At 47.3% G+C, this 115,343-nt stretch carries 105 protein-coding genes, 11 tRNA genes and 1 pseudogene (2 of these 117 only partly in view); 63 read left to right on the top strand and 54 right to left on the bottom strand.

The window, feature by feature from the left end:
• Window positions 1-32, bottom strand: the 5' end (the start) of a protein-coding gene (gene coaA / locus Pcarn_RS13040) for a type I pantothenate kinase (protein WP_261834264.1). It extends 892 nt beyond the left edge of the window; the window shows 32 of its 924 coding nt (coding positions 1-32); the start codon lies at window positions 30-32; its stop codon lies off the left edge, out of view.
• Between the two features lie 205 nt (window positions 33-237).
• Here coaA and Pcarn_RS13035 point away from each other — a divergent pair.
• From Pcarn_RS13035 to rpoC, 13 genes are all read left to right on the top strand, one after another.
• Window positions 238-313, top strand: a tRNA-Thr gene (locus Pcarn_RS13035).
• 34 nt (window positions 314-347) lie between these two features.
• Window positions 348-432 (top strand) — tRNA-Tyr (locus Pcarn_RS13030).
• Window positions 433-467: 35 nt separating this feature from the next.
• Window positions 468-542: transfer RNA gene (locus tag Pcarn_RS13025), tRNA-Gly, on the top strand.
• A 12-nt stretch (window positions 543-554) separates the two neighbouring features.
• Window positions 555-630 (top strand) — tRNA-Thr (locus tag Pcarn_RS13020).
• Between the two features lie 98 nt (window positions 631-728).
• Window positions 729-1,913: an elongation factor Tu gene (tuf, locus tag Pcarn_RS13015; RefSeq protein WP_261834263.1), complete on the top strand. Its 1,185-nt coding sequence runs from the start codon at window positions 729-731 to the stop codon at window positions 1,911-1,913.
• Window positions 1,914-2,167: 254 nt separating this feature from the next.
• Window positions 2,168-2,545 (top strand): preprotein translocase subunit SecE, encoded by a 378-nt coding sequence (gene secE, locus Pcarn_RS13010; RefSeq protein ID WP_261834262.1) that lies wholly within the window; start codon window positions 2,168-2,170, stop codon window positions 2,543-2,545.
• 12 nt (window positions 2,546-2,557) lie between these two features.
• On the top strand, window positions 2,558-3,106 hold the full coding sequence (gene nusG / locus Pcarn_RS13005; RefSeq protein ID WP_261834261.1) for a transcription termination/antitermination protein NusG: 549 nt from the start codon (window positions 2,558-2,560) through the stop codon (window positions 3,104-3,106).
• Between the two features lie 144 nt (window positions 3,107-3,250).
• The gene (rplK, locus tag Pcarn_RS13000; protein ID WP_261834260.1) at window positions 3,251-3,679 is read left to right on the top strand and encodes a 50S ribosomal protein L11; all 429 of its coding nucleotides are present in this window, start codon (window positions 3,251-3,253) and stop codon (window positions 3,677-3,679) included.
• A 4-nt stretch (window positions 3,680-3,683) separates the two neighbouring features.
• Complete coding sequence (gene rplA, locus Pcarn_RS12995) at window positions 3,684-4,388, top strand: 50S ribosomal protein L1 (RefSeq protein ID WP_261834259.1); 705 nt, start codon at window positions 3,684-3,686, stop codon at window positions 4,386-4,388.
• A gap of 276 nt (window positions 4,389-4,664) precedes the next feature.
• Window positions 4,665-5,159, top strand: a complete 495-nt coding sequence (gene rplJ / locus Pcarn_RS12990) for a 50S ribosomal protein L10 (RefSeq protein WP_137358490.1) — start codon at window positions 4,665-4,667, stop codon at window positions 5,157-5,159.
• A 57-nt stretch (window positions 5,160-5,216) separates the two neighbouring features.
• Window positions 5,217-5,585, top strand: a complete 369-nt coding sequence (rplL, locus tag Pcarn_RS12985; protein ID WP_261834258.1) for a 50S ribosomal protein L7/L12 — start codon at window positions 5,217-5,219, stop codon at window positions 5,583-5,585.
• Between the two features lie 216 nt (window positions 5,586-5,801).
• Complete coding sequence (gene rpoB / locus Pcarn_RS12980; protein WP_261834257.1) at window positions 5,802-9,830, top strand: DNA-directed RNA polymerase subunit beta; 4,029 nt, start codon at window positions 5,802-5,804, stop codon at window positions 9,828-9,830.
• An 85-nt stretch (window positions 9,831-9,915) separates the two neighbouring features.
• The gene (gene rpoC, locus Pcarn_RS12975; protein ID WP_261834256.1) at window positions 9,916-14,109 is read left to right on the top strand and encodes a DNA-directed RNA polymerase subunit beta'; all 4,194 of its coding nucleotides are present in this window, start codon (window positions 9,916-9,918) and stop codon (window positions 14,107-14,109) included.
• 139 nt (window positions 14,110-14,248) lie between these two features.
• Here rpoC and rsd read toward each other — a convergent pair whose 3' ends face one another.
• Window positions 14,249-14,734, bottom strand: a complete 486-nt coding sequence (gene rsd / locus Pcarn_RS12970) for a sigma D regulator (RefSeq protein ID WP_261834255.1) — start codon at window positions 14,732-14,734, stop codon at window positions 14,249-14,251.
• Between the two features lie 179 nt (window positions 14,735-14,913).
• On the opposite strand from rsd, the gene nudC reads away from it, so the two are divergent.
• Window positions 14,914-15,690 (top strand): NAD(+) diphosphatase, encoded by a 777-nt coding sequence (gene nudC, locus Pcarn_RS12965; RefSeq protein ID WP_261834254.1) that lies wholly within the window; start codon window positions 14,914-14,916, stop codon window positions 15,688-15,690.
• Between the two features lie 241 nt (window positions 15,691-15,931).
• Complete coding sequence (gene hemE, locus Pcarn_RS12960) at window positions 15,932-16,999, top strand: uroporphyrinogen decarboxylase (protein ID WP_261834253.1); 1,068 nt, start codon at window positions 15,932-15,934, stop codon at window positions 16,997-16,999.
• 54 nt (window positions 17,000-17,053) lie between these two features.
• Here hemE and lpxL read toward each other — a convergent pair whose 3' ends face one another.
• From lpxL to coaBC, 4 genes are read right to left on the bottom strand one after another with little or no spacing between them, the layout of a single operon-like run.
• Window positions 17,054-18,004 carry an LpxL/LpxP family Kdo(2)-lipid IV(A) lauroyl/palmitoleoyl acyltransferase gene (gene lpxL / locus Pcarn_RS12955; RefSeq protein ID WP_261834252.1) on the bottom strand — a complete coding sequence of 317 codons (951 nt, stop codon included), beginning with the start codon at window positions 18,002-18,004 and terminating at the stop codon, window positions 17,054-17,056.
• 7 nt (window positions 18,005-18,011) lie between these two features.
• Entirely contained in the window at window positions 18,012-18,602 is a 591-nt protein-coding gene (gene slmA / locus Pcarn_RS12950) for a nucleoid occlusion factor SlmA (protein WP_261834251.1), read from the bottom strand.
• Window positions 18,603-18,626: 24 nt separating this feature from the next.
• A complete protein-coding gene (gene dut / locus Pcarn_RS12945) occupies window positions 18,627-19,082 on the bottom strand; it encodes a dUTP diphosphatase (protein ID WP_261834250.1) in 456 nt (151 codons plus the stop codon).
• Window positions 19,083-19,084: 2 nt separating this feature from the next.
• Entirely contained in the window at window positions 19,085-20,290 is a 1,206-nt protein-coding gene (coaBC, locus tag Pcarn_RS12940; protein WP_261834249.1) for a bifunctional phosphopantothenoylcysteine decarboxylase/phosphopantothenate--cysteine ligase CoaBC, read from the bottom strand.
• A gap of 171 nt (window positions 20,291-20,461) precedes the next feature.
• Between coaBC and radC the strand changes: the two genes are divergently transcribed.
• Window positions 20,462-21,136 (top strand): RadC family protein, encoded by a 675-nt coding sequence (gene radC, locus Pcarn_RS12935; RefSeq protein WP_261834248.1) that lies wholly within the window; start codon window positions 20,462-20,464, stop codon window positions 21,134-21,136.
• Window positions 21,137-21,166: 30 nt separating this feature from the next.
• Here the strand turns inward: radC and trmH are convergent, their stop codons facing one another.
• The 4 genes from trmH to gmk are packed head-to-tail and all read right to left on the bottom strand — an operon-like array spanning window position 21,167 to window position 24,983.
• Window positions 21,167-21,853, bottom strand: a complete 687-nt coding sequence (trmH, locus tag Pcarn_RS12930; RefSeq protein ID WP_261834247.1) for a tRNA (guanosine(18)-2'-O)-methyltransferase TrmH — start codon at window positions 21,851-21,853, stop codon at window positions 21,167-21,169.
• 17 nt (window positions 21,854-21,870) lie between these two features.
• Window positions 21,871-23,991, bottom strand: a complete 2,121-nt coding sequence (gene spoT, locus Pcarn_RS12925; RefSeq protein ID WP_261835687.1) for a bifunctional GTP diphosphokinase/guanosine-3',5'-bis pyrophosphate 3'-pyrophosphohydrolase — start codon at window positions 23,989-23,991, stop codon at window positions 21,871-21,873.
• Window positions 23,992-24,026: 35 nt separating this feature from the next.
• A complete protein-coding gene (gene rpoZ / locus Pcarn_RS12920) occupies window positions 24,027-24,299 on the bottom strand; it encodes a DNA-directed RNA polymerase subunit omega (RefSeq protein ID WP_261834246.1) in 273 nt (90 codons plus the stop codon).
• 60 nt (window positions 24,300-24,359) lie between these two features.
• A complete protein-coding gene (gene gmk / locus Pcarn_RS12915; protein WP_261834245.1) occupies window positions 24,360-24,983 on the bottom strand; it encodes a guanylate kinase in 624 nt (207 codons plus the stop codon).
• 273 nt (window positions 24,984-25,256) lie between these two features.
• Between gmk and Pcarn_RS12910 the strand changes: the two genes are divergently transcribed.
• The 4 genes from Pcarn_RS12910 (at window position 25,257) to Pcarn_RS12895 (ending at window position 28,755) form a co-directional block, all read left to right on the top strand.
• On the top strand, window positions 25,257-26,249 hold the full coding sequence (locus Pcarn_RS12910) for a carboxypeptidase-like regulatory domain-containing protein (protein ID WP_261834244.1): 993 nt from the start codon (window positions 25,257-25,259) through the stop codon (window positions 26,247-26,249).
• A 10-nt stretch (window positions 26,250-26,259) separates the two neighbouring features.
• Window positions 26,260-27,099, top strand: coding sequence for a hypothetical protein (locus Pcarn_RS12905; protein ID WP_261834243.1), 840 nt, complete (start codon window positions 26,260-26,262; stop codon window positions 27,097-27,099).
• 12 nt (window positions 27,100-27,111) lie between these two features.
• Complete coding sequence (locus tag Pcarn_RS12900; protein ID WP_261834242.1) at window positions 27,112-27,441, top strand: hypothetical protein; 330 nt, start codon at window positions 27,112-27,114, stop codon at window positions 27,439-27,441.
• A 123-nt stretch (window positions 27,442-27,564) separates the two neighbouring features.
• A complete protein-coding gene (locus tag Pcarn_RS12895; protein ID WP_261834241.1) occupies window positions 27,565-28,755 on the top strand; it encodes an iron-containing alcohol dehydrogenase in 1,191 nt (396 codons plus the stop codon).
• 44 nt (window positions 28,756-28,799) lie between these two features.
• Here the strand turns inward: Pcarn_RS12895 and Pcarn_RS12890 are convergent, their stop codons facing one another.
• Complete coding sequence (locus Pcarn_RS12890) at window positions 28,800-29,666, bottom strand: YicC/YloC family endoribonuclease (RefSeq protein WP_261834240.1); 867 nt, start codon at window positions 29,664-29,666, stop codon at window positions 28,800-28,802.
• Between the two features lie 154 nt (window positions 29,667-29,820).
• Here Pcarn_RS12890 and rph point away from each other — a divergent pair, with 154 nt between their 5' ends.
• Window positions 29,821-30,537 (top strand): ribonuclease PH, encoded by a 717-nt coding sequence (rph, locus tag Pcarn_RS12885; RefSeq protein WP_261834239.1) that lies wholly within the window; start codon window positions 29,821-29,823, stop codon window positions 30,535-30,537.
• Between the two features lie 108 nt (window positions 30,538-30,645).
• Window positions 30,646-31,287 carry an orotate phosphoribosyltransferase gene (gene pyrE / locus Pcarn_RS12880; RefSeq protein WP_261834238.1) on the top strand — a complete coding sequence of 214 codons (642 nt, stop codon included), beginning with the start codon at window positions 30,646-30,648 and terminating at the stop codon, window positions 31,285-31,287.
• Between the two features lie 32 nt (window positions 31,288-31,319).
• Here the strand turns inward: pyrE and Pcarn_RS12875 are convergent, their stop codons facing one another.
• A complete protein-coding gene (locus Pcarn_RS12875) occupies window positions 31,320-32,246 on the bottom strand; it encodes a D-2-hydroxyacid dehydrogenase (RefSeq protein WP_261834237.1) in 927 nt (308 codons plus the stop codon).
• Window positions 32,247-32,348: 102 nt separating this feature from the next.
• Between Pcarn_RS12875 and Pcarn_RS12870 the strand changes: the two genes are divergently transcribed.
• Window positions 32,349-32,939, top strand: a complete 591-nt coding sequence (locus Pcarn_RS12870) for a YjaG family protein (RefSeq protein ID WP_261834236.1) — start codon at window positions 32,349-32,351, stop codon at window positions 32,937-32,939.
• 49 nt (window positions 32,940-32,988) lie between these two features.
• On the opposite strand, the gene Pcarn_RS12865 is transcribed toward Pcarn_RS12870, so the two are convergent.
• Complete coding sequence (locus tag Pcarn_RS12865) at window positions 32,989-34,074, bottom strand: CNNM domain-containing protein (protein WP_261834235.1); 1,086 nt, start codon at window positions 34,072-34,074, stop codon at window positions 32,989-32,991.
• Window positions 34,075-34,327: 253 nt separating this feature from the next.
• Between Pcarn_RS12865 and hupA the strand changes: the two are divergent.
• Together hupA and Pcarn_RS12855 are read left to right on the top strand one after the other, a co-directional pair.
• A pseudogene (hupA, locus tag Pcarn_RS12860) lies at window positions 34,328-34,603 on the top strand (nucleoid-associated protein HU-alpha); the annotation flags it as partial.
• Window positions 34,604-34,643: 40 nt separating this feature from the next.
• Entirely contained in the window at window positions 34,644-35,339 is a 696-nt protein-coding gene (locus Pcarn_RS12855) for a DUF1481 domain-containing protein (protein WP_261834233.1), read from the top strand.
• Window positions 35,340-35,393: 54 nt separating this feature from the next.
• Here the strand turns inward: Pcarn_RS12855 and purD are convergent, their stop codons facing one another.
• Together purD and purH are read right to left on the bottom strand one after the other, a co-directional pair.
• Window positions 35,394-36,683: a phosphoribosylamine--glycine ligase gene (purD, locus tag Pcarn_RS12850; protein ID WP_261834232.1), complete on the bottom strand. Its 1,290-nt coding sequence runs from the start codon at window positions 36,681-36,683 to the stop codon at window positions 35,394-35,396.
• 99 nt (window positions 36,684-36,782) lie between these two features.
• Window positions 36,783-38,375, bottom strand: coding sequence for a bifunctional phosphoribosylaminoimidazolecarboxamide formyltransferase/IMP cyclohydrolase (gene purH, locus Pcarn_RS12845; RefSeq protein WP_261834231.1), 1,593 nt, complete (start codon window positions 38,373-38,375; stop codon window positions 36,783-36,785).
• 380 nt (window positions 38,376-38,755) lie between these two features.
• On the opposite strand from purH, the gene zntR reads away from it, so the two are divergent.
• From zntR to Pcarn_RS12820, 5 genes are all read left to right on the top strand, one after another.
• Complete coding sequence (zntR, locus tag Pcarn_RS12840; RefSeq protein ID WP_261834230.1) at window positions 38,756-39,181, top strand: Zn(2+)-responsive transcriptional regulator; 426 nt, start codon at window positions 38,756-38,758, stop codon at window positions 39,179-39,181.
• On the top strand, window positions 39,178-40,305 hold the full coding sequence (locus Pcarn_RS12835; RefSeq protein ID WP_261834229.1) for an SO_0444 family Cu/Zn efflux transporter: 1,128 nt from the start codon (window positions 39,178-39,180) through the stop codon (window positions 40,303-40,305). Before zntR ends, Pcarn_RS12835 begins: the two co-directional genes overlap by 4 nt.
• Window positions 40,306-40,440: 135 nt before the next feature.
• Entirely contained in the window at window positions 40,441-40,851 is a 411-nt protein-coding gene (locus Pcarn_RS12830) for a hypothetical protein (RefSeq protein WP_261834228.1), read from the top strand.
• A 114-nt stretch (window positions 40,852-40,965) separates the two neighbouring features.
• Window positions 40,966-41,847 carry an aromatic amino acid DMT transporter YddG gene (gene yddG / locus Pcarn_RS12825; RefSeq protein WP_261834227.1) on the top strand — a complete coding sequence of 294 codons (882 nt, stop codon included), beginning with the start codon at window positions 40,966-40,968 and terminating at the stop codon, window positions 41,845-41,847.
• A gap of 304 nt (window positions 41,848-42,151) precedes the next feature.
• The gene (locus Pcarn_RS12820) at window positions 42,152-42,394 is read left to right on the top strand and encodes a GlsB/YeaQ/YmgE family stress response membrane protein (protein ID WP_261834226.1); all 243 of its coding nucleotides are present in this window, start codon (window positions 42,152-42,154) and stop codon (window positions 42,392-42,394) included.
• A gap of 68 nt (window positions 42,395-42,462) precedes the next feature.
• Here Pcarn_RS12820 and fis read toward each other — a convergent pair whose 3' ends face one another.
• The 9 genes from fis to Pcarn_RS12775 form a co-directional block, all read right to left on the bottom strand.
• On the bottom strand, window positions 42,463-42,759 hold the full coding sequence (gene fis, locus Pcarn_RS12815) for a DNA-binding transcriptional regulator Fis (RefSeq protein WP_261816193.1): 297 nt from the start codon (window positions 42,757-42,759) through the stop codon (window positions 42,463-42,465).
• A 45-nt stretch (window positions 42,760-42,804) separates the two neighbouring features.
• Window positions 42,805-43,770 (bottom strand): tRNA dihydrouridine synthase DusB, encoded by a 966-nt coding sequence (gene dusB / locus Pcarn_RS12810; RefSeq protein WP_261834225.1) that lies wholly within the window; start codon window positions 43,768-43,770, stop codon window positions 42,805-42,807.
• A gap of 131 nt (window positions 43,771-43,901) precedes the next feature.
• Window positions 43,902-44,792 (bottom strand): 50S ribosomal protein L11 methyltransferase, encoded by an 891-nt coding sequence (gene prmA / locus Pcarn_RS12805; RefSeq protein WP_261834224.1) that lies wholly within the window; start codon window positions 44,790-44,792, stop codon window positions 43,902-43,904.
• A gap of 103 nt (window positions 44,793-44,895) precedes the next feature.
• Window positions 44,896-46,239: an acetyl-CoA carboxylase biotin carboxylase subunit gene (accC, locus tag Pcarn_RS12800; RefSeq protein ID WP_261834223.1), complete on the bottom strand. Its 1,344-nt coding sequence runs from the start codon at window positions 46,237-46,239 to the stop codon at window positions 44,896-44,898.
• 14 nt (window positions 46,240-46,253) lie between these two features.
• On the bottom strand, window positions 46,254-46,715 hold the full coding sequence (gene accB / locus Pcarn_RS12795; RefSeq protein WP_261834222.1) for an acetyl-CoA carboxylase biotin carboxyl carrier protein: 462 nt from the start codon (window positions 46,713-46,715) through the stop codon (window positions 46,254-46,256).
• 59 nt (window positions 46,716-46,774) lie between these two features.
• The gene (gene aroQ, locus Pcarn_RS12790; RefSeq protein WP_261834221.1) at window positions 46,775-47,224 is read right to left on the bottom strand and encodes a type II 3-dehydroquinate dehydratase; all 450 of its coding nucleotides are present in this window, start codon (window positions 47,222-47,224) and stop codon (window positions 46,775-46,777) included.
• 346 nt (window positions 47,225-47,570) lie between these two features.
• Entirely contained in the window at window positions 47,571-49,520 is a 1,950-nt protein-coding gene (gene acs, locus Pcarn_RS12785; protein ID WP_261834220.1) for an acetate--CoA ligase, read from the bottom strand.
• A gap of 153 nt (window positions 49,521-49,673) precedes the next feature.
• Window positions 49,674-50,309 (bottom strand): 3'-5' exonuclease, encoded by a 636-nt coding sequence (locus Pcarn_RS12780; RefSeq protein WP_261834219.1) that lies wholly within the window; start codon window positions 50,307-50,309, stop codon window positions 49,674-49,676.
• 3 nt (window positions 50,310-50,312) lie between these two features.
• Entirely contained in the window at window positions 50,313-52,133 is a 1,821-nt protein-coding gene (locus Pcarn_RS12775; RefSeq protein WP_261834218.1) for a DUF294 nucleotidyltransferase-like domain-containing protein, read from the bottom strand.
• Window positions 52,134-52,304: 171 nt separating this feature from the next.
• Between Pcarn_RS12775 and Pcarn_RS12770 the strand changes: the two genes are divergently transcribed.
• Both Pcarn_RS12770 and Pcarn_RS12765 read left to right on the top strand, forming a co-directional pair.
• Entirely contained in the window at window positions 52,305-53,492 is a 1,188-nt protein-coding gene (locus tag Pcarn_RS12770) for a 3-phenylpropionate MFS transporter (protein WP_261834217.1), read from the top strand.
• 65 nt (window positions 53,493-53,557) lie between these two features.
• Window positions 53,558-57,010, top strand: coding sequence for a PAS-domain containing protein (locus Pcarn_RS12765; RefSeq protein ID WP_261834216.1), 3,453 nt, complete (start codon window positions 53,558-53,560; stop codon window positions 57,008-57,010).
• Here the strand turns inward: Pcarn_RS12765 and Pcarn_RS12760 are convergent.
• From Pcarn_RS12760 to aspA, 7 genes are all read right to left on the bottom strand, one after another.
• Entirely contained in the window at window positions 56,999-57,475 is a 477-nt protein-coding gene (locus Pcarn_RS12760) for a hypothetical protein (RefSeq protein ID WP_261834215.1), read from the bottom strand. The two genes, Pcarn_RS12765 and Pcarn_RS12760, sit on opposite strands and share 12 nt — an antisense overlap.
• A gap of 96 nt (window positions 57,476-57,571) precedes the next feature.
• A complete protein-coding gene (locus Pcarn_RS12755) occupies window positions 57,572-59,299 on the bottom strand; it encodes a sodium:solute symporter family protein (protein WP_261834214.1) in 1,728 nt (575 codons plus the stop codon).
• Between the two features lie 11 nt (window positions 59,300-59,310).
• The gene (locus Pcarn_RS12750) at window positions 59,311-59,574 is read right to left on the bottom strand and encodes a DUF4212 domain-containing protein (RefSeq protein ID WP_261834213.1); all 264 of its coding nucleotides are present in this window, start codon (window positions 59,572-59,574) and stop codon (window positions 59,311-59,313) included.
• Window positions 59,575-59,781: 207 nt separating this feature from the next.
• Window positions 59,782-60,417: a response regulator gene (locus Pcarn_RS12745; RefSeq protein WP_261834212.1), complete on the bottom strand. Its 636-nt coding sequence runs from the start codon at window positions 60,415-60,417 to the stop codon at window positions 59,782-59,784.
• Window positions 60,418-60,510: 93 nt separating this feature from the next.
• Window positions 60,511-62,283: a protein-disulfide reductase DsbD gene (locus Pcarn_RS12740; RefSeq protein ID WP_261834211.1), complete on the bottom strand. Its 1,773-nt coding sequence runs from the start codon at window positions 62,281-62,283 to the stop codon at window positions 60,511-60,513.
• Window positions 62,284-62,459: 176 nt separating this feature from the next.
• Window positions 62,460-63,767 carry an anaerobic C4-dicarboxylate transporter gene (locus Pcarn_RS12735; RefSeq protein ID WP_261834210.1) on the bottom strand — a complete coding sequence of 436 codons (1,308 nt, stop codon included), beginning with the start codon at window positions 63,765-63,767 and terminating at the stop codon, window positions 62,460-62,462.
• 125 nt (window positions 63,768-63,892) lie between these two features.
• Window positions 63,893-65,329 carry an aspartate ammonia-lyase gene (aspA, locus tag Pcarn_RS12730; RefSeq protein ID WP_261834209.1) on the bottom strand — a complete coding sequence of 479 codons (1,437 nt, stop codon included), beginning with the start codon at window positions 65,327-65,329 and terminating at the stop codon, window positions 63,893-63,895.
• A gap of 361 nt (window positions 65,330-65,690) precedes the next feature.
• Here aspA and Pcarn_RS12725 point away from each other — a divergent pair, with 361 nt between their 5' ends.
• Window positions 65,691-66,194 (top strand): FxsA family protein, encoded by a 504-nt coding sequence (locus Pcarn_RS12725; protein ID WP_261834208.1) that lies wholly within the window; start codon window positions 65,691-65,693, stop codon window positions 66,192-66,194.
• Between the two features lie 47 nt (window positions 66,195-66,241).
• Here Pcarn_RS12725 and trmL read toward each other — a convergent pair whose 3' ends face one another.
• The 3 genes from trmL to Pcarn_RS12710 are packed head-to-tail and all read right to left on the bottom strand — an operon-like array spanning window position 66,242 to window position 68,812.
• On the bottom strand, window positions 66,242-66,718 hold the full coding sequence (trmL, locus tag Pcarn_RS12720) for a tRNA (uridine(34)/cytosine(34)/5-carboxymethylaminomethyluridine(34)-2'-O)-methyltransferase TrmL (protein WP_261834207.1): 477 nt from the start codon (window positions 66,716-66,718) through the stop codon (window positions 66,242-66,244).
• A 43-nt stretch (window positions 66,719-66,761) separates the two neighbouring features.
• Window positions 66,762-68,132 (bottom strand): envelope stress sensor histidine kinase CpxA, encoded by a 1,371-nt coding sequence (gene cpxA, locus Pcarn_RS12715; protein ID WP_261834206.1) that lies wholly within the window; start codon window positions 68,130-68,132, stop codon window positions 66,762-66,764.
• Window positions 68,129-68,812, bottom strand: coding sequence for a response regulator (locus tag Pcarn_RS12710; protein ID WP_261834205.1), 684 nt, complete (start codon window positions 68,810-68,812; stop codon window positions 68,129-68,131). The genes cpxA and Pcarn_RS12710 overlap by 4 nt, the downstream gene beginning before the upstream one ends.
• A gap of 238 nt (window positions 68,813-69,050) precedes the next feature.
• On the opposite strand from Pcarn_RS12710, the gene Pcarn_RS12705 reads away from it, so the two are divergent.
• Window positions 69,051-69,554, top strand: coding sequence for a CpxP family protein (locus tag Pcarn_RS12705; RefSeq protein ID WP_261834204.1), 504 nt, complete (start codon window positions 69,051-69,053; stop codon window positions 69,552-69,554).
• Between the two features lie 5 nt (window positions 69,555-69,559).
• On the opposite strand, the gene Pcarn_RS12700 is transcribed toward Pcarn_RS12705, so the two are convergent.
• On the bottom strand, window positions 69,560-69,727 hold the full coding sequence (locus Pcarn_RS12700) for a hypothetical protein (protein ID WP_261834203.1): 168 nt from the start codon (window positions 69,725-69,727) through the stop codon (window positions 69,560-69,562).
• 75 nt (window positions 69,728-69,802) lie between these two features.
• Between Pcarn_RS12700 and fieF the strand changes: the two genes are divergently transcribed.
• Together fieF and pfkA are read left to right on the top strand one after the other, a co-directional pair.
• The gene (fieF, locus tag Pcarn_RS12695) at window positions 69,803-70,711 is read left to right on the top strand and encodes a CDF family cation-efflux transporter FieF (RefSeq protein ID WP_261834202.1); all 909 of its coding nucleotides are present in this window, start codon (window positions 69,803-69,805) and stop codon (window positions 70,709-70,711) included.
• Window positions 70,712-70,949: 238 nt separating this feature from the next.
• On the top strand, window positions 70,950-71,912 hold the full coding sequence (pfkA, locus tag Pcarn_RS12690) for a 6-phosphofructokinase (RefSeq protein ID WP_261834201.1): 963 nt from the start codon (window positions 70,950-70,952) through the stop codon (window positions 71,910-71,912).
• A gap of 140 nt (window positions 71,913-72,052) precedes the next feature.
• Here the strand turns inward: pfkA and tpiA are convergent, their stop codons facing one another.
• The gene (tpiA, locus tag Pcarn_RS12685) at window positions 72,053-72,823 is read right to left on the bottom strand and encodes a triose-phosphate isomerase (protein ID WP_261834200.1); all 771 of its coding nucleotides are present in this window, start codon (window positions 72,821-72,823) and stop codon (window positions 72,053-72,055) included.
• A 208-nt stretch (window positions 72,824-73,031) separates the two neighbouring features.
• Here tpiA and Pcarn_RS12680 point away from each other — a divergent pair, with 208 nt between their 5' ends.
• Both Pcarn_RS12680 and Pcarn_RS12675 read left to right on the top strand, forming a co-directional pair.
• Window positions 73,032-73,382: a 5-carboxymethyl-2-hydroxymuconate Delta-isomerase gene (locus Pcarn_RS12680; RefSeq protein WP_261834199.1), complete on the top strand. Its 351-nt coding sequence runs from the start codon at window positions 73,032-73,034 to the stop codon at window positions 73,380-73,382.
• A gap of 11 nt (window positions 73,383-73,393) precedes the next feature.
• Complete coding sequence (locus tag Pcarn_RS12675; RefSeq protein ID WP_390904488.1) at window positions 73,394-73,816, top strand: DUF805 domain-containing protein; 423 nt, start codon at window positions 73,394-73,396, stop codon at window positions 73,814-73,816.
• Window positions 73,817-73,853: 37 nt separating this feature from the next.
• Here the strand turns inward: Pcarn_RS12675 and glpX are convergent, their stop codons facing one another.
• Window positions 73,854-74,861: a class II fructose-bisphosphatase gene (gene glpX, locus Pcarn_RS12670; protein WP_261834197.1), complete on the bottom strand. Its 1,008-nt coding sequence runs from the start codon at window positions 74,859-74,861 to the stop codon at window positions 73,854-73,856.
• A gap of 339 nt (window positions 74,862-75,200) precedes the next feature.
• On the opposite strand from glpX, the gene zapB reads away from it, so the two are divergent.
• Complete coding sequence (gene zapB, locus Pcarn_RS12665) at window positions 75,201-75,443, top strand: cell division protein ZapB (protein WP_261835686.1); 243 nt, start codon at window positions 75,201-75,203, stop codon at window positions 75,441-75,443.
• 57 nt (window positions 75,444-75,500) lie between these two features.
• Here zapB and Pcarn_RS12660 read toward each other — a convergent pair whose 3' ends face one another.
• Together Pcarn_RS12660 and gpmM are read right to left on the bottom strand one after the other, a co-directional pair.
• The gene (locus Pcarn_RS12660) at window positions 75,501-76,652 is read right to left on the bottom strand and encodes a murein hydrolase activator EnvC family protein (RefSeq protein WP_261834196.1); all 1,152 of its coding nucleotides are present in this window, start codon (window positions 76,650-76,652) and stop codon (window positions 75,501-75,503) included.
• Window positions 76,653-76,714: 62 nt separating this feature from the next.
• Complete coding sequence (gene gpmM, locus Pcarn_RS12655; RefSeq protein WP_261834195.1) at window positions 76,715-78,253, bottom strand: 2,3-bisphosphoglycerate-independent phosphoglycerate mutase; 1,539 nt, start codon at window positions 78,251-78,253, stop codon at window positions 76,715-76,717.
• Window positions 78,254-78,673: 420 nt separating this feature from the next.
• On the opposite strand from gpmM, the gene Pcarn_RS12650 reads away from it, so the two are divergent.
• The 4 genes from Pcarn_RS12650 (at window position 78,674) to cysE (ending at window position 81,716) form a co-directional block, all read left to right on the top strand.
• Window positions 78,674-79,141 (top strand): rhodanese-like domain-containing protein, encoded by a 468-nt coding sequence (locus Pcarn_RS12650; RefSeq protein WP_261834194.1) that lies wholly within the window; start codon window positions 78,674-78,676, stop codon window positions 79,139-79,141.
• Window positions 79,142-79,248: 107 nt separating this feature from the next.
• Window positions 79,249-79,728 (top strand): protein-export chaperone SecB, encoded by a 480-nt coding sequence (secB, locus tag Pcarn_RS12645; protein WP_261834193.1) that lies wholly within the window; start codon window positions 79,249-79,251, stop codon window positions 79,726-79,728.
• Window positions 79,729-79,854: 126 nt separating this feature from the next.
• Window positions 79,855-80,877 carry an NAD(P)H-dependent glycerol-3-phosphate dehydrogenase gene (gene gpsA / locus Pcarn_RS12640; protein WP_261834192.1) on the top strand — a complete coding sequence of 341 codons (1,023 nt, stop codon included), beginning with the start codon at window positions 79,855-79,857 and terminating at the stop codon, window positions 80,875-80,877.
• 17 nt (window positions 80,878-80,894) lie between these two features.
• Window positions 80,895-81,716 carry a serine O-acetyltransferase gene (gene cysE / locus Pcarn_RS12635; RefSeq protein WP_261834191.1) on the top strand — a complete coding sequence of 274 codons (822 nt, stop codon included), beginning with the start codon at window positions 80,895-80,897 and terminating at the stop codon, window positions 81,714-81,716.
• 9 nt (window positions 81,717-81,725) lie between these two features.
• On the opposite strand, the gene Pcarn_RS12630 is transcribed toward cysE, so the two are convergent.
• The gene (locus Pcarn_RS12630; protein WP_261834190.1) at window positions 81,726-83,066 is read right to left on the bottom strand and encodes an MATE family efflux transporter; all 1,341 of its coding nucleotides are present in this window, start codon (window positions 83,064-83,066) and stop codon (window positions 81,726-81,728) included.
• Between the two features lie 239 nt (window positions 83,067-83,305).
• Between Pcarn_RS12630 and Pcarn_RS12625 the strand changes: the two genes are divergently transcribed.
• From Pcarn_RS12625 to Pcarn_RS12600, 6 genes are all read left to right on the top strand, one after another.
• Window positions 83,306-83,596: a co-chaperone GroES gene (locus Pcarn_RS12625; RefSeq protein ID WP_261834189.1), complete on the top strand. Its 291-nt coding sequence runs from the start codon at window positions 83,306-83,308 to the stop codon at window positions 83,594-83,596.
• 53 nt (window positions 83,597-83,649) lie between these two features.
• Window positions 83,650-85,296 (top strand): chaperonin GroEL, encoded by a 1,647-nt coding sequence (gene groL, locus Pcarn_RS12620; protein WP_261834188.1) that lies wholly within the window; start codon window positions 83,650-83,652, stop codon window positions 85,294-85,296.
• A gap of 340 nt (window positions 85,297-85,636) precedes the next feature.
• Window positions 85,637-89,500 carry a pullulanase-type alpha-1,6-glucosidase gene (gene pulA / locus Pcarn_RS12615; RefSeq protein WP_261834187.1) on the top strand — a complete coding sequence of 1,288 codons (3,864 nt, stop codon included), beginning with the start codon at window positions 85,637-85,639 and terminating at the stop codon, window positions 89,498-89,500.
• Window positions 89,501-89,603: 103 nt separating this feature from the next.
• Window positions 89,604-91,040, top strand: coding sequence for an ATP-binding cassette domain-containing protein (locus Pcarn_RS12610; RefSeq protein ID WP_261834186.1), 1,437 nt, complete (start codon window positions 89,604-89,606; stop codon window positions 91,038-91,040).
• Between the two features lie 106 nt (window positions 91,041-91,146).
• Window positions 91,147-92,739 carry an ABC-F family ATPase gene (locus Pcarn_RS12605; RefSeq protein WP_261834185.1) on the top strand — a complete coding sequence of 531 codons (1,593 nt, stop codon included), beginning with the start codon at window positions 91,147-91,149 and terminating at the stop codon, window positions 92,737-92,739.
• A gap of 165 nt (window positions 92,740-92,904) precedes the next feature.
• Window positions 92,905-93,468: a VC2662 family protein gene (locus Pcarn_RS12600; RefSeq protein WP_261834184.1), complete on the top strand. Its 564-nt coding sequence runs from the start codon at window positions 92,905-92,907 to the stop codon at window positions 93,466-93,468.
• Window positions 93,469-93,558: 90 nt separating this feature from the next.
• Here the strand turns inward: Pcarn_RS12600 and Pcarn_RS12595 are convergent, their stop codons facing one another.
• A complete protein-coding gene (locus tag Pcarn_RS12595; protein ID WP_261834183.1) occupies window positions 93,559-95,154 on the bottom strand; it encodes an alpha-amylase family glycosyl hydrolase in 1,596 nt (531 codons plus the stop codon).
• A gap of 172 nt (window positions 95,155-95,326) precedes the next feature.
• Window positions 95,327-96,349 carry an EF-P beta-lysylation protein EpmB gene (gene epmB / locus Pcarn_RS12590; protein WP_261834182.1) on the bottom strand — a complete coding sequence of 341 codons (1,023 nt, stop codon included), beginning with the start codon at window positions 96,347-96,349 and terminating at the stop codon, window positions 95,327-95,329.
• 32 nt (window positions 96,350-96,381) lie between these two features.
• Here epmB and efp point away from each other — a divergent pair, with 32 nt between their 5' ends.
• The gene (efp, locus tag Pcarn_RS12585) at window positions 96,382-96,948 is read left to right on the top strand and encodes an elongation factor P (protein ID WP_261834181.1); all 567 of its coding nucleotides are present in this window, start codon (window positions 96,382-96,384) and stop codon (window positions 96,946-96,948) included.
• A 65-nt stretch (window positions 96,949-97,013) separates the two neighbouring features.
• On the opposite strand, the gene frdD is transcribed toward efp, so the two are convergent.
• Genes frdD through frdA form a run of 4 tightly spaced genes read right to left on the bottom strand, consistent with a single transcriptional unit; the run spans window position 97,014 to window position 100,300 of the window.
• Window positions 97,014-97,376: a fumarate reductase subunit FrdD gene (gene frdD, locus Pcarn_RS12580; RefSeq protein WP_261834180.1), complete on the bottom strand. Its 363-nt coding sequence runs from the start codon at window positions 97,374-97,376 to the stop codon at window positions 97,014-97,016.
• Between the two features lie 10 nt (window positions 97,377-97,386).
• Window positions 97,387-97,770, bottom strand: coding sequence for a fumarate reductase subunit FrdC (gene frdC, locus Pcarn_RS12575; protein ID WP_261834179.1), 384 nt, complete (start codon window positions 97,768-97,770; stop codon window positions 97,387-97,389).
• A complete protein-coding gene (locus tag Pcarn_RS12570) occupies window positions 97,770-98,507 on the bottom strand; it encodes a succinate dehydrogenase/fumarate reductase iron-sulfur subunit (protein WP_261834178.1) in 738 nt (245 codons plus the stop codon). The genes frdC and Pcarn_RS12570 overlap by 1 nt, the downstream gene beginning before the upstream one ends.
• Window positions 98,507-100,300, bottom strand: a complete 1,794-nt coding sequence (gene frdA / locus Pcarn_RS12565) for a fumarate reductase (quinol) flavoprotein subunit (protein WP_261834177.1) — start codon at window positions 100,298-100,300, stop codon at window positions 98,507-98,509. Before frdA ends, Pcarn_RS12570 begins: the two co-directional genes overlap by 1 nt.
• 218 nt (window positions 100,301-100,518) lie before the next feature.
• Between frdA and epmA the strand changes: the two genes are divergently transcribed.
• Entirely contained in the window at window positions 100,519-101,493 is a 975-nt protein-coding gene (gene epmA / locus Pcarn_RS12560) for an elongation factor P--(R)-beta-lysine ligase (RefSeq protein WP_261834176.1), read from the top strand.
• On the opposite strand, the gene Pcarn_RS12555 is transcribed toward epmA, so the two are convergent.
• From Pcarn_RS12555 to Pcarn_RS12535, 5 genes are all read right to left on the bottom strand, one after another.
• Entirely contained in the window at window positions 101,490-102,377 is an 888-nt protein-coding gene (locus tag Pcarn_RS12555; protein WP_261834175.1) for a DMT family transporter, read from the bottom strand. The two genes, epmA and Pcarn_RS12555, sit on opposite strands and share 4 nt — an antisense overlap.
• A gap of 67 nt (window positions 102,378-102,444) precedes the next feature.
• The gene (locus tag Pcarn_RS12550) at window positions 102,445-103,167 is read right to left on the bottom strand and encodes a glycerophosphodiester phosphodiesterase (RefSeq protein ID WP_261834174.1); all 723 of its coding nucleotides are present in this window, start codon (window positions 103,165-103,167) and stop codon (window positions 102,445-102,447) included.
• A gap of 19 nt (window positions 103,168-103,186) precedes the next feature.
• Window positions 103,187-104,602 carry an SLC13 family permease gene (locus Pcarn_RS12545; protein WP_261834173.1) on the bottom strand — a complete coding sequence of 472 codons (1,416 nt, stop codon included), beginning with the start codon at window positions 104,600-104,602 and terminating at the stop codon, window positions 103,187-103,189.
• A 175-nt stretch (window positions 104,603-104,777) separates the two neighbouring features.
• Window positions 104,778-105,284 (bottom strand): ribonuclease E activity regulator RraA, encoded by a 507-nt coding sequence (gene rraA, locus Pcarn_RS12540; protein ID WP_261834172.1) that lies wholly within the window; start codon window positions 105,282-105,284, stop codon window positions 104,778-104,780.
• 77 nt (window positions 105,285-105,361) lie between these two features.
• On the bottom strand, window positions 105,362-106,252 hold the full coding sequence (locus Pcarn_RS12535; RefSeq protein ID WP_261835685.1) for a 1,4-dihydroxy-2-naphthoate polyprenyltransferase: 891 nt from the start codon (window positions 106,250-106,252) through the stop codon (window positions 105,362-105,364).
• Window positions 106,253-106,382: 130 nt separating this feature from the next.
• Between Pcarn_RS12535 and Pcarn_RS12530 the strand changes: the two genes are divergently transcribed.
• Entirely contained in the window at window positions 106,383-107,027 is a 645-nt protein-coding gene (locus Pcarn_RS12530; RefSeq protein WP_261834171.1) for a TetR/AcrR family transcriptional regulator, read from the top strand.
• 48 nt (window positions 107,028-107,075) lie between these two features.
• Here the strand turns inward: Pcarn_RS12530 and asd are convergent, their stop codons facing one another.
• Together asd and rsgA are read right to left on the bottom strand one after the other, a co-directional pair.
• Window positions 107,076-107,939, bottom strand: a complete 864-nt coding sequence (gene asd / locus Pcarn_RS12525) for an archaetidylserine decarboxylase (RefSeq protein ID WP_261835684.1) — start codon at window positions 107,937-107,939, stop codon at window positions 107,076-107,078.
• A gap of 69 nt (window positions 107,940-108,008) precedes the next feature.
• On the bottom strand, window positions 108,009-109,064 hold the full coding sequence (gene rsgA / locus Pcarn_RS12520; protein ID WP_261834170.1) for a small ribosomal subunit biogenesis GTPase RsgA: 1,056 nt from the start codon (window positions 109,062-109,064) through the stop codon (window positions 108,009-108,011).
• Between the two features lie 91 nt (window positions 109,065-109,155).
• Between rsgA and orn the strand changes: the two genes are divergently transcribed.
• From orn to Pcarn_RS12480, 8 genes are all read left to right on the top strand, one after another.
• On the top strand, window positions 109,156-109,701 hold the full coding sequence (orn, locus tag Pcarn_RS12515) for an oligoribonuclease (RefSeq protein ID WP_261834169.1): 546 nt from the start codon (window positions 109,156-109,158) through the stop codon (window positions 109,699-109,701).
• A 110-nt stretch (window positions 109,702-109,811) separates the two neighbouring features.
• Window positions 109,812-109,887 (top strand) — tRNA-Gly (locus tag Pcarn_RS12510).
• Between the two features lie 42 nt (window positions 109,888-109,929).
• Window positions 109,930-110,006 (top strand) — tRNA-Met (locus Pcarn_RS12505).
• 122 nt (window positions 110,007-110,128) lie between these two features.
• A tRNA-Gly gene (locus Pcarn_RS12500) sits at window positions 110,129-110,204 on the top strand.
• A gap of 40 nt (window positions 110,205-110,244) precedes the next feature.
• Window positions 110,245-110,321: transfer RNA gene (locus tag Pcarn_RS12495), tRNA-Met, on the top strand.
• A 39-nt stretch (window positions 110,322-110,360) separates the two neighbouring features.
• Window positions 110,361-110,436 (top strand) — tRNA-Gly (locus tag Pcarn_RS12490).
• Window positions 110,437-110,476: 40 nt separating this feature from the next.
• A tRNA-Met gene (locus tag Pcarn_RS12485) sits at window positions 110,477-110,553 on the top strand.
• A 39-nt stretch (window positions 110,554-110,592) separates the two neighbouring features.
• Window positions 110,593-110,668, top strand: a tRNA-Gly gene (locus Pcarn_RS12480).
• A gap of 474 nt (window positions 110,669-111,142) precedes the next feature.
• Here the strand turns inward: Pcarn_RS12480 and queG are convergent.
• Window positions 111,143-112,273 (bottom strand): tRNA epoxyqueuosine(34) reductase QueG, encoded by a 1,131-nt coding sequence (gene queG, locus Pcarn_RS12475; RefSeq protein ID WP_261834168.1) that lies wholly within the window; start codon window positions 112,271-112,273, stop codon window positions 111,143-111,145.
• 142 nt (window positions 112,274-112,415) lie between these two features.
• On the opposite strand from queG, the gene tsaE reads away from it, so the two are divergent.
• The 3 genes in view from tsaE to mutL are tightly spaced (at most 41 nt apart) and all read left to right on the top strand, a layout consistent with a single transcriptional unit that may run on beyond the window.
• Complete coding sequence (tsaE, locus tag Pcarn_RS12470) at window positions 112,416-112,880, top strand: tRNA (adenosine(37)-N6)-threonylcarbamoyltransferase complex ATPase subunit type 1 TsaE (protein WP_261834167.1); 465 nt, start codon at window positions 112,416-112,418, stop codon at window positions 112,878-112,880.
• 41 nt (window positions 112,881-112,921) lie between these two features.
• Complete coding sequence (locus tag Pcarn_RS12465) at window positions 112,922-114,565, top strand: N-acetylmuramoyl-L-alanine amidase (protein ID WP_261835683.1); 1,644 nt, start codon at window positions 112,922-112,924, stop codon at window positions 114,563-114,565.
• Window positions 114,562-115,343, top strand: partial view of a DNA mismatch repair endonuclease MutL gene (gene mutL, locus Pcarn_RS12460; RefSeq protein ID WP_261834166.1) — the 5' end (the start) only. Its footprint extends 1,129 nt past the window's final position; 782 of the gene's 1,911 nt are visible here — the first part of the coding sequence; the start codon lies at window positions 114,562-114,564; its stop codon lies beyond the right edge, outside the window. The genes Pcarn_RS12465 and mutL overlap by 4 nt, the downstream gene beginning before the upstream one ends.

The following is a 115,343-nucleotide window of genomic DNA, read 5'->3' as shown; positions in this document are numbered from 1 at the left end:
CGTGATCGATTGAAGTTTATGTGTGAATCCATCAAATCTGTCCCTATCTGAAACTGGGCTTCAAACATACAGGACGCAGTAGAATTTGCAATTAGATGAAAGAATACTTGAGCGTTTTATTAGGTCATTGTGCTTAGATTTTCATCGATCGGCGTCAAATGTGCAAAATCTGTTGTTTTTTTGATGTTTGCTATTGCAAGGGTTTCTTTCATCCCATAGAATGCGCCCCACTTATGTGCCGACTTAGCTCAGTAGGTAGAGCAACTGACTTGTAATCAGTAGGTCACCAGTTCGATTCCGGTAGTCGGCACCACTTTCTCCTAAATGAGTGAAAGTGAGTAAAATTTGGAGGGGTTCCCGAGTGGCCAAAGGGATCAGACTGTAAATCTGACGGCACTGCCTTCGATGGTTCGAATCCGTCCCCCTCCACCATATTCTTAAGGAAATAGCTCACAGAGTTACGTGTTGCGGGCATCGTATAATGGCTATTACCTCAGCCTTCCAAGCTGATGATGCGGGTTCGATTCCCGCTGCCCGCTCCACTCTTTAAAGATGCTGATATAGCTCAGTCGGTAGAGCGCATCCTTGGTAAGGATGAGGTCCCCAGTTCAAATCTGGGTATCAGCACCAGCTCTTAAGCAAATATTTCCTTTTGATATATACTTTACTACCCATTGGTTGCGTGGTCTCAAAGCCACTCGTATAACCGTACCTAGAGGAACACAATCGTGTCTAAAGAAAAATTTGAACGTACGAAACCGCACGTTAACGTTGGTACTATCGGCCACGTTGACCACGGTAAAACAACTCTAACTGCTGCAATCTGTACAACTCTTGCTAAAGTGTACGGCGGTGAAGCGAAAGACTTCGCATCTATCGATAACGCTCCAGAAGAGCGTGAGCGCGGTATCACAATCGCAACTTCTCACGTTGAGTACGACACTCCAACTCGTCACTACGCACACGTAGACTGCCCAGGACACGCTGACTATGTTAAAAACATGATCACTGGTGCTGCGCAAATGGACGGTGGTATCCTAGTTGTTGCTGCAACTGACGGCCCAATGCCTCAGACTCGTGAGCACATCCTACTAGGCCGTCAGGTTGGTATCCCTTACATCATCGTATTCATGAACAAGTGTGACATGGTTGACGATGAAGAGCTTCTGGAGCTAGTAGAAATGGAAGTTCGTGAACTTCTTTCTGAGTACGACTTCCCTGGCGACGACCTACCAGTAATCCAAGGCTCAGCTCTTGGTGCACTTAACGGTGAGAAAGAGTGGGAAGACAAGATTGTTGAGCTTGCAGAAGCACTAGATTCTTACATCCCAGAGCCAGAGCGTGCAGTAGACCAACCGTTCCTACTACCAATCGAAGACGTATTCTCGATCCAAGGTCGTGGTACCGTTGTAACTGGTCGTATCGAGCGCGGTATCCTACGCGTAGGTGACGAAGTAGAAATCGTAGGTATCAAAGAAACTACAACTACTACTTGTACTGGTGTTGAGATGTTCCGTAAGCTTCTTGACGAAGGTCGTGCAGGTGAGAACGTTGGTGCACTTCTACGTGGTACTAAGCGTGATGAAGTTGAGCGTGGTCAAGTTCTTGCAGCTCCTGGCTCAATCAACCCTCACACTAAGTTCGAGTCTGAAGTATACGTACTTTCTAAAGACGAAGGCGGCCGTCATACTCCGTTCTTCAAAGGCTACCGTCCACAGTTCTACTTCCGTACAACTGACGTAACTGGTGACATCTCTCTACCAGATGGCGTAGAAATGGTAATGCCAGGCGACAACATCCAAATGAAAGTTGAGCTAATCGCTCCAATCGCTATGGATGAAGGTCTACGCTTCGCAATCCGTGAAGGTGGTCGTACTGTAGGTGCTGGTGTTGTAGCTAAGATTTTCGATTAATATTTGACGAAATCTAAACAAAAGGGCATCATTTGATGCCCTTTTTCTGCGCTATTGATAATGAGAGTTAAGGTTTACTGACTTAAGCCTCTAATATCGCAGAGAAATTGAAGAATTATCTTTCTATTTGGGGCTGTTTAGCCTATTCGGGAAAGCTGATTCGCTTTAGGGTGTTGTACTCAACACATTTTTGTAGAGCCCTGCAACAGCGGGGTTATTGTCGTCTATAGTAAGACTTGTCACAGGTTAGTTTTATGAAAGCAAATGCTGAAACTCCTGATAGCTCAAGCACAGCAGATATTTTCAAGTGGATTGTCGCTTTTGCTCTGCTGGCCGCTGCTGTTGTAGGAAATTACCTTTATGGTGAAATGTCTGTAGTTGTTCGCGCTGCAGGTGTAGTTGTATTGATTGCAGCTGCTCTGGGTGTTGCCGCTACGACAACAAAAGGCAAAGCCGCTATCACGTTTGCTCGTGAATCTCGTATGGAGATTCGCAAAGTTGTTTGGCCAACCCGCCAAGAAACTATGCAAACGACTCTGATTGTATTGGCTGTAAGTATTGTTATGGCTCTAGTGCTATGGGGCATCGACGGCATCATGGTTCGTCTTGTTGCTCTAGCAACTGGGGTGTGAGGGTTCTAATTCATGAGTGAAGCTCCAAAAAAACGTTGGTACGTAGTTCAGGCTTTTTCTGGTTTCGAAAGCCGTGTTGCTACCTCTTTGCGTGAACACATCAGAATGCATGACATGGAAGAGCTATTCGGTGAGGTACTAGTACCGACTGAAGAAGTAGTTGAAATGCGTGCAGGTCAACGTCGTAAGAGTGAACGTAAATTCTTCCCAGGCTATGTTCTTGTTCAGATGATCATGAACGATGAGTCTTGGCACCTAGTTCGCAGCGTTCCACGCGTTATGGGCTTTATTGGCGGAACTTCTGACCGTCCTGCTCCAATCACGGATAAAGAAGCAGATGCTATCTTGAACCGTCTGGAGAAAGCGAGCGAGTCTCCACGTCCACGTACAATGTACGAAGCGGGTGAGATTGTTCGTGTGAACGATGGTCCGTTTGCTGACTTCAACGGTACCGTTGAAGAGGTGGATTACGAGAAGAGTCGCTTGAAGGTTTCTGTATCGATCTTCGGTCGTGCAACTCCTGTAGAACTCGAATTTGGTCAAGTTGAAAAAATTGACTAAAAAGTAAGCTTAAGGGCTTGTTTGAGGCGCGAATTGTAACTATAATTCGCGCCTCTTTGTTTCTAAACAGAAGCAAAGCGTTAACCAAAACTTATGGGGAGCTGACCTTAGTGCAGCGTTTGAACCCAAAATTTAGGAAATATCATGGCTAAGAAAGTTGAAGCTTATATCAAACTGCAAGTTGCAGCAGGTATGGCTAACCCGTCGCCACCAGTTGGTCCTGCTCTAGGTCAACACGGTGTGAACATCATGGAATTCTGTAAAGCGTTCAATGCAAAAACAGAATCTGTTGAGAAAGGTCTACCAATCCCAGTTGTTATCTCTGTATACAACGACCGTTCTTTCACTTTTGAAACTAAGACTCCACCTGCTGCTGTTCTTCTTAAGAAAGCTGCTGGCGTTAAGTCTGGTTCTGGTCGTCCAAACACTGAGAAAGTTGGTACTGTTACTGACGCTCAGCTGCAAGAGATTGCTGAAACTAAAGCTGCAGACATGACTGGCGCTGACATCGAAGCGATGAAGCGTTCTATCGCAGGTACTGCTCGTTCAATGGGCCTAGTGGTAGAGGGTTAATAAGATGGCAAAACTTACTAAGCGTATGCGCGTAATCCGCGAAAAAGTTGACGTAACTAAAGAGTACGAAATCAACGAAGCTATCGCTCTTCTTAAAGAACTAGCTACTGCTAAGTTCCCTGAGTCTGTAGACGTTGCTGTTAACCTTGGCATCGATGCTCGTAAATCTGATCAGAACGTACGTGGTGCAACTGTTCTTCCTCACGGTACTGGCCGTGAAATCCGTGTAGCTGTTTTCACTCAAGGTGCAAACGCTGAAGCGGCTAAAGAAGCTGGTGCAGATATCGTAGGTATGGAAGATCTTGCTGAGCAAGTTAAGAAAGGCGAAATGAACTTCGACGTAGTTGTTGCTTCTCCAGATGCAATGCGCGTTGTTGGTCAACTAGGTACTATCCTAGGTCCACGCGGTCTTATGCCAAACCCTAAAGTTGGTACTGTAACTCCTAACGTTGCTGAAGCTGTTAAGAACGCTAAAGCTGGTCAGGTTCGTTACCGTAACGACAAGAACGGCATCATCCACACTACTATCGGTAAAGCTACTTTCGAAGCTGCACAGCTTCAAGAGAACCTAGAAGCACTTCTAGTTGCTCTTAAGAAAGCTAAGCCATCTTCAGCGAAAGGTACTTTCCTGAAGAAAGTAAGCATCTCTACCACTATGGGTGCAGGTGTTGCTGTGGATCAGTCTAGCCTAAACACGCTAGCAAACTAATCTTGATTGGGCGCGGAATTTGTGTATAATTTTGCGCCTAATATTTGTGGTTGGGGCTGACTCAAGCATCTCGATGTAAGAGTGAGTCTCCGTCCAAGACCGTAGGTGTTACTCGTTATTTTTAATGAAGTGACTTAATAGTAAACCTACGTAGATGGTGCCCGAACTGACAGAAAGCCAAACTTGTAAAAGATTGCCTTTCTTCATGGGACTGCACCGTAAAGCGCTCATCGATTCCCGATGAGTGGTGTAACGACAACCAGGAGTAAATCCAAAATGGCTTTAAACCTTCAAGACAAAAAAGCAATTGTTGCTGAAGTCAACGAAGCTGCCAGTGGTGCACTTTCTGCAGTTGTAGCTGATTCTCGTGGCGTTGAAGTGGGCGCAATGACTTCTCTACGTAAACAAGCTCGCGAAGCGGGTGTTTACGTGAAAGTTGTTCGTAACACACTAGCACGTCGTGCGGTTCAGGGTACTGACTATGAGTGTCTAGTAGACACTTTCACTGGTCCTACTCTAATCGCGTTCTCTAACGAGCACCCAGGTGCTGCAGCGCGTCTTTTCAAAGACTTCGCTAAAGAGAACAAAGATTTCGAGATCAAAGCTGCTGCATTTGAAGGCGCAGTTACTGACGCAGAAGTACTAGCGACACTACCAACTTACGACGAAGCTATCGCACGCCTAATGATGTGCATGAAAGAAGCTTCTGCAGGCAAGCTGGTACGTACTATCGCTGCACTACGCGATCAGAAAGAAGAAGCAGCGGCATAAGCCTTGCTTTTTACTGGTTGCTAAATAAACTTATTGTTGATTTAAAAGAGAATTGTTATGTCTATTACTAACGAGCAAATCCTAGACGCAGTTGCAGAAATGTCTGTAATGCAAGTTGTAGAGCTTATCGAAGCTATGGAAGAAAAATTCGGCGTTTCTGCTGCAGCAGCTGTTGTTGCTGGCGGCGCAGCTGGCGGTGACGCTGCTGAAGAGCAAACTGAATTTGACGTAGTTCTTACTGCTGTTGGCGGTAACAAAGTTGCTGTTATCAAAGCAGTACGTGGCGCTACAGGTCTAGGCCTGAAAGAAGCTAAAGCTCTAGTTGACGGTGCTCCAGCACCACTTAAGGAAGCTGTTTCTAAAGAAGAAGCAGAAGGCCTTAAAGCACAACTAGAAGAAGCTGGCGCTTCTGTTGAAGTTAAGTAATTATTACTTAATTTCTTAGCCGAATGGCTAATGGCTGGTGGTTTATTGACCACCGGCCTTTTTGCGCTAAAGGACTTTGATGTTTTTCCGCTGTTTCAGCATCAAAATCTGCGCACCAACTCCATCTTCTTTGGAGTCATTGTAAGAAAACAGTCGTTAGTCTCTGCCTCATATTGTTAGGCAGTTGGGTCACTTATCAGCGAGCTGAGGAACCCCATGGTTTACTCCTATACCGAGAAAAAGCGCATCCGTAAGGACTTTGGTACTCGTCCACAAGTTTTGGACGTACCGTACCTGCTATCGATCCAGCTTGATTCTTTCGATAAATTTATCGAACAGGATCCAGAAGGGCAATACGGTTTAGAAGCTGCTTTCCGCTCTGTATTCCCAATCCAGAGCTATAACGGCAACTCTGAGCTGCAATACGTTAGCTACCGTCTTGGTGAACCAGTATTTGACGTTAAAGAATGCCAAATCCGCGGTGTCACTTATTCTAAACCGCTGCGCGTTAAACTGCGTCTTGTTGTTTATGATAAAGATGCACCAGCTGGTACTGTAAAAGACATTAAAGAACAAGAAGTCTACATGGGTGAAATTCCACTCATGACAGACAATGGTACCTTCGTAATTAATGGTACCGAGAGGGTTATCGTATCCCAGCTGCACAGAAGCCCAGGCGTATTCTTCGACAGCGACAAAGGTAAGACCCACTCATCTGGTAAAGTTCTATATAACGCACGCGTTATCCCTTACCGTGGCTCATGGCTAGACTTTGAGTTCGATCCTAAGGATAACCTGTTCGTTCGTATCGACCGTCGTCGTAAGCTTCCAGCTTCAATCATCCTACGTGCTTTGGGCAAAACTACCGAAGAGATCCTAGATCTATTCTTCGAGAAAGTTCGCTTTGAAGTAAAAGACCAAACTCTAATGATGGAGTTGGTACCAGAGCGTCTACGTGGTGAAACTGCTTCTTTTGATATCGAAGCAAACGGTAAAGTTTATGTTGAAGCTGGTCGTCGTGTAACTGCACGCCACATCCGCCAACTGGATAAAGATGGCGTTGAGTTTATCGAAGTACCTGTTGAGTACATCGTTGGCAAGGTTGCATCTAAAGACTACATCGACGAGAACACCGGTGAGATCGTTGTTGAGGCGAACCAAGAGTTCAGCCTTGAGAGCCTAGCTAACCTAGCGCAAGCAGGTCACACTAAGCTTGAGACTCTATTTACTAACGACCTAGACCACGGTCCATTCATGTCTGATACGCTTCGTAGTGACAGCACCACTGACCGTATCACTGCGCTTGTAGAAATCTACCGCATGATGCGTCCTGGTGAGCCACCGACGAAGGAAGCTGCTGAAGCTCTATTCGAGAGCCTGTTCTTCTCTGAAGAGCGTTACGACCTATCTCAGGTTGGTCGTATGAAGTTCAACAGCTCTATCATGCGTGAAGATGCTCAAGAGCAGGGTACTCTAGACGAAACTGATATCATCGAAGTGATGAAGAAGCTTATCGCTATCCGTAACGGTAAAGGCGAAGTGGATGATATCGACCACCTTGGTAACCGTCGTATCCGTTCTGTGGGCGAAATGGCTGAAAACCAATTCCGTGTTGGTCTAGTACGTGTTGAGCGTGCAGTTAAAGAGCGTCTAAGCCTTGGCGATCTTGATAGCATCATGCCTCAAGACCTAATCAACGCTAAGCCTATCTCTGCTGCTGTTAAAGAGTTCTTTGGTTCTTCGCAACTGTCTCAGTTCATGGACCAAAACAACCCGCTTTCAGAAGTAACGCACAAGCGTCGTATCTCTGCGTTGGGCCCAGGCGGTCTAACTCGTGAGCGTGCGGGCTTCGAGGTACGTGACGTACACGTAACTCACTACGGTCGTCTATGTCCGATCGAAACTCCTGAAGGTCCAAACATCGGTCTGATCAACTCGCTTTCTGCATATGCGCGTTGTAACGAATTCGGCTTCCTAGAGACTCCATACCGTCGCGTTGTTGATGGTGTTGTTACTGGCGACGTAGATTACCTATCGGCAATCGAAGAAGGCCAGTACGTTATCGCTCAGGCGAACACAGTTCTAGCTGAAGACAATACCTTCGCTGACGAACTGATCACTGCTCGTTTGAAAGGTGAATCTGGTCTTCACCCACGTGATAACGTGAGCTATATGGACGTTGCAACTAACCAGGTTGTATCGATCGCTGCATCTCTAATCCCATTCCTAGAGCACGATGACGCAAACCGTGCATTGATGGGTGCGAACATGCAACGTCAGGCAGTTCCAACGCTTAAGGCTGATAAGCCTCTAGTTGGTACTGGTGTTGAGCGCAATATCGCGGTTGACTCTGGTGTTACAGCTGTAGCTAAGCGTGGCGGTACTATCCAGTCTGTAGACGCATCACGTATCGTAGTTAAGGTTAACGAAGATGAGCTAGTACCTGGTGAAGCGGGTATCGACATCTACAACCTAACTAAGTACACGCGTTCTAACCAGAACACTTGTATCAACCAGCGTCCAACTGTGATGCCGGGTGAGCCAGTATCTAAAGGTGACGTACTAGCTGATGGTCCTTCGACTGACCTTGGTGAACTAGCGCTTGGTCAAAACATGCGCATCGCGTTCATGCCTTGGAATGGTTATAACTTTGAGGATTCAATCCTAGTTTCTGAGCGTGTAGTACAAGAAGATCGCTTTACTACTATCCACATCCAAGAGCTATCTTGTGTGGCGCGTGATACTAAGCTTGGTTCTGAAGAGATCACTGCTGATATTCCAAACGTTGGTGAAGCAGCACTATCTAAGCTAGATGAGTCAGGTATCGTTTACATCGGTGCTGAAGTTAAGGGTGGTGACATCCTAGTTGGTAAAGTTACGCCTAAGGGTGAAACTCAGCTAACTCCTGAAGAGAAGCTACTACGCGCTATCTTCGGTGAAAAAGCATCTGACGTTAAAGATACTTCTCTACGCGTACCAAACTCTGTTTCAGGTACTATCATCGACGTTCAAGTATTTACTCGTGACGGCGTTGAGAAAGACAAGCGTGCTCTAGAAATCGAGCAAATGCAGCTGAAAGAAGCGAAGAAAGACCTTACTGAAGAATTCCAGATTCTTGAGGGTGGCCTTCTAAACCGTGTTCGCGCTGTACTAATCGCTGGTGGTTACTCTGAAGCTAAGCTAGACGCTACTGATCGTAAGAAGTGGCTAGAGCTAACTCTTGAAGATGACGCTCTACAATCTCAGCTAGAACAAATGGCTGAGCAATACGACGAGCTGAAAGCTGAGTTCGATAAGAAGTTCGAAACCAAGCGTCGTAAGATCACACAAGGTGATGATCTTGCACCAGGCGTACTGAAGATCGTTAAGGTTTACCTAGCGGTTAAACGTCGCATCCAGCCAGGTGATAAGATGGCGGGTCGTCACGGTAACAAGGGTGTTATCTCTAAGATCAACCCTGTTGAAGACATGCCGTACGATGAGAAAGGCCAACCTGTAGATATCGTTCTAAACCCGCTGGGCGTACCTTCGCGTATGAACATCGGTCAGATTCTTGAGGTTCACCTAGGTCTAGCTGCGAAAGGTATCGGCGACAAGATCAACCAGATGGTTAAGGAACAACAGGAGCTTGCTAAGTTCCGTGAATTCCTACAGAAGGTTTACGATCTAGGCGGTACACGTCAAAACGTAGATATTGCTGAGCTATCAGACGACCAAGTTCGCACGCTTATCAAGAACCTACGTGGCGGTCTACCTATCGCTACTCCAGTATTTGACGGTGCTTCTGAGAAGAACATCAAAGAGCTACTTAAGCTAGGTGACCTGCCTGAGTCTGGTCAGCTAACGCTGTTTGATGGTCGCACAGGTGATGCGTTTGAGCGTCCTGTAACTGTAGGTTACATGTACATGCTGAAACTGAACCACCTTGTTGATGACAAGATGCACGCACGTTCTACTGGTTCTTACAGCCTAGTAACTCAGCAACCACTTGGTGGTAAAGCTCAGTTCGGTGGTCAGCGTTTTGGTGAGATGGAAGTATGGGCACTTGAAGCATACGGTGCTGCTTACACCCTACAAGAAATGCTAACCGTGAAATCGGATGACGTGAACGGCCGTACTAAGATGTATAAGAACATCGTAGATGGTAACCACGCGATGGAACCTGGCATGCCTGAATCCTTCAACGTGTTGTTGAAAGAGATCCGCTCGCTAGGTATTAACATCGAGCTAGAAGACGAAGAGTAATCCCTTTCTGAAAAGAAAAGTGGTTATGTGTAAGAAGGGGCTCGCTTAGCGGCGGGCGCCTTTTAACTCCTTACAGGAGCTGATTGTGAAAGACTTATTAAACTTTCTAAAAGCACAGCATAAGACTGAAGAATTTGATGCAATCAAAATCGGTCTATCTTCACCAGACATGATCCGTTCATGGTCTTTCGGTGAAGTTAAAAAGCCTGAGACAATCAACTATCGTACGTTCAAACCTGAGCGCGATGGTCTGTTCTGTGCGCGTATCTTTGGCCCAGTTAAAGACTACGAATGTCTTTGTGGCAAATATAAGCGTCTGAAACACCGTGGTGTTATCTGTGAGAAGTGTGGCGTTGAAGTTACACAAACTAAAGTTCGTCGTGACCGTATGGGCCACATCGAGCTTGCATCACCAGTTGCTCACATCTGGTTCCTAAAATCACTGCCGTCTCGTATCGGTCTACTAATGGATATCCCACTACGTGATATCGAGCGCGTTCTGTACTTCGAAATGTACGTTGTGACAGAAGCGGGTATGACTGATCTAGAAAAAGGTCAGATGCTTACTGAAGAAGAGTATCTGGACAAGCTAGAAGAGTGGGGTGATGAGTTCACTGCTAAGATGGGTGCAGAAGCGATCAAAGATCTGCTTGCGTCTATGGATCTTGTGCAGGAAGCTGAACTTATGCGTGAAGAGTTGGAAACAACTAACTCTGAAACTAAGCGTAAGAAAATCACTAAGCGCTTGAAGCTAGTTGAAGCATTCGTTGCATCAGGCAACAACCCTGAGTGGATGATTCTAACTGTACTTCCAGTTCTGCCACCAGATCTACGTCCTCTAGTACCACTAGATGGCGGTCGCTTTGCGACTTCAGATCTGAACGACCTATACCGTCGTGTGATCAACCGTAACAACCGTTTGAAGCGTCTACTAGAGCTATCTGCTCCGGACATCATCGTGCGCAACGAAAAGCGTATGCTGCAAGAGTCTGTTGATGCACTTCTAGATAACGGTCGTCGTGGTCGTGCGATCACAGGTTCTAACAAGCGTCCTCTGAAATCTCTTGCTGATATGATCAAGGGTAAACAAGGTCGTTTCCGTCAGAACCTACTAGGTAAGCGTGTAGACTACTCTGGCCGTTCTGTAATCACAGTAGGTCCATACCTTCGTCTGCACCAGTGTGGTCTTCCTAAGAAGATGGCACTTGAGCTATTCAAACCATTCATCTATAGCAAGCTAGAGACCCGTGGTCTAGCGACTACTATCAAGGCTGCTAAGAAGATGGTTGAGCGTGAAGAACCAGTAGTTTGGGATATCCTGGACGAAGTTATTCGCGAACACCCAGTACTATTGAACCGTGCACCTACACTTCACCGTCTAGGTATCCAGGCGTTCGAACCAGTACTAATCGAAGGTAAAGCGATCCAGCTACACCCACTTGTGTGTGCGGCATATAACGCTGACTTCGATGGTGACCAGATGGCGGTACACGTACCTCTAACTCTGGAAGCTCAGCTAGAAGCTCGTACTCTGATGATGTCGACAAACAACATTCTGTCGCCGGCGTCAGGTGATCCTATCATCGTACCTTCTCAGGACGTTGTATTGGGTCTTTACTACATGACACGTGACAAAATCAACGTGAAAGGTGAAGGCATGTACCTTGCTGGCCCAGATGAGGCTGAGAAGGCATACCGCACTAAGAGCGCTGAGCTGCACGCACGTGTTAAAGTGCGCATTACTGAGACCATCAAAGATGACGAAGGTAACAGCACTACAGAAACTAAGCTTGTTGATACAACTATCGGTCGTGCAATGCTTTGGCAGATCGTTCCAGCAGGCCTGCCATTCGAACTAGTTAACCAAAAACTAGGTAAGAAGCAGATTTCTAAGCTACTTGATGAGGCTTACCGTAACCTAGGTCTTAAAGACACAGTTATCTTCGCTGACCAAATCATGTACACAGGTTTCGCATACGCGGCACTATCTGGTGTATCTGTTGGTATCGACGATATGGTTGTTCCAGACGCTAAGTACACAGAGATCTCTGAAGCAGAAGAAGAAGTACGTGAAATCCAAGACCAGTACCAATCAGGTCTGGTAACAGCGGGTGAGCGTTACAACAAAGTTATCGATATCTGGGCGTCTACCAACGACCGTGTAGCGAAAGCTATGATGGATAACCTATCTTCTGAGACAGTAGTTAACCGTGAAGGTGAAGAAGAACAACAAGAGTCGTTCAACAGCATCTACATGATGGCCGACTCAGGTGCTCGTGGTTCTGCAGCACAGATTCGTCAGCTAGCGGGTATGCGTGGTCTGATGGCACGTCCAGATGGTTCAATCATCGAAACGCCGATCACTGCGAACTTTAAAGAAGGTCTAAACGTACTTCAGTACTTTATCTCAACGCACGGTGCTCGTAAGGGTCTTGCGGATACAGCACTGAAAACTGCGAACTCGGGTTATCTAACTCGTCGTCTAGTAGACGTTGCTCAGGACGTTGTAGTTCACGAGCACGACTGTGGCACTCACGAAGGTATCGAAATGATGCCACACATCGAGGGTGGTGACGTTAAGGTTCCTCTAACTGAGCTTGCGCTTGGTCGTGTAGTAGCAGAAGACGTAATCAAGCCAGGTACAGAAGAAGTTCTGATCCCACGTAATACTCTGATTGATGAGAAGTGGTGTCAGATCATGGACGAGAACTCTGTAGACCGTATGAAAGTACGTTCTGTAGTAACTTGTGACTCTGACTTCGGTTGTTGTGCACTGTGTTACGGTCGTGACCTAGCACGTGGTCACCTAGTGAACCAAGGTGAAGCAGTTGGTGTAATCGCTGCTCAGTCTATCGGTGAACCAGGTACACAGCTTACCATGCGTACGTTCCACATCGGTGGTGCGGCATCTACGGCAGCTGCTGAGAACAGCATCCAGTCGAAGAACGACGGTACGATTCACCTGAACAACGCTAAGTTCGTTGTAAACAAAGATGGCAAGTTCGTAATCACTTCTCGTGCTTCTGAACTAACTATCGTTGATGAACTAGGCCGTACTAAAGAGAAGCACAAACTTCCTTACGGTTCGATCCTAGATAAGGGTGATTCTGAAGCAGTTGCTAAAGGCGACACAGTTGCTAACTGGGAAGCGCACACACTACCTATCATCACTGAGGTAGCAGGTCGCATCCAGTACGTTGACATGATCGACGGCGTAACAGTATCTCGTCAGACAGATGACCTTACAGGTCTATCTTCGAGCGAAGTTACTGACGCGGCAGCTCGTCCAGCGGCAGGTAAAGACATGCGTCCAGCTATCAAGCTTGTTGATGAGCAAGGTAACGACGTAATGATCCCTGGCACTGACATGCCTGCGCAATACTTCCTACCGGGTAAAGCGATTGTTCAAATCGAAGACGGCAGTGAAGTAGGTATCGGTGATACCCTAGCACGTATTCCTCAGAAGTCTGGTGGTAACAAAGATATCACCGGTGGTCTTCCACGAGTTGCTGACCTGTTCGAAGCACGTAAGCCTAAAGAGCCTGCGATCCTTGCTGAGCACACAGGTACAGTATCTTTCGGTAAAGAGACCAAAGGTAAACGTCGTCTAGTGATCACTCGTGAAGGTGGTGACGCTTACGAAGAAATGATTCCTAAGCACCGTCAGCTGAACGTGTTCGAAGGTGAGAAGGTTGAGCGTGGTGATGTGATCGCAGATGGTCCAGAAACTCCGCATGACATTCTACGTCTTCGTGGTATCCACGCGATGACTCAGTACATAGCGAACGAGGTTCAGGAAGTATACCGTCTACAAGGCGTTAAGATTAACGATAAGCACATCGAGACTATCGTTCGTCAAATGCTACGTAAGTGTACTATCACAAGCGCTGGTGACTCTGAGTTCCTACCTGGTGAGCAGGTTGAGTACGCTCAGGTTAAGATTGCTAACCGTGCTCTAGAAGCAGAAGGTAAGCAACCAGCTGGCTTCGAGCGTGAGCTTCTAGGTATCACTAAAGCTTCTCTTGCGACTGAGTCGTTCATCTCTGCGGCATCGTTCCAGGAGACAACTCGCGTACTAACAGAAGCAGCTGTATCTGGTAAGCGCGATGAGCTTCGTGGTCTGAAAGAAAACGTAATCGTGGGTCGTCTGATCCCAGCGGGTACTGGTTTCGCATACCACCAAGACCGTCAAGCTAAGCGTGAAGAGCAAGGCCCTTCAGCTGAGCAAGCTACCGACAACTTGGCAGCACTTCTAAACGCTGGTTTCTCTGACGAGTAAGCTGAGCATTAGATAGCAAAAAGGCATCCAATTTGGATGCCTTTTTTAATGCCTGCAGTTTGAGAAAAGTGCCTATTTTCAGAGCCGAAAAAGGCTAGAGAGCGGGATCGCCCTCTACCGAGATTGTCACCTAGCGCAATTAAGCGCCAGGCGGGATAGCTAGGCTTTCTGCAATTAACTGAATCAGCTTATCTTCTACCTCGAAGCGCAGTTCTAACACCTCACCAATCTTTGACATATCCTGTTCAAAGGTCTCAAGCTCATCGTCCACTGGAATATTGGCGTATTGGTCAGTGAAGTTAAGCAGAGGCTCTGTAGTCAGAACTATCTTGGCGTAGGTCTGGCTGATCTCTTCTGTGGTTTGAAAGCCTGTAGCGGCCCATTTCTCCATGACCATGTCATAGATCTTGAAGTGACCCTCAGAGATATAATCTACTAGGTGTTGAGAGAATTTTTGAAGCTCTTCCTTAGTAGGAAGTGTCGCGACGTTAGAAGAGGCGGCTGGTTGCAGGGAAGCCAATTTCACATACTCTACAAGTAATGCTTGGCGTTTCTCCAACCAATGGTCGATGACGTCACTCGAGCCACCCCATTCTTCTTGCACTTGTTGAAATTTTTTTAGCATGACCAAGTCCTCTTGATCCTTTACCGGCCTGGTAAAGCTCTCGAAACACAGCGAGAGGGTTCCATTGTTGAAAGCAAAAATTGTGTTTTATACCAACGGCTTTGCACCATTACCTTGTGCATATGGTATAGATTTAGATTGCCAGTAAAATAACAGAACTGCAAGCGGAGAGAATACGGATGTTAAAAAAAAGTAACAGTGCAAAACAAGCTTACTGGCTGGTGGTCAACGGTAGCGATATCTGGTTAGACCAAGGTGAGATCCCATTTGGTGATGCGCATACTTATGATTTACTTAAAGAAAAGGCGGTAGTCATAGCTGAATATCAAGGGCATTCCGTTTATTGGCTTAACTATGCGGATGTGGAGAGAGAGCTAGAAATGAGCTCCTTGCGTAGCCTACTGGATCTACCACAAGAATTGTTCTTGATCGTGAGTAAGGCGATTCAATATGGGCACATGAGCCAAACTATGCGCTTTTGTGGTCAGTGCGGGGGGCGTTGCTCTCTCAATCACAATCAACTGGCGATGCAATGTCAGCAATGTCGCACCCTACATTATCCGCGTATCTTCCCATGCATTATAGTTGCGGTGCGTAACGGCTCTAAAATACTTCTAGCTCAACACCCAAGACACAAAGGCAATATGTATACAGTGATTGCTGGCTTCCTAGAGGTGGGAGAAACCCTAGAGCAGTGCGTAGCGCGCGAGGTGAAAGAAGAGACAGGTATCACGGTTAAGAACATCAAGTACTTCGGCAGCCAACCCTGGGCATTCCCAAGTAGCATGATGATGGGGTTTATAGCTGAATACGCAGAGGGTGAGATTAAGCCGGATTACACCGAGCTAAGCGATGCTGCTTGGTTCGAACATGACAACCTTCCTGAAGTTGCGCCTTCGGGAACTATTGCCAGAGCGCTAATTGAGTCCACTGTAGAGTCGATTCAGAAAACGTAATTTAGATAAAAAAAGCCCTCCTAGAGGGAGGGCAATACTGTTCTATTGGGAGTATCTCTACGGTACTCACTTGTTATAGGTTTCGCTAGAGAACATTTTTTTAACATTTGGCGTCAGCCAAGGCAATCTCTGGCTTGAGTTGTGTATTTATAACTTGATCTACCGCTCAATCCTCGAACATCCTTCCCAGTCGAAAGGTGCTAGAATGGCGTTTTCGTACCAATGGATTATGACCTGAAAAATGACTGAATTGAAAAATGATCGCTATCTTCGTGCTCTTCTAAAACAGCCGGTAGATTACACCCCTGTTTGGATGATGCGTCAGGCGGGTCGTTACCTTCCAGAATACAAAGCAACTCGCGCCGAAGCGGGTGATTTTATGTCTCTGTGTAAGAACGCAGAGCTCGCGTCTGAGGTTACCCTTCAGCCGCTAAGACGTTTCCCATTGGATGCAGCAATCCTTTTCTCTGACATCCTAACCATTCCAGATGCAATGGGTCTTGGCCTTTACTTTGAAACGGGTGAAGGTCCTAAATTTGAACGCCCGATTACCTGTAAGGCAGACGTAGACAAGATTGGTCTTCCTGATCCTGAAGGTGAACTGCAATATGTTATGAATGCAGTACGTCAGATCCGCAAAGACCTAGCAGGTGAAGTACCACTGATTGGTTTCTCTGGTAGCCCTTGGACACTTGCGACCTACATGGTTGAAGGTGGCAGCTCTAAGGCATTCACCAAGATCAAGAAGATGATGTACGCTGAGCCGCAAACACTGCACCTATTGCTGGACAAGCTAGCAGACAGCGTAATCGAATACCTTAACGCACAGATCAAAGCAGGTGCTCAGTCTGTAATGGTGTTTGATACATGGGGTGGTGTACTGACTCCTCGCGATTACAACGAGTTCTCTCTACGCTACATGCACAAGATCGTAGATGGGCTAATTCGTGAAAACGAAGGCCGCCGCGTGCCAGTAACCCTGTTCACTAAGAACGGCGGTATGTGGCTAGAGTCTATTGCAGCGACGGGCTGTGATGCAGTAGGCCTAGACTGGACAATCAATATCGCAGATGCCAAAGCTCGTATCGGTGATAAGGTTGCTCTACAGGGCAACATGGACCCATCCATGCTGTATGCAGGTCATGACCGTATCCGCCAAGAGGTTGCTGGCATCCTTGAAGGCTTCGGTGATGCAGGTACAGGCCATGTATTTAACCTTGGTCACGGTATCCACCTAGATGTGCCACCAGAGAATGCTGGCGTATTCGTAGAAGCGGTACATGAGCTTTCTAAGCCATACCACAAATAAAAAAATAGCCCCTCGATGAGGGGCTAGTACTTTGTAGCTGATAGCTGATAGCTGTCAGCTATTTTTATATCTATAGCCTTTAGGCAGGCTCTCATCTGGCATCGTCTTATAGCGTTTGTGTAGCCACATCCACTGATCTAGCTGACGCAGAATCACTTCTTCATAGGCCTTGTTCATCATAGCCGCACCCGCTTCCACATCCTTCTTAGGGAAGTTTTCATGGATGGTTGGAGCAAGGTTTAGCTCATACTGCCCGTTAGCGTCTCTGAATCCGGTTACAGGAATCATGGCGCAATCAGTCATACTGAAGAGAATATTCGCTCCTGTGGTGGTACAGGCGTCCTCAACGGCAAAGAAGGGCACGAACACAGACTTGTTGCGACCGTAGTCGTGATCACCGAGATAGAACAGACGCTCACCACGCTTAAGTACGCGAATCATCTCTTTCACATTTTTACGATCGACTAACTTGTTACCGTTGTGGGTTCGACCCCAATACTGGATAAAGTCGTACGCTGGGTTGTTGTGCGGGCGATATACGCCACTGCCAGGGTAACCCAATACCGCAAAAGCACGAGCACTGATCTCAAGGTTAAGTGTATGCGGGTGACATAGCAGGACCCCACGCCCTTCTTTCTCAAACTCGATAGCTTGCTCTAGGTTGACGGTGCGAATGCGACGCTTAAGGCGCCACGTAGGCCAGAACCAGGTCATCCCCATCTCTAGGAAGGCAAAGCCAGTATTCTTGAAGTTCTCTTCGACAATAGCTTCGACCTCGTCCGCAGGCTTATCGGGGAAGGCCAGTTCAAGGTTACGTCTTGCTACTTTTACTCGGCTCTTAGCGAGTTTCATAGATAGCTTTCCAAGACCACGACCGAGCTTCAAAAGCACAGAGTAGGGCAGTAGGTTAACTACTAGGGCTAAGAGCCCAAAACCAAACCAAACGCCCCAATATTTGGGGTGCAGTAGTTTTGCTGAGAATTGTGGAGCTTCGTATTTACTCATAGATTACTTAGGCAATTTGCTGACGAAGAAGATCCCAATATTGCTCTAGGTCTTCAGATGGTTTGATTTCAAAGTCACTTCGCACGAAGCGGTTGATGCGACCCTCAACATAGCTTAGAACAATTGACGCTAGGATCTTCTCATCCATAGAGAAGCCTTGTCCTTCACGAAGCATACGCTCACGCAGGATTTGCTTGAGTTGGCTTTCAATCTTGCTAAACAATTGATTGATGCGCTCGCGAAGACGTTCGTTCTCAAACATAAGCGCATGGCCTGAAAGGATGCGACTCAGTCCCTTGTTGTGCTCAGCGAACAACAAGATAAAACGAAGCACCTCATACAAGCGAGTAAGGGTATCTTTCTCTTTGTCCATGATCTGATTGATTCGAGCCAGTACTGATTGCTCAATAAACTCAATCAAGCCCTCAAACATACGTGCTTTGCTTGGAAAGTGACGATAAAGCGCCGCTTCCGATACACCTACTTGCTGAGCCAGTTTTGCGGTGGTAATACGAGATGATCCATCACTCGATTCCAACATTAACGCCAGTGCCTGTAATATTTCGTCTTTGCGATTTGAATTACGTTTGCCCGTCATTAACTACGTCCTTTTAGCTATTACTTATTGTTTACCAGAGTGACCGAAGCCACCGTCACCACGTTGAGATGCATCAAAATCGCCCACTAGGTTGAACTCAGCCTGCACTACAGGTACGAAGACTAGTTGCGCGATACGATCGCCGGGTTCAATAGTGAAGGTGTCTTGACCACGATTCCAAACAGAAACCATTAGCTGACCTTGATAGTCTGAATCGATAAGGCCCACTAGATTACCCAGCACGATACCGTGCTTATGCCCAAGGCCTGAACGAGGAAGAATGGTCGCCGCTAGGCTAGAGTCGCCAATATGGATAGCTAGACCGGTCGGAACAAGGTGGGTCTGGCCTGGAGTCACGATCAGCGCTTCATCTAGGCAAGCTCTAAGGTCGAGGCCTGCTGAACCTTCGGTTGCATATTGTGGCAGAGGAAACTGCTTGCCAATGCGAGGGTCTAGGATTTTTAGGTCTATTTTTCTCATTTTTAGTTCTTACTTAGTGACTCAATTTTTTCGAGGATAGAGCGTGCTTGGTCGGCTTTACTCGCGTGCGGAAGGTGTTCAGTACCATCTTTCCAGAATAGGGTTAGCACATTGTCATTGGCATTAAAGCCGATACCGGCTTGAGATACGTCGTTAGCACAGATGAGGTCAAGGTTCTTGCGCTTGAGTTTGTCCATGGCGTACTGTTCAACGTTTTGCGTTTCAGCAGCAAAGCCAACGGTGAATGGACGATTTTTTTCAAGAGCGGCAACGCTAGCAATGATGTCTGGGTTCTTCACCATGCGGATAACCAGTTCATCACTGTCTTCGGTCTTCTTCATCTTTTGGTCGGCAACCGACTCAGGTCTATAGTCTGCTACTGCCGCACAACCGATAAAGATATCGTTATGGATTGCATGGGCATTCGCCTGCTCAAACATCTCTTTTGCGCTTAACACGTCGATACGAGCCACACCTGCTGGAGTAGGTAGATTTACAGGGCCACTGATTAGGGTAACCTCTGCGCCAAGATTAGCGGCTTGCTCAGCTAGGGCAAAGCCCATTTTGCCTGAGCTATGGTTCGAGATAAAACGCACCGGATCGATAGCTTCTTGAGTTGGACCAGCAGTAATAGCGATCTTTTTACCTTCAAGGATACCCGGCTGGAAGTGAGCAATTGAGCGCTCTACCAGTTGCATTGGCTCTAGCATACGGCCAAGACCAACATCGCCACAGGCTTGTTCACCGGCCGCAGGGCCCCAGATCATGTATCCGCGACGCTTGAGGGTAGCGATGTTTTCTTGGGTGGCGATGTTTTTGTACATCTGCTGATTCATTGCAGGTGCTATGGCAACAGGTGCGTCCGTTGCCAGAACAACGGTAGTTAGAAGATCGTTACCCATGCCGGCAGACATGCGGGCAATCAGATCAGCGGTAGCTGGAGCAAGCAGGACCAGGTCCGCCCATTTTGCGAATTCTATGTGTCCCATAGAGGCTTCAGCGGCTGGATCTAAAAGACTATCGCCGACAGGGCTGCCAGATACCGCTTGCATGGTAAGCGGGGTGATAAATTCTTTGGCTGCCTTGGTCATAACGACCTTAACTTTTGCACCACGCTCGGTAAGACGACGGGTCAGTTCGGCACATTTATAAGCGGCGATACCACCACTAATGCCTAGAACAATTTTTTTCCCTTCAAGAGGTTGCATGCTTTTTATCTCTAATAAACTTCTCGGCTAACCATACCATATATTAACGGGAAATTAGAGTTTGACGCCGAGTTTGAGAAGCCCTGACACAGATTCAAATTATAAGATAAACCTCTGAAACTAAACCCGATTCGAACCATACTTTTTCGATTCAATAGGGTGCGAGTAGCTATGAGCTTAAAACAACTACCTAAAGAGTCACTACCGAGGGAAAAGTTACTTAGCAAAGGAGCAGAGAGCCTAACAGATGCAGAGCTATTGGCTATCTTTCTCAGAACTGGTTGTCAGGGGATGAATGTATTGGCTCTTTCAGACCACCTTCTAACGGTATTTGGTTCCCTTAGGCATCTGTTAACTGCCAGTGAGCATGTATTTTGTCAGCACAAGGGATTGGGCGTTGCAAAGTACGTGCAGTTGCAGGCGTTTATCGAGATGACTCGACGTTATTTAGCCGAGACCTTAGAGCGCGGAGAAGCTCTAACTAGCCCACAGCACACCAAACTTTTTCTCTTGAGCATGCTCAGAGACAGATCGCGCGAGGCATTCTTGGTGCTGTTCTTGGACAATCAACACAGGGTGATTGAATATGAAGTGTTATTTGAGGGCACTATAGATGCGGCTAATGTCTATCCTCGAGAGGTAGTAAAACGCTCACTGCATCACAATGCTTGTGCCTTGATTCTGGCCCACAACCATCCCAGTGGTATTGCGGAACCCAGTCAAGCAGACAGAAGAATTACCCGAAGACTGGTGGATGCATTAGCGCTGGTGGATATTCGAGTGTTAGATCATTTCGTAGTTGGAGATGGGGAAGTGGTATCGTTCGCTGAGCGAGGTTGGATGTAAAAAGAGGCTGGAAAACCAACCCCTTGAGAACTATTTCTGTTGCATGGCTGCCCACCAATCGGCAGGGGCATCGATTTGACCGTCTTCATCCAATGGTGGATAACCAAGACCTTTGCGTTTGGCTACTTTAGCCAATACTGGGTGACCACGCTCAAACAGGATACGGTGAATCGTCTCTTTAGAAAGTGATGACTCTTCGTTGTCGTACATGCCTTTGAGTTGGCGCTGACGCTGAGCCTCAAACAAGATCAGTGCACTCGCCACTGAAACATTCAAAGATTGCACCATGCCTACCATAGGTATAATGATGTCTTGGTCTGCTAATTCCAGAGCTTGCTTGCTGATACCATTTTTTTCACCGCCCAATACGATAGCAGTCGGCTTTGTGTAGTCGATTTCACGAAAATCCACAGCGGTATCAGAAAGGTTGGTCACCAGAATCTGCATACCTTCAGCTTTCAGGGCTTTAAATGCCTCTTCCGCACTATCATGGGTATCCACTTCAACCCAATTGCGAGCACCGGCCGAAGTGTGGCTCAGGGTACGCATCTTCTTATCAGGCCAAACAGCATGGATCTTATGCACGCCAGCGGCATCAGCGGTACGGATAACCGCTGATACATTGTTTGGCTTGTGAACTTCCTCAAGGCAGAGCGTCAGATCAGACTGACGCGCTTTGAGAACCTGATGGATTTTTTGGAAACGCTCTGGACTCATGCTTACAACTACAGCTTTTATCTACGGCGACGACGAACTTTCAGTGCATGTGGCATGATACGGATCTTCTTCATAATGCCAGCAAGGTGTACGCGGTCTTTGGTGGTCAGTGCCACAGTCACCGTATACAAACGACCATCTTTCTCTTCGGTAGAAATGCCATGGATGTTTGAGCCAGTGCGAGAGATAACATTAGTTAGCTCAGCAAGTGCACCTTGGCTGTTTTGCATGTCGATCTGTAGCTCAGAGATAAACTCTTGCTCATGGGTATCTTCCCACTCGACCGCCATGTACTTATCCGGCTCTTTCTCATGCCCACGGATGTTTGGACAGGTATCACGGTGGATAACCAGACCACGTCCCGGAGACACGTGCGCCACGATATGATCGCCCGGAATAGGGTGACAGCAGTTAGCGTAGGTCAGTAGGATGCCATCAGCGCCCTTGATAGAAAGTTTCTTATCAGAGCGAGGCTCAACGGAGCTGGTTTCAGTCAGTGAGTCTGCATCACCCAGTAGGCGACGTGCGATGATAATACTCATCAGCTCACCCAGACCGATTGCTGCTAGCATGTCATCAACAGACTCAAGCTTGAGGTCTTTGAGCACGTGCTCGATGTTCTCTGGATAAACCGTATCGATAGAGTGGCGACCCAGAGCGTGGTTTAGCAGGCGACGACCCAGAGCAACAGACTCTTCACGACGCATGGTCTTAAGAACTTGACGGATCTTAGTGCGCGCACGGGAAGTCACTACATAGTTTAGCCATGCAGCGTTTGGTCTAGCACCAGGAGCACTAATGATTTCAATGGTTTGACCGTTCTTCAGTGCCTTACTTAGTGGGTAAGGGTTACGGTCTACGCGAGCACCCACACAGGTATTACCTACGTCGGTGTGAACAGCGTAAGCAAAGTCTACTGCAGTTGCACCCACTGGAAGCTCTACGATACGACCTTTCGGTGTAAACACGTAGATTTCATCAGGGAAGAGATCAGACTTAACGTTCTCGATAAACTCAAACGAGTTACCGGCGCTTTGCTGAAGCTCAAGTAGGCTCTGCATCCAACGCTGTGCTTTCACCTGTGCGGTGGTGCCACTGCGTTGGTTATTGTTCTTATATGACCAGTGTGCCGCGACACCCTTGTCCGCCATCTGGTCCATATCTTCAGTCCGGATCTGCACTTCTACTGGCACGCCGTGAGGGCCAACCATAGAGGTGTGCAGTGACTGATAGCCGTTCGCTTTAGGTACCGCAATGTAGTCTTTCATGCGACCTGGGCGCGGCTTATAGAGACTATGCGCTTGGCCTAGCACTCGATAGCAGGTATCCACATCTTCAACAATCACTCGGAACGCGTAGATATCCATAATGGTATGGAAACGCTGCTCCTTGGTCTTCATCTTGTTGTAGATGGAATACAGATTCTTCTCACGGCCTAGCACTCGTGATGGAACGCCTACTTCTTCAAGTCGGCCTTCGATCTCAGAGTGGATGCGCTGAATCATCTCTTTACGGTTGCCACGTGCTGTCTTCACTACCTCTTTTAGAACGCGGTAGCGATTTGGGTATAGCGCTTCAAAACCCAGCTCTTCAAGCTCAGTTTTGATGTTGTGGATACCCAGACGGTGGGCAAGCGGAGAGTAGATTTCTAGGGTTTCGCGAGCGATACGACGACGCTTGTCTGGTCGAAGTGCCCCTAGGGTACGCATATTGTGAGTTCGGTCAGAAAGCTTGATCAGAATAACGCGGATGTCTTGCACCATGGCAAGTACCATCTTACGGAAGTTCTCAGCTTGAGCTTCTTTGCGATCACGGAATTTAAGCTTATCTAGCTTTGATACACCATCAACCAGCTCAGCAACGGCAGTTCCGAACTCTCCTTCGAGTTCTTCTTTGGTGACCTCAGTGTCTTCAATGACATCGTGCAGAAGTGCAGCTTGCAGCGTCTCTAGGTCGAGGCGCATCTCAGCCAGGATTCTGGCCACAGCTACGGGGTGGATGATATATGGCTCACCACTTGAGCGCGTTTGCCCTTCATGGGCATCTTTTGCTACCAAATAAGAACGACGAAGAGCCTCTAGTTGAGGCTCTGAAAGGTATTCTTTGGCAACGTCTTTGAGGCTATCAAACAGATACAAATTCAGACCCAAAAGGTTACGTGAGAATAAGCAGATTAACGAGTGTGAGCGATGCTGCTCACTGCTGCTAGTTCAGCTGCTTCTTGCTCTTGTTGTTCTTGACGCTCTTTAGCATCCAAGATTTCTTTAGTAATCAGACCCTCTTCGATTTCACGTAGAGCGATTACAGTTGGCTTATCGTTCTCTTCTGGCACTAGAGAATCTTTGCCACCAGTTTGCATTTGACGTGCGCGGCGAGCAGAAATTAGAACTAGGTCGAAACGGTTACCAACTTTTTCAACTGCGTCTTGTACGGTTACGCGTGCCATGAGGACTCCAAATTACTTAATAAAACTTCAAAATGACGGGAAATTATACAGTGTTCTTGTTTAGTCTGCTAGTAACGCAGCAAGCATTCCACTGTATTTTGCTGTTTGTTTGTCTTTCTTTAGGCGCTCTGCACGCAGAATCGCTCTGAAATCCATCAAAGCAGCATCAAAGTCGTCGTTAACTATAACGTAATCATATTCATCATAGTGTGACATTTCCGATTTCGCCTCACTCATACGCTTCGCGATGACCTCGGCACTGTCTTGACCACGCACATTCAGGCGACGTTCTAGCTCACCGTTTGACGGTGGTAGGATGAACACGCTCTTAGACTCTGGCATTTGCTCACGGATTTGACGGCCACCTTGCCAGTCGATATCTAGGAATACATCTATACCTCGTTCAAGGTTCTCTTCAATCCATACGCGAGAAGTGCCGTAATAGTTTCCAAATACTTCAGCATACTCAAGGAATACACCTTGTTCGATCAAAGATTCGAACTGATGGCGCTGTACAAAATGGTAGTGCACTCCGTCTTCTTCACCTGGGCGCATGCCACGTGTGGTGTGAGAAACAGAAACTTTCATCGCATAAACAGGGTTCTTTTCAAGCATCGCTGAGATGAGACTAGATTTGCCCGCACCGCTTGGTGCTGAAACGATATAAAGTGTGCCTTTGCCCATTTTGTTGGAACTCCAAAAGTGAGGGTTGGAAACTGCCGAGTCACGGCATTAGTAAAGATAGCACTAGTGTTAACTTTAAGATAACGCTAGAAAAATGGTTGCGAAGAATAGCACGGAAAAACGACAGTTCACAACTACAACTCTTATCGAAATCGCCTTGCCACTGATACCTGCATTTGCGAGTTATACCCAAACAAACCATCCCTTAGAAAATCCCACCGTTAATACACTCCTTTTTGACTTGTTTGTGAATGACACAATTAGGAGGGAGCGATGAAAAGACTGCGGGTTGTTTATCTATGTGGCTTATTGCTGATAGGGCTATTGTCGAAGATGGCCATGGCATCGGAGGACCTACTTAAGCTTTGTAAACCCTTAGCGCCTCCTCTCGATGGTGTTTACCAGACTGTTCAGCAGGTTGAGGTTAGCTGGTTGGTTCGAGGCGTGCTTTGTTACAAGGCTAGTGAAGCACACTGGCAGCTTAAAAAGGATGAGAAGGAGCTGGCCATTGAGAGCCTAGAGTCCCTAATGCATGTGACGATAGCCTTGATGCCAAAGCATATCCAAAAAACAGATGCAGACCTTTTGATCGAGAGTGCTCGTGATGCAATAGCTAGCTTGAGTTATGTCCCTGCCAATCTCAGTGGTGCTGTGCTGACCTACGCCTCGGAGCCAAGGACAGGGGCTGAAGTCTCAGTGCTCTTCGCACAGACAGGTAATGTGTATACGGTGATTACCGATGAAAACGGCTTGTTTCAGATTGACTCGATTGAAGAAGGGGGATTCGTTGCTAACGTAACTACCTCTGAGGGAGATATAGGTAGTGCCCACGCTAGCGTGGTGCAAAAGAGACCAAGTAATTCGGTGACCATTTACGTAGAGCAACCGGGCAATGCGTCTATCTCTGGTCGAGTGTATGTGGATGGTCAAACACCAGGAGAAGATGTCATGGTGTTTGTCGAGTTCCCTGAGCTTTCCAAAGAGTATGCAACAAGCATTCAACCCGATGGTTTTTATAGATTTGATAACCTTAGCGCAACGGGCACTTTCATTTTATCTGGCTTACAGGCTTCGAATGGCGCTCTGGGTATTGAGGCACACTACATTCCTGATTCAACCCTAGAAGCCGAGGTAGATCTCTACCTAGATTCTCCCACCAAGGTAAACCCTGAGTTCTTAAATCCAAACTTTGAAAATGGGCTCGATGGTTGGACTCATAGTGAAAACGTAAAGCTGGTTCCTACAGAAGATTACTTTGGTGACTAAGGAGAGTGCTATGAAAGTTTCAATTTTATTCTTGGCTGTTCTTATATCCCTATCTGCTCAAGCCAATGAATGTCCTGTGACCAAGGCTGTGATAATCAGCAATGCGAGTGAACGAATAGATAGTGCCGGTTCCGATGAGCCTGAGTATGTAAATGAGGATGTGATAGAGGGTTATTTAAAGCAGACATTTATGATTCCACCCGCCTATGAGGCTATCGCAGGACAGTTGATGTTTTTGTCTAATGAGTGGCCTTATTGGTACGGCAGTCAGTTTAACGACTCTTATTCAGCCATGTTAGCGGTTGCAGCAGAGAAGCAAAGTCTAGCTAAGGGGAATGTAAACAGTTCGTCTTGGACTGCGAGTAGTTCGGATTATAACGGGGAGACGCCCGAAATTAGCTATGAGGTAGATTTGACAGGATTTGCTGAGCAACAAGCTACTCTGACTTATGAGGTAAAGAATGTAGGGGATCGTAAAGTAGACTCTGCACTAGCTATCAGCCCAGTAAAAGTGGTTCGAACAGATGATTTTGTGCAGGCTTCGTCCGGATATATCTCGCAAGGAGGCACTATTTCAGGAGATTGGGGAGCGAGTATAAGGCTGTCTTTTACTAACAAGAATGTCCTCGGGACTATACTTCAGGTAGAAAACAAGGCTGGTGGGTATGATGCAAAGCAAGGAGCTATTGTTTTACCTGGTCAGACGGTTACATATACATTTACGAGTTGGGGTGGCGAACCGTATTCGTGGGAAATAGATGTTTCCACTCTTTCTGATGCCATGCTAGTTGAATATGAGATTGAATCCACTTGGGTAGACGGAATGCCTGTAAATCCGTGTATCTATTAGTTAGGAGGAATTATGCAAAGTATCATGACGCTTGTTACTGGATTACTGATAAGTTTTTCCTGTTGGGCGGACAATGTGAGATTGGATATACCTAGCAAAGAAATAGCGTCGGTATCATTTAATGAGAAAAACGTTCAGGTGATACTAACTCCCGAGGCAAGAGCTTCATTTGAGAAGTTTACTCAAGATAACCTGAACAAGACACTGAACTTGTCTATTGAAGGAGTGCGTGCTCAGAGAGCAACTATCCACTCGGTAGTTACATCTGGGCTACTTAGAGTTGATAAGCCTTCTGAACAGTTGATGGAAATCTTAAGAGGATTACCTCAAAAGGAATTTTGAATTGCTCTGGAGCAACCTCACCAATTTGGCCACACTAACTTGATGCAAACCCAGACTTAGAACAAGCTAAAAGCTCATCTCAAATAGATGAGCTTTTTAATAGGTTGAACTCAGGGAGGAGAGATGCTACATCAATTGATAGTGAATGTCCGAAAGCCTTTTCTAAAGATGGTGCCTATCCCGACTCCCGAGCTGTATGAAGGGGAAGGCAGCCTGTCGCAGGTTTCTCATCTGTGTAAAAAGCTTGGTATCACTCACCCCTTGATAGTCACAGATAAAACGCTGGTGGAGCTGGGACTAGTCGGGAAGGTCACCCATGATCTAAAAGATCATCATGTTCTTTTTACTCTATTTGATGAGGTGTTGCCTGACCCTGAGGTCGCTGTGGTCCGAAGGGGAGTAGAGCTATTTAAGCAAAAGAGTTGTGATGGGATAATTGCTATTGGTGGCGGCTCACCAATAGATTGTGCCAAAGCTATTTCTGCTTCAGCCAAGACAGGAAAGGACATCACCAAATTGTTTGGCTTGCTGCGTGTCCATCGCCCCATCTTTCCAATCATCGCTATTCCAACTACATCAGGTACAGGCTCTGAGACTACGGTTGCCTCTGTAATCAGTGATAAAGCCTCCCGCTCAAAACTCAATATCACAGACCCCTTTATCGTACCTAAAGTCGCTATCTTAGATTCGACTCTATTGATGGGATTACCACCGCAGATCACAGCTGAAACGGGTATGGATGCACTTACTCATGCCATAGAGTCTTACCTCAGTGGTTACGCCAATCAGCAAACCCGTGAGTGGAGCATTTCAGCTATTAGAACCATCTTTGAGTATCTTCCTCAAGCACATAGGAATGGCCAGAACCTAGAAGCAAGACAGGCGCTAGCCAAAGCCAGTTTTGATGCTGGACTTGCGTTTACCCGCACTTATATAGGCTATGTGCACGCTATTGCTCATCAGCTGGGAGCTTTTTATCACGTCCCCCACGGTAGAGCGAACGCCATAGTCTTACCTAAAGTTCTTGGCGTTATTGCACAAAGAGAACCTCGATTTCTAGCTGAACTGCTAGCCCAGGTCTTCCCCAAAAAGTCGACTGGTAATGTAGACAAAGATGCCAAGCTGTTGGTCGATATGGTTGAGAAGTTATTGGTTGAACTGGATTTGCCTACGGTAGTAAAAGAACTTAATCAAACCGATATTACAGCTTTAGCTGACCAAGCAATTAAAGAGGCATTTGGTGTTTACCCGGTGCCTGTGGTTATGACGCGATTCGAGTGTGAAGAGATACTTAGAGAGCTAGTACCAGAATAATAAAAAGCCTGCACTAGGCAGGCTTTAGAAGAACTGTAAGTCTGTTACTCAATGTTCTGGATCTGCTCACGCATCTGCTCGATAAGCACTTTCAGCTCAACGCCAGAGGCAGTGATGTCGGTGCTGATAGACTTAGACGCTAGGGTGTTCGACTCACGGTTGAACTCTTGCATCATGAAGTCTAGACGGCGACCACATGCACCACCTTTCTTAAGGATGCTAGTGGTTTCTTTTACGTGAGAGTCTAGGCGGTCTAGCTCCTCAGCAACGTCAGATTTTTGCGCTAGTAGGATAAGTTCTTGCTCAACGCGAGATGAATCTAGCTCGATTGACGCTTCTTCAAACTTGCTGGTCAGGCGGTCACGTTGCCATTGTAGGATCTCTGGCATGCGAGCACGTACCTTCACTACTTCTTCAGTAATAGCATCTAGACGCTGAACGATAAGTGCCTTCATGTTTTCGCCTTCGCTTGCGCGAGCTGCGATAAATTCATTGATAGCCTCGTCAAAACCGTTTAGTAGGTCTTTGTTGATGCTATCCATATCTTGCTCAGGTGTTTCCATCACACCTTGCCATTGCATCACCTGAAATGGATTCACTCGGCTAGTTTCGCCAGTCATTTCCATGATACGAGTCGCTGCATTGATCACTTGTTTCGCTAAGTCTTCGTTGATGGTTAGCTCACCCTTAGCACTTGGGTTTGCTTCAAAACGAAGGTGGCATTCAACTTTACCGCGAGCTAGGCGTTTACGAAAACGCTCACGAAGGATGGGCTCTAGAGCGCGAAATTGTTCCGGAAGACGGAAATAGGTCTCAAGATAGCGTTGGTTTACCGAGCGAATTTCCCAAACGGCATTACCCCAATCACCTTTGACTTCTTTGCGCGCATAAGCGGTCATGCTGTAAATCATTGAATTACCTTAGTCATCAAATCTGTATGTCATATTGTCCGGTGCAATACTAGCACAACTCCTGCGGTCACCCTAAGGTCTTGGGTCGCATCCTGCGCCATGTTCCTATATAATCTCGCACCAATTCCTATCTTACTTTCTAAGGTGACTTCACATGCGTCCAAACGACCGTGCTCTGGATCAGGTTCGTCCTATTAAAATGACTCGCGACTACACAGCCTACGCTGAAGGTTCTGTTCTAGTTGAGTTTGGTAACACTAAAGTTTTGTGTAACGCCTCTGTTGAAGAAAATGTGCCACGCTGGTTAAAAGGTAAAGGCAAAGGCTGGGTAACCGCTGAATACGGCATGCTTCCTCGTGCAACCCACACCCGTAACCGTCGTGAAGCGGCAAGCGGTAAGCAAGGCGGTCGTACTATGGAAATCCAACGCTTGATCGCTCGTAGCCTACGCGCAGTTGTTGACCTAGAAGCTATGGGTGAGGTTATGGTGACAGTAGACTGTGACGTTATCCAAGCTGATGGCGGTACTCGCACAGCATCTATCTCTGGTGCAAGCGTTGCTATGGCAGATGCATTCCAGAAGATGGTTGCAGCAGGCACTCTTAAAGCTAACCCGATGAAAGGCCACGTTGCTGCAGTATCTGTGGGCATGGTTGAAGGCGAAGCGCGTTGTGACCTTGAGTACACTGAAGATTCAGCCGCTGATACCGACATGAACGTGGTAATGACTGAAGAAGGTAAGATGATTGAGGTTCAAGGCACCGCAGAGGGCGAACCTTTCTCACATGAAGAACTACTTGATTTGCTTGCTCTGGCTAAGAAGGGCATTAGCGACATTGTTGAAGTTCAGAAAGCGGCATTGGCCGAATAAATTGTTTTTGAATAGCTCCTGTTTCAGGGGCTATTTTTTTGTCTTCTTAAGAAGAGATAGTTTTGTACATTGTCTAGGTTTGCCTAGACCCTAATTAGAGAGAATAAAATGAAAGCATACCAGCGTGAGTTTATTGAATTTGCACTTGAGAAAGAGGTTCTTAAGTTTGGTGAGTTTACTTTGAAGTCGGGACGCACTAGCCCTTATTTCTTTAACGCTGGGCTATTCAACACAGGTCGTGATTTGGCGCGTCTTGGTCGCTTCTATGCTGCTGCACTTGCAGACTCAGGCATCGACTATGATGTGCTATTTGGCCCTGCGTATAAGGGGATTCCTATCGCAACCACTACTGCAGTAGCTCTTGCGGATCACCACGACACGGACAAGCCATACTGCTTTAACCGTAAAGAAGCTAAAGACCACGGCGAAGGTGGCAACCTAGTAGGTAGCCCACTAGAAGGTCGCATCATGCTGGTGGACGACGTGATCACAGCAGGTACTGCGATTCGTGAGTCTATGGAGATCATCCAAGCGAACGGTGCTGACCTAGCAGGCGTGTTGGTTGCTATCGACCGTCAAGAGAAAGGCAAGGGCGAGCTTTCTGCAATCCAAGAAGTAGAGCGTGACTTCGGCTGCTCTATCATCTCGATTGTTAGCCTAACCGACCTAATCACTTTCCTAGAAGAGAAAGGCAGCAGTGCTGAACATCTAGAGGCTGTTAAGGCGTACCGCGCTCAATACGGAATCTAATCTAAAAGCGCCTCCCTAGGAGGCGCTTTTGCTTAATAGCCCTTATCAAAATCGACCTTAGCGTCGAGCTCTTCCCCTTTTAGCCATTTAGCGTAGTTCTGTTTAAACAGCCCCATCACCTGACTTGGAAACGAGTGCGCGGCAATGTGTGGTGTTACCGTTACCTGAGGGTGTTGCCAGTACGGACACTGCTGTGAGATTGGCTCGTTGATAAACACGTCCAGATAAGCACGCTTGATCTGACCATTGTCTAAGCCATCCAAAAGAGCCTGAGTTTCAATAGCGTCACCACGTCCCACATTAAATAAAAGCACATCCTTACAATGTGAGAAGGTCTCAACGTTTAGAATACCTTTAGTCTGTGGCGTCTTCGGTAGCACAGATACTAGGATATCCGCTTGCGCTAATGCCTTGTCGATATTTTGTATTGCGTATACTTCATCAAACTGACTGTCAGCCGGTTGTTTGCCAGAAGAATTTACGCCAATGGTTTTTAAGCCAAATGCCTTAGCAGTAATAGAAAGATGAGCTCCGATAGAGCCTGTACCAAGAATCACTATGGTTTTCTCGCTCAGGCATACATAAGGGTGTGGTTGCCAGTTTTGAGCACTTTGTTGCTCACGATAGATATCAAAGTGGCGATAGTGCCCAATGGCATAACCAAGCACATACTCAGAGATAGGCTGACCGAAGATGCCTTTAACATTGGTAAGCAAGTAATCACGGCGCAGTCCCGGTTGGGTAAGTGCATCAACTCCAGCATACACAGATTGGATCCACTCAAGGTTTGGAAACTCATCGAGCTTATCCGCAACCATAGGAGGACCGGCAAGGAGGATATTGGCTAGGCTTTTGTCCTCGGTGACTTCTAGCTGAGGTAGGTTCGCCTCGCGCAGCAGTTCTAAATACTCAGCCTTGGTTTTGGATTCCACATAAAGATATTGGGTCTCAGTTTTCATGCACTTGGCTTCCCTATAAATACATCGATAATCGGTTTAAAACTATGAAGAAGTGTGGCTATACAGTACACTTTTGCTGTTTTCCCATAATTGCGAGTCGCTATGTTAAAGAATCCTCTACAGCTTCGTCTTGAGAAGCTAGAACCTTGGCAACAAATCACTTTCATGGCCAGTCTGTGTGAGCGTATGTATCCAAACTATGCCATGTTTTGTCAGACAACGGAATTTGCTGAGGCTCGAATCTACAGAGATATTCTGGACAGCATTTGGGAACTGCTAACGGTAAAAAACGCTAAGGTAAACTTTGAGCGTCAACTAGAAAAGCTCGAAGAACTAGTGCCAAACGCAGAAGAGTTTGAGTTCTATGGTGTGTATCCTGCTATCGATGCTTGTATGGGACTTTCAGAGCTTTTACATGCTCTGCTAGACAGAGACCTTCTAATGGAAGCGATGCAGAACATCAGCCAGCAGTCTGTAATGACAGTGGCAGACCTAGAAGTGGCTCAGGGTAGCGATGAGATCACTAACGACAACCAGAAAGAAAACGAAGCGGTTTGCGAAGAGTGGGACGTTCAGTGGGCTATCTTCCGTCCTTTGAAGGACTGCGTTGAACGCGATATCGAGCTAATCAAAGACCTGCGCGCTGAGCTAAGAGAAGAGAGCGTGAGCAACATTGGTGTGGTCGCTCAATAATCTCTGATTAAAGAACTAAAAACGGGAGCCTAGGCTCCCGTTTTGCTATCTATTTGTTATCGTTACTTGGATGTTCAGTATCGTCTTCATCCACGTTTTCGATAACGTTGTGTTTCTTCTTCCAGTTTTCCCAGCGCTCGTACGCCAGTTCCTGCATGTCGGTGTTTTTGTCCGCCTCATCGATGATCTCCTCACCAAGTAAGAATTCAAACACGTCCTCTAGGGTCACTAGACCTTGCACTGTACCGTACTCATCTACGATAAGCGCAAGTTGTAGACGGTTCTTCAACATCTTGTCGAATGCATCTGGTAGCGCGATGTTATTAAGGAACACATGAATAGGGCGCATTACCGCACCTAATTGTGCCTCACCACGACCGCGCTGCTGCAATTTGAACAGCTCTAGGCGGTGCACAAAGCCAAGGATATTGTCTTTAGTCTCGCTATAAACAAGAGGGCGAGAGAAAGGACAGTCTTGGTGTTCCTTCAAGAACTCATTGACCGTTAGAGTCGCGTCTACACGGAATACTACTGGGCGTGGTGTCATTACCTTGGTCACCGGCACATTTGGCAGGTTAAGAAGGTTATGCAGAATACGGCTTTCATCTTCAGCAAATTCTCCAGACTCTTTAGCCAGCATCGCCATCGCTGAGATTTCGTCACGCAGTTTAGGTTCAACTGAGCCTCTTGATAGGCGCTTGGTGATCTGCTCGGAGAACCAAACAAATGGAGTCAGTGCCCACACCATCCAGTTCAGAATAGAAGCTGAACCTGGTGCTAGCTGACGCCAGTAGGTCGCACCGATAGTTTTTGGCACGATCTCAGAAAGTAGCAAGATACCTAAAGTAAGAACCGCAGAGAATACGCCTAGCCACTGGCTACCAAATACCACTGCCGCTTGAGCACCAGCACTCGCCGCACCTATGGTGTGCGCTATGGTGTTCAGGGTCAGGATAGAGGCAAGTGGACGGTCGATGTCCGATTTCAGTTTGCCAAGCTTTTCAGCTGCTGGGTGTTGGTTCTGTTTAAGTTGAGCGATATAGCTCGGTGAGATGCTCAAAAGCACAGCTTCTAGAACTGAACAGATGAACGAGACTCCAATAGCAATGGAGACATAGATGGTCAGGAGTAACATGTTACCTTGTGTGTGTGTTTATGAAACAAGCGGATTATGACAGGCATCTCGCTGAATTAATAGGCTATTTATACAGTACGTAGTGTAGATAATTTGACCGCTTTTTGCTCGCAAACCAGAGAAACTGTGAGTTGATCGGCAGAATAAGCTAAAAAGTGTTCGCTTGAACCCCAAGATCACTCTCAACCCTTTGCCAGATGGGGGCTTTATGCTTTAGAGTGATTTTGTTTTCAAACACTTTAGAAGGGAAACCCCAATGAACAAGACCCAATTAATCGATGCAATTGCTGAAAAAGCAGATCTATCTAAAGCTCAAGCAAAAGCAGCTCTTGAAGCTACTCTTGAAGGCGTTACTGAAGCTCTGAAAGAGGGCGACCAAGTTCAACTAATTGGTTTTGGCACATTCAAAGTATCTCACCGTAGTGCTCGCACTGGTCGTAACCCTAAGACTGGTGAAGAAATCCAAATCGCTGCAGCAAACGTTCCTGCGTTTACAGCTGGTAAAGCACTGAAAGACTCAGTAAATTAATGTAAAATACGCCGAGTGATAGAGCTCGGCGTATTTTTATATGAAACATGTTTCCTCCGCATTTCTTGCAATTCTAGTTCTCGCTGGCTGTTCATCTGCCACGACCCCTCTACGTCAAAATGCTCAAGTTACCGAATTTGTAGGTGGCGAAAGTGACGCAGATAAAACCTCTCTTTATTGGGTAACTGAACGATTCGAGACTCCTGAATCGAGTACCGATGACGTTAAGTTCTCAGACAATACTTGGTATCAAAGTCACTACCTTTGGGATGGCGATAATCTACGTGAGATGACACGCGTAGGTGAGAGGCGCACCAAGTCTGGTAACAAGGTTCCATTTCAAATGACATTGCGCTTTAGCCAAAACGGTGAAGCGGTATATCAACGTATGCGTATCAATGGCAAGGTGATGCCAATGCGAAGCGAGCAGATTGGCGAGGTGCGCACTCAAGCGGATGAGCTGGTGGCTAAGTCTAAATCTCAGCGTGATGCGGGCCTAGAGCTGATTCAGGGCTATTGGGAGGACGGTACCTTTACTACCTGTGGCGGTCGTGAGTACACCAACATCGAATTTAAGCAGGCGCTTCCTAAGTTCTTGATTGAGCGCTTGAAAGAAGAAGATAACTTTGCCGCATTTATCGGCGAGTTCGACAGCAGCAAGGTAGTAGTAGACCAAATGCTGGTGCTAAAACATGGTGGCTTTGATTGTATCGAACGCCCAACCTTAGAAAGCTAAAAATTGAATTCAAAAAAAAGCCACTCAACTGAGTGGCTTTTTCGTGTTTAACGCTTACTTTTGCTGTTCACGAGCAATGGCGCGATAGCCGATGTCGTTGCGATGGAACATGCCATCCCAAGAGATCTTCTTAGTTAGCTCATAGGCACGCGCTTGTGCTTCAGATACTGTGTTGCCAAGTGCTGTTGCACATAGCACGCGACCACCGTTAGTAGTGATTGCGCCATCTTTCTCAGCAGTACCAGCGTGGAATACCTTCTCGCCTTCAACAGCTTCAGTAGGTAGACCAGAGATCACGTCGCCTTTGTTGTAAGATGCTGGGTAGCCACCGGCAGCAAGAACGATACCGATAGAAGCACGCTCATCCCACTTAGATTCAGCTGTATCTAGCTTGCCTTCGATAGCCGCTAGGCAAAGCTCAACTAGGTCAGACTGCATACGCATCATGATAGGCTGAGTCTCAGGGTCACCGAAACGACAGTTGTATTCGATTACCTTTGGAGTGCCGTCTTTGTCGATCATTAGGCCTGCGTATAGGAAACCTGTGTATGGGTTGCCTTCAGATGCCATACCGCGAACAGTAGGGTAGATAACCTCTTCCATGATGCGGTTGTGGATCTCTTGGGTAACCACTGGAGCTGGAGAGTATGCACCCATACCACCTGTATTAGGGCCTGTGTCTTTATCGCCCACACGCTTGTGGTCTTGGCTAGTTGCCATTGGCAGAACATTTTCACCATCTACCATAACGATGAAGCTTGCTTCTTCGCCGTCTAGGAACTCCTCGATAACTACGCGGCTACCAGCTTCGCCAAATGCGTTGCCTGCTAGCATGTCCTTGATTGCGTCTTCCGCTTCTTCAAGGGTCATAGCAACGATTACGCCTTTACCCGCAGCTAGGCCATCAGCCTTAACTACGATAGGAGCGCCTTGCTCACGAACGTATGCGATCGCTGGCTCGATCTCAGTAAAGTTTGCGTATGCACCGGTTGGGATAGCGTGACGAGCTAGGAAGTCTTTAGTGAATGCTTTAGAACCTTCAAGCTGAGCGGCTGCTTCAGTAGGGCCAAAGATTGGAAGACCTGCTGCGCGGAATGCATCAACTACACCGATAACTAGAGGCGCTTCTGGGCCTACGATAGTCAGTTCGATGTTGTTGTCTTTAGCAAAAGCCACTAGAGCTTCGATGTCTTCAACGCCGATGTTTACGTTCTCAAGCTTAGGCTCGATAGCGGTACCTGCGTTACCAGGAGCGATGAATACAGTCTCAACGTTTGGGGTTTGTGCGGCTTTCCAGCCAAGTGCGTGCTCACGACCGCCGGCACCAATAACTAGTACTTTCATTCTTAATCCTTAAATTAAAGATCATCATTCCCGATGCCAAAATTCTTAGCTATCGGGAATCGGTATAGGATTTCGGCCCACCGAGGTGAGCCGAAGATATTAGTGGTTAAAGTGGCGCATACCAGTGAAGATCATCGCCATGCCGTGTTCGTCAGCTGCATCGATAACCTCTTGGTCACGCATAGAGCCGCCTGGCTGGATAACACACTTGATACCAGCTTCAGCTGCTGCGTCGATACCATCACGGAATGGGAAGAATGCATCAGAAGCCATTACGCTACCTGCTACTTCTAGACCTTCGTCAGCTGCTTTGATGCCAGCGATCTTAGCAGAGTAAACGCGGCTCATTTGGCCTGCGCCTACACCGATAGTCATGTCACCTTTCGCGTATACGATAGCGTTAGACTTAACGTACTTAGCTACTTTCCAGCAGAATAGAGCGTCTTTTAGCTCTTCTTCGCTTGGCTGACGCTTAGATACAATCTTAAGGTCATCTAGAGAAACCATACCTTGGTCGCGGTCTTGAACTAGAAGGCCACCGTTAACGCGCTTAACGTCAAAACCAGTTGTCTTAGTTGTCCACTCGCCACACTCAAGAAGACGAACGTTCTTCTTAGCTGCAACTACTTCGATAGCTTCAGCCGAAACAGAAGGAGCGATGATTACCTCAACGAATTGACGCTCAACGATAGCTTGAGCTGTCGCTGCATCTAGTTCGCGGTTGAATGCGATGATGCCACCGAACGCTGATGTTGGGTCAGTCTTGAATGCGCGGTTATATGCTTCAAGGATGTCGTCACCCAGTGCAACGCCACATGGGTTAGCGTGCTTAACGATCACACAAGCAGGAGCGTCGAACTCTTTCACACACTCAAGAGCTGCATCTGTATCCGCGATGTTGTTGTAAGACAGTGCTTTACCTTGGATCTGACGAGCAGTAGAAACAGACGCTTCTTCTGGGTTAGCTTCAACGTAGAACGCCGCATCTTGGTGGCTGTTCTCACCGTAGCGCATGTCTTGCTTCTTAAGGAACTGTTGGTTGAAAGTGCGTGGGAATTTAGACTCTTCGTCACCTTCTTTGTTGTCGCCGTAAGAAGGAACCATGGTGCCGAAGTAGTTAGCGATCATGCCGTCGTAGCTTGCAGTGTGCTCGAACGCAGCGATTGCTAGGTCGAAACGAGTCTCAAGAGTAAGAGATGCTTCGTTTGCGTCCATTTCAGCGATTACGCGGTCATAGTCGTGAGCGTTAACAACGATAGTTACGTCTTTGTGGTTCTTAGCTGCAGAACGAACCATAGTTGGACCACCGATATCGATGTTCTCAACAGCGTCTTCTAGAGTACAGCCTTCTTTCGCTACTGTAGCTGCGAATGGGTATAGGTTAACTACAACCATGTCGATTGGCTTGATGCCGTGGTTTTCCATTACTTCGTCGTCTTGACCGCGACGACCTAGAACACCACCGTGTACTTTAGGGTGAAGGGTCTTAACGCGACCGTCCATCATCTCTGGGAAGCCAGTGTAATCAGATACTTCTGTAACCGTTAGGCCTTGCTCTGCTAGTAGGCGTGCGGTGCCACCTGTCGAAAGAATTTCAACGTTACGTTCAGCTAGTGCTTTAGCAAATTCTACGATGCCGGTTTTATCAGAAACGCTGATAAGAGCGCGGCGGATTGGGCGAGCGTTACTCATGCTTCCATATTCCTCAATTACTTAGAGTTTTCCCTTTAGCCCGAGCTCGTGGATTCGAGACTAGGGTAGGGAATCAAGTTGGATGAAAAGATGTTTATCAAAATTAAACTAGTGACGTTAAACTTTGATAACGATCTTCTAAAGGCACCCTTCCGAGTAAAAAACCACCGATCTGGAATGGCGCGTATTCTAACGAAGAAATAACGAAAAAGCTCGCGCAATCGTTTGGCATTTGCATTTTTTTGTCAAAAAAACGTCATTTTGGCTGTTTTGCACTGAATTGTATTTCTTGGTTTATCAAAAAACTTACGACTGGCTGTTGACCTTGGAGTTATATCCAAGCTTTATACTTTTAGGGTAAACAAAATCTAGGTAGCGGTATGTATAAGATTGGAGAGTTGGCGAAGCTGTTTGCCATAAAAACGGACACCCTTAGATTCTATGAGAAGCATGGCTTGCTAGCCCCGAGTTCACGCAGTGAGGCAGGTTATCGCATCTATACCCACGATGATGCTGAGCGTCTGCGCTTTATATTGCGTGCCAAGAAAGTAGGCTTTTCCCTTACCGAGATACACGACCTTTTGTCTATTCGTATCGATAGAGATAGCCATTCGTGTCATGAAGCCAAAGATATTGTCGACCTTAAGTTAAAGCACGTTGAAGAAAAGATTCGAGAGCTTCAGGTTTTCCAAGCATCCCTGAGTAAGCTGAGCACCTCTTGTTGTGGTGGAGAAGAGCCCGCTACCCATTGTTCTATTTTAGAGGCGCTGGACAGCGCAGATGATGATGTTAAGGACAAAAGATGAACCTGCTAAATAACTTTATAGACCTGTTTATAGAGTCAGGCTTCTGGATGCTTCTTGGCTTGGTTGTCGCGGGCCTGCTCAAAGAATGGATTCCAACAGACCTGTTATCCAAGCACCTCGGTGGTAAAGGTGTCGGCACTACAGTAAAGGCTGCGTTTATCGGTGCGCCATTGCCTCTATGTTCTTGCGGTGTCATTCCCGCTGCGCTTGGTCTGCGTCGTAGCGGTGCTTCTAAGAGTGCCACTACGTCATTCTTGGTCGCGACACCAGAGACGGGTATCGATTCAGTCTCGGTCTCTTATGCCTTGTTGGGTCCATTTATGGCGATCGTACGACCTATTGCTGCCATCAGTAGCGCGATAGTAGCAGGCCTATTGGTTGGTAAAGATGATGAGAAACAGCAGAGCCAACTTAAGGTAAACGCCCTCAAGCCGATGACAAGTAGCAACCTTTCTATAAACAAGGTAGAGCCTGAATCTAAGCCAGTGGTTTCATCTTGCTGTTCTACCAAGAAAACCTCTTGCTGCTCAACCAAGTCAAAGAAACCAAAAGGGGCGATAGATAAGCTTAAATCAGGTGTGCATTTTGCTGCTACCGATCTGGTTAAGGACATCAGCACCTGGTTGATGATAGGTCTCTTCTTTGCAGCATTAATACAGACCTATGTCGAGACAGATTTCCTCGCTAAGTGGGGAGGTAGTATCTGGAGCATGCTCGTCATGGTGGCTATTAGTGTACCAATGTACATCTGCGCAACCGCGTCCACACCAATCGCAGCAGGACTATTAATGTCAGGCATCAGTCCAGGTGCAGTACTGGTATTTATGCTAACTGGACCTGCGACCAATATCGCTACTCTTGGTGTTGTGGGGAAAGAGTTGGGCAAGCGCTCTTTGTTTGCATATTTAACTGGTGTGGTAGGTACCGCAATCGTATTTGGTTTGGCCACCGATTATCTGGTTTCTGCTTACGGCTTATCGGTTCAACCCTTGAGTGCGGGAGAGCATGAAGTGTTGCCGCATTGGCTGAGCATAGGGTCTGCCATTGTTCTTGCTGTGCTTATGTTGCGACATTATTGGCAGACTGCTCATTCAAGATTTGCGAGAACTGGGCTGGCTCATTAATGGGGCAGTATTGATTATCGACATTAGGTTCGCTAGCGATAGTGAATTTACGTTGTGGCGCCAAGTGGTAATTGTTTGTTTTTTGCCCAGGCTATAATGCGCTCGTTTTCTGTACAACACCAAACGAGAGATTCAATGAAAAAGTCGATTATTGCTTTGTCTGCCCTAGTGGCGCTACCTGTTCTGGCAACAGAGTCTGAGTACTTTTTTGATATAACTACTGATTCGATTAATCAGCCTAACGAGTACTTCTTTGAGGTTGAAGAAATGCCCAGCGATACAACGGCTCTTCAACAGGAGCCTGTAGATATTGCAGGCGTGTCTGAATCAGAGCAGATGCTTTGCGCTGCAGATGAGAGCCTACACGACCTAGTATTGGACGAATCTAGCACGCTCAATTGTTTGGAAGCCGGTGAAGATGATATTCGTGAGCTTTCTTTTCAAGAAATCCTAGATGAAGGTTGGGTGCTGGCTAACTCCACGGTCTCAGCGAGTGATGCTAGGGGTGATGTGGAAGAAGTTCTAGTGCAGTTCAAAAAAGCCTAAAACCAGATATAAAGACCAGCCAATCGGCTGGTTTTTTTTTATATGCAACCGACTGGCAATGGTAGTGCGCAAGATATTGAGTAACATAGGTTATTCAGAAATAAGGAAATAATCTTGAAAGCACATAAATATACCCTGTATGGGGTGCTAGCTATCTTGCTGTGGAGCTGCGTTATTGGTGTGGCGCGCCAGGTTGCGGAGTTACTTGGCCCGATTTGCGGAGCAGCCTCTATCTATACAGTGGCTACGCTGTTTTTATACTTCACTGTCGGTATACCCAAATTAAAAGACCTTTCTTGGCGATACGTCATCGTTGCTGGCGGATTGTTTGTAGCTTATGAGATCTTTTTATCCCTTGCCTTGGGTATGGCTAATGACCGTCAACAAGCGCTCGAGATGGCTGTGGTGAACTACCTATGGCCCGCACTGACTGTCTTGATGGCTGTGATGTTGAGTCATAAGAAGACCAACTTCTGGGTTTATCCCAGTGCCTTGTTGTCTTTTATCGGTGTGGCTTGGGCGATCACTGGAGATGAGAGCCTCTCTTTGGCTCAGATCTCCAGTAATGTAATGAGTAACCCTGTTACCTATAGCATGGCCTTTGCAGGTGCCTTCCTGTGGGCTATCTACTGTAATGTAGTAAAAAGGCTAGCCAATGGCACCAATGCCATTACTTTATTCTTCCTGATGACAGCATTAGTGCTGTGGTTCCAGTATGGTCTGAGCTCTGAGCCAGCTTTAAACATCAATCTAGAGTCGAGCATTACGGTGATCATTGCAGGTATCTTGATGGCTGGAGGTTATGGGCTTTGGAACCTTGGCATCATGCACGGTAACATGGTGCTTTTAGCGACCCTCTCTTATTTCACTCCGATCTTCTCAACCTTAATTTCCTCGGTGATACTTGGTATCGCTCTATCTCATGGCTTCTGGCAAGGGGTGATCATGGTTGTAATCGGCTCACTCATCTGTTGGCGCGCCACTAAAAATAGTTAGGGTCTGTCGACCTTTTGAGTTTGTTTTTGTAGCGAATTGTTGGGTATTGATACAAGGCAGGCACTTTTAGGTGTAGTGGTTCTACATGAAAAGTGTCTAACGCGGTAGAAATGCCCAACAAACGCTACCCTAAGGGCTCGGCCAGAAACGATTTACTCTTTGTTGAGCCCCTTTTGCTTAGATGACTAAGCTACAAGGTCCTCGCCGCGATTAAATCGTTTCTTACTCGAGCAAAACTCAACCGCAAAAGGTCAACAGACCCTAGATATGCTAGGTTTAATGGATTGAACAAGGAGAGGCGTTTATGAACATCATTATCTTTTTGGCAATAGGTGCACTAGCGGGCTGGCTTGCAGGGAACCTGATGAAAGGCGGCGGTTTTGGCCTAGTAGTGAATATCGTGGTCGGTATCATAGGCGCCGTGATCGGTGGGCTGGTGTTTGGCTTCTTGGGTTTGGCAGCTACCGGACTCATTGGCTCCATCGTTACCTCAACAGTAGGTGCCTGTATCCTCCTATATATAGCCGGGCTTATTTCCAAAAAGTAACCCTCTAGAAACGACAAAGGCCTGATGCGAACATCAGGCCTTCTGGTATGAGATAAAGAAACGAGTTCTTAGTTCATACCATATTTTTTAAGCTTCTTGCGAAGAGTACCGCGGTTGATACCCATCATAGATGCAGCGCGAGTCTGGTTACCGCGAGTGTATTGCATGATCATGTCTAGTAGTGGTTGTTCAACCTCAGCTAGCACTAGCTCATAAAGGTCGTTGACGTCCTGACCGTTTAGTTGTGCAAGATAGTTTTTAACTGAAACTTTTACTGAGTCGCGAAGTGGTTTTTGCGCGATTTGATCCTGTGCAGTTACAGTGGTAACTGTTAGTGCTTCGGAAGTCAGATTTTGTTCGAACATATTCGGTCTAGCTCTTCTGGTAATTATGATGCAACTTCGTTCCTATCATTGATAGGAATTAAAATACTCTTCTAGTGCTTCGAGCTGCTCGTTAGCAACCTCGATAGCGTTGAAGACACGGCGAAACTCACTTGCTTGCTCGTGTTCTTTTAGGTACCAACCAACGTGTTTTCTCGCGATGCGTGGTCCTAAATACTCACCATAGAAATGGTGAAGATCATGAACATGGCCAAGCATAATGTCCTTTACTTCCTGCAGAGGAAGCTCAGGCATTGTTGTGCCGCTTTCCAAGTAATGCTGGATTTCCTGAAAAATCCACGGACGCCCTTGGGCTGGACGACCAATCATCAAAGCGTCTGCACCGGTATACTCCAGTACATGCTTCGCTTTCTCGGGACTGTCTATATCGCCATTGGCAATTACAGGTATCGAAATAGCTTGCTTAACCGCTTTGATGCTTTCATATTCTGCCTCTCCTTTGTACATACAAGTACGCGTACGGCCATGTAATGCCAGTGCTTGTATGCCGCAGTCTTCGGCCATTTTAGCGATTTCGACACAGTTCTTATGCTCTGCATCCCAGCCGGTTCTTGTCTTGAGCGTCACAGGGACGTCGACCGCGTTTACTACTGCCTTCAGGATTTGCTCCACAATCTCTGGATGCTTTAGTAGCGCAGAACCCGCTAGTTTTTTATTCACTTTTTTCGCAGGGCAACCCATGTTGATATCGATGATTTGAGCACCGTTCTCAACGTTGAATCGCGCTGCGTCTGCCATTAGTTGTGGATCTGACCCAGCAATTTGCACAGAGCGAATACCGGATTCACCCTCATGCACTCTTCGTTGCTGGGACTTTGACGTGTTCCATGTTTTAGGGTTGGCTAGCATCATTTCACTGACGGCCATGCCAGCACCGTACCGTAAACACAACTCTCGAAAGGGTCTGTCTGTAACACCAGCCATAGGTGCGACAATCAAATTATTCTTAAGTTGGTAGTTTCCGATTTTCAAATCATGGTCACATTATTAACAGCAAGGGCGCGCATTTTACGCATTTTTTGGGCGTGTGAAAAGCCTAATATTTGAGCATTTCGCAAAATATTTTTGGAATCGATGTTTTTTTGCTCAAAACTTGATGATGCTCAACTAGTGTGCTTTTTACCTGAAATGCGACACCACTCTTGCAGCTCTTTAATCGGTTCAATTTCGAACTGATCGCGGTAGTAGTTCGCCACATCTTCAGCCTGGGTATCCAGTACACCAGACATAGCTAGCTCGCCGCCGTCTTTAACTAGACCCTTGATAACAGGGGATAGGTCGCGCAGTGGGCCGGCTAGGATGTTTGCCACAACCACGTCAGCGATCAGGTCTTGAGGTTGGTCTTGTGGAAGGAAAAGCTCTAGCTGATCTTTAACGCCGTTGCGCTCAGCGTTCGCTTCAGAAGCGATGATTGCCTGAGGATCAATGTCGATCCCGATAACCTTAGCCGCACCTAGCTTGATCGCAGCGATCGCTAGAATGCCTGAGCCACAGCCAAAGTCGATTACCGTCTTGCCTTCAAGGTCTAGGCCTTCAAGCCACTCAAGGCACAGTGAAGTAGTAGGGTGGGTACCCGTACCGAACGCAAGGCCAGGGTCTAGCATTACGTTTACTGCATCTGGCTCGGGGATATCACGCCAGCTTGGGCAGATCCATAGACGCTCACCAAACTTCATTGGGTGGAAGTTATCCATCCACTCGCGTTCCCAGTCTTTATCTTCGATCTGCTCTACCTTGTAGGCAAAGTCTGCGTCTAGAAGGTTGCTTGCCTTAGCTTGCTCAATGATCCAGCTGGTATCTGCTTCTGCATCGTATAGAGCTAGGATATCTGTTTCACCCCATAGGCGAGTTTCACCCGGTAGAGGTTCAAACACTGGTGTGTCTTTAGCATCTAGGAAGGTGATAGATAGGGCGCCAGTTTGCTCCATTAGCATATCGCCGATTTGCTCAGCGTTTTTATCGGTAGCATTGAGCTTAATTTGAATCCAAGGCATGAATTGATCTCTGAAATTGGGAAATTTTGTGTGGAGTGTAGCAGTAAACCAACAGATACAAAAATGCCCACCGAAGTGGGCATTTGAAAACACTTGTCAGTGCTTACTGAAGACCAAGCTTCTTCTCTAGGTAGTGGATGTTTGCACCACCGTGTTGGAAGTTCTCGTCATTCATGATGTCTAATTGAAGAGGTACGTTTGTCTTAATACCTTCAATGATCATCTCGCTCAGTGCGTTCTTCATACGTGCGATAGCAACATCACGGTTTTCACCGAAGGTGATCAGTTTACCTACCATTGAATCATAGTGAGGTGGCACTGTGTAACCTGTGTAGATGTGCGATTCCCAACGTACGCCCATACCGCCTGGGGCGTGGAAGCGTTCGATCTTGCCTGGGCAAGGTAGGAAGCGCTCTGGGTCTTCTGCGTTGATACGACACTCGATAGCGTGGCCACGAAGTTTGATATCGTCTTGAGTGAAAGACAGAGGTTGACCAGCAGCAACACGAAGTTGTTCTTTGATTAGGTCAACGCCAGTTACCATTTCAGTTACTGGGTGCTCTACCTGGATACGGGTGTTCATCTCGATGAAATAGAACTCACCGTTCTCGTATAGGAACTCAAACGTACCTGCGCCGCGGTAGCCGATTTCAAGACATGCACGAGTACAACGCTCACCGATGTACTTACGCATCTCTTCAGTGATGCCTGGTGCTGGTGCCTCTTCTACAACTTTCTGGTGACGACGTTGCATAGAACAGTCACGCTCACCTAGGTGGATTGCGCCGCCTTGACCATCAGCAATTACCTGAACCTCAACGTGACGTGGGTTTTCTAGGAATTTCTCCATGTAAACCATGTCGTTGTTGAAGGCCGCTTTTGCTTCAGCACGGGTCATTTGGATAGCTTCGATCAGCTCGCCCTCAGAGCGAACTACGCGCATACCACGACCACCGCCGCCGCCAGATGCCTTGATGATTACCGGATAGCCGATACGCTTGGCGTGTGCCTTGTTGGCTGCTTCGTCATCATTAAGAGGACCGTCAGAACCAGGAACACATGGAACGCCCGCTTTTTTCATCGCGTTGATAGCTGAAACCTTGTCACCCATCATGCGGATAGTTTCCGCTTTAGGACCAACAAAGATAAAGCCAGATTGCTCAACCTGCTCAGCGAAGTCTGCGTTCTCTGATAGGAAGCCGTAACCTGGGTGGATAGCTACAGCACCAGAAACCTCAGCAGCCGAGATGATGCGAGGAATGTTTAGGTAGCTGTCGATACCGCGAGCTGGACCGATACAGATAGACTCGTCAGCAAGTAGCACGTGCTTAAGGTCACGGTCTGCAGTCGAGTGTACCGCTACGGTTTTGATACCAAGCTCTTTACATGCGCGAAGGATACGAAGCGCGATTTCGCCTCGGTTCGCGATGACTAATTTGTCTAGCATAGTCTTAACCTCTATTACTCGATAACGATCAGAGGCTGGTCGAATTCTACTGGGTTGCCATCTTCAACTAGGATTGCAGTAACAACGCCTGACTTGTCTGCTTCGATTTGGTTCATCATCTTCATCGCTTCAACGATACAGATGGTTTCACCTGCAGATACAGATTGGCCAACTTCAACGAATGGCTTAGCGTCTGGACCAGGTGCACGGTAGAAAGTACCTACCATTGGAGAAAGAACCTTGTGGCCAGCTGCTTCAGCTGGAGCCGCTGCTTCTGCCGCAGGTGCAGCTGGAGCCGCTGCTGGTGCAGGTGCTGCCACTGGAGCTGGAGCTGCTGCATATTGAACAGGAGCTGCTACTGGAGCAGTACCGTTACGGCTGATGCGTACAGACTCTTCACCTTCAGAGATCTCTAGCTCAGCGATACCTGACTCTTCTACCAACTCGATAAGTTTTTTAATTTTACGAATGTCCATGATTCTTCTCTATATCTGGTGTTTTCAAATCTCAATCGGTACTGATTGAGACGACTATGTTATTTCGCCTGCAGCTGACTGATAGCTGCAGACAGGGCAAATTCGTAGCCTTGAGCGCCCAAACCACAGATGATGCCTACTGCCTTATCAGACAGGTAGGAATGGTGGCGGAACGGCTCACGGGCGTGTACGTTCGACAAATGAACTTCAATAAACGGAATGCTTACACCCAGTAGTGCATCGCGCAGGGCAACACTGGTGTGGGTGAAGGCGGCTGGGTTGATGATAATGAAATCAACATTGCCCATAGCGTCGTGGATTTTCTCGACAAGCTCGTACTCGCGATTAGACTGCAGATGGATTAGCTCTACATCTTGTTGTACAGCTTGTTGCGTAAGGTTATCAACTATGTCAGTTAATGTAGTGTAACCGTAAACTTCCGGTTCCCTCTTACCCAAAAGGTTTAGGTTGGGGCCGTTTAGGAGTAGAACGCGCAATTTTGTTGCCATCGTGTCGCTATTTTCCGTTAATGTGAGTTAATCACAGTTGCCTATAATTATTTTATGAATTCAGACTAATTTCCAGTCAGAATTCTGTAATAAAAGCAAAATCAGCGCATGATTATAGCTAATTCAGCGAAATTAACAGCAATATACTGGTCTAATCACAGGCGTGGGATGAAATTCGAGTCTCAAAAAGCTGTTAGTGTAATGTAAAGCACCACTACTGATTGCTTTTTGAACATATTTGTTAAGTGACTGGTTCCATTATGATTAATCTGTAGACGGCATAAAACTAAAAAGCCGTCACAATGTGACGGCTAATGAGTATTGTTGCACAGGTTGTACCAGTAAATTAGACCAATTCGCTCTTTTCAGATATCAGCTTCTCGACCACGCTTGGGTCTGCCAGAGTTGATGTATCTCCCAAGTTACTGGTATCACCGGTAGCGATCTTACGCAAAATTCGACGCATGATCTTACCTGAACGAGTCTTAGGTAGTGAGTCAGTCCAGTGTAAGGTGTCTGGCACTGCAATCGGGCCAATCTCTTTACGCACCCAATCCTTCACTTCTTTATGCAGTTCGGCACTTGGGTATTCACCAGCATTTAAGGTGATATAGGCATAGATAGCCTGACCCTTGATGTCGTGAGGAACCCCAACGATAGCCGCCTCGGCAATTTTATCGTGAGCAACAAGTGCAGACTCTAGCTCTGCGGTACCCATACGGTGGCCCGACACATTAAGCACGTCATCCACACGACCAGTAATCCAGTAGTAGCCATCTTCATCGCGACGAGCGCCGTCACCAGTGAAGTACATACCTTGGAAGGTCGAGAAGTAGGTTTGCTCGAATCTATCGTGATCACCATATACGGTGCGCATCTGACCCGGCCAAGAATCTAGGATAACTAGGTTGCCTGAGTTTTCGCCCTCTAGGATGTTACCTGTGTTATCTACCAGTGCAGGTTGTACGCCAAAGAAAGGCCTAGTCGCTGAACCAGGTTTAAGCTCAGTTGCACCTGGAAGCGGGGTGATCAAGATGCCACCTGTTTCTGTCTGCCACCAAGTATCGACAATTGGTGACTTACAATCGCCGATGGTATGGTAATACCATTCCCACGCCTCTGGGTTAATCGGCTCGCCTACCGAGCCCATGATACGCAGCGACTCACGGGTCGTACCTTGAATGGCATCATCACCTTTTGCCATCAATGCACGGATGGCGGTCGGCGCCGTATAGAGCAGGGTAACATTGTGTTTATCGACTACCTGACTCATACGGTTGGTATCTGGGTAGTTTGGCACGCCCTCGAATAGGATGGTTTTTGCACCGTTGGATAGTGGACCATATACCAGATAAGAGTGACCGGTGATCCAACCCACGTCAGCGGTACACCAGAACACATCATCCGGCTGGTAGTCGAATACGTATTTAAAGGTCATGGTCGCATAAACCAGATAGCCACCCGTGGTGTGAAGCACACCCTTTGGTTTGCCGGTAGAGCCAGAGGTGTACAAAATAAACAATGGATCTTCCGCGCTCATTTCTTCTGGTGGGCAGTCAGCATCTACACTTGCGACCGCATCGTGCCACCAGATATCCACATCTGAGTTCCAATCTACGTCGGCACCGGTGCGTTGGAACACGATGACTTTATCGATAGTGGTTACGTTTGGATTCTTTAGGGCTTGGTCTACATTCTTTTTCAGAGGAACTGCGCGACCGCCGCGGATGCCTTCATCGGCGGTCACCACTACCTTGGCATCGGAATCGTTGATACGACCTGCCAGTGCTTCAGGAGAGAAACCACCGAATACCACGGTATGCACTGCACCGATTCGGGTACACGCCAGCATAGCAACTGCAGCTTCTGGCACCATAGGCATGTATAGACACACCACATCACCTTTTTTCACCCCTTGTGCCTTCAGGGCATTAGAGAAGCGACATACCTTTTCATGCAGTTGGTTGAATGTAAGTGTGGCGTCTTGGGTCGGGTCGTCGCCCTCCCAAATGATAGCGACCTCATCACCACGGTTTGCGAGGTGGCGATCGATACAGTTTGCCGATACGTTTAGGGTTCCATCCTCAAACCATTTGATGTCCACATGACCTGGGTCATAAGAGGTTTGTTTAACCTTAGTGAAAGGCTTTATCCATTCAACGATCTTGCCATGCTCTGCCCAGAATGCTTCCGGGTCTTGAACCGATTGTTGATACATTTGTAGGTATTTTTCGTTATCAACATGGGTCGTGGCTTTGATGTTATCTTTTACTGGATAAATATGGGCTTCACTCATTATTTCTCTCCTTGTATTGGGCACATCTCTACCGCGGTGCACCCTTCACCTTTTGTATAAGAGTTCAACACTCCCTTTGTTTTCACAATTAGACTTTAGGATTAGGCGTGGGATGTTTCTGGTGCAGATGTCAGTAAATGGGATATAGATCAATTACTTGGAAAGATGCGGCAGGTTTAGGTCGGGCAGGTCACCCTTCTTCAAACGCACAAAGATGAGCGCGGCAGTGATGGCGTCCTGTAGGGCATCGTGTTGTTCATAGATGGGCAGGTCGAGATGACGACAGATGGCCTCTAAGCTGAGGTCGAAATAAGCATTCTGTAAGTGTTTTTCCAGCTTCTGCTGGTAGACCTGACTCACCTCGATGACAGGATTAGGCAATGGGAATCCAAGATGTTTTTTGCATGCATGGCTCAGTATCTGCCTGTCATAGCGAATGTGATAGCCCACGATAGGCCGGTTATCAATAAACTCCAGAAGCTGTTCAAGTGCTTGTTTTTCTTCTATTCCATCACCTAGATCTTGGTGACGTATCTGATGAACCTTGACCGAATGTTCACTCAAACTGGAGGGGGCTTTGAGCTTTAGGTGTAAGGATTGACTGACCAAAACCCGATTCTTGACAATCTTGGTGGCCGCTATGGTGACTAACTCGGCCCGTTTTGGATCAAGGCTGGTGGTCTCACAATCGATAGATACATACTCCTCACAGCGTGGTGCGGTGAAAAGATGCTGAAATTTATGTTGGCCTAGCTTCCAATGCCAGTAGCGCCTAGTTAAGGGATTCATAGGTTAATCCCTTATTTGATAGTGATAGGCCAAGAACTGTTGGAACTTCTTCACTACATGGAAGCTGTGGCGAACTAGGTCGCGCTCGGTTCGGTTTAGTTTCGAAAAGTAAATCTGATTGCCAGAGTCTCCGCTAGTGACCTGCTCAGCAAGCCGTAGCTTAAAGAACAGCTTTAGCGCTTCACTAAGGTTATCAACGCTGTTCGGCTCTAAACGCCCGCGCTTGCCTAGTTCGGCGATACGCTCAAAGGTGTTTCGCTCAACAATGCCGTTTTCCAGAGCTAACGTGCGCACACCATGTACTATGGGGAAAATACCTCCTTTTTTGATATCGATTCCCTCTTTATTACTCTTCACGTTACCAAATAGGGTCAACGGCACCCCAAATTGCAGGGCAGGGCGCACAAAGTCTGAGAGGAGCAACATATTACCCTGTAGCTTGAGTTGAAGATGCTCAATGATTCGGGTGATTAACGCGTGATTGCCTGCCACAGGGTGGGCGTCCGCGAAGATGGACAATTGCATCACAGACTCCGCATCTATGGATTGAGTCCAGCTGTTAATACGTTCTATCCACTGAGATTGGCTATTGACCCATTTAGGGTTGTTGACCATCACTTGGCCTGGACATGGTGGGTACCCGAGCGCCATTAGGTTATCGCTGAACGCTTGCATCGACTTGGCATGCTCTGGCCAAGGATTGTCATCTGAGAGGATTAAGGCATTGTCCTGATCGGTTTTGAATACCTGTTCACCGCGACCCTCTGAACCCAGTACTAGCAGACTGCATGAATTTTGATGCTCTTCAGGTACGGTAATCTCAAACGCCTTTTGAATGATCTGCTCGTTGACCACAGAGATAAGTTCCATAATAAAGCGAGTGCGGATGCCATTTGATAGTAGGCTCTTGATAAAGTCGTTCTGCCTCTCTGAGACCGCCGTCAGGTCTTCAATGGTATTGGCTCTGGCGATACTCAAACTGATCACATGTGAGTGAGAAGAGAAAGCACTTAAGATCTGGGTCAGGTCTAGCATGCCCACGGCTTCATGCTCGTGCACTACCATTAAGCGCTTCATCTTGTTGCGGGTCATGGTGAGCATGGCGCTAAACAGGAACTCTCCCTCTTGGGTCTGAAAAACCGGAAAAGAGGATATACCTGAAACCTCATCCTGTAGCTGTTTTCCCTCAAGGGCTAAGGCATGGAGCAGGTTAGTGCGTGTGACTATGGCATAGGGTGGGTGTTCTGGATTCGCTTCCAGTCGATTGTCTTCCTCATCCAGTCTCACCAAGGCCGCGTCAATATCCAATTCATTCATCTTGGCAGTGGCGTTTTGTAAGCTGGTGGAACTTTCAAGGATAAGTGGCGGATGGTAGATATCGCTGTTAACCCTAGAGAGAATAAATTCCGCTAGGTTTTGCTGTTTCTGCGCCGAACGCAGCAGTTGTTTTCTTTGAGATAAATTACCGTTGAAGTAGTGTTCAAACTCTTGATTGTTCTCACAAAGGTTTAGAAAGACAGGTTTGGGAACTAGGTAGCAAAGTACGTCCTCGATGGCTAAGAACTGGTGTCTAGCCTTGCCATTAAAAAGAGCGTCAGCATCAAAAAGATCATCATGTCCAAAATGCGCAATAACCCGATCGCTTGTGCGTTGCTCGACCGCTCCTTTTATGAGCACAAACAGGCTATCGCTCTGTTCGCCAATATCTAGGATGGCGTCTCCTTGGCGAAAGTAGGCGATATCTAGGGAGTCGAGCAATACCTTGGTTTGCTCTGAGTCCAACTTATCAAATGGGGGATGCTGGGTATTGAACTGCTCGGGCATAATCCTGCATAGGCCAATTGGGTATGGGTATAGTGTGACAAAGTTTGCCAGACACTCCAGACGACTTTGGTCTAATGCGGAAAAGATGAAATAAACAATATCCCTTTTTCTTCACTTCACATCCTTTCATAATGTGCTCGCTTATCTATCTCTAATCTGTGGAATCGTGTGATGTTAAAACCTTCCCCTTACGCCTGGATCTCTCAATATTTTGTTGGATTCTTCTTTGCTTATGGCGTGTATCTGCCGTTCTGGGCTTTATGGTTTAAAGACCAAGGGGTATCAGCGGGTGATATTGGTATCTTGTTGGGTCTGGCGTTTGCGACCCGCTGCGTGGCCAACCTAGTCATCACCCCGCGTATTCATAAGGTTGAACACCTTATCCCTGCATTACGTGTGCTTAGTGTGGCATCGGCGGCCTTTATCGCTTTCCACCTAGTGACTGGTGGAAATTTCTGGCTGCTCGCGCTAGCCACCATATTGTTCAATATGTGCTGTGGTCCCGCGATTCCGTTATCGGACGCATTGGCTAACCACTATGCTCGTCTCAAAATGCTCGACTATGGTCGTACACGATTGTGGGGCTCGGTGGCCTTTATTGCAGGCTCTACCGTGGTGGGCTTCTTGGTGGCTAAGTTTGGCACCCAGATGATCGTATTCACTGCGCTATTTGGTGTGTTGCTAGCAATTGCGCTTTCGTTTCGTAATCCCAATGTGGCGCCCGTTACCGCTGAACAAAACAAGGTAAGCAGACCTAAGCTGAGCCTGATGATGCGCGATGGGGCAGTGATCAAGTTCTTGGTGCTGATTTCGCTTATCCAGTGTAGCCATGCTGCTTACTATGGTTTTAGTTCTATCTACTGGAAAGAAGCGGGCTACTCCGCGGACATCATAGGTTACCTATGGAGTCTAGGCGTGGCGGCAGAGGTGGGTGTGTTTGCCCTTGCGAATCGCCTGTTCGGCAACTGGTCTTTGCGTGCTTTGTTTATGGTGGCATCGGTTGGGGTCATGGTGCGCTGGGGGCTTACAGCGTCGACAACCTTGCTACCCGCTTTGGTGCTAATCCAGCTTCTGCATGGCGTAACCTTCGCTTTAGCGCATATTGCAGCGATCCGTTATATCCAAGACTCTGAGCCGCATAAGATGGTGGCCTTGCAGGCTCTGTATAACGCGATTCCTCTTGGCATAGTGATGGCAGCCATGACGACCCTGAGTGGTTGGGGATACGAGTTCTTTGGTGTAAACGTATTCTGGGTGATGGCGGCGATGGGCTTTATAGCGCTGTTCATCAAACTAAAAGAACCTGAAGCGGAAACAAGCACGCCAGATATTGAGGCTACCGCACAAAAATCAGCCTAACTCATTGAGTATAAAGCAAACCCTTGGCTAACCTTAGTGGATAAGGTTTAGTCAAGGATTGCATTATGCCAGGGTGGGTGGTCGTTCCCGCGTCTCTCGTTTATCTAGGAATTCTATTTTTGGTTGCTTGGTATGGTGACCGAAAAAGCCACTGGCTCTCTCGCTTTAGACCCTGGATTTATAGCCTTTCCATCGCAGTTTATTGCACCTCTTGGACCTTTTTTGGCACCGTAGGCCAAGCCGGGGAAAACCCTTGGGCATTCCTGCCGGTCTATATCGCTCCTATCATAGTCTTTGTCTTCTTCTGGCGAGTGCTTGCTCGCATGATATTGGTGGCAAAGCGCGAACACATTAACTCCATTGCAGACTTTATCGGTGCCCGCTACGGCAAATCTCAAGGGTTAGCGGTTTTGGTTACCCTGATCTCTGTGGTCGGCATCCTGCCTTATATTGCCTTGCAGCTGCGAGGGATCATGATGGGCCTAGAGCTCATTGCCCCGGATCTTCTCGAGGCTCATGGCTATGGAAAGTTCCACCTCTCTTGGCTGGTGGTTGTCGCATTGGCAGGATTTACCGTACTGTTTGGTACCAGGCACATAGATAATACAGAGCACCACAGGGGCATGATGATGGCTATCGCCTTTGAGTCTATCGTCAAGTTGGTGGCGTTTCTGGCGGTTGGCTTGTTCGTGCTGTTTAGTGTCAGCGGTAGGGCGGATGTTTCTCTGGTGAATGAAGCGGTAGAGTCCTATGCCTCACCTAATTTTGCCACCCTGTTTATTCATATCCTGCTCACCATGATGGCGATATTCTGTTTGCCACGTCAGTTTCACACCATAGTGGTCGAGAATGAGCGCGCTTCTGATTTGCATACGGCGCGCCGAGTTTTCCCTATCTATCTGGTCTTGATGGGTTTGTTCGTTCTGCCTATCGCATGGGCAGGCAATGCCTTGCTCTCTGGGGTTTCGGCAGACAACTATGTAATTAGTCTGCCATTGGCACTAGGCGCTGACAGTGTCGCTCTGCTTGCCTTCATCGGCGGCGTTTCGGCAGCAAGTGGAATGGTAATCGTCTCTACCATTGCCCTTGCCATCATGGTTTCAAATGACCTTGTGATGCCGCTACTGCTTCGCCGTATGCGACTTTCCTCGCACAATTTCAGGTTGTTTGCAGGGCGCTTGCTGGTGGTGCGCCGCGTGCTGATCGTGCTCTTGATTGCTGGGGCTTGGTTCTTCTACCGCGCGCTAGACGCGGTAGGGACCTTGTCTGCAATCGGCTTTCTCTCTTTTGCAGCTGTGACTCAGTTTGCCCCAGCCTTGCTTGGCGGCTTGTATTGGCGTCAGGGTAATCGCAATGGTGTATACGTTGGGCTAACCATAGGCTTTTTGATCTGGCTGATTACCCTGATGAATCAGACCGGAGTGCTAGCCGGAGATGCCACCAGTAACTTCTTACTCGGAGTCATCACACCTCCCGAGTTCCTCTCCTTCCTTGAGATTAAAACCTCTGACTGGGGCTTGATACTCAGTGTCGGCCTAAATGCGCTGTTTTATGTCGTGATCTCTATGCTCACCAGACCAAATGTGAGTGAACGCTTACAGTCAGCCGCCTTTGTGGGCTCACCACTGCCAGAGGCAGATAACATCAGCCTTTATCAAAGCCGAGTCACTGTCGCTGAATTGGAGCTCGTAGCAGGGCGATTTGTAGGTAGAAAGCGGGTTAAAGCAGCCTTCACTCAATATTGGAATCAGCAAGACCAGATCTTGATGCCAAACCAAAACGCACCCTCTACCTTGATCCGCCATACTGAACGTTTGCTTGCTGGTGTATTCGGAGCATCGTCCGCTAAGTTAGTGCTTACTTCTGCATTGCAAGGTAAAAACATGCACCTTGATGAGTTGGCAACCATAGTGGATGAAGCCTCTGAGGTGTATGACTTCAGCCGAAGCCTCTTACAGGGTGCGATTGAACATATCGAACAAGGCATCGCAGTGGTCGATAAGCAACTAAGGCTGGTGGCTTGGAATCAGAGGTATCTTGAGCTATTCGATTTCCCCTCTGGATTGATTCAGGTGGGCAGACCTATAGAGGATGTGATTCGCCACAATGCGGAGCAGGGCTTGTGTGGTCCGGGTGACCCAGAGGAGCATGTAAAGAGGCGACTTGAGCACTTAAGGCGAGGTACTGCGCACACCTCATCCAGGCAACGTGCCGACGGTAGAGAGATCGAGGTGCAGGGTAACCCAATGCCGGGTGGTGGGTTTGCGATGAGTTTTAGTGATATCACGGTATTTAGGCAGGCAGAGCGAGCACTCAAGGATGCCAATGTAACCCTAGAAGAAAGGGTGCATGAGCGAACCTGTGAGCTGGAAGACTTGAACCAGAAATTAATGCAGGCCAACCAGCGCTCTGAGATGGAGTCTCAGTCTAAGTCTCGCTTCTTAGCGGCGGTCAGTCATGACTTAATGCAACCTTTAAATGCGGCGCGCTTATTTACCTCTTCTCTTACTGAAGTGGCGCAAGACGCACAAACCAAGCAGGTGGCTTCCCATATAGAGAACGCTATGCATGCGGCAGAGTCGTTGATTAGTGACCTTCTCGATATCTCCCGCCTTGAATCTGGAAAGCTCGAGAGTAAGCCCGAGCCATTCGCTATCCAAAAGCTTCTTAGCAACCTGGATGCTGAGTTTGGGGTGATAGCCGAAGAGCAAGAGATCCACTTCTCTACTGTGCCGAGTAGCCTGTATGTGAACTCCGATATCAAGCTATTGCGTCGTGTCATTCAGAACTTCTTAACCAACGCCTTTAGATATAGCCCTAAAGGGCGTGTGGTGCTGGGTGTGCGCCGAGCAGGAGATGAGTTGCAGATACAGGTCTGGGACAATGGTGTTGGAGTGGAGCCAAGCAAGCAGCAGCTTATCTTTGAGGAATTTACCCGCACTAACCCTATCGGCGCAGACAAAGGTTTAGGCTTGGGGTTGGCTATTTCTCGCGGTATCGCGCAGTTATTGAATCATAAGATTGGGGTGCGCTCATGGACGGGAAGAGGGAGTGTATTCTCTATTAGCATCCCTATTGTAGAGCCACCTGTCTCCGAGGTTGAACTCCTTGTTGAGCCTCAGATCCAAGTTGCCGACCTATCTCGCCTCAAGGTGTTGTGTGTCGATGATGAGCCGGAAATTCTACTGGCTATGCAGGATCTGCTGCAGCGCTGGGGGTGCGAGGTGCGCTTGGCTGAGGACATGACTCAGACACAGAATCAGCTTAAGGATGCATGGCGTCCAGACGTAGTGTTATCCGATTATAGATTGCAGGAACAGGTGACAGGATTGGATGTGCTCAAGCTCTGTCGACAGGTGGTTGGAGATGAGTTTGCTGGGGTCATTATCAGTGCAGATAGAACTCCAGAAATCATGGATAGGGTCAAATACTACGGCTTCGAATTCTTACCTAAACCGGTGAAGCCTCTTAAGCTAAGAGGCCTATTAAACACTCAAGGAATGAGCCTAATCGATTAGTGTTTTGTACACCACAAACTTGGTTTCAGCTTCGCCAAAGTAAAGGACATCGTCCGAACGGATTGCCATACGTAGCTTCTTGTTCTCGATATCATCAGCAGGAAGCTCAATAGACCATTTCTGAGCTGAGTTATCCATAGAAGTCATCTCGGTTGGCTCTATTTGTTCCTCTGAGGTAGCTAGCGCTACGGCAATACCTTCTAGCGGATATTTGGATGATAAGCTCAAGGTTAGGGTGCTTGGCGTCAGCTTTTCAGAGCGAAACTGCACCTTAAACTCTCCGTTCTCCATATCGCATAAACCACTGGTATAGCGACAATTAGACTTGCTGATCAGCTTGTAGCTTTCCCCCTCTTTTGCCGCATGTGGCTTCTCACTGACCGCGAGGTCTACACCAAAATAAGCGATAGTCGCTAGGATAGGACAAACCAAGAGGGCGACGATGAAGTGTTTGTTTTTAAACATGTTTGCATCCTTGCAAGCTGATATTTTTACCAGTGTAGGCTTGAGTCAGGGTGAAAAAAAAGCCCCCGAAGGGGCTTTTGTGCACAGGGTTGTATTTTAGTGGTCTTGAGCAGAACCTGCTCCCACAGGAACACGTACGTGCTCTACTAGGTCTTTCACTTCTTGTGGTGTTTCTGCAGTTACCTTAGATACTGCATAAGCCACGATGAAGTTGAATAGTGCACCAATCGCACCGAAGGCGTTTGGTTCGATACCTAGGAACCAGTTGCTGCCCCAGCTTTCTAGATATTTCCAATCAGCGATGAACAGGATGCCCTTGTGTTGGAATACATAGAATAGGGTGATACCGATACCTGCGATCATACCTGCGATAGCGCCCTCTTTGTTGATGTTCTTACTGAAGATACCCATCATCAACGCCGGGAATATCGACGAGGCGGCCAATCCGAATGCCAGTGCTACGGTACCTGCGGCAAACCCTGGCGGATTGAGTCCGAGGTAACCGGCCACCCCGATAGCCACCGCCATGGATATCCGACTGGCGAGCAGTTCTTTCTTCTCAGATATATTGGGGTTTATGACCCCTTTTATCAGGTCATGGGATATGGCCGAGGATATAGCCAGTAGTAGCCCCGCTGCTGTAGATAGTGCTGCTGCCAGACCACCTGCGGCTACCAGAGCGATTACCCAGTTTGGTAGATTAGCGATCTCTGGGTTTGCCAGTACCATGATGTCACGGTCAACGCGAAGTTCGTTAGTCGCTGCATCGGCTGTGTACTGGATGGCACCGTCGCCGTTCTTATCATCAAAGCCAAGTAGGCCTGTGGTTTCCCAGTTCTTGAACCAATCTGGACGCTCATCATAGATAAGGTTTTGGTTTTGAGCCGGGTTTACTGTCTCCATTAGGTTTAGACGTGCCATAGCCGCTACTGCAGGAGCTGTGGTGTAAAGGATAGCGATAAACACTAGCGCCCAACCTGCAGAGGTTCGCGCATCACGTACCTTAGGTACGGTAAAGAAGCGGATAATTACGTGTGGTAGACCCGCAGTACCTATCATCAAGGACATAGTGTAAACGAACATGTTGAGGGTATCGCCCCGCACCGCAGTGGTGTATTCGGTGAACCCGAGTTCGGTTACTACTTGGTCGAGTTTATCCAGAAGATAGACATCGGAGCCAGTCATGGTACTACCTAGACCAATCTGAGGTAGGGCATGGCCAGTAAGTTGTAGAGAGATAAATACTGCTGGAATAGTGTATGCAAGAATGAGGACGCAGTATTGAGCAATCTGAGTATAGGTGATGCCTTTCATCCCGCCCATTACGGCGTAGATAAATACGATACACATACCGATACCAAGGCCAGTAGCATAGTCCACCTCAAGGAAGCGACCGAAGGCTACACCCACCCCTTTCATCTGACCGATAACATAAGTGACCGATGCGATGATCAGACACACAACCGCTACGATACGAGCCGTGTTGGAGTAGAAGCGCTCACCCACAAACTCAGGCACGGTGAACTTACCAAATTTACGTAGGTAAGGAGCAAGTAGCAGAGCAAGTAGTACATAGCCACCGGTCCAACCCATTAGGAATACCGAGCCGCCGTAACCCATAAAGGCGATAAGACCCGCCATTGAGATAAACGACGCTGCTGACATCCAGTCCGCTGCAGTTGCCATGCCGTTAGCGATAGGGTTTACACCACCGCCTGCAACATAGAATTCCTTGGTTGAGCCAGCACGAGCCCAGATCGCGATACCGATATAGAGAGCAAAGGTAGCGCCCACGACCAGGTAGGTTATTGTTTTAAGATCCATCTAAATACTCCTTATTCGTCCACGTTGAATTCGCGGTCAATCTGACGCATCTTCCACGCGTAATAGAAGATGATCACGAGAAAGGTGTATATCGAGCCCTGTTGTGCAAACCAGAATCCTAGCTTATAGCCACCTAATTGAAATTGGTTGAGCACGTCGACAAATAAGATGCCGCAGCCAAACGATACGACGAACCAAACCACCAGCAGTGACACCATGAGGCGCACGTTTTTGCTCCAATAGGCTTTGGCTCTTTCTTCGTTTTCGAATGCCATTGCCGTCTCCTTACGCTTTGTTAATAAAATGTTTCAAGCATACGATAGCAGTGGCTGTCTGATTCGACAGTTGAACTTTAGTCGGGCAGGGTTGGCTTATATTTGTCTTTTAAAACAATGAATTAACTATTTTCTGGGTATTAGTGTGAGATGGATACCGAACAGTATTAGCCAAAGGTCTAATACAGCTAAGCCATTGATATCACACTAAGAGTCGATTTCTGTCTGCTGCAGCATGATCACCGCTTGGGTGCGGTTGTTCACCCCTAGCTTTCTAAAGATGGCGGTCATGTGTGCCTTGATAGTGGCTACAGACACATCTAACTCATAGGCGATCTGCTTGTTGAGCAGACCGTCTGCCAACATGCCGAGCACCTTGTATTGCTGCGGAGTAAGAGAGGCGAGTTTATCGCTGATGTCGTTTTGACTAGCGCTCGGTGCACTGAGTCCTTGTGGGAAGAAAGGTATGCCGTCGAGTACCTGATTCAGCGCCTTGATAAGGCTGCGCATATCGCTGGATTTAGGGATAAAACCGAACGCACCGTGCTGTTTCACCTGGTTCACTACGCTGGCCTCTTCACTGGCGGAGATAACCACAATCGGTAGGTCAGGGTATTGGCTACGCAACTGGATTAGGCCGGATAAACCGTTGGAACCAGGCATCTTAAGGTCAAGAAGAAGTAGGTCTACCTCTTCTTGTTTCTTAAGTAGGGTCATTAAAGAGTCGAGAGAGTCAGCCTCAAGCAGATTGGCACCACCAATAGCCATATGCACTGATTGAAATAGGGCATTTCTAAACAGCGGATGATCGTCTGCAATAACTATGGTGTGAGAGGCGTCCATGTTCTCTTATCTCGATTAGTATTTACGAGATAAAGTATTGTTCCTTTTGACAAAAGCAACAAGACGCATAGCCTAAAACTTAGCCATGGGTCACTACAGACTGAACTTATCCAGATGTTGCATGAATGGGTCGGCTTTTACGAAGCCAGTTAGGCGTGCACCATTGAGGTGTTCGCCATTCGCATCCCAGAATTCGATAGTTGGCAAACCAAGCACCCGCATCTTCTCTAGAAGCTGGATATCCTGAGGTCGATTGTTGGTGACATCTGCCTGCAGTAGCACAAAGCCTTTCAGCTTTTCTTCAACCTGAGGGGCGTGGAAGGTGTACTTCTCAAACTCTTTACAGGCCACACACCAATCGGCGTAGAAGTCGAGCATTACTGGCTTGCCTTGTTCTTTGGCCAAGGCCAGCTCTCGCTCCAAATCCTGCGCGTTTTCGATGCGCTTAAATGCGATCTGCGCTTCTGCTATTTCGACATGGTTACCTGAAACCAAAGTCCATAATGGAGTCGCTGAGCCTACTAAGCCCAAGATAGCAACGATAGAAACTAGGCTTTGTTTCCAACTGCCAAACTCCAACTGGTTTTTGGCGTGATATAGCCAAGCGAAGAAGCTGATGCCTAAGCCGGACCAAAGGATGGTCATCCAGGTACCGCTAACTAGGCGTTCGATAAAGAACAGAGGCGCTGCCAGGAGCACGAAGCCGAATAGGGTTTTAACCTTATCCATCCACAGACCTGCTTTCGGCAGTAGCTTGTTACCGAATACAGCTACTAGAATAAGCGGTATACCCATACCCAATGCCAATGCATATAAGGTTATGGCACCTGTGGTGAGATCCCCAGTTTGGGCCACATACAAGAGTGCGCCCGATAGCGGCGCTGTGGTACATGGTGAGCACACTAGCCCTGAAATGGCACCCATAGCAAATACGCCTGCCCATTTACCACCAGACTGTTTATTGCTGAGCTCATTCAACTTGGTTTGAATTGAGCTTGGAAGCTGCAGCGTGTATACGCCGAACATAGACAGGGCGAGCGCTATAAATAGTACACTAATAGAGATCAGCACCACTGGGTGTTGTAGGGCCGCTTGGAACTGCATACCTGCTGAGGCAACCACTAGGCCTAGCAAGGTGTAGGTAAGCGCCATACCTTGTACATACACAAAAGAGAGCGCAAAGGCGCGACCGTGTGATTGCTTACCGCCACCTAAAACAATGCTGGTTAGAATCGGATACATAGGTAGCACGCATGGGGTAAATGCCAAACCTATACCCAGAAGCAGAAACAGCAATGGTGTGGTCCATTGTGACTCTTCCAGCAATGACGCTAGGTCGCTTTCTTGGGAGGTGTTTTGGGGTGCTACTTGGGTAGAAACGAATTCGGAAACCTGACCAAAACTGGCTGGATTGAGTTCGATTACCTTGGTTTCTGGTGGATAACAAAAGCCCGCTTTAGCACAGCCTTGATACTGCACTAAGAGCTTGGCACTGCCTTGCTGTGCGATAACTGGAACCGTTAGCGTGACAGGCTCGGTATAGATGTTTACCTCACCGAAGAACTCATCTTGATACGGGATTCCTTGGCGCATCTGTACGTCGCCAATATCGGCATTTTCAGCATTGACCGAGAAACGCTCTTGATACAGGTAATAGCCATCGGTTACCTGCCAGGTCAAACGTACGGTTTCTCCCTGCTGAACATAATCAAACGGGAAGGCCTGCTCTACCTTAAGAAACGTCGGTTCACCAAAAGAGGGTTGTGAAGAGGCGCTGGAGAACGACGACTGTTGTTGGGCGTTGAAACTGGCTAATGCCGTTGATGAGAACAGCAGTAGCAATATTGAGAAAAAGGCTGTGCGCATAGTGTCCGTTTAATTGAGTCGAGTATCTCTTAGTAGACCCGATGATAAACAAATAAGTTTCTTAATCATACGTTATACCCAAGCAAGCTCAATTAAAGGCATTCGAATTTGCGATTTGCTCAGGGCGAAAAAAAGGGATGCCACTGGCATCCCGTTTAAATCGAGTAGATTAGCTCTTAGATAAAGAAGCCACCCACTAGGAAGCCTAGTGCTACCGCAGAGCTGATGGTTACCACACCTGGGATAAAGAATGGGTGGTTAAATACATACTTGCCGATGCGAGTAGAGCCGGTGTCATCCATCTCAACCGCCGCTAGAAGCGTAGGGTAGGTAGGAAGAACGAACAGTGCACTTACTGCTGCAAATGACGCAACCGCTGTAAGCGGGGCTACACCGATCGCTAGGGCTGCAGGCATTAGTGCGACGGTCGTTGCACCTTGTGAGTAAAGCAGCATAGAGGCAAAGAACAGCACTAGTGCGAGCATCCATGGATAGTCAGCTAGAAGTGCGCCTGCGAACTCTTTGATGTCGTTAACGTGTGCGTTAACGAAGGTAGAACCTAGCCAAGCTACGCCAAGTACACATACACAGGCTGTCATACCTGAGCGGAAGGTTGCCGCCGCTGGGATTTTCGCCGCATCGATCTTAGTGGTTAGAACGATTACTGCTGCCGCACCAAGCATCACTGTCATGATGGCTTCGTTACGACCCAGAGTAGGGTTCTCGATTAGGCCAACAGAGCCAGAGATAGCGGCCGCGTACATAACTACGAATGCGATAGCTGCCAGGAAGATGTAGGTAGCGCGCTTAGCCGTTGGCAAGATCTCACGTTTTTGTGCTGTGTTCAGCTTGATAAGGCCTTGCTCAAGACGCTCTTGGTAAACAGGGTCATCTTTTAGCGGGCAACCAATGAAGTTCGCAACGAAAGCACCGATCATACATGCGATAAAGGTTGTTGGGATACATACCGCCAGTAGTGTTAGGTAGTCCACACCCTTTGGCTCAAGCATAGCCGCGAATGCCACAACGGCTGCAGAGATAGGTGAAGCCGTGATAGCAATCTGAGACGCTACAACCGCGATTGAAAGTGGACGAGATGGACGTACGCCTTGGCCTTTAGCTACCTCAGCGATTACAGGAAGTGTAGAAAATGCAGTGTGTCCAGTACCCGCCATTAGTGTCATAACGAAGGTTACGATAGGCGCATAAAAGGTGATGCGTTCAGGATGCTTACGCAGAAAGTTTTCCGCAATCTCTACTAGCCAATCCATACCACCTGCAACCTGCATTGCTGCGATTGCCGTGATAACAGACATGATGATCAAGATTACATCAACCGGGATGTAGCTCTGACTGGTTGGAACACCTAGAATCAAAGAAAGGGCAATAACACCCAAACCACCAGCAAAACCAATACCGATACCGCCAATTCTTGCGCCCAAATAGATGAACACGAGAACGGTCAGTAGCTCTACCATTATCATTGTTGCTTTCCTCGAAAGTAATAAAAAAATTCAAAACGGGCCACCCCGAGAGGTGACCCAAAAAGCGGGATAATTGTTGTTTTTATAATTATTAAACTCAGCCCCCCAGCCAAGTTTAGAAGGGATTATTTAAAGCGCTTTGCTTTATACTGAGGCTTCATTAGGTTCTCTACTGAGAAGATGTCGTCCAATTCAGCTTCAGTTAGCAGGCCACGCTCAAGCACGACTTCACGTACGTTCTTACCCGTTTCGGCACAGATCTTACCCACGATGTCACCCTCATGGTGGCCAATGATAGGGTTTAGATAGGTAACGATGCCGATAGAGTTAAACACGTGGCTCTCACACACTTCTTTGTTTACTGTGATGCCTTCTATGCACTTATCGCGTAGGTTCACACAAGCATTGGTTAGGATCTCTAGAGATTCAAACATGCTTTGTGCAATTACTGGCTCCATCACGTTTAGCTGTAGTTGTCCGCCTTCTGCTGCGAAAGACACCGTGTTGTCGTTACCAAGAACCTTGAAGCACACTTGGTTAACAACCTCAGGAACCACAGGGTTTACCTTAGCTGGCATGATTGAAGAGCCCGCTTGTAACTCAGGAAGGTTGAGCTCGTTTAGACCTGCACGTGGGCCAGAAGATAGGATACGTAGGTCGTTACAGATCTTAGATAGCTTAACCGCTAGACGCTTGAGCGCGCCGTGAGTCATAACGTAAGCACCACAGTCTGAGGTCGCTTCGATAAGGTCCTCTGCAGGTACGCATGGTAGGCCAGTTACATCTGCAAGTGCTGCAACTGCAAGTTCTTGATAGCCGTCTGCCGCGTTAAGGCCAGTACCGATAGCGGTCGCGCCGATGTTCACCTCGAGAAGTAGCTTAGCTGTGTACTCTAGGTTACGGATCTCTTCAGAAAGAGTGACTGCCCAAGCGTGGAACTCTTGGCCCACAGTCATGGGTACTGCATCTTGTAGCTGGGTGCGACCCATCTTAAGGATGGTGTTGAATTCTTGGCTTTTCGCCTCGAACGAGCCTTTTAGGTATTCGATAGCCGTGATCAGTTTTGCCACGCTGTTGTATACCGCGATACGGAAACCGGTTGGGTAGGCACAGTTGGTTGATTGGCTCTTGTTAACGTGGTCGTTCGGGTTGATGATGTGGTAATCGCCCTTTTCCTTGCCCATCATTTCAAGAGCAAGGTTTGCGATAACCTCATTGGCGTTCATGTTTACTGAAGTACCAGCACCGCCTTGGAATACATCCGAAGGGAACTGATCCATGCATTTGCCAGTCTCAAGAATTACATCACAAGCATCGATAATGTATTGAGCAACATCTGGCTCAATCACACCTAGCTTGTTATTTGCAATCGCTGCAGCTTTCTTGGTCATCACCATGCCACGCACAAACTCAGGAACATCTGAGATGGTAGCGCTGGAGATATTAAAGTTTTCGATAGCACGTAGTGTGTGGATGCCGTAGTAAGCATCGGCTGGGACGTGGCGTTTTCCTAGTAGATCTTCTTCGATTCGAGTCGCTGACTGTAGTGTAGTAGTCGTCATAGCATGGACCTTCAATATCAGGGTATTAATGTGGGCAAAGCAACTACTACTATTTTTGATTTTGTATTTAAGTGCTCTGCCATTCACTACCAATTCTGTCTTGTAGAGTCCGTTCAGCAGATTATATTTGGTTTCAAAATCAGACTAGATTTTGTTAGGGCCAATGATACGTTATTTGGTTAAAAAAAATTATACCTTGATCACTATTTATCGCCGAAAATCGTAGAGATTTTTCATTTTCTATCTCTCTCACAATTCTGAGCAACTGAGTGCAGTTCACTAACTGGATTCAGACATGAATTAAAATTGAGTAAAAGGGCTTTTTAGGCGTAGACTAGGGGTTCAAACGCGAGGAGGGACAGTGTTTCCTATATTATTGTTATTATTCATTTTGGTTCCGATTGTTGAGATCGGCCTCTTCATTCAGGTGGGCGGATTCCTAGGCCTATGGACCACCATCTTCTTAGTTATTCTTACTGCCTTGGTCGGTGCCTCTTTGGTGCGTAGCCAGGGTATTGCGACCCTAATGTCTGTTCAGTCAAAACTGCAGCAAGGTGAGATGCCAGCACAACAGATCCTTGAAGGCGTAATGCTAGCGGTGGCGGGTGTACTGCTACTGACTCCTGGTTTTATGACAGATACCCTAGGCATGCTGGTGCTTCTGCCAAAACCGCGCGCCATCATTGCTCGTCAGATCATGTCGCGAGTAAAGGTAAACACGATGCACTCGAACATGCATGGTGGTTTTCAGGGTGGATTCCATGGTGGCTTTGGACAGGACCCACATCAGCGTGATGGTGAAGGGGATGTGTTCGAAGGGGAATACGAGAAAAAAGACGACAACGATAAAAACCGTCTCAACTGATAAACAAAAAAGCGCCCAAGGGCGCTTTTTTTAGATCTAGTGGCTGCTTAGATAGCGCCATTGAATCCCATCTGACGCCATGCTTCGAAGGCGATGATCGCCACGGCATTGGATAGGTTTAGAGAGCGACTGTTTTCCACCATAGGGATACGGATTCTTTGTTCTATCGGCATGCTTTCGATGAGCTCTGCTGGTAGACCTCGGGTTTCTGGGCCAAACAGCAACACATCACCTTGCTGGAAACTGGCATCGACATGATGGCCCTTAGTGCGAGTGGTGCAGGCAAAGATACGATACTCTTGGTCGCGCTCTTCCAGATACTCGATAAAGGCCTCATAGTTCTCATGACGCTTCACTCGAGCGAGGTCGTGATAATCCAGCCCTGCGCGACGCACTTTCTTTTCTTCTAAATCAAAGCCTAAAGGCTCAATCAAATGCAGGTTAGCGCCACAGTTGGCGCACAGGCGAATAATATTGCCGGTATTTGGGGCAATCTCAGGCTCATAGAGCGCAATATCAAACATGGTGTTGCTTCGTAATTTCGGATTTGCCCCAGTATAAACCGAATTAGGCCTTGAGAGGCAAACTCACTTGCATCATCAAGCCACCAAGTTGTTCACTTTGAGAGGCGGTAATAGAGCCATTGTGCTGCAAGATAGCGCTCTCTGTAATAGCAAGGCCAAGACCTGTGCCACCACTTTCTCTGTCCCGAGCAGTCGAAACACGATAGAAAGGTCGGAAGATGCTTTCTAGCTCTTCACTAGGAACGCCTGGGCCATCGTCTTCAACCCTTAGCTCTAGCTTGTTGCTCTGCACTGAAAATTCCACGTGTATCTGGCTTTCTCCATAGCGGATAGCGTTGCGGATAATATTCTCTATTGCGCTGGTGAGTAGTTTACGATTACCAAACACTTGCTGTTCGGGAATCGCATTAAACTCCAACTGCATGCCACTCTGTTCTGCCTCGAACTGTGCATCTAGCAGCATCTCGCGCCACAGTTCATCTAGGCTTAGAAGTTCTCGATTATGATGACTGTCTATCTGCATCCGAGACAGATCAAGAAGGTCGCGAATCATCTGTTCCAATCTTTCCGCTTCGGTTTCTATGCGCTCTAGCTCTTTGGAGTTTCCTTGCTTACGAGTAGCAAGGGCATTGGCCATACGCAATCGCGTAAGTGGCGAGCGAAGCTCATGGGAGATATCCGACAGCATCTTTTGTTGACCAGAGACCATCTGATTAACAGACAGCACCATCTGGTTAAAGCTCTCGCCTGCCTGTTTAAATTCTTTGGTTCCTTGCTCAAGGCTAGGGTCTACCTCAAACTCGCCTCGGGTGACTCGTTTCGCAGCTTGCTCCAATCGACGCGCGGGCTGACTTAAGGTCCACGCACACCACAATAGCAGTGGGGTACTGACCAGCATCACCGCTATTAAGAGGGTAACGGGTGCATCAAGTATTCGGTACAGGAATGGCGGCGGCAGTTTACGGTCAAAGCCAGCATACATAGAGTAGGGCTCGCCGTGTAACTCAATCGGGAAAGGACCGGCTACCATGAAATGGTCAAACTGTTTTTGGCTCGGCTCAGTAGCGTCCGCCAATTCAGAGGCCATCGCCTGTAGGGCACGACGCTTGAAGCCTCTTTCTCTGCTCAGGAGATTACCCTCGCTGTCTGCGAGATAGAGGCGAAAGTCTTTATTGCCAAAGCGGGTGACGTTTAGGCTCTTTAATCGTGCTCCTACATTCTTGCTTTTGTTGAGATCTTTTTCGACTAGATGCACTAGGCGATTGATCTTCACTAAGGATTCTTTGCTCACTGAGTGAGATTTACGAGGATCCGATTTTTGGATCGCGATCACTGCGATCAGTACTGCTAATACAGTGATCCAAAATATGGCAAAGATGCGCCCATACAGGCTAGAGAACTTGGGCAGATTCATTGTCCCGCCTCAACAAACAGGTAGCCCTTTCCGCGCAAGGTTTTGATGCGTGGTTTATCGTCCTTGCGCTCTGGCAGTTTCTTTCTTAGGTTCGAGACATGCATATCGATAGCACGATCAAATGGAGATAGGCGCTTGCCTAAGACCTCAAGACTAAGTGTTTCTTTAGTGATCACTGAGCCTGGGTGTTTTAGGAAATACTCCAAAAGAGCAAACTCTGTACTGGTAAGATCCAGCAGTTCACCCTCACAATAGGCTTCTTGTGCTCCAGAGTTAATGGAAAGATCTTCATAGCCTGTCTGTAGATTTTGACTCGGCACATGCTGGGTACGACGCAAGATGGCGCGGATACGCGCCAGTAGCTCTCTGTCAGAAAATGGCTTAGGTAAGAAGTCATCTGCGCCCAGTTCAAGGCCAATCACTCTATCTACTTCTTCGCCTTTAGCGGTAAGAAATAGCACAGGGGTTTGCCACTTTTCTCTGAGCTTTTTCAGCATCTCCATGCCGTTCATCTTCGGCATCATGATATCGAGTAGGATCAGATCTATGTCACCATTGACCGCTTCTAACCCCTCTAAGCCATTATTTGCTTGAGATACTGTAAAGCCCTCAAAGGTAAGGATATCTTCTAGCAATGAAGTCAATTCAACGTCGTCATCGACTAACAGGATATGTGGCATAGGTGCGATCTCTCTACTACTGATTCAGGTTTATTTTACGCATTGTAAGCGGTAAATCTGGTTAGATTTACCTATCTTTACGTTTCCCATACTGCGCTTTACACGCCTACTATTATTCTAAAACCAACGAACAGCGTTGGGGATTTTGAAAATCGTTTCTGCGAAGCAGGAACGCCTCATTTGACTTTTGGTCACGCTGAACTTCCGAAAGGCAATATATAGATTAGAGGTATTTAAAATGGCTATGTCTAAGAAATGGTTGGTATCTGCACTTGTACTTCCACTAGCACTGGGCGCAACAACAGTAATGGCGAAAAGTGGTGACAAGGGTATGAAGGGTGGTCACGGCTGTCATGGTGATATCTCATCACGCTCTTTCCGTCAGCTTGACCTAACAGATGAGCAGAAGGCAGAACTTGAGACTATCCGCAGTGAGATGAAAGAGTCTTACAAGGATAAGGGCACTGAAATGCGCGCTCAGATGAAGGCTAACAAGGCTAAAGAGCGTGAGCTGGTACTTGCAGCAGACTTCAACGAACAAGAAGCACAGGCTTTAGCACAAGAGATGGTTGAACAGCGTGCAAATATGCAGGTTGAGAAAATGCGCGTACAACACCGTATGATGAGCGTTCTAACTGCTGAGCAGAAAGATAAGCTAGTACAGATGCAAGATGAGCGTATGCAGAAGTGCGAGCAGAAAATGGAGAAAAAAATGGAAAAGAAAAGAGCTAACAACGGCTAATTCTTTTACCTAGGTCCTGCAGCGTTATTGGCTTTGTCGGTAGCGCTGTTTTTGTCTGTGGAGCATGGATCTCTGCGATAGGGTACGCAGCTTCGTTTTTGTTCTGGCGTCAGTCCCATCGAGGCGCACCAAGCATCATAGCGATTAATAAGATTTCGTAACCATTTCATCATTTTAGCGTCTGCCTAGTCTGTAGCTTGCCATTAGTTGGGTATATAATCTTCAACAAACCCATGCCGTGAGCCTGTATGCAACAAGAGTACAAAAAACTGGTCACAGTGGCCGCTTGGTCTGCCACCATAGTGGCGAGCCTGCTATTGATAGTCAAAGTGATCGCATGGTGGATAACCGGCTCTGTGAGCTTGTTGGCATCTTTGATCGATTCCATGCTGGATATCGCTGCCTCGACGGTCAATCTAGTGGTACTCAAATACGCCCTGCAGCCTGCCGACAAAGAACACACCTTTGGTCATGGTAAGGCCGAATCTCTAGCGGCACTAGCGCAGGCCATGTTTATTTCTGGCTCGGCCATCTTCTTGATCCTGAACGGCGTGGATCGTTTCTTCCGTCCTCATGAGCTTAATCAGCCAGAGATTGGTCTGTACGTTACTGTTTTTGCCACAGTTGTGACCTTTGGCTTGGTGCAGTTCCAAAAATATGTGGTGAGACGCACTGGTAGCCAAGCAATTGCCGCCGATTCATTGCATTATCAAACTGACCTTTATATGAACATGGCGATCTTGCTCGCCTTGGGCCTTAGCATGTACGGCTTTGGACAGGCGGATGCTGTGTTTGCTATTGGAATCGGCGTGTATATCTTGGTGAGTGCGGCTAAAATGGTCTACTCTGCGGTGCAGTCTTTATTAGACAGACAACTGCCCGAGGAAGAGTTGGCACAGATCCGCTCTATCGCAACCGGAGTAAAAGGTGTGCAGGGTATGCATCAGCTGAGAACGCGTATGTCGGGTCCGACCCGCTTTATCCAGCTTCATCTTGAACTCGATGATGATCTTCGATTGATCGAAGCGCATAGGATCGCGGACAAGGTAGAGGCTAAGCTAGAGGATGCTTTCCCAGGCTGTGATGTGATCGTGCATCAAGATCCTGTTTCTGTTGTGCTCGAAGAAGAGCAGGCACAGAAGCAACAAGGATGGTAGTAAATCTGAGAAATCGGATATAATTAATGCGGAATTTGACTCGGAATGAGAACTTGGTCGGATTCTGATATTAATCAAACTAAACAGACTGCAACTTGTAATACTCTTACCAAGTTGAAATTTTTTTAGCTGTTGTGGCTTTATGGCTTTGAAGGGGAGCCTCACGGCAGTGTTTTGAATTTTGCCTTTTAGGCGTTTTTAAATTTGTAATAAATCTATCCCAGAATTGAGGGTTAACATGATTAAAAAGATCGGTGTATTGACGAGTGGTGGAGACGCTCCAGGAATGAACGCAGCTGTACGAGGTGTTGTTCGTACTGCGCTAACTAAAGGCTTGGAAGTGTACGGTGTATATGACGGCTATTTGGGTCTGTACGAAGATCGTATCGAAAAGCTGGACCGTTCAAGCGTTTCTGACGTAATCAACAAGGGTGGTACTTTCCTTGGCTCGGCTCGCTTCCCAGAATTTAAGGAAGAAGAAGTTCGTAAACAAGCTATCGAGAACCTGAAGAAGCACGGCATCGAAGCGCTAGTAGTTATCGGTGGTGACGGCTCTTACATGGGTGCTAAGAAACTGACTGAGATGGGTTACCCATGTATCGGTCTTCCAGGCACTATCGATAACGACATTGCAGGTACTGACTACACTATCGGTTACCTAACTGCTCTAAACACAGTTATCGATGCTATTGACCGTCTACGTGACACGTCTTCTTCTCACCAGCGTATCTCTATCGTTGAGATCATGGGTCGTCACTGTGGTGACCTAACCCTAATGTCAGCAATCGCGGGTGGTTGTGAGTATATCATCACACCAGAGCGCAGCTGGAGCAAAGAAGATCTGATCCAAGCTATCGAAGAAGGCATCGCTAAGGGTAAGAAGCACGCTATTATCGCGCTAACTGAGCTAATGTTCGACGCTAACGAGATCGCGAAAGAGATCGAAGAAGCGACGGGTCGTGAGACTCGTGCAACAGTACTTGGTCACATCCAGCGTGGTGGTCGTCCAACCGCGTTTGACCGTGTTCTAGCATCTCGCATGGGTAACTACGCAGTTCACCTACTTCTAGAAGGTGAAGGTGGTCGTTGTGTTGGTATCCAGAAAGAAGAGCTGGTTCACCACGACATCATCGATGCTATCGAAAACATGCGTCGCCCAGTTCGTGAAGACCTATACAAGGTTGCTGACGAGCTATTTTAATTCGCTAAGAATTTACCAATTAAACCGTCACCTTGGTGGCGGTTTTTTTATGCCTGCAATTTAGTGATATCAAATCAGCAGGCATAAAAAAGGCCAGCAAAGTGCTGGCCCAAACAATATATTACTGCTCTTTTAAGCGATTAAGCTTTAGCTTCTGCTGCTGCTTTAGCGATAGCTGCGAAGCTTTTCGCGTCAAGTGCTGCACCACCAACTAGTGCGCCGTCGATGTCAGGCTGAGAGAAGTATGCTGCTGCGTTCTCAGGCTTAACAGAACCACCGTATTGGATGATTACTTGGTCAGCGATAGCTTGGCTCTTAGTTGCAATGTGAGCACGGATAGAAGCGTGGATGCGTTGTGCATCTTCAGCAGTTGCTGCTTTACCAGTACCGATAGCCCAGATTGGCTCGTATGCAATGATAGCGTCTTGAAGAGCTTCAACACCTAGCGCGTCGATTACAGCGTTAACTTGACGTGCACATACTGCTTCAGTTTCGCCAGCTTCGTTTTGTGCTTCAGATTCACCGATGCAGAATACTGGAGTTAGGCCGTTCTCTTTTAGAAAGCCGAACTTCTTAGCGATGAACTCGTCAGATTCGTTGTGGTATTCACGACGCTCTGAGTGACCGATGATGATGTGAGAAGCACCAAATTCTTTAAGCATTGCTGGAGACATGTCGCCAGTGAATGCACCTTGGTTGTTGATGTCAGTGTTTTGAGCACCTAGGATGACTGCACTGCCTTCGTCAGTTAGCGTGCGCTCAGCAAGGTCGATGTAAAGCGCTGGTGGAGCTACTGCTACGTCAACACCTGTTACGCCTTCAAGCTCAGCATTAAGACCAGTTAGCAAATCAACTACCATCTCTTTGCTACCGTTCAGTTTCCAGTTACCCATAACTACAGGACGACGCATAAAATACTCCCTTCTAAATTAGTAAAAAATATACGATCGATACGAAAGAATATAACAGAATCATACCTACAATTCATGATTCTGGTCATGTCGCTCAAGCTTAACTCAAAAGCGAGCAACTTGAGTGATCTGATAGGCAATTTCTCAGGCTTTATGCTTCAAACTGTGATGCTTGGTGTAAGGTGGCAAATTCACAAAAGGAGATCGTATGCCTAATCTAGTCATGGAATACACGCAACCCATTGAAGAAAGAGTGAATGTGCAGGGTTTGTTACAAGATCTGCATCAGTCTATGATTGATAGTGGGTTGTTTGAGGCAAGTTCAGTAAAGTCACGTGCACTGCGTTGCCACACCTGGTTGGTGGGGGAGCATGAAGACGATGTGGACTTTATCCATTTAACCGTAGAGTTACTCTCTGGGCGCACCGAAGAACAAAAGCGTGCCTTGTCTCGAGACCTGATGCAGTTGCTTACGCAAAATGCTGAGTGGGTGCACAGTTTGACTATCAATGTTCGAGATATGGATCGTGAATGCTTTCAGAAGGTGAGCCACGACTAAACGAGGTGAAGATGAATCTTCCACAACTGCTGTTTTCTTTTGAAGGCCGAGTAGGTCGCAAACAGTTTTGGATCTGGAACCTGTGTTACTACTTTGGATTGGCACTAATCGGCGGCTTGTTAGCTCAGATCTCGCCTGGGCTGGCTATGTTTGCTATCCCGATCGTGCTGGTGATACTGCTTATTCCAGATCTTGCGATAACAGCAAAGCGTTGGCATGACAGAGAAAAAAGCGCTTGGATGCTACTACTGAATATTCCATTAGTGGTAGGCAGGGCAATGATGCCAGCAGGCAGTCAGGCCATGGTGGCGGAAACCTCAGCCGCGCCAGTGATCTCAATCGTGGCTCTGGCTTGTGGGGCTTGGATTCTTATAGAGTGTGGTTTCTTAAAGGGAACCGAAGGCAAGAACCGATACGGTGAGCCTTACGCTTAAAGTAAAAAACGTTGCCCGAAGGCAACGTTTTTTTGTTTTATAGGATGTGGTGACGAATCTCGTCATCCTTGCGCTCCAAGTAGTGAATAGACTTGATGCGACGAATGGTGCGACAGCGACCACGGATAAGCAGGGTCTCTGTGGTTGCGATATCACCTTGACGGCTGATGCCTTCAAGTAGGTCACCTTTAGTGATGCCGGTTGCTGAGAATACAACGTTGTCACTACGAGCCATGTCAGACATGGTTAGAACGATGTTCGCTTCAACGCCCATCTCCTGACAGCGTGCTAGTTCTAGCTCGCCGTGTTCACGGTTCTCTGGGGTATCGCCCTTCACTTCGTGACGAGGTAGAAGACGACCGTGCATGTCACCGTCTAGTGCGCGGATAACCGCGGCTGATACCACACCTTCAGGTGCGCCACCAATGCAGTACATCACGTCTACTTCGCTATCTGGCATACAGGTTAGGATAGACGCTGCTACGTCACCGTCTGGCACAGCGAATACACGTACACCCATGGCCTGCATCTCTGCAATCACTTGGTCGTGACGAGGTTTAGCTAGAGTAGTTACGGTTAGCGTATCCAGGCTCTTGCCTAGTGCTTTTGCGATGTTTTGTAGATTCTCTGCCAGAGGCTTGTCTAGATCGATATGACCCTTAGCGCCTGGGCCTACAACCAGTTTTTCCATGTACATATCAGGTGCTTTTAGGAAGCTACCTTTCTCACCCGCTGCTAGAACAGCCAGTGCATTTGATTGACCCATAGCGGTCATACGTGTGCCTTCGATTGGGTCTACCGCGATATCAACCGCGTCACCACCTAGGCCTACGTTTTCGCCGATATACAGCATTGGCGCATCATCGATCTCGCCCTCACCAATCACAATCTCACCGCTGATATCGGTTTTGTTGAGTAGGCTACGCATTACTTCTACTGCCGCTCCATCGGCTGCATTTTTGTCTCCGCGTCCAAGCCATTTGTAACCGGCCAGTGCAGCACCTTCAGTTACACGAGAAAATGCCATCGCCAAATCGCGTTTCATATCGACTCCAGTATTTTAGAGGTTAAAGTTTGGTCGGCGGGATTCTAACATAGCCGTAGGAAAACGTTTGCTTAATTGAGCCTAATTTGACTTGAACCATCAAACTTGCGTTGTTATCTGCATCGAACTTGGTTGCTTACAGCACATTGATGTCAAAATATGATTAAGATCGCTGTTTTTTTATTCACTTGAACTAAAAATGAAAGTTTAGGTGTGTTTATATACATGACTGTGAGTAGAATGAAACGGAAGTTAGATCTATGACCAAGCTAGATACAGCATAGCCCGAGGGGGCATATAGCTTGGTTATACAACGATGATGGAATTAGGTAGGTCATGATGTCTTTAGAAGTATTGGAAAAACTAGAAGCAAAAGTACAGACAGCAGTCGACACGATTACTCTGCTACAAATGGAAGTTGATGAGCTTAAAGAGCAAAAGCAACAACTAGAAAGCGAAGCAGAGCAACTACGTGGTGAGAAAGCTCAATTTGAAGAGCGTGCACGTCAGGTTCAAACTGAGCACGACCAATGGCAAGAGCGCATCCGTAGCATGCTAGGTAAAATGGAAGAAGTGGAATAATCCGCATCTTCGCAAAGAATTGAAAAGAAAACGCCGACTCATTGAGTCGGCGTTTTTTTATCGGGTTAGCCAGCGTTGAGGGTTCTCGGTGCGGCTGTTACGTCTCAATTCGAAATAGACCGAGGCTCGGCTTTGGCCGCCGGTGTCACCGGCAAGGGCAATGGTCTCACCCGCTGTGACTTTATCGCCTTCTTTCTTGGTTAGGACTTGGTTGTAGCCATATAGGGTCATGTCGCCCTTGCCGTGGTCGATGAGCATTACTAGACCATAGCCACGCAAGTAATCGGCAAATACCACCTTACCTGGATACACGGCTTTAACTGGCTGCTCGTAATTGGCATTGATTACCATACCCTTCCAGTCAGCTTGTCCACCTTGGGTGGAGCCGTAGGTGTGTAGAACACGACCTTTTACTGGCCACGGCAGTTTGCCACGCTGTTTTGCCAGACCATCCATAGGCACTGAATTACGTTTAGCTGCTTTGGCAATCTCCGCCTTTAGCCGTGCTTCGTTTCGTTTTAGCTCATTCAGATAGGCTTGGTCGCCCTTGATGCTACGACTAATCTTAGTCACTGTGCCCTTACGGCTAGACTGCGACTTCTTCAGATTGGCTAATTGGGTCGATTGCTCTTGAAGCAGTGTTTGGATTTGCTGCTGCTCTGCCAGAAGCTGTTGGTTCTTGGCTTCAAGTTGCTTGTTGGTCTCTTCAAGCTCTTCAATGGCTTCAGTGCGCTTGATCGCGAGATGCTGATAATACTGACTGATTCTATCTTTGTGACCTGCGCTGTCCTGGCTCAAAAAGTTGTCCAGCTTGGCGTTGGTGTGCATCAGATAGTAGGCCTTAACCAACTCTTTAAGATTGTGCTTTTGTTGCTCGGTTTGTTTTACCAGAGCGTCGTGCTCGACCTTGTACTGGGCAAGATTCTTCTGAGAGGTGCTTAGGGTTGATTTGGTTTGGTTCAGCTTCTTGGTGGCGTTAGAGATAGCAAGCTCGTCGGATTTGAGTCGCTTCTGCAGGCCATCCAGTTCTTTCTGTTGCTGAGCTAGGTTTCTCTGCTGACGAGAGATCTCACCTTTTACACCCTTTAGCTCTTCTGTGCTGGCGAGGGGTGCCGCAGAGTGGAGCAGGGAGGCTGCTAGTAATAATAAAACGCCAGCGTTTCTAACACTGGCGTTTCGCTTTTGCTTACGCGTAGGTGCTTGATTCATCCTAAATCTTAATCTTGCTAAGGGTTGCTACCGAGATAGTAGCAACCAACTGATAGCAAAGATTATTTCAGATTTACTAGAACCTGACCAGACATCTCAGCAGGGATTTCCATGTCTGATAGAGACAGCATGGTTGGAGCTAGGTCAGACAGCTTACCGTCTTGTTTGAACTCTAGGTCTTTACCGCCCACGTAGATCAGAGGAACTGGTAGGTTAGTGTGAGCTGTGTGGATGCCACCAGTCTCAGGGTTAACCATCATCTCTGCGTTACCGTGGTCAGCAGTGATTAGCATTTGGCCGTCAACTTCTTTGATAGCTTCAACTACTTTGCCTAGGCACTCATCTAGCGCTTCACTTGCTTTAACTGCTGCATCGTAAACGCCAGTGTGGCCAACCATGTCACAGTTAGGGTAGTTGCAAACGATAGCGTCGTACTTACCAGACTTGATAGCTGCAACTAGCTTGTCAGTCAGCTCAGGTGCGCTCATCTCAGGCTGTAGGTCATAGGTAGCAACCTTTGGAGAAGCTACAAGTTGACGCTCTTCGCCGTCGAATTCAGTCTCAACACCACCGTTGAAGAAGAAGGTAACGTGCGCGTATTTCTCAGTTTCAGAGATACGTAGCTGAGTTTTGCCTTCTTTAGATAGCCACTCACCGTAAGTGTTTTCTAGAGTTGCTGGTGGGAATGCGCATAGCAGAGGGATGTCTGCAGCGTATTGAGTCAGCATTACGAAATCAACGTTAGGGAATACGTTACGCTCGAAGCCGTCGAAAGCAGGTACGAAAGAACGAGTGATCTGACGAGCACGGTCAGCACGGTAGTTCATGAAGATTACTGCGTCGCCATCAACGATAGCTGCAGACTCTTGGCCTTCTGCTTTGATTTCAGTTGGTTTAACGAACTCATCGTTCTCGTCACGAGAATAAGCAGCTTCAAGACCAGCAACAGCAGAATCGAAAGTGAACTCAGCTTTAGCTTCAGTTAGAAGGTTATATGCTTGCTCAACACGGTCCCAGTTGTTATCACGGTCCATTGCGTAGTAACGACCCACTAGTGAAGCCACACGGCCTTTACCTAGTTTTTCGAAAAGAGCAGAGAAACGCTCAAGAGAGCCTTCAGCGCTGCGAGGTGGAGTGTCACGACCGTCTAGGAAGCAGTGTAGGTAGATCTTCTCAGCGCCACGCTCAGCAGCCATTTCAACTGCAGCGTAGATGTGGTCTTCGTGGCTGTGTACGCCACCTGGAGACATAAGACCCATGATGTGAACCGCTTTGCCTGCTTTGATAGCTTTATCCATAGCAGCAACTAGAGTTTCGTTTTGTTGGAACTCTTTGTCAGCGATTGACTTAGTGATACGAGTAAGGTCTTGGTATACAACGCGACCAGCACCGATGTTGGTGTGACCAACTTCAGAGTTACCCATTTGGCCGTCTGGCAGACCAACATCCATGCCTGACGCAGAGATTAGAGTGTTAGGGTTGTTAGCAATTAGACCGTCTAGAACAGGTGTTTTTGCGTTTGCGATTGCGTTGTCTTGTTTGTCTTCGCGGTATCCGTAACCGTCGAGGATCACTAGAGCCATAGGCTTCTTAGCTGACATAGGTTGACCTCTATATTTGAAAATTTAACTCAATAAACTGGTGAAGCTCTCACCCGAATGATTCGAGCATGAGCGAATTCTTCGTTGTTCAGTTTTCGACAAAGAGAACATTTAGCGTAATTTTACTACAGAAAAGCTCAGATGCGACGCTATCAGATCAATTAAATTTTATCTCGATCTCAGTTCTGAGTCTGTTGCGTTTGAATTTTATACAACATTAGAAATTTAGTTTCAAAACTCATACGGCATTTTTTATCTGTGACTTATCTTTACGATTTGAAATCAATTCTTGGCTCATACGTGATCTATGATCTCTTTTTCTTAGGGGATCCTAGGGCGCATCTTGTCGCATCCTAGATAGGTAGTGGTATACTGCGGCTTAAATTTTTCACTTTATGAATTAAAAAAGAGTATCGATAGATGCAAGAGATTTTCGAATTTGCACAGCAGAACCTAATTCTGACTGTTATTTGGGTTGGTCTGATCGTGGCTTTGGTGATGAACATCGTCAAATCGTCCACCGCGGGTTACAAAGAAATTGATACTCAAGAACTAACAACTCTGATCAACCGCGAAAACGGTGTAGTGGTAGATGTTCGTTCAAAAGATGAGTTCAAAAAGGGCCACATTACTGACGCAGTTCACATTTTGCCATCAGACATCAAAGACGAGTCATTTGGTGAGCTTGAAAACCGTAAAAGCGACCCAATCATCGTAGTATGCAAAACTGGTCAAACGGCGATCGACAGTGCAAACGCACTCGCTAAGTCTGGCTTTGAAAAAGTGTTTGTATTGAAGCATGGTCTAACTTCATGGACTGACGCGAACCTACCTTTGGTGCGCGTTAAGAAAGAGCCACGTAAACGTAAGCAAGCGCACAACAACTAATTCGAGTTGAGGCTTGGATTCACAAAGATGTAAAGGTCGCTGATTAGTATCGCCACCAAGCAAAGTGAAAGCCTCATCATCAATGAGAAATATTAAAGGAAAATACCATGTCTGACGCAGCAGCAGCGGCTCAACAGCCACAACAAAACTTCGCAATCCAACGCATCTTCCTAAAAGATCTGTCGTTTGAAGCGCCAAACTCACCAACTATGTTCCAAAAAGAGTGGAACCCAGATGTGAACCTAGACCTTGACACTAAGAGTGCTCAACTAGGTGAAGGCGTTTACGAAGTAGTTCTACGTCTAACTGTGACTGTTAAGAATGCAGACGAAACTGCTTTCCTATGTGAAATCCAACAAGGCGGTATCTTCACTGCTGAAGATATGGAACCAGGTCAACTAGCACATTGCCTAGGCGCGTTCTGCCCGAACATCCTGTTCCCATACGCTCGCGAAACTATCTCAAGCCTAGTAATCAAGGGTACCTTCCCTCAACTAAACCTAGCGCCAGTTAACTTTGACGCTCTGTTCATGAACTACCTACAAAACCAACAGCAGCAGCAAGAGCAACCTCAAGCTGACGCTTAATAGTTAGTTCATACTGACTTAATCTTCGAAAATGCACTTCCTGTCAGAAACCCTGGCAAGACGTGCATTTTTTATTTCTCGAGAGGTTATACTCTTGTGGATCTATTCAAGCAAACGGAAGTAACTATGGCTGAAACTACCACCGACTTTTCTGATGTATCGATGACGGTAATCGGCGCTGGCTCATATGGCACCTCGCTGGCAATTGCGCTCGCGCGTAACTCTAAGGTTGTTCTATGGGGCCATGAGCCTGAACATATGCATCGCCTTGAGCAGGACAGAGAGAACAAAGAATTCCTGTCAGACGTAGCCTTTCCTGAGTCTCTGGTTATTGAGGCGGATCTAGCTAAAGCGGTAGCAGCCTGTCGTGACATCCTAGTTGTGGTTCCAAGCCATGTATTTGGCATTGTTTTAAACAGCCTAAAACCGCATTTAACTGCTGAGCATCGTATCTGTTGGGCAACCAAGGGTCTTGAGCCTGAGACCGGTCGCTTGCTGAAAGATGTGGCTATCGACATCCTAGGAGAGAACTACCCACTGGCGGTTCTTTCCGGTCCTACTTTTGCGAAAGAGCTGGCTATGGGTATGCCAACGGCTATCTCAGTAGCTTCATCGAGTCCTGAATTTGCAGAGGAGCTTCAAGAGAAGATCCACTGCAGTAAGTCATTCCGCGTGTATGCTAATGACGACTTTATCGGTATGCAGCTTGGTGGCGCGGTGAAGAACGTTATCGCTATCGGTGCGGGTATGTCTGACGGCATTGGTTTTGGTGCCAACGCTCGTACTGCACTTATTACTCGTGGTTTGGCGGAGATGACTCGCCTGGGCGCGGCGCTCGGTGCTAAGCCTGAGACCTTTATGGGTATGGCTGGATTGGGCGATCTAGTCTTAACTTGTACCGATAACCAATCGCGTAACCGTCGCTTCGGTCTTGCCCTAGGCAAGGGACAAGATGTGGATACTGCACAAGAAGAGATCGGCCAAGTGGTTGAAGGTTATAGAAATACCAAAGAAGTTTGGATGCTGGCAGGACGCCAAGGGGTTGAAATGCCAATAGTTGACCAAATCTATCAAGTTCTATATCAAGGTAAAGATGCGCGCTTGGCTGCGCAAGACCTATTAGCTCGAGATAAAAAAGCAGAAAGATAAGCCCAAGGAAGAAGTTAATGACAGAATGTAAACCGGCACAGGTATGGGATTGCATCGTTAAAGAGGCAAGAAAGCAGGCGGATGAAGAGCCTATGTTGGCGAGTTTTTATCATGCCACCATTATCAATCATGATAGCTTTGCTGCTAGCCTGAGTTACATTCTGGCCAACAAACTCCGCACTGCGTCCATGTCTGCCATGGGCGTGCGTGATGTTATCGAAGAAGCTCTTGCCGCTGACCCTGAGATCACTAAGTCTGCGGCTTATGATATCTACGCTACCGTAAACCGTGACCCCGCGGTTTCTATGTACTCGGCGCCGCTTCTATATCTGAAAGGCTTCCATGCTCTTCAAGGCTATCGCATCGCGAATTGGCTGTGGAAGCAGGGGCGTGTGGCTCTAGCTACCTATCTACAAAACCAGATCTCTGTGGCGTGTCAGGTGGATATTCACCCTGCGGCTAAGATAGGTAACGGCATAATGCTCGACCACGCTACCGGTATTGTTATCGGTGAGACGGCCGTGGTAGAGAATGACGTTTCTATTCTGCAGGATGTGACCCTAGGTGGTACAGGTAAAGAGTCTGGTGACCGTCACCCTAAAATCCGCGAGGGCGTGATGATTGGTGCTGGTGCCAAGATCCTTGGCAATATCGAGGTGGGCGAGGGTGCTAAGATCGGCTCTTGTTCTGTAGTGCTTCAGGCCGTACCACCTCACACTACGGTTGCTGGTGTACCTGCTAAGATTGTGGGTCGTCCTCAATCTGATAAACCTTCAGAGGATATGGACCAACAGTTCAACGGCAAGTCACAAAGCTTTATCGGCGGCGACGGTATTTAGCTCGTTTATTTAAAGCAAGCTATCCGCTTGTTTTCTTAGTTGGAGTGCATACAGGTAACCCGCCACTCCAGCTAGGATATTCCCCACACCTATCCCAACAAACAGACCTTGTTCTCCATAGAACTCTGCGCCAACCCAGGCACAAGGCAGAGTAAAAGCAAACAGTCTTAAGCAGCTCCATAAGAAGGCTTTAGATGGCTGATGCAGTGCGTTTAACGCGCTCACCAACACCATTACCACCCCTTGAAATCCGTAGCTGATCGGCACGCACATCAGATATAACCACAGCAGGTCTTGTACCTGAATCTCTTGGCTAAACAGACCGGCGATAGAGGTGCTAAGTGGCACCATCATGATAAAGATAAGTATCTGAAACAGAATAGAAAAGCGCATACATAGGAACAGAGCATCGAAGCAGCGCTTGATGTTCTTTGCCCCTAGGTTCTGCGCAAGAAACGGCGTCAAAGCTGAAGTGAGTGCCATCAAAACAATAATAAGTAATGATTCCACACGCTGCGCCGCACCATAGGCCGCTACTGCAAATACTCCTTGTGCTGATACTAGCTTCATCAAGATGGCATTGGAGATAGGTACTAGCGAGTTAGAGATAGCTGCAGGCAACGAGATATGCAGTATCTGTTTCCAGTCTTGGATCAGAAACTTTGGCGATGGGAGCTTGAGCAGTTTTTCACGCTTGATCAGCAGGCTCAGCGACCAAACTAATGCTGCCCCCCAACTAATAGCACTGGCGATAGCTGCACCTTGAATGCCTAGCTTAGGCGCACCCAGATAACCAAAGATAAGAATCGGGTCGAGGATGGCATTAACTAGGGCGGCAAACATCATCATCTGCGATGGGGTTTTGGTATCGCCACTGGCGCGTATGGCTGCATTGCCGGTCATAGGTATCGTCAGAAGCGGAATTGCTAAGAACCAGATATGCATGTACTGCTCTATGAGAGGTAAGAGATCCGGTGTTGCGCCTAGGGCAAGAAACAGTGGCTCATGGAAGCGAATTCCTAACGAAGATACGCAGATAACCAAAAGCACCGCAAGGAGGATACCGTGACTCGAGAAACGAGCGGCCGTCTTGCTATCCCCTTGACCGAGAAAGCGCCCCACAAAGGTAGAGATGCCAAGGCCAACGCCCATAGTCAGACTGTTCAGACCAAAGGTAACAGGGAAAGTGAAGCTAACCGCCGCAAGAGGCTCGGTACCCAGCAGAGAGATAAAGAAGGCATCCACTAGGTTCATCAGCAAGATCGCGACAATACCAAACACCATAGGCAGGGTCATTTTTCGCAAAACATCGCTGATAGGGTCGGTTAACAAACCGTGTTTATCTTGCATCTAATAGAACTACTCTTGAGTCGTGATGGGCTAGCATAACCATTTCGCTCACACTCAGCTACAACTGTGCCAGCCTTTGCTTATTCATAGTCGGACGTAAACGGTTTCAGCGCACAATTTTTGTAAATTTCTTGTCTGCCCCCCTTGGGTTTGCCCCGTTAATCCCCATCATAGTTAGCGTTAGCCAAGAAATGGCATCCAATCATCTATCAGGAAAGTTAATTTAGGAGAATCAATCGATGAACATTCGTCCATTACACGACCGAGTTATCGTTGAGCGTCAAGAAGTTGAATCAAAGTCTGCTGGCGGCATCGTACTAACTGGTTCTGCTGCTGAAAAATCTACACGCGGTATCGTAGTTGCAGTTGGTAAAGGTCGCATCCTTGAAAACGGTACGGTTCAACCACTAGACGTGAAGGTTGGCGATACTGTTATTTTCTCTGAAGGCTACGGCACTAAGACTGAGAAGATCGACGGCAAAGAAGTTCTTATCATGTCTGAAAACGACATCATGGCAATCGTTGAATAATCGATTCTGAATCACAACGAAAACGAAAAATCGAATTTAGAAAGGAATAAATAATGGCTGCTAAAGACGTAAAATTTGGTAATGATGCACGCGTTAAAATGCTAGAGGGCGTTAACGTTCTAGCTGACGCGGTAAAGGTAACACTAGGCCCTAAAGGCCGTAACGTGGTACTAGACAAGTCTTTCGGTGCACCAACTATCACTAAAGATGGTGTATCTGTAGCGCGCGAAATCGAACTTGAAGACAAGTTCCAAAACATGGGCGCGCAAATGGTTAAAGAAGTAGCGTCTCAAGCAAACGACGCTGCGGGTGACGGTACAACAACTGCAACTGTACTAGCACAAGCTATCGTAAACGAAGGCCTTAAAGCGGTTGCAGCGGGTATGAACCCAATGGACCTTAAGCGCGGTATCGACAAAGCAGTAGTGGCTGCTGTTGAAGAGCTAAAAGCTCTGTCTCAACCATGTGCTGACACTAAAGCTATCGCTCAGGTAGGTACTATCTCTGCAAACTCTGATGAGACTGTAGGTAACATCATTGCAGAAGCGATGGAAAAAGTAGGTCGTGACGGCGTTATTACTGTTGAAGAAGGTCAGGCTCTACAAGACGAGCTAGACGTAGTTGAAGGTATGCAGTTTGACCGCGGTTACCTATCTCCTTACTTCATCAACAACCAAGAAGCGGGTTCTGTTGATCTAGAAAACCCATTCATCCTTCTTATCGACAAGAAAGTTTCAAACATCCGCGAACTACTTCCAACTCTAGAAGCAGTAGCTAAAGCATCTCGCCCACTTCTAATCATCGCTGAAGATGTAGAAGGTGAAGCACTAGCAACTCTAGTTGTGAACAACATGCGTGGTATCGTTAAGGTTGCTGCAGTTAAGGCTCCAGGTTTTGGTGACCGTCGTAAGGCAATGCTACAAGACATCGCTATCCTAACTGGCGGTACTGTTATCTCTGAAGAGATCGGTCTTGAGCTTGAGAAGGTAACTCTAGAAGACCTAGGTCAAGCGAAGCGCGTAACCGTAACTAAAGAAAACTCTACCATCATCGATGGTGCAGGTGACGAAGTAGCGATCAACGCTCGCGTTGCTCAAATCCGTCAACAAGTTGAAGATGCAACTTCTGACTATGACAAAGAGAAGCTTCAAGAGCGCGTAGCTAAGCTAGCTGGCGGTGTTGCAGTAATCAAGGTTGGTGCAGCAACTGAAGTTGAGATGAAAGAGAAGAAAGACCGCGTTGAAGACGCACTTCACGCAACTCGCGCAGCGGTTGAAGAAGGCGTTGTAGCAGGTGGTGGTGTTGCTCTAATCCGTGCAGCTTCAAAACTGACTGAGCTAACAGGCGACAACGAAGAGCAAAACGTAGGTATCCGCGTTGCTCTACGTGCAATGGAAGCACCTATCCGTCAAATCACTAAGAACGCAGGTGACGAAGAGTCTGTAGTTGCTAACCAAGTTAAGCAAGGCGAAGGTAGCTATGGCTACAACGCTGCAACTGGTGTTTACGGTGACATGCTAGAGATGGGTATCCTAGATCCAACTAAGGTAACTCGTAGCGCACTTCAATTCGCAGCATCTGTTGCAGGTCTGATGATCACTACAGAAGCTATGGTTACTGACAAGCCTCAAGCTGATGCTCCAGCAATGCCTGATATGGGCGGCATGGGTGGCATGGGCGGTATGCCAGGCATGATGTAATCCAGTCGATTTATCGATTTAAGAGCGAGGGTTTTTACCCTCGCTTTTTTTTGCCTCGAGTTCTGAATCTGTTATTTGCTCTGTGAATGCTAGGGATGAGATTAAGGGAGTAGATGAATGGTTTTAGGGGGTGAATCCCTCATCCTACAAAGCGTGAATAGGACTGTTTTTTGTACACCTGCATTTAGTGACTCTCCTTGCATATATCTCTATCTAATTGTTTAAAAAGACTTTTTACGTACGCTATCACACTTTGTGGCACGACTTTCTTCCTAACATATACGCCTATCGAGGCAGGGGGCCTCGGTTTAATTCTGTAGCAAATTTTTTGGAAGGGATTATGAAGTTCAAAATAAATACATTGGCGAAGACCACCATGCCTATGATGGTAACTTCGATCATGTTGATGAGTGGCGGTGTTGCCCAAGCATCGGATCTTTACCCAGCACAAGACGATGAAGTCGTTATCTATTATAACCGCGGTACCGACAACGAGGCCGAGTACAACGGTTGGGGTCTGCACCTATGGAATGGTGAAGGCTGTACCAGCACAGACCTTGAAAAAATGGGTATTGGTTCAGGCGGTACGGATTGGAATGATCCGTATCCAGTTTCAGGCTTTAGTGACACATATGGCGCGTATTACGTGCTGAATGTAGACCTAGATGCGAGCGACCCTCACACATGTATGAACTTCATCCTTCACAAGGGTGACGATAAAGCCTTTGGTAGTGCAAACCAAAAGGTTCAGCTGACAGAGCTGGGTGAAACGCGAGGCTTGTTTGGCTTCCATGGTTCGAGCCAACTCTATTATGAGCCGATCTCTGAGCGCCCAATCGCTATCGATGGGCAAAAAGCTCACTGGCTGGATAGAGACACAATCGCTTGGGAAGACGCGGCTAATGCAGCACGCGTAGAGCTGAGATACTCACCACGCAATCGCATCGAGCTTGACGAAGAGACCAATGTGATCACAGGTGGTAAATCCCTTGATGTGCCGATCACAGGTGAACTGAGTGAAGAGTTAAAACAACGCTTCCCGCACCTAAGTGGTATGACAGGCACTCAGATCGATGTTCGAGACAGAAAGCTAGCTCGTATCCTGAAAAGTCAGATCGTCATGGTCGCTTATGATGATGAAGACAAGGTACTCGCGGCCACTGAAGTGCAAAAGGCTGGCGTGCTGGATGATGTGTTTGTTAACGAAGATGCCGGTAATGCTATCTCTGAAGAACTGGGCGCTATCGTAAACGGCTCCCGCACCGAATTTAAACTGTGGGCACCAACCGCTCAAAACGTAGATCTATACATCTACAACAAGAATAAGAAACAGACCAAGAAGATTAACCTAGCTGAGAACCCTGAGACAGGTGTATGGGAATCTGGTCAGGTTAATGGCGTAGTAGGTGATTACTATCGCTATGAGGTAACGGTTTATCACCCAACCACTAAGCGCATCGAAACTGTGATGGTTACAGACCCTTACTCGCACAGCGTTTCAACCAACTCTCGCTATTCCCAAGTTGTTGATTTGGCGAATGATAAAAAGTTGAAGCCGAAAGGCTGGGACAAGTATGAAAGACCAGAAACCCCTGTGGGTGACAATGGCGAGTATCTAGATGAGTACCACATCCTGTATGAATCTCACCTGAGAGATTTCAGCTTCAGCGATAGCAAAGGTAAGAAAAAGTACAACGGTAAATACCTAGCCTTAACCGAAGATAAGCGTGAATCTGTTCAGCATCTTCAAGAGCTTCAAGCGGCCGGTCTAACTACGCTACACATTCTACCTGCCTTTGATATTGCGACAGTAGACGAAGCCAACACAGTAGACATTAACGATAAAGTACGTGATCTGTGTAAGGTGAAGCCAGAAGCGGTTGTTTGTGGTACTGAGAATAAGAACGCCACTCTAGAAAGTGTACTAGAGAGCTACGACCCTGCTACCAAGGATGCGCAAACCTTGATGAATGACCTGCGCATGTTGGACAGCTTCAACTGGGGTTATGACCCATTCCATTACACGGTTCCAGAGGGCAGTTACGCGACCAATGCTGAGGGCACTGCGCGCATCAAGGAATTCCGTGAGATGGTTAAAGCCACTCATGAGATGGACCTTAAACTGGTTATGGACGTGGTGTACAACCACACCAACGCTTCGGGTGTGAACGAGAAATCGGTTCTAGATAAGATAGTTCCGGGATACTACCACCGCCTAAACATCAACACCGGTGGCGTTGAGACTTCTACTTGTTGTGATAACACAGCAACCGAAAACCGCATGATGGGTAAGCTGATGGTGGACTCATTGGTGACCTGGGCGAAAGAGTACAACGTGGATGGTTTCCGCTTTGACTTGATGGCGCACCAACCAAAAGACCTTATGGTTGAAGCGCTAGAAGAGGTACGTAAGGTTCGTCCTGACATCCTATTCTACGGTGAAGGCTGGGATTTTGGTGAGGTAGCCAATAACGCACGCTTTGAGCAAGCTACCCAGATCAATATGGCAGGCACGGGTATAGGTACCTTCTCTGACCGTCTGCGTGATGCGGTACGTGGTGGTAGCCCATTCGATGGTGACGGCACAGGTCTTCGTAAGAACCAAGGCTTTGCTAACGCCGCTTATCCAAACGAGCGTCGTGACGAGTCTCAGGAAGAGCTAACTAATATGCTTCATAACCAAGACATAGTGCGTCTGGGTATGGCGGGTAACCTAGCTGATTTTGTTATGGTCGACTCTCAAGGTAATACCATTACAGGTAAAGACCTTGACTATAACGGTGCACCTGCGGGTTACACTAAGTCTCCTTCAGAGAACATCTCTTATGTATCTAAGCACGATAACCAGACCCTTTGGGACAACAACGCTTATAAGACAGCGATTGGGGTAACACCGCAAGAGCGTGCACGCATGCAGACCATCGCTATGTCCACGGTTATGATAGGTCAAGGTATTCCATTTATTCATATGGGCTCAGAACTGCTTCGCTCTAAGTCGATGCAGCGCGACTCTTATGATTCAGGAGACTGGTTCAACCGCGTTCGCTTTGATGGTAGCGACAACAACTGGAACGTAGGCCTACCTCGTGAGGACAAAGATGGTGCTAACTACGAGCTGATCGGTCAGATCATCGCAGATACGAGTCTGTATGTGGATGAGTCAGATATCGAACTGACTAAACAGCAGTTCCTAGAGCTTCTGAAGATTCGTACCTCTAGCCCACTGTTCCAACTACAAACAGCAGATGATGTGGCTGACCGAGTTGATTTCCACAATGTTGGTGAAGATCAAACCTATGGCTTGATCGTCATGTCTATTGATGATGGTACATCAGCCGGTGCTGACTTGGACCCTAACTATGACGCTGTAGTGGTAGTGGTGAATGCGACTGCTGAAGAGCAAAACTTTACTGTTGATGCTGCTTCAGGTTTTGAGCTGCACTCAGTGCAACAAGACTCTGCCGATGCCGTCGTGCAGCAGGCATACTTTGCAGGTAATACCTTCAACGTACCAGCACTGACAACAGCGGTATTTGTACAGCCACAGGATGGTGCACAGGGTGCAGGTCTTCCGGTAGATTCGAAAGAAGATGTTCCTCCATTCGGACAACAGAAAGTATACATTGCGGGTGATTTCCCAGCAGACTTCTGGAACCCTGCTGGCATTGAGGTTCCTTATGCTGGAAATGGCATCTACAAGGTAGCTCTTGGCTTGGCATCAGATACTGGTTACAAGTTCACCCTAGGCTCATGGGAGACGGAAATGGGTTGTGGTGGTGATAACTGTCCAGCTAACTTCTCTGAGTTAGGTATGTATGAGTTTGCTATCGATGCTACTGATTACCAAGCACCACAGATCATCGATGCCAAATTGGTTGAGAGCTATGAAGGTGAAGATTGGTACATTCCGGGCACCATCGTAGGTGGTTGGAATCATGATGCCGCAAATCTAATGGCCTTTGCTCAAGACGATGGCCTTGTAACTATCGAGAGTGCAGAGCTAACAGCAGGTACCACTTATGAGTTTAAGTTTACCTGTGGCGATTGGGGTCAATGTGAACACGGCGCTAGTGCAGTTACTGCAGCCGATGGCTCACTACCAATCGGTGGTGACAATAACATCACCTTTACTGCACCAGCAGATGGTCGTTATGTCATTAGCTTCGACTTCCTACAGAAAACCGTATCTATCCAAGTGCTTTAATCTCAATTGAGTTTTCTAAAAAAAGCCAAAACGCCACTCTCGACGAGTGGCGTTTTTTTGTTCCTAAAGTCATGGCACAATGGGTTGAAATAAGGAGAAAGTCATGCGCATTCAGGGAATTAGGATCAGTAACTCAACGGCTAGCTTGAGTATCAAAGATTGGCAACTAGGCGAAGAGCACTGGGGAATACTCACAACCTCCAGTGACAGCAATCGACTGCTAGAGCAGTTGCTCATGGGTGATATTGAGCCTGAGAGTGGTGAAATCTCTCAGCTCGTAGATTCAGTTGAATGTGTTTCTCTGTATGAGCAACAAAAGCTCCTAGAGCGAGAGCTCGCAAATGACGAAACGGACTTTCAAGATTCTATCGATTACGGCTCCAGCGTTGAGCAACTTATCTCCGAGCTCGGTTGCTCTGATGCTGAGCTTGAGCAGGTAATCCAAAAAACTGACTTAATTGCTCTACGTGATAGACCGTTTAGGCAGCTTTCCACCGGCGAAACGCGTCGCTTGATGTTGGCTAGAGCCTTGGTCAAAAAACCAAAGCTGTTAGTGCTAGATGAGCCATATTCTGGGCTCGATATCGCTCACCGTGCCTCACTAACCAAGCTTCTTGATGAACTCTCATCCAAGATGCAATTGATAGTCATGACTTCTCGTGAAGATGAATTCCCAAGTGCTATTTCCCATCTCGCCCTGTTCGATAATGCACAGCTTAGCCAAACCTTAAGCATACAAGAGTGGCACGATCACCCACTACGCCAACAAGCACTTTCACTATCGGAGTCCAAAAGCTCGGATTGGCTCTCTTTGATGGAAGGAGAGAACGAGCAACTCTCGCAAGAGCCTCTGATTAAGCTAACCAATGCCAAGGTAGAGTATCTAGATGGAATCATCTTCAAGGACTTTAACTGGCAGATGGATCAAGGTCAGCACTGGCAAATACGCGGTCCAAACGGATGCGGCAAGAGTACCTTATTGGGGCTTATCGTCGGTGACCATCCACAGTGCTATGCCAATGACATTCAAATCTTCGGTATCAAGCGTGGTAGTGGCGAGTCTATCTGGGATGTAAAGAAACGCATCGGGATTGTTTCGTCTTCTTTGCATCTTCAATATCGTGTGGGCTGTAGCGTGCTTGAGGTGCTTTTATCGGGCTACTTTGACTCCATCGGCTTATATGAACAGCCGAGCAAGAAGCAGTTGCTGTTCGCTGAGCGTTGGTTAGAAGTGTTGGAGATGAGCCATTTGGCTAAAACCGGCTTTAGGCAGCTGGACTATGGTCAGCAGCGTTTGCTGCTGGTGGCTAGGGCTCTGATCAAGCGTCCGCAGCTTCTGGTGCTCGATGAGCCTTACCAAGGGTTGGATTTTATCAGTCGCAAGTTGGTACATGCTGCTCTTGAAAAGATATCCAGTGCCAATCTTAGCAGCCTTTTGTATGTCACCCATTATCAAGAAGATGAACTGCAAGCCATTCGAAACTTTATCGACTTTGAGCCTCTAGAAGAGGGGCATAAGCTGGTAACTAGCCACAAATAACAGCATTTGAGCTAAACAAAGTGTGCTTTAGCTCAAACTTTACTGGCTATTTTTCCTACAAACGAGTACCTTTGCGCGGTTAATTTTTTACGCATAAGGGTCTGCTTTGATTTCCACAGCTAATATCACTCAACAATTCGGTGCAAAACCACTTTTCGAAAACATCTCAGTTAAGTTTGGTGAGGGTAACCGTTACGGCCTGATCGGCGCTAACGGCTGCGGTAAATCTACCTTTATGAAGATCCTTAGCGGTGAGCTAGAGCCGACTTCAGGTAATGTTAGCTACGATCCAAACGAGCGTGTTGCCAAGCTAAACCAGGACCAGTTTGCCTATGAAGAGTTTACGGTAATCGACACTGTAATCATGGGCTACAAAGAGCTGTGGGACGTTAAACAAGAGCGTGACCGCATCTACTCTCTTCCAGAAATGAGCGAAGAAGAGGGCATGTTGGTTGCTGACCTTGAAGTTCAGTTCGCTGAGATGGATGGTTACATGGCAGAGGCGAAAGCCGGTGAACTGCTACTTGCTGTAGGTATCCCGGAAGAGCAACACTTCGGTCTGATGAGTGAGGTTGCACCTGGTTGGAAACTGCGTGTGCTTCTTGCTCAGGTTCTATTTGCTGACCCGCACATCATGCTTCTTGATGAGCCTACCAACAACTTGGATATGGACACTATCCGCTGGCTAGAAGAGACCCTAAACCAGCGTAACTGCACCATGATCATTATCTCGCACGACCGTCATTTCCTAAACTCAGTATGTACCCACATGGCTGACTTGGATTACGGTGAGCTTCGCGTTTATCCAGGTAACTACGATGAATACATGACAGCAGCTACACAGGCTCGTGAACGTCTGCTATCGGACAACGCTAAAAAGAAAGCACAGATTGCTGAGCTACAAACCTTCGTATCTCGCTTCTCGGCTAACGCATCTAAGGCGAAGCAAGCCACCTCTCGCGCTAAGCAGATCGATAAGATCCAGCTTGATGAAGTTAAAGCGTCGAGCCGTCAAAACCCATTCATTCGTTTTGAGCAATCTAAAGAGCTATTCCGTAATGCGCTTGTGGTTGAGAACCTAACTCAAGGCTTTGAAGAAGACCTGTATTCTGACTTCAACGCTATCTTCGAAGTGGGCGAGCGTGTTGCTATCATTGGTGAAAACGGCGTGGGTAAAACCACACTGCTGAACACATTAGCAGGTGCGCTTGAAGCTCGTTCTGGTGAGTACAAGTGGTCTGAAAACTCGAACATCGGTTACTACGCTCAAGACCATGCAGAAGATTTTGCAGAAGACCTAAAAGTATTTGATTGGATGGCTCAATGGCGTCAAGAGGGCGACGATGAGCAAGTGGTACGCAGCTTCCTTGGTCGTATGCTGTTTGGGCAAGACGATATTAAGAAGTCGGTGAAGGTTCTATCTGGTGGTGAGCAAGGTCGTATGCTTCTTGGCAAGATCATGATGCATAAGCCAAATATCCTATTGATGGATGAGCCAACTAACCACATGGATATGGAATCTATCGAGTCATTGAACAATGCACTTGAGCAGTATAAGGGCACCTTGTTCTTCGTATCTCACGACCGCGTATTCGTAGACTCATTGGCGACCCGTATTCTTGAGATCAAGGATAACAAGATCACTGACTTCCGTGGTACCTACGCTGAGCTTCTAAAGTCTCGCGGTATCGACGGCTAATCCAGCCTTTTAGTAAAAAGAACATGATGAGCCCTCTGCGAAAGCAGGGGGCTTTTTTTTATGATAAATATATGAAATATCTATATTTTGCTGTGGCAAATACCATCTTGGGGTATTCTTATTAGTAGCTTGATATGCAAGCTCTACAACAAGATGGATTTTAAAATGAAAAAAAGATTATTAGCTGCAACGGCAGCAGTGGCTCTTGCTTCCCCTCTAGCTATGGCTAATAGCTCTCCGGTAATGTTCTCAAGCCTGAACGGTTTCAACGCTCCAGATGCAAATGCAGTGGGTGGTGTTCGTCTTGCAGTGCTACACGGTAAGGTTGGCGAGGTAAAGGGTGTTGATTTCCCTCTACTAGGTATGTCTGAAACTAATACCACTACCGGTGTTAACTTCGGTCTTATGTTTGGTGGCTCTAAGGTAAACCAGCAAATGACAGGTGTTTCTTTTGGCCTGTTCAACTGGATGCCTGGACAAACTACTGGTGCTAACGTGAGTGCAGTAAACATCACCAACAACGTTAAAGGCCTTAACTTTGGTGCGGTAAACTACTCACAAGGTATGACGGTAGCTGACGTTGCGTTCGCAAGTGTGTCAAAGAGCTCTAACTTCCAGTTAGGCTTCTTCAACATGACAGATAAGATCGATGGCGTTCAGATTGGTCTAATCAACTGTGCTGACAACGGTTTCTTCAAGTGCTTCCCAATCGTTAACTTTGCGAAGTAAAAATACCGTTATCTGAATAGCAATATTCTAAAAATAAAAGTGGCGGAGCTACTGTTTGGTAGCTCCGCCATTTTTTATTCAAATTACACTTTATTCAATAACGTCTAAGAAGCGAGCCTCAAACGCTTGCAGGGTAAACTGATAGTTACCCGATTGAACCTCAACAACCTCATTAGTCATAAGGTCAATCAAGTCTTGGCTTGTACCTAGTTGTTCTGAGGGCAGGGTGATCTCTTGTGCATTTGGACCTAGGTTGGCCGCATACACTACCTTGTTGTCACCCGAAGTCTTAAGGTCGATATAGATATCGCCTTGTGCCTCTAGATTGAGCCTCTCCCCCGCATAAAGAGCTGGGTTAGCATCACGAATCTCCATCAGTTTGGATACATAGCTTCGAAGGTCTGCTTGATTGGCAGTCAGAGTATCACCTGTCACGCCCTCTATCTTGGCGCTACTGCGAGCAACATGGTCATCACATAAGCCCTGTACGGCACAGTCGCTAGTTACCTGGTCATCGAAATCTGGTACTTCATCACCAATCTCTTCACCGTAGTAAAGGGTGATAGGTCCGGTGTAAGCGGCTTGGAAAGCAAACGCCGCCTTGTGACGAAGCCAGTATTCATCCTCATTTGGTTCAGCGATATCTCCTCGCTGTAGTAAGTCGCCAAATCGCACTAGGTCATGGTTGCCAAGCATTAGATTAGGTTTGGCATGGTCTGGATATTTAGCGTGGGTCTCATAGCCATTAGCCAGCCACGAAGCGTCGCGACCCGATACATTGCTCTCGTTGGCAGCGAGCGTTTCTACTATGCGATAGCGCATTGGGAAGTCGAAGGCTGAGCACAAAGCTGGAGCTTCTTCTGTGCCATAGCCTGTCTCGGCGATGTAGTCCTCACCGTTCCAAATTTCTGCCACCATGTAGCCAAGTGGATTGACGGTCTCACCTAGGTTATTGGTGTAGGTGACAGACTGTGATGCTTCATCTACCGCCTTGCGAATCTCAGTCCATGCCTCTGTCGGGACTTGATAGGCTTGGTCTAGGCGCCAGCCATCAATTTTTAGCTCTTCAATCCAGTAGGTTGCGACTTCCTTATAGAAAGCCAAGCTCTCAGGGTAGCTAACTGGGTTACTGCTTCCGCTTGGCGTCAGTCCGGAAGGAGACGGGACGACGTTGTCTTTGTGGTGACCAAACACGCCATCAAAGAACACGTAGAGACCTTTTGCATGGGCTTTTTCGACTAGCGCTTTGGCTGTGTCCATATCGCCGAATCGTGGGTCGATAGAGAAATAGTCACTGGCAAAGTAACCGGTCGCATCTAGGCGGTCTGCCCAGTGATCTTGTCCATCAACTGGAATCGAGTGGAAAATCGGCGTTAGCCAGATGGCATTTGCTCCGGTCTCTTTGATGTAATCCAGTGAGTCAATGATCCCTTGCAGGTCTCCATTATGGTGGCTTGTGCCATAACCGGTTCCGTGACCGATGTTCGGATCTCCGCTAACAAAACTCTCTACCATCACCTGATAGATGCGCAGCTTATTGGATTGCTCAGATTGGCTTACATTACAGGCATAGGTTTCTGGTGTTTGAGGGCCATCCTGGCCTGAATTACCGGAGTCTGAGCCTCCACAACCGAACAGTGCGGCGCTTAATGCCAGAGTGAGGAGTGTTTTATTTGCGTGTTTCATGGGTGTTCCTTTGTAACTAGCACTCTTCCTGAGTGCTAAGACGAAGAGTCTGCATCAGATAGTGCTAAATTACGTTTTGAATAGCCATGAGTTGGGGTGGTTTGTTTATGAACTTAGAATTCCATCGCGAATTGTAGGGCTACAAAAAGCGAGCTAGATCTCGGGGTAATAATTACTCTAAGTGCAGATCGAGTGGTGTCTTACTCGGCTTGCCACCTGTTTCTCGGGTAAGTTTGGGTACGAGATAGCCTGAGGTGCTCGCCATTACTTCCGCCATCAAGGCCTTGGCTTCTTCATCCTCAATGTAGAAGTGTGTTGCACCTGCTACCTTGTCTAAAACATGCAAGTAGTAGGGCAGTATGCCTGCATCAAAGAGCTTTTGGCCTAGGGCAACTAAAGTGCTCGCATCGTTGTTAACCCCCCTCAAAAGCACCCCTTGATTTAGCAAGGTCACATCGGCTTTCTTCAGCTTTAGACAAGCCTGTTCCAGCTCTCTAGATATCTCATTGGGGTGATTGATATGGGTCACTAGGATCGATTTCAGTCTGGTTTGTTCAAGCATTTCACACAATTCATCGGTCACTCTATCTGGAATCACCACAGGTAGGCGCGAATGGATTCGCAGACGCTTCAGATGCGGGATAGCACCCAGAGCATCGATCAGAAACTTGAGTTCACTGTCCTTTGCCATCAGCGGGTCACCGCCAGAGAGGATCACTTCATCAACCTCAGGGTGCTCAGCGATATAGTCGATGTTTGCCTGCCATACTGATTTGTTGCCACGGTTCTCCGAGTACGGGAAGTGACGACGGAAACAGTAGCGGCAGTTCACCGCGCAGTTGTTCTTTAGGATCAGCAACACTCGGTTCTTATATTTGTGTAGCAAGCTGGGCTGAGCATTGTTTTGCTCTTCTAGCGGATCTGCCACAAATTCAGGATGCTCAATAAACTCTTCTTTTACTGGCAACACTTGCCTTAAAAGAGGGTCGTTTGGATTGCCTTTTTCCATTCTCTCAGCAAAGCTTAATGGCACTCGCTGTGCGAAGGCTTTGCGCGCTGCGAACCCTTGGCTGAAATCGGTCGGGTCTATATGCAAATAAGCCAGTAACTGTGCAGGGTCTGAGATCCCATCTGCGAGCTGTTGCAACCAGTTTTGTTCAACAGAATCAGCTTTTTGGGTTATGATATGCGACATTAAAACTTGCTCTAGAAATTAAAGAGGGAAAAATGGCTACTGTAAGTACCAATGAATTCAAAGGCGGCCTTAAGCTAATGCTTGATAGCGAGCCATGCGTAATCCTAGAAAACGAATACGTTAAGCCAGGTAAAGGTCAGGCGTTCAACCGCGTTAAGATCCGTAAGCTACTGTCTGGTAAGGTTTTAGAGAAAACCTTCAAGTCTGGTGAGACTGTTGAAGTAGCTGATGTTATGGATATCGACCTAGATTATCTATATAACGACGGCGAATTCTACCACTTTATGAACAATGAAACCTTCGAGCAGATTGCAGCTGACGTTAAAGCAGTTGGTGAGAACGCTAAGTGGTTGGTAGAAAACAACACTTGTATGATCACTCTTTGGAACGGTAGCCCAATCACTGTTACTCCGCCAAACTTCGTTGAGCTTGAAGTAACGGATACTGACCCAGGTCTGAAAGGCGATACTCAAGGTACAGGTGGTAAGCCAGCGACTCTATCTACTGGTGCTGTTGTACGTGTTCCTCTGTTCATCGCTATTGGCGAGGTTATCAAAGTAGATACCCGTACTGGTGAATACGTAGGTCGCGTGAAGTAATCTTCACTCTGCGAACATAAAAAAATGGCGCATCATCTGATGCGCCATTTTTGTTTTGGTCTGGGTTAGACCATAAACACAAACACGATAGCTAGACCCGTTAGGAAGGCCGCTGCAAAGTAGCATGCAATCTTACCGGCAACGCCAGTGTGGAATTTTAGGTCGTGCATACCGTGGTGTAGACGGTGCATTGCGTGCCACATAGGTAGCGCAATAGAAGCGATGATAAACAGGCCACCTATGATGCTAGTAACGAAGCTAGAAACACGCTCGTAGCTCATTGCTTCTGCATCGATCACACCTAGTGGAACCAAGATACCTAGCACAAAGATAGTGATAGGGGTGATCATTGCAAACCAGCTACCACCGGCACCAAACAGTCCCCACCATACTGGTTCGTCTGAACGCTTTGGATTCTTATTAATCACGTCATACTCCTCAAACTATGATTAGAACTACAAGTGAAATGAACGCTACAGCTGCCCACTGAGCCAATACCACCGCTTTCTTATCTAGGGTCTTACCCTTGATGCGAATAGGCATAACCTGAGGCATCATGCTAAAGAAGGTGTGCGCGTGGAAAAGGCTACCTGCAAGTGCCAGCACATTGATGAGCATCACGATAGGGTTCTTCATGAACTCAAGCCAAGTAGCCCAAGCCTCTGGACCTTTGACCAAAGAGCCAAGGCCAATGGTCAGGAATAGAGTGAATAGGATCAGTGGCAAAACGGTCGCTTCACGCAACATATAGGTGCGATAGAAAGAGTGATCCTTCCACCAGGTGCGCTTCATTTCACGAACATAAGGCTTACGATTACTCATTACGCATCCTCCGGTTTCAGCATCGCAATCACAAAATCTTTTGACGATTCAATCTTGCCTTGGTTAACCGCCGCTGCAGGGTCAACGTTCTTCGGACAAACCTCAGAGCAGTAGCCAACAAAGGTACAGCCCCAAGCGCCATTGTCGCCATTGATCAGCTCCATACGCTCTTGTTTGCCGTTGTCACGAGTATCTAGGTTGTAGCGGTGCGCAAGAGTCAGCGCTGCTGGACCGATGAACTCAGGGTTTAGGCCGAACTGAGGACAGGCTGCATAGCAAAGACCACAGTTGATGCAGGCAGCAAACTGCTTATAGCGAGCCATCTCTTCTGGAGTCTGTAGGTTTGCGCCATCTTCAGGCTTACGATCATTACCTATGATGTAAGGCTTAATCGCTTCAAGACGCTCGATAAATGGCGTCATGTCTACGATCAAATCCTTTTCGATAGGGAAGTTCGCCAGTGGCTCTATGGTCAAACCATCTGGGTAGTCACGCAGGAAGGTCTTACATGCCAGCTTAGGCACATTGTTTACCATGATGCCGCACGAACCACAGATAGCCATACGACAAGACCAGCGGTAAGCCAGATCCTTGTCTAGATGGTCCTTGATGTAGCCGATAGCATCCAGTACCGACATGGTCTCATCGAAAGGAACCTCGAACTTCTGCAGATAAGGTTGTTCGTCTTTCTCCGAGTCGTAGCGAAGAATGTCTACTTTTTGAATACGAGATGGCATTACTTGTTCTCCTCAGCTTCTGCTTTTGCCGCTTCTTCAGCTGCTGCACCGTATAGGCGAGCCTTAGGCTGAGACTTAGTGATGGTCACATCGCTGTAGTCGATAGATGGCGCTGCATCTTGGTTGAAGAAAGCCAGTGAGTGCTTCAGGAACTGCTCATCATCACGCTCTGTGCAGCCTTCATCTAGACGTTGGTGTGCACCGCGAGACTCTTTACGCAAGATAGCAGAGTGAACCATAGCCTCTGCTACCTCAAGGCCATAACCAACCTCGATAGCGTAAAGCAGATCAGTGTTGAACACCTTGCCTTTGTCTTTGATGCTGATCTTCTTATAGCGCTCTTTCAGCTCAGTTAGCTTGTCCATGGTCTCTTGCATCAGGTCTTCACGACGATAGATACCACAGCCCGCTTCCATGGTTTTACCCATTTCAGTGCGGATTTCAGACCAGTTTTCATCGCCTTCTTGACCCAATAGCGATTGGATACGAGCATCAACGGCATCGATCTGAGCTTGAATACTTGCATCATTCCAACCCTTGAATTCTGATGCACGCTTAACTGCTTCTTCACCGGCAACGCGACCGAATACCACAAACTCAGCCAGCGAGTTTGAGCCAAGGCGGTTAGCACCGTGAAGACCTACAGAAGCACACTCACCTACCGCGAATAGACCCTTGATGCGAGTCTCACATTTAGGGTCGGTTTCGATACCACCCATGGTGTAGTGAACGGTTGGACGAATTGGGATTGGCTCTTTGGCTGGATCAACGTTTACGTACGCTTTTGCTAGCTCACAGATAAACGGTAGACGCTCTTGCAGATACTCTTCACCAAGGTGGCGAAGGTCTAGGTGCACCACATCACCCAGTGGGTGTTCTATGGTGTTGCCTTTCTGCTGTTCATGCCAGAATGCTTGTGAAACCTTGTCGCGAGGACCCAGTTCCATGTATTTGTTCTTAGGCTGACCTACTGGAGTCTCAGGGCCCATACCGTAGTCTTGTAGATAGCGATAGCCGTCTTTATTGACGATAATGCCGCCCTCACCACGACAACCCTCGGTCATCAGGATACCTGTGCCTGGCAGACCGGTTGGGTGATACTGAACGAACTCCATATCACGCAGTGGCACGCCGTGACGATAAGCCATAGCCATACCGTCACCAGTTACGATACCGCCGTTGGTATTGGTGTTATACACGCGACCCGCGCCACCGGTTGCCAGTACCACTGACTTAGCCTTGATGGCGACCAGTTCACCCTCAGCCATATGGATAGCAATCAGGCCTTGTACCTCGCCTTCGTCAACCAAAAGGTCAACCACGAAGTATTCGTCAAAGCGCTTGATCTGCGGATATTTGATAGAGGTTTGGAAAAGGGTGTGTAGCATGTGGAAGCCGGTTTTATCCGCAGCAAACCAAGTACGCTCAACCTTCATCCCCCCAAAGCGACGAACGTTAACTTCGCCGTTGTCTTTGCGGCTCCATGGGCAGCCCCATTGTTCCATTTGAATCATCTCGCGAGTGGCATTCTCAACGAAATACTCAACTACGTCCTGTTCGCATAGCCAGTCACCACCACCAACGGTGTCGTTGAAGTGGTTATCTAGGCTATCTTCGTCCTTAATTACAGCTGCAGAACCACCTTCCGCGGCCACCGTGTGGGAGCGCATAGGGTAGACTTTTGAGATTAGGGCGATTTCCATTTCTGGGTTCGCTTCTGCTGCTGCGATAGCAGTTCGAAGACCGGCGCCTCCAGCACCGATGACAGCGATATCTGTGGTAAGTGTTTTCACAGTTATCCTCCAGTAGTAAGCAGTATTAACCGCAATTTATAGTAGAAATTCTGTTTACCATTCTAGGGGAATAAAGTTGCGAAAAAATTGATTTACTTGCTTTTTTTCTGGCTAGAAAGGTGAAAAATCCGAAAAAAAAATAGGTCTGTGATCCTTGTCATGTGACACTATGCACAAACAAGCAAGGCTTGTGAGTAACTGATTTCATAGGAACAAATATGTCAGAACCTCTCTGGAAACCGAGTGCAGATATTTCAGCTCTTCGTCTGCGCGCTAAGGTAGTAAACCGCATTCGACAATTCTTTGCTGAGCGTGATGTGCTTGAGGTGGATACCCCGGCGTTGAGCCATGCTGCGGTAACGGATATTCATCTGCATACCTTTCAAACCCAGTTTGTAGGGCCAGGGTATGCCGATGGCAGTTCGCTAAACCTTATGACCAGCCCTGAGTTTCACATGAAACGCCTGCTAGCAGCTGGCAGTGGTTCTATCTATCAGATGTGTAAGTCGTTTCGCAATGAAGAAAGTGGGCGTCACCATAATCCTGAGTTCACTATGCTGGAATGGTATCGTGTCGGTTTTAATCACCATGACCTTATGGATGAAATGGATGAGTTTTTGCAACTGGTTCTGGAAACCGAGAGTGCAGAGCGTATGACCTATCAAAAGGCGTTTCTTAAGGTGCTAGGTGTTTGTCCGCTAGAAGCGAGTATGACGGAGCTTAAAGCTGTGGCCGCTACTTTAGGCCTTAGCGACATTGCTGAACCAGAAGAGGACAAAAATACCCTGTTGCAACTGCTGTTTAGCATGGGTGTTGAAACCAAGATTGGCCAGAAGGTTCCAGCGTTTGTCTATGACTTCCCAGCCTCCCAGGCAGCACTTGCTAAGATAAATCCAATGGACCCAAGGGTGGCAGATCGCTTCGAGGTTTACTTTAAAGGGATAGAGCTGGCTAATGGCTTCCATGAGCTGGACGATGCTAAAGAGCAATTAGCACGCTTTGAAGAAGATAACCGTAAGCGTGTTGAGATGGGGTTAGAAGCGCAACCTATCGATAAGTATCTTATTGAAGCCATCAGTCATGGCCTGCCTCAGTGTGCTGGGGTAGCTCTAGGCATAGATAGACTCATCATGCTAGCGCTAGGTAAAACCCATATCGAGCAGGTAACGGCGTTCGCCTTCCCCCGAGCTTAAGAGACGATGAGCCCTGTTCCAATCACCGCTAAGATAGCGCCAAACCAAGCATAATGGTTGGGGCGCTGTTTGGTGATAAACCACAATAGTGGCAACACCATGATAGGTGTGGTGGAAGAGAGCAGGGCAACCATACCCACATTGCCGTCCTGCAATGCATAAAGGATAAGCGTCATACCTACCGCCATAGCCAAGAAACCATTGAGTGCGGTAATGGAGAAGATCTTGCGATTGATCGGATTCTTAGACTTCGCCAGTTTCGCACCACTCGCCCAGAATAAGCTGTGAGCTGCAAAGGCTGTGATCATACGAATTGCAGAAGCTGCAATTGGATTGATATCGGTCTGCATTACCGGTTTTGCGATAATGCCGCCTAACGCCTGACATAAAGCCGCCAATAACCCTAAGGCGACCCCGATAGCAAGCTTGCCATGCAAGGCTTCCCAGTCGTTGTTATCTGAGCCTTTGCGTCCAAAAAAGATGGCAGTGACTACCCCGGAAAATACCAGTGTTGCACCGATAATCTCGGCCAGATGCCAGGTTTCGTTGAACAGCCAATATCCGAGGATGGCGGAGAAGACTGCATGACAAGAGAAGAGCAACCCCGCTTGTCTCGGTCCCATGCGATTCATACAGGCAAAAAGCGCAGTATCGCCGATAAAGATACCGATAAGACCAGACAACACCATAGGCATAACATGTGCCGTGCTGACACTGCCCCAACCTCCGACGATTAAGGCCATGATGGTGAGCATGACAGCGGTGCACCCCATGCGCCAGCGGCTATAGGAAAAAGGCCCGAGGTGACGGGCTGGGGTGACCGATATTAGGCTAGAGATAGCCCATAAGAAGGCAGCCGCTAGGGCCAACCATTCGTATCCCATGGTATTTACTTAAGCAATTGAAGATTAAATCAATATGCCTGATAAATACCTGAGTGCAAAACTAATTTTAGTTTGGCCAGTGGCGAGTCTGATCTGTGATGCCGGAGAAGTAGCGCACCGCATCTACGGGTTTGTCACAGAAGATTCCATCTACACCTAACGTCTGAAGGCGCTTCCAATCCTCTTCTCGATTGACTGTATACACGAAGATCTTTAGTCCTCGCTTCTTGGCATCATCCACCATCTGACCATCGATAACGTCTATATCCACGTTGACGCTGTAGGCACCCAGCTCTTGGGCAAACTGGCACAGGCCGATAGGCTTGTTGGCGGTTAGCGCTGCCAACTTATACTGAGGAGCGATTCGATGCAGTTCTGCAAGCCAGTGATGGTTGAAAGAGGAGATAAGCAGTTGCCCTTCAGCAAAGCCATATTCGTTTACTGCAAGCTCTAGGTGTTCAACTAGGCTATTTATATCATCCAGGCCCTTGAGCTCAATATTGACCGCGCAGCGCCCCGCTAGGGTTTTAAGTGTTTCATCTAGGGTAGGGATGCGCTCTCCCTTACCCGCGTCCAACGACTTTAAGCCGTCGTATGAATGCCAAGTGAGAGGGCCGTTTCCATCTGTGGTGCGGTTGACCCATTTGTCATGTATTACCCAAAATTCCCCTTGATGCTGGTGGATATCCAGCTCTATGGCGCGAGCCCCGCCCTCGATAGCTGATTCAAAGGCCAACAAGGTATTTTCTGGGAGTTCTCCGCGTGCTCCTCTATGAGCGATTACTAACATGACATTTCCTTAGTCTTGGTTAAGTTAAAATCATCATCGCGGCATATACAATCGCTAGGCCGACTACGCCCAGTATGATGCCGGTTTTCGCCATATCCTTACTATCAATCAAGCCAGTAGAATATGCCAGTGAGTTAGGTGGTGTAGAAACAGGTAAGATCATGCCCAATGATGCCGAGAAGGCCACTACAACCAGTAGTCCTTGCAGACCCCCAACCGCTACCAAGCCAGGCATTGAGGCTCCGATAGCCGCCGCGATAGGCATGAGCAAGTTGGCGGTAGCTGTGTTAGACATGAAGTTGGCCATCAGCCAACAGATAATAGAAAGGGTAAGCACTACCGCAACCGGTGATAGGCTTTCATAGTCGATAGAGTGTGCCAGCCCTTTTGCGAGCCCCGTTTTGTCCAGTGCTAAGCCGATAGCAATACCACCGGCAACTAGCCACAGTACGTCCCAGTTGATCTGTTTGATCTCAGCCTTACCCATGATGCCGGTTAGGGTGAATACCGCCAGTGGGATAACCGCCACCACATAGGTGTTCATGCCATGGAGCTTGGTGGTTATCCACAAAATGATGGTGGCTGCAAAGGTGATATACACCACAATAGCCTTCCACGATTTTAAGAACTTACCCTCCAGGGACAGCTCTAGATTTTCTTGCTCAGAAGGGAACAGCTTTTGTAGCAGTAGCCAAGCGATAGCCAGTTGCACTATCACGAAAGGTAAGCCAAACATCATCCAGCTTAAGAAGTCGATAGCATGCTCGCCTGTAAGGTACTGCAGGGCGATGGCGTTTGGTGGCGTGCCTATTGGTGTGGCGATACCACCGGTGTTTGCTGCAATCGGAATACATAAAACTAGTGCTTTGATACCTAGGTCACCCGGTTTAGCTGAAGCTACTATAGGTCCAAGCAGTGCCAACATCATTACTGTAGTGGCTGTGTTAGACATAAACATGGAGAACACGGCAGTGATAAGCATCAGACCTAACATGATGAACTTGGGTTTGCTACCAAACGGCTTTAGAAGCACCCGCGCTAGGTTGTTGTCCAGTTGATACTTAGAGGCGGCAATCGCCAGTGCAAAACCACCCATGAATAAGATGATAATCGGTGATGAGAAGGATCCGAGGATATCGGTATAAGGGATCAATGTGCCAAAGGCTTCATCGGCATGGTCGATACGAAGCACGGTCAATCCTTTATCTGATAAGAAGATCAGCTGTAAGGTGATGATAAGGATTGAGGTGGCAAACACTGGAACAGGCTCAAGTACCCATAGCAGTGCCGACATAATAAAAATGGCTAACAAGCGATGCTGCACTACCGTCAGTTCAGCAATAGGAATCCAGCTGCTGGGCATGGCCAAAACAAATAAGGGGATCAAGATGCTGACTGCCAGTTTGATAATCTGACTTGAGTTGGTTTTATTCATTCCCTAGCGCCTTAAAAGTGACTCCAAGCCCCTGATAGGGCTGAGATTATTTAGAGTTATTATCACTTAACAAGCTAAGGGTTTTATTCGTAAATGCTTTGTTTTTAATCAATAAAAAAGCAGACCTCATATCGAGATCTGCTACCAAATGTGTTTTCTGTTAAGGCTTTCAGGTTTACTCGTCTTCGTCTATCTCGAAGTTAGTTTCTAGTGCCTCCTGAGATAGGATGATCCCTGTGTTATCGGCATAGATATAATCTTCAGGTAGAAAGCTCACCCCAGCGAAGTTAACTGGCACATCGACCTCTCCAACCTCAGTTTGAGTTGCACCCACAGGGTTTGAGGCCAGAGCTTGGATACCAATATTCATATCTTCAAGTTCATCGACTTCGCGTACTGAACCGTAGACTACGATACCTTCCCACTCGTTCTCTTCTGCAAGAGTTGCGATCTCAGCATCGATAAGGGCGCGTCTCAGTGAACCACCACCATCGATAAGCAGAACTCGGCCTTGTCCATCCTCTTCCAGTACGGAGCGAATGAGCCCGTTGTCCTCGAAGCATTTGATTGTGGTTATCTGGCCGGCAAAGGATGCGCTACCACCAAAGTTGCTAAACATTGGCTCTACCACATCAACCTGATCCAAATAAACGTCACAAAGAGCTGAAGTATTGTATTCCATGGTTCGAGTCACCTTCTGATTAGGGTCTGTGAACTGAGTATATCTTGCTAAGGATTAGAAAAACTGATTTAAGTTAACTAAACAATAATTGCGATAGAAAATAAAAGGTTAGCAATTAGAGCTAGCTTTACAATGTCGCCCATTAGCGGTGCAATTTCAGCGCTGGTGGATGCCGATTTAATCGCAACAAGGTGCTTGATTCCTGGGCCCAATATCATGATCACCAAAGCTAGACTCTCCAAGCTAAAGTGATTGTTGAGAATAAAACCAAGGTAGCAGAGCCAGGCCACACTTACCAAAAGCATGTGATAACGCTTAGCTTTTTCTAAGCCTAGACGCACAGCCACCGTAGTCTTGCCAAATGCGCTGTCGTTCTCAATATCTCGCATATTGTTGACGTTAAGTACACCCACAGCCAAGAGACCTGATGCGGTTGATGGAAGCAATAAGAGTGAATCTATGCTCTGGGTGTGCAGATAGAAAGTACCACCCACACCTAGAAGACCAAAGAATACATAAACCGACAGATCGCCCAGACCAAGATAACCATAAGGTTTTTTACCTACCGTATAGGCAATAGCACAGAAGATAGAGGCCACACCCAAACCGATAAACATCCAGATATCAGCGCTATGAGTGAGTGAGGTGAAGATGAGTGCAAGACCGGATGCCACGCTCAGTAGTGAGCAGATAACCATGGCCGTCTTCATCTGCGCAAGTGTTATAGCCCCTGACTGTATGGCTCGCTCGGGGCCAATTCTCTCTTCATTGTCGGTACCGTGCTGAGCATCACCATAGTCATTGGCAAGGTTGGATAGAATCTGCAGCAGGGTAGCAGTAAGCAGTGCTAAAAGGCTCACTGACCAGAAATGGCTACCTTGAGAGTAGGCGATACAACTGCCTGTCACGATAGAGGCTAAGGCTAGGGGAAGAGTTTTAGGTCTAGCGGCAGAAAGCCAGTGAGAAATAGACAAAATAAATGAGTTAATAATTGTTAATATTGATTTAGAGTATATACCCAAAGGAACGGCCATACACACTGAAAAATAAAGTGTAAATCATGGACTTAAATTCGAAGGCACAGAGTTTCAATACTATATGAAAACAAAGCAAAGAATCATTAAGGGCGCGTTAGAGCTGTTCAACCAACAGGGTGAGCGTAATACCACCACCAATCATATTGCTGCGCATCTTGGGATCAGCCCGGGAAATCTTTATTACCACTACGCCAACAAACAAGAGATCATTCGAGCCATCTTCAACGAATACACCACTGAGTTGCTGGATAGGTTCCGCCCAGTAGAGAGTCAAAGTGAAAGCCTAGTGCTACTCAAGCACTACGTGAATTCGACCTTCTCATTAATGTGGAAGTATCGTTTTTTGTACGTCAGCCTAGCTGAGATATTGGGTCGTGATGAAGAACTACATAAAAACTACCTAGCGGTGCAACACAAGCTGCGCATCAACTTGGTGGCTATTGTGGAGTCCTTCTTGGCGCTGAAGCTAATAGAGGTGAAACGCTCAGACCTTCCTCGCTTGGTCACAAACCTGCACTGCATTGCGACGGGCTGGCTTGGATATCAATCGGCGATGAATGCCAATACAGAGATCACTGAGTCCATGGTAATGCAGGGTATGCTGCAGATACTTGCGGTGGTAAAACCTATGGCAACATCTCTTGGACAGGAGCAGTTGGCGCTTCTCGAAGAGGGACTGCTGATGGCAACGCCATCTCAGGCATAAACAAAAAAGGAGCGTTCGATACGCTCCTTTTGTCTGTCTTAGGTGTGCTTACGACTCTTGGATATGAGCGTAAGCTGTGCCTAGGCGAGTTGTTGCATCAAGCTGCATGCTTGAATCGAACTCGATAGCACCTTTCGGGAATAGGTTGATAACCGTAGAGCCCAGTTTAAAGCGACCCATCTCTTCACCTTTCTTGATGTGGATAGCCTTTTCGCCCTCACTTGGGTAATCCCAGCGATACACAGTGTTGCCTGTTGGTGGAGTCACAGTGCCTGCCCAGGTAAGCTCGATGCTACCTACGATAGTCGCACCTACTAGAACTTGAGCCATAGGGCCGAACTCAGTATCGAAGATACATACCACGCGCTCGTTACGTGCAAATAGGTTTTCCACGTTCTCAGCTGTTAGTGGGTTTACGGAGAACAGGTCACCCGGTACGTAGATCATCTGACGCAGTGTACCGTCACACGGCATGTGTACGCGGTGATAGTCACTAGGAGATAGATATAGCGTAGCAAAATGACCCTCACTGAATTCTTCAGTTAGGTCTAGGTCGCCACCGAGTAGCTCACGCGCTGAGTAATCGTGATTCTTTGCTTGGATAAGGCGGTCGTTTTCGATCGGACCAAACTGGCTAACGCAAGCGTCAGCTGGGTGCACGATGACAGACTCGTCTTCTACTACTGGGCGAACGCCTGCCTTTAGTTCACGCACGAAGAAGTCGTTAAAAGTCTTGAAGTGCGCAGGATCTGAGTGCAATGCCTCATCCATGTTGATCTTGTACTGCTTAATGAACCAGCGAATGATAGAAGTCGTGAAGCTTCCAAGCTTTGCTGATGCCAGCTTACCGACTAGGCGGGTCAAGCCATGTTGAGGGAGCCAGTATTGGGCGCCCACTTTGATTTTATCAATCACAATATGATCCGTATTTGCAAAATTGGTCGTGAATGTTACTTAAAAAGCCTGAGTTTGTCTAAAAAGCTACTGGTCTAGCTTTTTGTTACGCGAATATTGTCGATTCGCTTTGTTCTCCGCCATGCTCTCGATAATTCTATGGTAGTTATCGAATCGCGATGGATGGATCTTCTCTTTATCAACAGCCTCTAGGATGGCACAGCCTGGGTCGTTTAGGTGCTTACAGTCTCTAAACTTACACAGCCCCAGGTATTCGCGAAACTCAACGAATGCCTTGGTAACTTCATCGGCTTCCAGATGCCAAAGTCCAAATTCTCGAACCCCAGGAGAGTCGATAAGGTCACCGCCAAGAGGGAAGTGGTATAGACGTGAGGCCGTAGTTGTATGCTGACCTAGATTCGAGTTTTCAGAGATCTCACCCTCCTCAACCTCTAGTCCAGGCATAAGCGCATTAACTAGGCTGGATTTACCTACACCAGACTGACCCACGAAGATATTTATCTTGCCTTGCAGTTCTTGCTGCAGCGCATCGATACCCTCGCCAGTCTCTTTACTTACTAGAAGCACCTTGTAACCAATATTGGTGTAGATATCGAGTTGCTCTTTGTAAGCAGTCATGAGCGCTTCATCAGCAAGATCGATTTTGTTCAGTACCAGTAGAGGTGCGATCTCTAGGGTCTCTGAAGCAACCAGATAGCGGTCGATAATCGAAAGTGATAGCTCTGGAAGTACAGAAGAGACAATCACCATCTGCTCAACATTAGCAGCAACTGGTTTTAGGCCGTCGTAATAATCAGGACGGGTTAGCACTGAGGTGCGTGGCTCTACCGCCTCAACCACACCCGAAATACCCGCCATGGTCTCAAGACCTTTACGCCAGATTACTCGGTCGCCTGAAACTAGGCTCTCAATACCACGTCTTAGGTTACAGCGTTGGATTTCACCTGATTCTAAGTCTTCAATATCCGCATGCTGACCAAATCGAGTGATCACCAATCCTTTCTTCGACTCACCAAGCATCTGCTCATCCCAGTCCACACTGGTATCCTGCTTGAGTCGTTTCTTCTGATTGTGTCGTACTCGACGTACTTGCCCTTTAGTGAGCTTTTTCTTTTTGGCCATTAATGGTTTCCGACTTAATTGGCTTTTTGATATTGCGGAGTATCATATAATTAAATTCGCGATCTAACACCAATAATAGGCAATTTCCTCAATGGCACTAAATGAAACCAACCTTATCTGGGTTGACCTGGAGATGACGGGTCTTGACCCAGAAACCCACAAGATCATCGAAATCGCATCAATCGTTACCGACAGTGAACTCAATATCTTGGCTGAAGGGCCTGTTATTGCTATCCATCAACCAGAGTCTGAATTAGATAAGATGGATGACTGGTGCACTAACACCCACACCAACAGTGGTTTGGTTGAGCGTGTCAGAAAGAGTGACATTACTGAAGACCAAGCGGTTGAGATGACTATAGAGTTCTTGAAGCAGCATGTTCCTGCTGGTGCCTCTCCCATCTGTGGCAACAGCATTGGTCAAGATCGTCGTTTCCTATACAAGCACATGCCTGAGCTTGAGCAATACTTCCATTATCGTTATGTAGATGTAAGTACTCTCAAAGAGTTAACACGCCGCTGGAAACCAGAAGTTTTGGATGGTTTTTCTAAGCAGGGCGTGCACTTAGCACTGGATGACATTCGAGAATCTATCGCTGAACTTAAGTACTATCGCCAAACTATTATGAAGATCTGATGTTTTTTTGTTCGTTCAAATCGATTTTCTGATTTTTTTATAAATAGGGGTTGCATCACATTAAATTCCACTTATAATGCGCAACCCTAAACGGCGAAAGTCGTTAGAAAGCGACACTAGCTCAGTTGGTAGAGCGCAACCTTGCCAAGGTTGAGGTCACGAGTTCGAACCTCGTGTGTCGCTCCAAATTTAAAAGCCTTCATCATGCTTAGAATGGTGAACTACGGACGCGGGGTGGAGCAGCTTGGTAGCTCGTCGGGCTCATAACCCGAAGGTCGTCGGTTCAAATCCGGCCCCCGCAACCAAATTCAAGACAGTTTGATTGTTATTCATAACCCTCAGGCCGTCGACGGTAGCGCCGCCCGGTACAAATCCGGCCTCGCAACCAAATTCAAAGTTATTCGATAAAAAATCGAGTATCTGTGAAGCGACACTAGCTCAGTTGGTAGAGCGCAACCTTGCCAAGGTTGAGGTCACGAGTTCGAACCTCGTGTGTCGCTCCAAATTTAGCCTTCATCGTGCTTAACGGTGACACAATACGGACGCGGGGTGGAGCAGCTTGGTAGCTCGTCGGGCTCATAACCCGAAGGTCGTCGGTTCAAATCCGGCCCCCGCAACCAAATTCAAAGTTATTCGATAAATAATCGAGTATCTGTGAAGCGACACTAGCTCAGTTGGTAGAGCGCAACCTTGCCAAGGTTGAGGTCACGAGTTCGAACCTCGTGTGTCGCTCCAAAATTAGCTTTCATCGTGCTTAACGGTGACACAATACGGACGCGGGGTGGAGCAGCTTGGTAGCTCGTCGGGCTCATAACCCGAAGGTCGTCGGTTCAAATCCGGCCCCCGCAACCAAATTCAAAGTTATTCGATAAACAATCGAGTATCTGTGAAGCGACACTAGCTCAGTTGGTAGAGCGCAACCTTGCCAAGGTTGAGGTCACGAGTTCGAACCTCGTGTGTCGCTCCAATTTTCTCCTCTTTAAATAATTCTCCAAATACCAAATCAATAAACCAGCACTTTCCTGCGATTTAGTCATCTTTATCATATTAAATTCACAGACTTATCCACAATGCCTATTCTGTGGATAACTTGGTTGATAAAAAATTTTCTATCCTTAATTTAACGATCTTTTGTCAAGATCCTTTTTCAGAATAAAAATGACCGCTTATATAGCTATTGATTTAAAGCCTTGAATTGACTGTGTTTGGCGGGCTTTTCTAAGATCCTATAGTTCAAATTTCAAGATCTCTTGTTACGCATTCTTTGATCTTTGTCATGAATTTAAACTGTGTTTAACTTTAGTGCATGCTTAATTGAGTTTGTGCCGGGAATCTTTTTCCACATTAGACTACCTATGCAGTGCAATTATCTGCTGAGATAGTGGGCAAAGCCTCTATAGATGGTTTTCATGTCCCAGAATTCCAGATAGATTCACTAGACTCACGCGTCTCGTGGTAGACCCTTTTGCACTATTCTGATCAGCCTTTCTTTTTTAGTAGATCGATTTGGTCTTTGTTGGTGCAAGCGCTCCAAAGCCTCATTGATGTGGGTATCTAATACTTCACCAAGACCAAGTTTAGACTCTAATGCCTCGATTGCATCATGGGAAAATGGACCATTGCCAATGGCAATACTCAGATTCCTCAACCACTGTAGATAACCTATACGACGAATCGCAGAACCTTCGAAATTTTTGAGGAAAGTTTTCTCATCCCAAGAGAATAGATTTAGCAGTTTGCTATCGGTTAGTGCCTCTCTTCGATGGAAGTCTTCGATAGAGGTTAGACCGGCTGCGCGATTATGTGGACATACCAACTGGCAATCATCACAACCGTAGATACGGTTGCCCATAGCTTGGCTAAGCTCGGCATCAATCACACCATCATATTCGATGGTGAGGTATGAGATGCACTTTCTCGCATCAACCACACCCTCTTCTACTATGGCGCCGGTCGGACAGCTGGTCATGCAAGCGGTGCATTTTCCACAGTTGTCTTCGGCCGGTGTATCTACCGGAAGGGGTAAGCCTATCAGTATTTCTCCTAGGAAAAACCAAGAGCCTGCTTCTTTGTTGAGCAGAAGTGAATGTTTGCCTCTCCAACCAAGACCAGCTTTTTCAGCTAGAGGCCTTTCAAGGACAGGGGCAGAGTCTACAAAGGGGCGGTAGTTGAGAGCCTCAAATTCTGGATTAGATGCTATCTCTGCTTCAATTTGCTGACCTAGCTGTTTGAGCCTATTCCTCATCAGTTTGTGATAGTCGCGTCCAAGAGCGTAGCGACTAATGTAGGCTGTGGAGGTGTCTTCTAGATTGCTAGCAAAGCCCGCCTGAGGGGGAAGGTAATCGAGTCTCACGCTGATCACTCGCACTGCACCCGGATGCAATTCTTCTGGATGGATGCGTTTTTCGTGATTGCGCTCCATCCAACTCATTTCACCGTGATAGCCCTCATCTATCCAACGTTGCAGTCCTTGCTCGTGCAAGGATAGATCTGTGTCGGTAATTCCTACCTGTTGGAAACCCAACTCTTTACCCCAAACCTTAATTTTTTCGGCTAATTGACACAAATCCATAGGAACACTCAATAATAAGAATAAACTCACACCTAATTTAGGAGACGGAGTCTACCCAAAAACGCTGGGTTACTCGACAAAAGTCTTCTAATTGAGATAATGAACGACTGACATCAATAATAAGCATAGGCTTGCTAGAATCATGAGCCAGAAGACCTTTCAACTAAAAGACGAACTCGACACAATAAAACTGGGTACCCAGCTATCAAAACTGTGTTCACAGCAAACGACTATCTATCTACACGGTGACCTCGGTGCCGGTAAAACCACATTTAGCCGTGGCTTCATTCAGTCTTTGGGTCATCAAGGAAATGTAAAGAGCCCAACCTATACTCTAGTGGAGCCCTATGCCTTAGAGCCATGGCAGGTATATCACTTCGATCTTTATCGTCTAGCCGATCCAGAAGAGCTAGAGTTTATGGGGATTCGTGATTACTTCACCCCAGATGCTATCTGTTTGGTGGAGTGGCCAGAAAAAGGTGAGGGCATGTTGCCTGAACCGGATCTCGATATTGATATCCGCTATCAAGGTGAAGGGCGAGTGGCAACAATAAAAGCGAACAGTGAAGTGGGCAATCGCTTGGTAGAAAACTTGGAGTTAAGTTGAAAAAGAAGTTTTGGTGGGGGATCGTAGCGTTTTTCTTCTCGATGCTCTCCTCCGCAGTACATGCAAACGAAATCAAGGATATCAGGGTAAACACTTCTAAGAGTGAGACCCGCACGGTTATCGATCTCTCTGCATCAGCTGAGTACAGTTATTTCACACTGGCGACACCACATCGACTGGTCGTTGACCTTAAAAACACCAAAAATAGTGCTAAGTTGCCTAAATCGGTAACTAAAAGCCCTATTTTAACCAAGATTCGAGAGAGCAGTCCACCGGACGGCTCTTCTTTTCGTTTGGTGTTTGAGCTGAAGTCCAACGTCTCACCAAAGCTGTTTAAGCTAAACCCAGGTGGTGGTTCCGGCCATCGTCTCGTTATTGACTTTCCGATCTCAGGTTCTGCATCAGCCAGTACGGCTACGCCTGCACCAAGTAAACCTGTGACTGCTGTTAAGAGAGCTTCAAAGGCTAAGCGAGACGTCCTTATCGTGATCGACCCTGGTCATGGTGGTAAAGACCCTGGTTCAATAGGTCCCTCTAAGAAATATGAGAAGAACGTTACCCTTAGCGTGTCTAAGAAACTGGCCGCACGTTTAAATGCGACTCCAGGTGTGCGTGCACGTCTTACTCGCACCGGTGATTACTATGTGGGGTTAGATCAGCGCATTGCCATCGCCGATAAAGATCAGGCACATCTGTTTGTCTCTATCCACGCAGATGCCTTTACCTCGCCTCAGCCAAGAGGAGCATCGGTATTCTTCCTTAACGACCGCCGCACCAATACGGAAATCGCTCGTTGGGTTGAGAACCATGAGAGACAATCTGCGCGCTTGGGCGGAAATACAACCGTTACCCGAAATGATAGAAACGTAAATAAGACTCTGCTCGATCTGCAATTTACTAACTCTAAACGTGAAGGTGAGAAGCTAGCGACCGAGATCTTGGCTGAACTCAAGAAGATAGCAAGACTGCACAAGAGTAAACCCGCGGAAGCGAGCCTTGCGGTGTTGCGTCAGCCGCAGATACCATCGGTTCTGGTTGAGCTTGGTTTTATCTCCAACCCAACCGAAGAGCGCTTGTTATTCCAACGCTCATATCAAGACAAGTTAGCAGGCGCACTCACCAATGCGATAATGAAGTATATGAAGGCGAACCCGCCAGAGAATACTCATTTCGATAGCTCGACTCCAAGTGTTGGTGGCTCAGGTATTTATGTGGTGAAAAGCGGAGACTTTTTGTCTCGCATTGCCGCCAACCATGGTGTAACAGTTTCTGCGATTAAGCGTGCTAACAATCTCAAGAGCGATACGGTTCGAGTGGGGCAAAAACTGAAGATCCCATCATCCGGCTCTTCTTCAAACCTGAACACAGTTGAAACCCAGACTATCACTCACGTAGTTCGCTCTGGTGAGTTCCTTGGCAAAATAGCCAGTCGCTATAAGGTTTCAGTATCTGCGATTAAGCGTGAGAATAACCTTAAATCAGATCAGGTTCGTGTAGGGCAGAAGCTGAAAATCACGGTAGCGGTTAAGGATGCACCTATACGCAAACATAAGGTTCAGCGTGGTGAGTTCCTCGGTAAAATCGCTTCAAGATACGGGGTGAGCGTGAGCAGTATTCGCAGTGCAAACAACCTCCGCTCTGACGAACTGGCAATAGGACAAGTACTGATAATTCCAAATAAATGAGTGAGATAAGCATATTACCGGCCAGGCTGGCCAACCAGATAGCAGCAGGCGAGGTGGTAGAAAGGCCTGCCTCTGTAGTTAAAGAGCTGGTTGAAAACAGCATTGATGCAGGTGCTACCCGAATCGATATAGATATCGAAAAAGGGGGCACCAAGCTTATCCGTGTGCGCGATAATGGTAAGGGCATAGCCAAGGATGAACTAGAGCTTGCCCTGAGTCGTCACGCCACCTCAAAGATTAAAACCTTGGATGACCTGGAAGCCATCTTAAGCCTTGGCTTTCGTGGTGAAGCGCTAGCCAGTATCAGCTCTGTTTCAAGACTCACTCTGACTTCAAGAACACCTACCCAAGAACAAGCGTGGTCTGCCTATTCTGAAGGGAGAGACATGAAGGTTAAACTGCAACCGACCGCGCACCCGGTGGGTTCGACGGTTGAAGTGCTTGACCTCTTCTTTAATACTCCCGCTCGTCGTAAGTTTCTGCGCACCGAAAAGACCGAGTTTTCTCATATTGAAGAATTGCTAAAACGCATCGCTCTGAGTCGCTTTGATATCACTATCAACCTTCGCCACAACGGCAAGATGATAAAGCAATACCGAGCAGCAAAAGCCGAGGCGCAATGGGAGAAGCGAGTTCAATCTGTATGTGGCGCTCAGTTTGCTCGTCATATGTTAAGGGTTCAAGTGGAGCACCAAGGGCTTAAGCTCAGCGGATGGATTACTACTCCTGAGGGCGCACGCCTGCAAAGCGACCTGCAATATTGCTACGTGAATGGTCG

The organism is Vibrio ishigakensis, from assembly GCF_024347675.1.
Taxonomy (GTDB): domain Bacteria; phylum Pseudomonadota; class Gammaproteobacteria; order Enterobacterales; family Vibrionaceae; genus Vibrio; species Vibrio ishigakensis.
Note: the sequence above shows the minus strand (reverse complement) of the source record. Positions and strands in the feature narration are given on the sequence as shown.

Excerpts from the sequence above, each read along its gene's own strand:
- secE (WP_261834262.1), top strand. The coding sequence starts at position 2,168 with ATGAAAGCAAATGCTGAAACTCCTGATAGCTCAAGCACAGCAGATATT.
- nusG (WP_261834261.1), top strand. The coding sequence starts at position 2,558 with ATGAGTGAAGCTCCAAAAAAACGTTGGTACGTAGTTCAGGCTTTTTCT.
- rplK (WP_261834260.1), top strand. The coding sequence starts at position 3,251 with ATGGCTAAGAAAGTTGAAGCTTATATCAAACTGCAAGTTGCAGCAGGT.
- rplA (WP_261834259.1), top strand. The coding sequence starts at position 3,684 with ATGGCAAAACTTACTAAGCGTATGCGCGTAATCCGCGAAAAAGTTGAC.
- rplJ (WP_137358490.1), top strand. The coding sequence starts at position 4,665 with ATGGCTTTAAACCTTCAAGACAAAAAAGCAATTGTTGCTGAAGTCAAC.
- rplL (WP_261834258.1), top strand. The coding sequence starts at position 5,217 with ATGTCTATTACTAACGAGCAAATCCTAGACGCAGTTGCAGAAATGTCT.
- rpoB (WP_261834257.1), top strand. The coding sequence starts at position 5,802 with ATGGTTTACTCCTATACCGAGAAAAAGCGCATCCGTAAGGACTTTGGT.
- rsd (WP_261834255.1), bottom strand. The coding sequence starts at position 14,734 with ATGCTAAAAAAATTTCAACAAGTGCAAGAAGAATGGGGTGGCTCGAGT.
- nudC (WP_261834254.1), top strand. The coding sequence starts at position 14,914 with ATGTTAAAAAAAAGTAACAGTGCAAAACAAGCTTACTGGCTGGTGGTC.
- hemE (WP_261834253.1), top strand. The coding sequence starts at position 15,932 with ATGACTGAATTGAAAAATGATCGCTATCTTCGTGCTCTTCTAAAACAG.
- lpxL (WP_261834252.1), bottom strand. The coding sequence starts at position 18,004 with ATGAGTAAATACGAAGCTCCACAATTCTCAGCAAAACTACTGCACCCC.
- slmA (WP_261834251.1), bottom strand. The coding sequence starts at position 18,602 with ATGACGGGCAAACGTAATTCAAATCGCAAAGACGAAATATTACAGGCA.
- dut (WP_261834250.1), bottom strand. The coding sequence starts at position 19,082 with ATGAGAAAAATAGACCTAAAAATCCTAGACCCTCGCATTGGCAAGCAG.
- coaBC (WP_261834249.1), bottom strand. The coding sequence starts at position 20,290 with ATGCAACCTCTTGAAGGGAAAAAAATTGTTCTAGGCATTAGTGGTGGT.
- radC (WP_261834248.1), top strand. The coding sequence starts at position 20,462 with ATGAGCTTAAAACAACTACCTAAAGAGTCACTACCGAGGGAAAAGTTA.
- trmH (WP_261834247.1), bottom strand. The coding sequence starts at position 21,853 with ATGAGTCCAGAGCGTTTCCAAAAAATCCATCAGGTTCTCAAAGCGCGT.
- rpoZ (WP_261834246.1), bottom strand. The coding sequence starts at position 24,299 with ATGGCACGCGTAACCGTACAAGACGCAGTTGAAAAAGTTGGTAACCGT.
- gmk (WP_261834245.1), bottom strand. The coding sequence starts at position 24,983 with ATGGGCAAAGGCACACTTTATATCGTTTCAGCACCAAGCGGTGCGGGC.
- Pcarn_RS12910 (WP_261834244.1), top strand. The coding sequence starts at position 25,257 with ATGAAAAGACTGCGGGTTGTTTATCTATGTGGCTTATTGCTGATAGGG.
- Pcarn_RS12905 (WP_261834243.1), top strand. The coding sequence starts at position 26,260 with ATGAAAGTTTCAATTTTATTCTTGGCTGTTCTTATATCCCTATCTGCT.
- Pcarn_RS12900 (WP_261834242.1), top strand. The coding sequence starts at position 27,112 with ATGCAAAGTATCATGACGCTTGTTACTGGATTACTGATAAGTTTTTCC.
- Pcarn_RS12895 (WP_261834241.1), top strand. The coding sequence starts at position 27,565 with ATGCTACATCAATTGATAGTGAATGTCCGAAAGCCTTTTCTAAAGATG.
- Pcarn_RS12890 (WP_261834240.1), bottom strand. The coding sequence starts at position 29,666 with ATGATTTACAGCATGACCGCTTATGCGCGCAAAGAAGTCAAAGGTGAT.
- rph (WP_261834239.1), top strand. The coding sequence starts at position 29,821 with ATGCGTCCAAACGACCGTGCTCTGGATCAGGTTCGTCCTATTAAAATG.
- pyrE (WP_261834238.1), top strand. The coding sequence starts at position 30,646 with ATGAAAGCATACCAGCGTGAGTTTATTGAATTTGCACTTGAGAAAGAG.
- Pcarn_RS12875 (WP_261834237.1), bottom strand. The coding sequence starts at position 32,246 with ATGAAAACTGAGACCCAATATCTTTATGTGGAATCCAAAACCAAGGCT.
- Pcarn_RS12870 (WP_261834236.1), top strand. The coding sequence starts at position 32,349 with ATGTTAAAGAATCCTCTACAGCTTCGTCTTGAGAAGCTAGAACCTTGG.
- Pcarn_RS12865 (WP_261834235.1), bottom strand. The coding sequence starts at position 34,074 with ATGTTACTCCTGACCATCTATGTCTCCATTGCTATTGGAGTCTCGTTC.
- Pcarn_RS12855 (WP_261834233.1), top strand. The coding sequence starts at position 34,644 with ATGAAACATGTTTCCTCCGCATTTCTTGCAATTCTAGTTCTCGCTGGC.
- purD (WP_261834232.1), bottom strand. The coding sequence starts at position 36,683 with ATGAAAGTACTAGTTATTGGTGCCGGCGGTCGTGAGCACGCACTTGGC.
- purH (WP_261834231.1), bottom strand. The coding sequence starts at position 38,375 with ATGAGTAACGCTCGCCCAATCCGCCGCGCTCTTATCAGCGTTTCTGAT.
- zntR (WP_261834230.1), top strand. The coding sequence starts at position 38,756 with ATGTATAAGATTGGAGAGTTGGCGAAGCTGTTTGCCATAAAAACGGAC.
- Pcarn_RS12835 (WP_261834229.1), top strand. The coding sequence starts at position 39,178 with ATGAACCTGCTAAATAACTTTATAGACCTGTTTATAGAGTCAGGCTTC.
- Pcarn_RS12830 (WP_261834228.1), top strand. The coding sequence starts at position 40,441 with ATGAAAAAGTCGATTATTGCTTTGTCTGCCCTAGTGGCGCTACCTGTT.
- Pcarn_RS12820 (WP_261834226.1), top strand. The coding sequence starts at position 42,152 with ATGAACATCATTATCTTTTTGGCAATAGGTGCACTAGCGGGCTGGCTT.
- fis (WP_261816193.1), bottom strand. The coding sequence starts at position 42,759 with ATGTTCGAACAAAATCTGACTTCCGAAGCACTAACAGTTACCACTGTA.
- prmA (WP_261834224.1), bottom strand. The coding sequence starts at position 44,792 with ATGCCTTGGATTCAAATTAAGCTCAATGCTACCGATAAAAACGCTGAG.
- accC (WP_261834223.1), bottom strand. The coding sequence starts at position 46,239 with ATGCTAGACAAATTAGTCATCGCGAACCGAGGCGAAATCGCGCTTCGT.
- accB (WP_261834222.1), bottom strand. The coding sequence starts at position 46,715 with ATGGACATTCGTAAAATTAAAAAACTTATCGAGTTGGTAGAAGAGTCA.
- aroQ (WP_261834221.1), bottom strand. The coding sequence starts at position 47,224 with ATGGCAACAAAATTGCGCGTTCTACTCCTAAACGGCCCCAACCTAAAC.
- acs (WP_261834220.1), bottom strand. The coding sequence starts at position 49,520 with ATGAGTGAAGCCCATATTTATCCAGTAAAAGATAACATCAAAGCCACG.
- Pcarn_RS12780 (WP_261834219.1), bottom strand. The coding sequence starts at position 50,309 with ATGAATCCCTTAACTAGGCGCTACTGGCATTGGAAGCTAGGCCAACAT.
- Pcarn_RS12775 (WP_261834218.1), bottom strand. The coding sequence starts at position 52,133 with ATGCCCGAGCAGTTCAATACCCAGCATCCCCCATTTGATAAGTTGGAC.
- Pcarn_RS12770 (WP_261834217.1), top strand. The coding sequence starts at position 52,305 with ATGTTAAAACCTTCCCCTTACGCCTGGATCTCTCAATATTTTGTTGGA.
- Pcarn_RS12765 (WP_261834216.1), top strand. The coding sequence starts at position 53,558 with ATGCCAGGGTGGGTGGTCGTTCCCGCGTCTCTCGTTTATCTAGGAATT.
- Pcarn_RS12760 (WP_261834215.1), bottom strand. The coding sequence starts at position 57,475 with ATGTTTAAAAACAAACACTTCATCGTCGCCCTCTTGGTTTGTCCTATC.
- Pcarn_RS12755 (WP_261834214.1), bottom strand. The coding sequence starts at position 59,299 with ATGGATCTTAAAACAATAACCTACCTGGTCGTGGGCGCTACCTTTGCT.
- Pcarn_RS12750 (WP_261834213.1), bottom strand. The coding sequence starts at position 59,574 with ATGGCATTCGAAAACGAAGAAAGAGCCAAAGCCTATTGGAGCAAAAAC.
- Pcarn_RS12745 (WP_261834212.1), bottom strand. The coding sequence starts at position 60,417 with ATGGACGCCTCTCACACCATAGTTATTGCAGACGATCATCCGCTGTTT.
- Pcarn_RS12740 (WP_261834211.1), bottom strand. The coding sequence starts at position 62,283 with ATGCGCACAGCCTTTTTCTCAATATTGCTACTGCTGTTCTCATCAACG.
- Pcarn_RS12735 (WP_261834210.1), bottom strand. The coding sequence starts at position 63,767 with ATGATAATGGTAGAGCTACTGACCGTTCTCGTGTTCATCTATTTGGGC.
- aspA (WP_261834209.1), bottom strand. The coding sequence starts at position 65,329 with ATGACGACTACTACACTACAGTCAGCGACTCGAATCGAAGAAGATCTA.
- trmL (WP_261834207.1), bottom strand. The coding sequence starts at position 66,718 with ATGTTTGATATTGCGCTCTATGAGCCTGAGATTGCCCCAAATACCGGC.
- cpxA (WP_261834206.1), bottom strand. The coding sequence starts at position 68,132 with ATGAATCTGCCCAAGTTCTCTAGCCTGTATGGGCGCATCTTTGCCATA.
- Pcarn_RS12710 (WP_261834205.1), bottom strand. The coding sequence starts at position 68,812 with ATGCCACATATCCTGTTAGTCGATGACGACGTTGAATTGACTTCATTG.
- Pcarn_RS12705 (WP_261834204.1), top strand. The coding sequence starts at position 69,051 with ATGGCTATGTCTAAGAAATGGTTGGTATCTGCACTTGTACTTCCACTA.
- Pcarn_RS12700 (WP_261834203.1), bottom strand. The coding sequence starts at position 69,727 with ATGATGAAATGGTTACGAAATCTTATTAATCGCTATGATGCTTGGTGC.
- fieF (WP_261834202.1), top strand. The coding sequence starts at position 69,803 with ATGCAACAAGAGTACAAAAAACTGGTCACAGTGGCCGCTTGGTCTGCC.
- pfkA (WP_261834201.1), top strand. The coding sequence starts at position 70,950 with ATGATTAAAAAGATCGGTGTATTGACGAGTGGTGGAGACGCTCCAGGA.
- tpiA (WP_261834200.1), bottom strand. The coding sequence starts at position 72,823 with ATGCGTCGTCCTGTAGTTATGGGTAACTGGAAACTGAACGGTAGCAAA.
- Pcarn_RS12680 (WP_261834199.1), top strand. The coding sequence starts at position 73,032 with ATGCCTAATCTAGTCATGGAATACACGCAACCCATTGAAGAAAGAGTG.
- Pcarn_RS12675 (WP_390904488.1), top strand. The coding sequence starts at position 73,394 with ATGAATCTTCCACAACTGCTGTTTTCTTTTGAAGGCCGAGTAGGTCGC.
- glpX (WP_261834197.1), bottom strand. The coding sequence starts at position 74,861 with ATGAAACGCGATTTGGCGATGGCATTTTCTCGTGTAACTGAAGGTGCT.
- zapB (WP_261835686.1), top strand. The coding sequence starts at position 75,201 with ATGTCTTTAGAAGTATTGGAAAAACTAGAAGCAAAAGTACAGACAGCA.
- Pcarn_RS12660 (WP_261834196.1), bottom strand. The coding sequence starts at position 76,652 with ATGAATCAAGCACCTACGCGTAAGCAAAAGCGAAACGCCAGTGTTAGA.
- gpmM (WP_261834195.1), bottom strand. The coding sequence starts at position 78,253 with ATGTCAGCTAAGAAGCCTATGGCTCTAGTGATCCTCGACGGTTACGGA.
- Pcarn_RS12650 (WP_261834194.1), top strand. The coding sequence starts at position 78,674 with ATGCAAGAGATTTTCGAATTTGCACAGCAGAACCTAATTCTGACTGTT.
- secB (WP_261834193.1), top strand. The coding sequence starts at position 79,249 with ATGTCTGACGCAGCAGCAGCGGCTCAACAGCCACAACAAAACTTCGCA.
- gpsA (WP_261834192.1), top strand. The coding sequence starts at position 79,855 with ATGGCTGAAACTACCACCGACTTTTCTGATGTATCGATGACGGTAATC.
- cysE (WP_261834191.1), top strand. The coding sequence starts at position 80,895 with ATGACAGAATGTAAACCGGCACAGGTATGGGATTGCATCGTTAAAGAG.
- Pcarn_RS12630 (WP_261834190.1), bottom strand. The coding sequence starts at position 83,066 with ATGCAAGATAAACACGGTTTGTTAACCGACCCTATCAGCGATGTTTTG.
- Pcarn_RS12625 (WP_261834189.1), top strand. The coding sequence starts at position 83,306 with ATGAACATTCGTCCATTACACGACCGAGTTATCGTTGAGCGTCAAGAA.
- groL (WP_261834188.1), top strand. The coding sequence starts at position 83,650 with ATGGCTGCTAAAGACGTAAAATTTGGTAATGATGCACGCGTTAAAATG.
- pulA (WP_261834187.1), top strand. The coding sequence starts at position 85,637 with ATGAAGTTCAAAATAAATACATTGGCGAAGACCACCATGCCTATGATG.
- Pcarn_RS12610 (WP_261834186.1), top strand. The coding sequence starts at position 89,604 with ATGCGCATTCAGGGAATTAGGATCAGTAACTCAACGGCTAGCTTGAGT.
- Pcarn_RS12600 (WP_261834184.1), top strand. The coding sequence starts at position 92,905 with ATGAAAAAAAGATTATTAGCTGCAACGGCAGCAGTGGCTCTTGCTTCC.
- Pcarn_RS12595 (WP_261834183.1), bottom strand. The coding sequence starts at position 95,154 with ATGAAACACGCAAATAAAACACTCCTCACTCTGGCATTAAGCGCCGCA.
- epmB (WP_261834182.1), bottom strand. The coding sequence starts at position 96,349 with ATGTCGCATATCATAACCCAAAAAGCTGATTCTGTTGAACAAAACTGG.
- efp (WP_261834181.1), top strand. The coding sequence starts at position 96,382 with ATGGCTACTGTAAGTACCAATGAATTCAAAGGCGGCCTTAAGCTAATG.
- frdC (WP_261834179.1), bottom strand. The coding sequence starts at position 97,770 with ATGAGTAATCGTAAGCCTTATGTTCGTGAAATGAAGCGCACCTGGTGG.
- Pcarn_RS12570 (WP_261834178.1), bottom strand. The coding sequence starts at position 98,507 with ATGCCATCTCGTATTCAAAAAGTAGACATTCTTCGCTACGACTCGGAG.
- epmA (WP_261834176.1), top strand. The coding sequence starts at position 100,519 with ATGTCAGAACCTCTCTGGAAACCGAGTGCAGATATTTCAGCTCTTCGT.
- Pcarn_RS12555 (WP_261834175.1), bottom strand. The coding sequence starts at position 102,377 with ATGGGATACGAATGGTTGGCCCTAGCGGCTGCCTTCTTATGGGCTATC.
- Pcarn_RS12550 (WP_261834174.1), bottom strand. The coding sequence starts at position 103,167 with ATGTTAGTAATCGCTCATAGAGGAGCACGCGGAGAACTCCCAGAAAAT.
- Pcarn_RS12545 (WP_261834173.1), bottom strand. The coding sequence starts at position 104,602 with ATGAATAAAACCAACTCAAGTCAGATTATCAAACTGGCAGTCAGCATC.
- rraA (WP_261834172.1), bottom strand. The coding sequence starts at position 105,284 with ATGGAATACAATACTTCAGCTCTTTGTGACGTTTATTTGGATCAGGTT.
- Pcarn_RS12530 (WP_261834171.1), top strand. The coding sequence starts at position 106,383 with ATGAAAACAAAGCAAAGAATCATTAAGGGCGCGTTAGAGCTGTTCAAC.
- rsgA (WP_261834170.1), bottom strand. The coding sequence starts at position 109,064 with ATGGCCAAAAAGAAAAAGCTCACTAAAGGGCAAGTACGTCGAGTACGA.
- orn (WP_261834169.1), top strand. The coding sequence starts at position 109,156 with ATGGCACTAAATGAAACCAACCTTATCTGGGTTGACCTGGAGATGACG.
- queG (WP_261834168.1), bottom strand. The coding sequence starts at position 112,273 with ATGGATTTGTGTCAATTAGCCGAAAAAATTAAGGTTTGGGGTAAAGAG.
- tsaE (WP_261834167.1), top strand. The coding sequence starts at position 112,416 with ATGAGCCAGAAGACCTTTCAACTAAAAGACGAACTCGACACAATAAAA.
- Pcarn_RS12465 (WP_261835683.1), top strand. The coding sequence starts at position 112,922 with ATGCTCTCCTCCGCAGTACATGCAAACGAAATCAAGGATATCAGGGTA.